Origin of the sequence: Methylobacterium sp. 275MFSha3.1, from assembly GCF_900108435.1 — a bacterium.
Lineage (GTDB): Bacteria > Pseudomonadota > Alphaproteobacteria > Rhizobiales > Beijerinckiaceae > Methylobacterium.
On record NZ_FNWP01000006.1, the window covers coordinates 166333 to 279299 of the forward strand.

102 protein-coding genes (2 of these 102 only partly in view) are annotated in these 112967 nt (G+C 70.5%); 59 read left to right on the top strand and 43 right to left on the bottom strand.

What is annotated here, in order from left to right; genetic code table 11:
* A protein-coding gene (locus tag BLW78_RS08800; protein ID WP_091678634.1) for a sigma-54-dependent transcriptional regulator crosses the window boundary here: on the bottom strand, positions 1-1282 show its 5' portion. It extends 74 nt beyond the left edge of the window; 1282 of the gene's 1356 nt are visible here — the first part of the coding sequence; its start codon is at positions 1280-1282; the stop codon falls past the left edge of the window.
* Complete coding sequence (locus BLW78_RS08805; protein ID WP_244526860.1) at positions 1279-3084, bottom strand: sensor histidine kinase; 1806 nt, start codon at positions 3082-3084, stop codon at positions 1279-1281. Before BLW78_RS08805 ends, BLW78_RS08800 begins: the two co-directional genes overlap by 4 nt.
* Positions 3085-3436: 352 nt before the next feature.
* On the opposite strand from BLW78_RS08805, the gene BLW78_RS08810 reads away from it, so the two are divergent.
* The gene (locus tag BLW78_RS08810; protein ID WP_091678645.1) at positions 3437-4780 is read left to right on the top strand and encodes a dicarboxylate/amino acid:cation symporter; all 1344 of its coding nucleotides are present in this window, start codon (positions 3437-3439) and stop codon (positions 4778-4780) included.
* Positions 4781-4940: 160 nt separating this feature from the next.
* Here the strand turns inward: BLW78_RS08810 and BLW78_RS08815 are convergent, their stop codons facing one another.
* On the bottom strand, positions 4941-6017 hold the full coding sequence (locus tag BLW78_RS08815; RefSeq protein ID WP_091678648.1) for an HD-GYP domain-containing protein: 1077 nt from the start codon (positions 6015-6017) through the stop codon (positions 4941-4943).
* Positions 6018-6040: 23 nt separating this feature from the next.
* Positions 6041-6592: a protein phosphatase CheZ gene (locus BLW78_RS08820; protein ID WP_091678650.1), complete on the bottom strand. Its 552-nt coding sequence runs from the start codon at positions 6590-6592 to the stop codon at positions 6041-6043.
* Positions 6593-7055: 463 nt separating this feature from the next.
* Between BLW78_RS08820 and BLW78_RS08825 the strand changes: the two genes are divergently transcribed.
* Genes BLW78_RS08825 through BLW78_RS08835 form a run of 3 tightly spaced genes read left to right on the top strand, consistent with a single transcriptional unit; the run spans position 7056 to position 9618 of the window.
* The gene (locus BLW78_RS08825; RefSeq protein WP_091678653.1) at positions 7056-7649 is read left to right on the top strand and encodes a TadE/TadG family type IV pilus assembly protein; all 594 of its coding nucleotides are present in this window, start codon (positions 7056-7058) and stop codon (positions 7647-7649) included.
* Entirely contained in the window at positions 7649-8287 is a 639-nt protein-coding gene (locus tag BLW78_RS08830; RefSeq protein ID WP_056522208.1) for a TadE/TadG family type IV pilus assembly protein, read from the top strand. The genes BLW78_RS08825 and BLW78_RS08830 overlap by 1 nt, the downstream gene beginning before the upstream one ends.
* 17 nt (positions 8288-8304) lie before the next feature.
* Positions 8305-9618, top strand: coding sequence for a TadE/TadG family type IV pilus assembly protein (locus BLW78_RS08835; RefSeq protein WP_091678656.1), 1314 nt, complete (start codon positions 8305-8307; stop codon positions 9616-9618).
* A 15-nt stretch (positions 9619-9633) separates the two neighbouring features.
* Here BLW78_RS08835 and BLW78_RS08840 read toward each other — a convergent pair whose 3' ends face one another.
* A complete protein-coding gene (locus BLW78_RS08840; protein ID WP_244526861.1) occupies positions 9634-10245 on the bottom strand; it encodes a helix-turn-helix domain-containing protein in 612 nt (203 codons plus the stop codon).
* 145 nt (positions 10246-10390) lie between these two features.
* On the opposite strand from BLW78_RS08840, the gene BLW78_RS08845 reads away from it, so the two are divergent.
* The 4 genes from BLW78_RS08845 to BLW78_RS08860 are packed head-to-tail and all read left to right on the top strand — an operon-like array spanning position 10391 to position 13849.
* Entirely contained in the window at positions 10391-11164 is a 774-nt protein-coding gene (locus BLW78_RS08845) for an ABC transporter substrate-binding protein (RefSeq protein ID WP_244526862.1), read from the top strand.
* Positions 11165-11169: 5 nt separating this feature from the next.
* On the top strand, positions 11170-11823 hold the full coding sequence (locus BLW78_RS08850) for an amino acid ABC transporter permease (protein ID WP_012317380.1): 654 nt from the start codon (positions 11170-11172) through the stop codon (positions 11821-11823).
* A complete protein-coding gene (locus tag BLW78_RS08855) occupies positions 11820-12551 on the top strand; it encodes an amino acid ABC transporter ATP-binding protein (protein ID WP_020091727.1) in 732 nt (243 codons plus the stop codon). Before BLW78_RS08850 ends, BLW78_RS08855 begins: the two co-directional genes overlap by 4 nt.
* An 8-nt stretch (positions 12552-12559) precedes the next feature.
* Positions 12560-13849, top strand: a complete 1290-nt coding sequence (locus BLW78_RS08860; RefSeq protein WP_091678664.1) for an NAD(P)/FAD-dependent oxidoreductase — start codon at positions 12560-12562, stop codon at positions 13847-13849.
* A 16-nt stretch (positions 13850-13865) separates the two neighbouring features.
* Here the strand turns inward: BLW78_RS08860 and BLW78_RS08865 are convergent, their stop codons facing one another.
* The 3 genes from BLW78_RS08865 to BLW78_RS08875 are packed head-to-tail and all read right to left on the bottom strand — an operon-like array spanning position 13866 to position 15852.
* A complete protein-coding gene (locus BLW78_RS08865) occupies positions 13866-15029 on the bottom strand; it encodes an MFS transporter (protein WP_091678667.1) in 1164 nt (387 codons plus the stop codon).
* A 33-nt stretch (positions 15030-15062) separates the two neighbouring features.
* The gene (gene arsC, locus BLW78_RS08870; RefSeq protein WP_091678670.1) at positions 15063-15500 is read right to left on the bottom strand and encodes an arsenate reductase (glutaredoxin); all 438 of its coding nucleotides are present in this window, start codon (positions 15498-15500) and stop codon (positions 15063-15065) included.
* The gene (locus tag BLW78_RS08875; RefSeq protein ID WP_091678673.1) at positions 15493-15852 is read right to left on the bottom strand and encodes an ArsR/SmtB family transcription factor; all 360 of its coding nucleotides are present in this window, start codon (positions 15850-15852) and stop codon (positions 15493-15495) included. The genes arsC and BLW78_RS08875 overlap by 8 nt, the downstream gene beginning before the upstream one ends.
* 50 nt (positions 15853-15902) lie before the next feature.
* Between BLW78_RS08875 and arsH the strand changes: the two genes are divergently transcribed.
* Positions 15903-16670: an arsenical resistance protein ArsH gene (gene arsH, locus BLW78_RS08880; RefSeq protein ID WP_091678676.1), complete on the top strand. Its 768-nt coding sequence runs from the start codon at positions 15903-15905 to the stop codon at positions 16668-16670.
* A 49-nt stretch (positions 16671-16719) separates the two neighbouring features.
* Here arsH and BLW78_RS08885 read toward each other — a convergent pair whose 3' ends face one another.
* Positions 16720-17040, bottom strand: a complete 321-nt coding sequence (locus BLW78_RS08885) for a hypothetical protein (protein ID WP_020091721.1) — start codon at positions 17038-17040, stop codon at positions 16720-16722.
* Between the two features lie 175 nt (positions 17041-17215).
* A complete protein-coding gene (locus tag BLW78_RS31325; protein ID WP_020091720.1) occupies positions 17216-17392 on the bottom strand; it encodes a hypothetical protein in 177 nt (58 codons plus the stop codon).
* A gap of 382 nt (positions 17393-17774) precedes the next feature.
* On the opposite strand from BLW78_RS31325, the gene BLW78_RS08890 reads away from it, so the two are divergent.
* Positions 17775-19757, top strand: coding sequence for an acyl CoA:acetate/3-ketoacid CoA transferase (locus BLW78_RS08890; RefSeq protein WP_091678679.1), 1983 nt, complete (start codon positions 17775-17777; stop codon positions 19755-19757).
* 72 nt (positions 19758-19829) lie between these two features.
* Here the strand turns inward: BLW78_RS08890 and BLW78_RS08895 are convergent, their stop codons facing one another.
* Positions 19830-21242 carry a class I SAM-dependent methyltransferase gene (locus BLW78_RS08895; RefSeq protein WP_091678681.1) on the bottom strand — a complete coding sequence of 471 codons (1413 nt, stop codon included), beginning with the start codon at positions 21240-21242 and terminating at the stop codon, positions 19830-19832.
* 80 nt (positions 21243-21322) lie between these two features.
* Between BLW78_RS08895 and BLW78_RS08900 the strand changes: the two genes are divergently transcribed.
* The 3 genes from BLW78_RS08900 to BLW78_RS08910 all read left to right on the top strand — a co-directional run bounded on the left by BLW78_RS08900 (position 21323) and on the right by BLW78_RS08910 (position 24000).
* Positions 21323-22165 (top strand): glycosyltransferase family 2 protein, encoded by an 843-nt coding sequence (locus tag BLW78_RS08900; RefSeq protein ID WP_091678683.1) that lies wholly within the window; start codon positions 21323-21325, stop codon positions 22163-22165.
* 141 nt (positions 22166-22306) lie between these two features.
* Complete coding sequence (gene mdcB / locus BLW78_RS08905; RefSeq protein WP_244526876.1) at positions 22307-23170, top strand: triphosphoribosyl-dephospho-CoA synthase MdcB; 864 nt, start codon at positions 22307-22309, stop codon at positions 23168-23170.
* A 95-nt stretch (positions 23171-23265) separates the two neighbouring features.
* Positions 23266-24000 carry a DUF3750 domain-containing protein gene (locus tag BLW78_RS08910; protein ID WP_091678689.1) on the top strand — a complete coding sequence of 245 codons (735 nt, stop codon included), beginning with the start codon at positions 23266-23268 and terminating at the stop codon, positions 23998-24000.
* A 52-nt stretch (positions 24001-24052) separates the two neighbouring features.
* Here BLW78_RS08910 and mqo read toward each other — a convergent pair whose 3' ends face one another.
* The 4 genes from mqo to BLW78_RS08930 all read right to left on the bottom strand — a co-directional run bounded on the left by mqo (position 24053) and on the right by BLW78_RS08930 (position 29183).
* Positions 24053-25783: a malate dehydrogenase (quinone) gene (gene mqo, locus BLW78_RS08915; protein WP_091678692.1), complete on the bottom strand. Its 1731-nt coding sequence runs from the start codon at positions 25781-25783 to the stop codon at positions 24053-24055.
* A 556-nt stretch (positions 25784-26339) separates the two neighbouring features.
* Complete coding sequence (locus BLW78_RS08920) at positions 26340-26888, bottom strand: lipocalin-like domain-containing protein (protein WP_244526866.1); 549 nt, start codon at positions 26886-26888, stop codon at positions 26340-26342.
* Between the two features lie 146 nt (positions 26889-27034).
* Positions 27035-28159, bottom strand: a complete 1125-nt coding sequence (locus tag BLW78_RS08925; RefSeq protein ID WP_091678697.1) for a DUF2778 domain-containing protein — start codon at positions 28157-28159, stop codon at positions 27035-27037.
* A 229-nt stretch (positions 28160-28388) separates the two neighbouring features.
* Positions 28389-29183, bottom strand: coding sequence for a lytic murein transglycosylase (locus BLW78_RS08930; RefSeq protein ID WP_056521389.1), 795 nt, complete (start codon positions 29181-29183; stop codon positions 28389-28391).
* A 677-nt stretch (positions 29184-29860) separates the two neighbouring features.
* Between BLW78_RS08930 and BLW78_RS08935 the strand changes: the two genes are divergently transcribed.
* Together BLW78_RS08935 and BLW78_RS08940 are read left to right on the top strand one after the other, a co-directional pair.
* On the top strand, positions 29861-30547 hold the full coding sequence (locus BLW78_RS08935) for a class I SAM-dependent methyltransferase (protein ID WP_020091710.1): 687 nt from the start codon (positions 29861-29863) through the stop codon (positions 30545-30547).
* A 50-nt stretch (positions 30548-30597) separates the two neighbouring features.
* Positions 30598-31209, top strand: coding sequence for a DUF962 domain-containing protein (locus tag BLW78_RS08940; protein WP_091678700.1), 612 nt, complete (start codon positions 30598-30600; stop codon positions 31207-31209).
* Between the two features lie 40 nt (positions 31210-31249).
* On the opposite strand, the gene BLW78_RS08945 is transcribed toward BLW78_RS08940, so the two are convergent.
* Positions 31250-32941, bottom strand: a complete 1692-nt coding sequence (locus BLW78_RS08945; protein WP_091678703.1) for an aminotransferase class III-fold pyridoxal phosphate-dependent enzyme — start codon at positions 32939-32941, stop codon at positions 31250-31252.
* A 32-nt stretch (positions 32942-32973) separates the two neighbouring features.
* Between BLW78_RS08945 and asd the strand changes: the two genes are divergently transcribed.
* On the top strand, positions 32974-33885 hold the full coding sequence (gene asd, locus BLW78_RS08950; RefSeq protein WP_091678705.1) for an archaetidylserine decarboxylase: 912 nt from the start codon (positions 32974-32976) through the stop codon (positions 33883-33885).
* 10 nt (positions 33886-33895) lie between these two features.
* Here the strand turns inward: asd and BLW78_RS08955 are convergent, their stop codons facing one another.
* From BLW78_RS08955 to BLW78_RS08965, 3 genes are all read right to left on the bottom strand, one after another.
* Entirely contained in the window at positions 33896-35563 is a 1668-nt protein-coding gene (locus BLW78_RS08955; protein WP_091678707.1) for a methyl-accepting chemotaxis protein, read from the bottom strand.
* Between the two features lie 400 nt (positions 35564-35963).
* Positions 35964-36266, bottom strand: coding sequence for a hypothetical protein (locus tag BLW78_RS08960; RefSeq protein ID WP_020091704.1), 303 nt, complete (start codon positions 36264-36266; stop codon positions 35964-35966).
* Positions 36267-36403: 137 nt separating this feature from the next.
* Positions 36404-37114: a GntR family transcriptional regulator gene (locus BLW78_RS08965; RefSeq protein WP_091678709.1), complete on the bottom strand. Its 711-nt coding sequence runs from the start codon at positions 37112-37114 to the stop codon at positions 36404-36406.
* 112 nt (positions 37115-37226) lie between these two features.
* Here BLW78_RS08965 and BLW78_RS08970 point away from each other — a divergent pair, with 112 nt between their 5' ends.
* The 13 genes from BLW78_RS08970 to BLW78_RS09030 all read left to right on the top strand — a co-directional run bounded on the left by BLW78_RS08970 (position 37227) and on the right by BLW78_RS09030 (position 51154).
* The gene (locus BLW78_RS08970; RefSeq protein WP_091678710.1) at positions 37227-38285 is read left to right on the top strand and encodes a zinc-dependent alcohol dehydrogenase; all 1059 of its coding nucleotides are present in this window, start codon (positions 37227-37229) and stop codon (positions 38283-38285) included.
* Positions 38282-39298, top strand: coding sequence for an NAD(P)H-quinone oxidoreductase (locus BLW78_RS08975; protein WP_091678713.1), 1017 nt, complete (start codon positions 38282-38284; stop codon positions 39296-39298). Before BLW78_RS08970 ends, BLW78_RS08975 begins: the two co-directional genes overlap by 4 nt.
* The gene (locus tag BLW78_RS08980) at positions 39298-41025 is read left to right on the top strand and encodes an acetolactate synthase catalytic subunit (protein ID WP_091678715.1); all 1728 of its coding nucleotides are present in this window, start codon (positions 39298-39300) and stop codon (positions 41023-41025) included. Before BLW78_RS08975 ends, BLW78_RS08980 begins: the two co-directional genes overlap by 1 nt.
* A gap of 67 nt (positions 41026-41092) precedes the next feature.
* Positions 41093-42313 carry an ABC transporter substrate-binding protein gene (locus BLW78_RS08985; RefSeq protein ID WP_091678717.1) on the top strand — a complete coding sequence of 407 codons (1221 nt, stop codon included), beginning with the start codon at positions 41093-41095 and terminating at the stop codon, positions 42311-42313.
* Between the two features lie 56 nt (positions 42314-42369).
* Positions 42370-43257, top strand: coding sequence for a branched-chain amino acid ABC transporter permease (locus BLW78_RS08990; RefSeq protein ID WP_020091698.1), 888 nt, complete (start codon positions 42370-42372; stop codon positions 43255-43257).
* An 11-nt stretch (positions 43258-43268) separates the two neighbouring features.
* Positions 43269-45110, top strand: a complete 1842-nt coding sequence (locus tag BLW78_RS08995; protein WP_244526868.1) for a branched-chain amino acid ABC transporter ATP-binding protein/permease — start codon at positions 43269-43271, stop codon at positions 45108-45110.
* The gene (locus tag BLW78_RS09000) at positions 45097-45801 is read left to right on the top strand and encodes an ABC transporter ATP-binding protein (protein ID WP_020091696.1); all 705 of its coding nucleotides are present in this window, start codon (positions 45097-45099) and stop codon (positions 45799-45801) included. The genes BLW78_RS08995 and BLW78_RS09000 overlap by 14 nt, the downstream gene beginning before the upstream one ends.
* A 1-nt stretch (position 45802) precedes the next feature.
* Positions 45803-46609 (top strand): 3-oxoacyl-ACP reductase FabG, encoded by an 807-nt coding sequence (gene fabG, locus BLW78_RS09005; RefSeq protein ID WP_091678719.1) that lies wholly within the window; start codon positions 45803-45805, stop codon positions 46607-46609.
* A gap of 41 nt (positions 46610-46650) precedes the next feature.
* Positions 46651-47460 (top strand): shikimate dehydrogenase family protein, encoded by an 810-nt coding sequence (locus BLW78_RS09010; RefSeq protein WP_091678722.1) that lies wholly within the window; start codon positions 46651-46653, stop codon positions 47458-47460.
* A 33-nt stretch (positions 47461-47493) separates the two neighbouring features.
* Entirely contained in the window at positions 47494-49116 is a 1623-nt protein-coding gene (locus BLW78_RS09015; RefSeq protein ID WP_091678724.1) for a GMC family oxidoreductase, read from the top strand.
* Positions 49117-49258: 142 nt separating this feature from the next.
* Entirely contained in the window at positions 49259-49543 is a 285-nt protein-coding gene (catC, locus tag BLW78_RS09020; protein WP_020091692.1) for a muconolactone Delta-isomerase, read from the top strand.
* Between the two features lie 13 nt (positions 49544-49556).
* Positions 49557-49853 (top strand): YciI family protein, encoded by a 297-nt coding sequence (locus BLW78_RS09025; RefSeq protein WP_020091691.1) that lies wholly within the window; start codon positions 49557-49559, stop codon positions 49851-49853.
* Between the two features lie 83 nt (positions 49854-49936).
* A complete protein-coding gene (locus tag BLW78_RS09030) occupies positions 49937-51154 on the top strand; it encodes an ABC transporter substrate-binding protein (protein WP_091678726.1) in 1218 nt (405 codons plus the stop codon).
* An 83-nt stretch (positions 51155-51237) separates the two neighbouring features.
* On the opposite strand, the gene BLW78_RS09035 is transcribed toward BLW78_RS09030, so the two are convergent.
* The 7 genes from BLW78_RS09035 to BLW78_RS09065 form a co-directional block, all read right to left on the bottom strand.
* A complete protein-coding gene (locus BLW78_RS09035; protein WP_091678728.1) occupies positions 51238-51966 on the bottom strand; it encodes a winged helix-turn-helix domain-containing protein in 729 nt (242 codons plus the stop codon).
* 144 nt (positions 51967-52110) lie between these two features.
* Entirely contained in the window at positions 52111-52401 is a 291-nt protein-coding gene (locus BLW78_RS09040) for a hypothetical protein (protein ID WP_091678730.1), read from the bottom strand.
* 118 nt (positions 52402-52519) lie between these two features.
* The gene (locus BLW78_RS09045) at positions 52520-54406 is read right to left on the bottom strand and encodes a CHASE2 domain-containing protein (protein ID WP_091678733.1); all 1887 of its coding nucleotides are present in this window, start codon (positions 54404-54406) and stop codon (positions 52520-52522) included.
* Positions 54403-54924, bottom strand: coding sequence for a FecR domain-containing protein (locus BLW78_RS09050; protein ID WP_091678736.1), 522 nt, complete (start codon positions 54922-54924; stop codon positions 54403-54405). The genes BLW78_RS09045 and BLW78_RS09050 overlap by 4 nt, the downstream gene beginning before the upstream one ends.
* A gap of 23 nt (positions 54925-54947) precedes the next feature.
* Positions 54948-55628 carry a Crp/Fnr family transcriptional regulator gene (locus tag BLW78_RS09055; RefSeq protein WP_020091685.1) on the bottom strand — a complete coding sequence of 227 codons (681 nt, stop codon included), beginning with the start codon at positions 55626-55628 and terminating at the stop codon, positions 54948-54950.
* Positions 55629-55938: 310 nt separating this feature from the next.
* On the bottom strand, positions 55939-56079 hold the full coding sequence (locus BLW78_RS31640; RefSeq protein ID WP_210186883.1) for a hypothetical protein: 141 nt from the start codon (positions 56077-56079) through the stop codon (positions 55939-55941).
* Between the two features lie 89 nt (positions 56080-56168).
* Positions 56169-56648, bottom strand: a complete 480-nt coding sequence (locus BLW78_RS09065) for a cupin domain-containing protein (protein ID WP_091678738.1) — start codon at positions 56646-56648, stop codon at positions 56169-56171.
* Between the two features lie 233 nt (positions 56649-56881).
* Here BLW78_RS09065 and BLW78_RS09070 point away from each other — a divergent pair, with 233 nt between their 5' ends.
* Positions 56882-58312 (top strand): HAMP domain-containing sensor histidine kinase, encoded by a 1431-nt coding sequence (locus BLW78_RS09070; RefSeq protein WP_091678740.1) that lies wholly within the window; start codon positions 56882-56884, stop codon positions 58310-58312.
* Complete coding sequence (locus BLW78_RS09075; RefSeq protein ID WP_056521453.1) at positions 58309-58974, top strand: response regulator; 666 nt, start codon at positions 58309-58311, stop codon at positions 58972-58974. The genes BLW78_RS09070 and BLW78_RS09075 overlap by 4 nt, the downstream gene beginning before the upstream one ends.
* Positions 58975-59007: 33 nt before the next feature.
* Here BLW78_RS09075 and gyrB read toward each other — a convergent pair whose 3' ends face one another.
* The 5 genes from gyrB to BLW78_RS09100 form a co-directional block, all read right to left on the bottom strand.
* The gene (gene gyrB / locus BLW78_RS09080; RefSeq protein WP_091678742.1) at positions 59008-61452 is read right to left on the bottom strand and encodes a DNA topoisomerase (ATP-hydrolyzing) subunit B; all 2445 of its coding nucleotides are present in this window, start codon (positions 61450-61452) and stop codon (positions 59008-59010) included.
* Positions 61453-61630: 178 nt separating this feature from the next.
* Positions 61631-62593 carry an aldo/keto reductase gene (locus tag BLW78_RS09085; RefSeq protein ID WP_056521460.1) on the bottom strand — a complete coding sequence of 321 codons (963 nt, stop codon included), beginning with the start codon at positions 62591-62593 and terminating at the stop codon, positions 61631-61633.
* A gap of 5 nt (positions 62594-62598) precedes the next feature.
* Positions 62599-63243 carry an MBL fold metallo-hydrolase gene (locus BLW78_RS09090; RefSeq protein ID WP_020091678.1) on the bottom strand — a complete coding sequence of 215 codons (645 nt, stop codon included), beginning with the start codon at positions 63241-63243 and terminating at the stop codon, positions 62599-62601.
* A gap of 101 nt (positions 63244-63344) precedes the next feature.
* Positions 63345-63728: a hypothetical protein gene (locus tag BLW78_RS09095; protein WP_056521463.1), complete on the bottom strand. Its 384-nt coding sequence runs from the start codon at positions 63726-63728 to the stop codon at positions 63345-63347.
* A gap of 67 nt (positions 63729-63795) precedes the next feature.
* Positions 63796-65463, bottom strand: coding sequence for an alpha-amylase family protein (locus tag BLW78_RS09100; protein ID WP_091678744.1), 1668 nt, complete (start codon positions 65461-65463; stop codon positions 63796-63798).
* 156 nt (positions 65464-65619) lie between these two features.
* On the opposite strand from BLW78_RS09100, the gene BLW78_RS09105 reads away from it, so the two are divergent.
* On the top strand, positions 65620-68664 hold the full coding sequence (locus BLW78_RS09105; protein WP_091678747.1) for a penicillin-binding protein 1A: 3045 nt from the start codon (positions 65620-65622) through the stop codon (positions 68662-68664).
* A gap of 28 nt (positions 68665-68692) precedes the next feature.
* The gene (locus BLW78_RS09110; RefSeq protein ID WP_091678749.1) at positions 68693-69754 is read left to right on the top strand and encodes a hypothetical protein; all 1062 of its coding nucleotides are present in this window, start codon (positions 68693-68695) and stop codon (positions 69752-69754) included.
* A 15-nt stretch (positions 69755-69769) separates the two neighbouring features.
* Here the strand turns inward: BLW78_RS09110 and BLW78_RS09115 are convergent, their stop codons facing one another.
* A complete protein-coding gene (locus tag BLW78_RS09115; protein WP_020091673.1) occupies positions 69770-69988 on the bottom strand; it encodes a hypothetical protein in 219 nt (72 codons plus the stop codon).
* A 268-nt stretch (positions 69989-70256) separates the two neighbouring features.
* Here BLW78_RS09115 and BLW78_RS09120 point away from each other — a divergent pair, with 268 nt between their 5' ends.
* Together BLW78_RS09120 and BLW78_RS09125 are read left to right on the top strand one after the other, a co-directional pair.
* On the top strand, positions 70257-70505 hold the full coding sequence (locus BLW78_RS09120) for a hypothetical protein (protein ID WP_012317333.1): 249 nt from the start codon (positions 70257-70259) through the stop codon (positions 70503-70505).
* A 175-nt stretch (positions 70506-70680) separates the two neighbouring features.
* Positions 70681-71319: a hypothetical protein gene (locus BLW78_RS09125; RefSeq protein ID WP_091678752.1), complete on the top strand. Its 639-nt coding sequence runs from the start codon at positions 70681-70683 to the stop codon at positions 71317-71319.
* Positions 71320-71334: 15 nt separating this feature from the next.
* Here BLW78_RS09125 and BLW78_RS09130 read toward each other — a convergent pair whose 3' ends face one another.
* Complete coding sequence (locus tag BLW78_RS09130) at positions 71335-71913, bottom strand: polysaccharide biosynthesis/export family protein (RefSeq protein ID WP_020091671.1); 579 nt, start codon at positions 71911-71913, stop codon at positions 71335-71337.
* A 189-nt stretch (positions 71914-72102) separates the two neighbouring features.
* On the opposite strand from BLW78_RS09130, the gene BLW78_RS09135 reads away from it, so the two are divergent.
* The gene (locus BLW78_RS09135) at positions 72103-74322 is read left to right on the top strand and encodes a GumC family protein (protein WP_091678753.1); all 2220 of its coding nucleotides are present in this window, start codon (positions 72103-72105) and stop codon (positions 74320-74322) included.
* Positions 74323-74334: 12 nt separating this feature from the next.
* Here BLW78_RS09135 and BLW78_RS09140 read toward each other — a convergent pair whose 3' ends face one another.
* On the bottom strand, positions 74335-75519 hold the full coding sequence (locus BLW78_RS09140) for a GNAT family N-acetyltransferase (protein ID WP_091678756.1): 1185 nt from the start codon (positions 75517-75519) through the stop codon (positions 74335-74337).
* Positions 75520-75759: 240 nt separating this feature from the next.
* Here BLW78_RS09140 and BLW78_RS09145 point away from each other — a divergent pair, with 240 nt between their 5' ends.
* Positions 75760-76821, top strand: a complete 1062-nt coding sequence (locus tag BLW78_RS09145) for a polysaccharide deacetylase family protein (RefSeq protein WP_091678758.1) — start codon at positions 75760-75762, stop codon at positions 76819-76821.
* 25 nt (positions 76822-76846) lie between these two features.
* Here the strand turns inward: BLW78_RS09145 and BLW78_RS09150 are convergent, their stop codons facing one another.
* Complete coding sequence (locus BLW78_RS09150) at positions 76847-77503, bottom strand: DUF2155 domain-containing protein (RefSeq protein ID WP_056521486.1); 657 nt, start codon at positions 77501-77503, stop codon at positions 76847-76849.
* 128 nt (positions 77504-77631) lie between these two features.
* A complete protein-coding gene (locus BLW78_RS09155) occupies positions 77632-78048 on the bottom strand; it encodes an NADH:ubiquinone oxidoreductase subunit NDUFA12 (RefSeq protein WP_020091666.1) in 417 nt (138 codons plus the stop codon).
* Between the two features lie 514 nt (positions 78049-78562).
* Here BLW78_RS09155 and BLW78_RS09160 point away from each other — a divergent pair.
* Positions 78563-82294, top strand: a complete 3732-nt coding sequence (locus BLW78_RS09160) for a vitamin B12-dependent ribonucleotide reductase (protein ID WP_091678761.1) — start codon at positions 78563-78565, stop codon at positions 82292-82294.
* Between the two features lie 463 nt (positions 82295-82757).
* Complete coding sequence (locus BLW78_RS09165) at positions 82758-83486, top strand: SDR family NAD(P)-dependent oxidoreductase (RefSeq protein ID WP_091678764.1); 729 nt, start codon at positions 82758-82760, stop codon at positions 83484-83486.
* 63 nt (positions 83487-83549) lie between these two features.
* Here the strand turns inward: BLW78_RS09165 and BLW78_RS09170 are convergent, their stop codons facing one another.
* Positions 83550-83945 carry a tautomerase family protein gene (locus tag BLW78_RS09170; RefSeq protein ID WP_091678768.1) on the bottom strand — a complete coding sequence of 132 codons (396 nt, stop codon included), beginning with the start codon at positions 83943-83945 and terminating at the stop codon, positions 83550-83552.
* Positions 83946-84062: 117 nt separating this feature from the next.
* Here BLW78_RS09170 and BLW78_RS09175 point away from each other — a divergent pair, with 117 nt between their 5' ends.
* From BLW78_RS09175 to BLW78_RS09205, 7 genes are all read left to right on the top strand, one after another.
* Complete coding sequence (locus BLW78_RS09175) at positions 84063-84947, top strand: LysR substrate-binding domain-containing protein (RefSeq protein WP_091678771.1); 885 nt, start codon at positions 84063-84065, stop codon at positions 84945-84947.
* A gap of 362 nt (positions 84948-85309) precedes the next feature.
* Complete coding sequence (locus BLW78_RS09180) at positions 85310-85699, top strand: tautomerase family protein (RefSeq protein WP_091678773.1); 390 nt, start codon at positions 85310-85312, stop codon at positions 85697-85699.
* Between the two features lie 280 nt (positions 85700-85979).
* On the top strand, positions 85980-87191 hold the full coding sequence (locus BLW78_RS09185) for an ABC transporter substrate-binding protein (protein WP_026604708.1): 1212 nt from the start codon (positions 85980-85982) through the stop codon (positions 87189-87191).
* Positions 87192-87326: 135 nt separating this feature from the next.
* Positions 87327-88199 (top strand): branched-chain amino acid ABC transporter permease, encoded by an 873-nt coding sequence (locus tag BLW78_RS09190; RefSeq protein WP_020091659.1) that lies wholly within the window; start codon positions 87327-87329, stop codon positions 88197-88199.
* A gap of 38 nt (positions 88200-88237) precedes the next feature.
* Entirely contained in the window at positions 88238-90286 is a 2049-nt protein-coding gene (locus BLW78_RS09195; protein ID WP_091678776.1) for a branched-chain amino acid ABC transporter ATP-binding protein/permease, read from the top strand.
* Complete coding sequence (locus BLW78_RS09200; protein WP_056521510.1) at positions 90279-91001, top strand: ABC transporter ATP-binding protein; 723 nt, start codon at positions 90279-90281, stop codon at positions 90999-91001. Before BLW78_RS09195 ends, BLW78_RS09200 begins: the two co-directional genes overlap by 8 nt.
* A gap of 379 nt (positions 91002-91380) precedes the next feature.
* Positions 91381-92682 carry a hemolysin family protein gene (locus tag BLW78_RS09205; protein WP_244491754.1) on the top strand — a complete coding sequence of 434 codons (1302 nt, stop codon included), beginning with the start codon at positions 91381-91383 and terminating at the stop codon, positions 92680-92682.
* Between the two features lie 124 nt (positions 92683-92806).
* On the opposite strand, the gene BLW78_RS09210 is transcribed toward BLW78_RS09205, so the two are convergent.
* A complete protein-coding gene (locus BLW78_RS09210; protein WP_091678779.1) occupies positions 92807-93058 on the bottom strand; it encodes a hypothetical protein in 252 nt (83 codons plus the stop codon).
* 303 nt (positions 93059-93361) lie between these two features.
* On the opposite strand from BLW78_RS09210, the gene BLW78_RS09215 reads away from it, so the two are divergent.
* From BLW78_RS09215 to BLW78_RS09225, 3 genes are all read left to right on the top strand, one after another.
* Entirely contained in the window at positions 93362-93622 is a 261-nt protein-coding gene (locus BLW78_RS09215; RefSeq protein WP_056521516.1) for a hypothetical protein, read from the top strand.
* Between the two features lie 222 nt (positions 93623-93844).
* Positions 93845-94108, top strand: coding sequence for a hypothetical protein (locus tag BLW78_RS09220; protein ID WP_091678782.1), 264 nt, complete (start codon positions 93845-93847; stop codon positions 94106-94108).
* 142 nt (positions 94109-94250) lie between these two features.
* Positions 94251-94502, top strand: a complete 252-nt coding sequence (locus tag BLW78_RS09225; RefSeq protein WP_020091655.1) for a hypothetical protein — start codon at positions 94251-94253, stop codon at positions 94500-94502.
* A 136-nt stretch (positions 94503-94638) separates the two neighbouring features.
* On the opposite strand, the gene BLW78_RS09230 is transcribed toward BLW78_RS09225, so the two are convergent.
* A complete protein-coding gene (locus BLW78_RS09230) occupies positions 94639-94923 on the bottom strand; it encodes a hypothetical protein (protein ID WP_020091654.1) in 285 nt (94 codons plus the stop codon).
* 304 nt (positions 94924-95227) lie between these two features.
* On the opposite strand from BLW78_RS09230, the gene BLW78_RS09235 reads away from it, so the two are divergent.
* The 5 genes from BLW78_RS09235 to BLW78_RS09255 all read left to right on the top strand — a co-directional run bounded on the left by BLW78_RS09235 (position 95228) and on the right by BLW78_RS09255 (position 99203).
* Entirely contained in the window at positions 95228-95902 is a 675-nt protein-coding gene (locus BLW78_RS09235; RefSeq protein WP_091678785.1) for a MarR family winged helix-turn-helix transcriptional regulator, read from the top strand.
* A gap of 14 nt (positions 95903-95916) precedes the next feature.
* On the top strand, positions 95917-96636 hold the full coding sequence (locus tag BLW78_RS09240; protein WP_091678787.1) for a hypothetical protein: 720 nt from the start codon (positions 95917-95919) through the stop codon (positions 96634-96636).
* A gap of 167 nt (positions 96637-96803) precedes the next feature.
* Complete coding sequence (locus tag BLW78_RS09245; protein WP_244526869.1) at positions 96804-97805, top strand: catalase; 1002 nt, start codon at positions 96804-96806, stop codon at positions 97803-97805.
* 136 nt (positions 97806-97941) lie between these two features.
* The gene (locus BLW78_RS09250; protein WP_091678793.1) at positions 97942-98490 is read left to right on the top strand and encodes a peroxiredoxin family protein; all 549 of its coding nucleotides are present in this window, start codon (positions 97942-97944) and stop codon (positions 98488-98490) included.
* Positions 98487-99203 carry an MOSC domain-containing protein gene (locus BLW78_RS09255; RefSeq protein ID WP_091678795.1) on the top strand — a complete coding sequence of 239 codons (717 nt, stop codon included), beginning with the start codon at positions 98487-98489 and terminating at the stop codon, positions 99201-99203. The genes BLW78_RS09250 and BLW78_RS09255 overlap by 4 nt, the downstream gene beginning before the upstream one ends.
* Positions 99204-99278: 75 nt before the next feature.
* Here BLW78_RS09255 and BLW78_RS09260 read toward each other — a convergent pair whose 3' ends face one another.
* Entirely contained in the window at positions 99279-100871 is a 1593-nt protein-coding gene (locus BLW78_RS09260) for an FAD-dependent monooxygenase (protein WP_091678798.1), read from the bottom strand.
* 333 nt (positions 100872-101204) lie between these two features.
* Between BLW78_RS09260 and BLW78_RS09265 the strand changes: the two genes are divergently transcribed.
* A complete protein-coding gene (locus BLW78_RS09265; protein ID WP_091678800.1) occupies positions 101205-102827 on the top strand; it encodes an adenylate/guanylate cyclase domain-containing protein in 1623 nt (540 codons plus the stop codon).
* Between the two features lie 16 nt (positions 102828-102843).
* On the opposite strand, the gene BLW78_RS09270 is transcribed toward BLW78_RS09265, so the two are convergent.
* Complete coding sequence (locus BLW78_RS09270) at positions 102844-104823, bottom strand: M23 family metallopeptidase (protein WP_244526870.1); 1980 nt, start codon at positions 104821-104823, stop codon at positions 102844-102846.
* 291 nt (positions 104824-105114) lie between these two features.
* Between BLW78_RS09270 and BLW78_RS09275 the strand changes: the two genes are divergently transcribed.
* Positions 105115-105444: a CsbD family protein gene (locus BLW78_RS09275; protein WP_091678804.1), complete on the top strand. Its 330-nt coding sequence runs from the start codon at positions 105115-105117 to the stop codon at positions 105442-105444.
* 435 nt (positions 105445-105879) lie between these two features.
* A complete protein-coding gene (locus BLW78_RS09280; protein WP_091678807.1) occupies positions 105880-106140 on the top strand; it encodes a hypothetical protein in 261 nt (86 codons plus the stop codon).
* A 64-nt stretch (positions 106141-106204) separates the two neighbouring features.
* On the opposite strand, the gene bcsS is transcribed toward BLW78_RS09280, so the two are convergent.
* Entirely contained in the window at positions 106205-107020 is an 816-nt protein-coding gene (bcsS, locus tag BLW78_RS09285; RefSeq protein ID WP_091678810.1) for a cellulose biosynthesis protein BcsS, read from the bottom strand.
* A 159-nt stretch (positions 107021-107179) separates the two neighbouring features.
* The gene (locus BLW78_RS09290) at positions 107180-109591 is read right to left on the bottom strand and encodes a response regulator (protein ID WP_091678812.1); all 2412 of its coding nucleotides are present in this window, start codon (positions 109589-109591) and stop codon (positions 107180-107182) included.
* A 425-nt stretch (positions 109592-110016) separates the two neighbouring features.
* Here BLW78_RS09290 and bcsA point away from each other — a divergent pair, with 425 nt between their 5' ends.
* Positions 110017-112416 (top strand): UDP-forming cellulose synthase catalytic subunit, encoded by a 2400-nt coding sequence (gene bcsA / locus BLW78_RS09295; RefSeq protein ID WP_170855130.1) that lies wholly within the window; start codon positions 110017-110019, stop codon positions 112414-112416.
* 5 nt (positions 112417-112421) lie between these two features.
* Positions 112422-112967, top strand: the start of a protein-coding gene (locus BLW78_RS09300; protein WP_091678901.1) for a cellulose biosynthesis cyclic di-GMP-binding regulatory protein BcsB. 2046 nt of this gene lie beyond the right edge of the window; 546 of the gene's 2592 nt are visible here — the first part of the coding sequence; its start codon is at positions 112422-112424; its stop codon lies off the right edge, out of view.

Sequence of the window (112967 nt, forward strand, 5' to 3'; positions counted from 1 at the left end):
CTTCCGCGGCGGCGCGGACATCGCCGCCGGCCATGATCAGCTCGTCGCGGATCAGCTGCCGCTCGAAGCGATCGACCTGGTCGGTGAGGCTGGCGGCGGCCCTCTCGGCCGCGGGCTGCGCCGCCGCCGCGAGGCCCAGCGCGCAGCGCTCGGCGAAATGGCCGAGCTCGCGGACGTTGCCGGGCCAGGCGTGGCGGCGCAGGTGCTCGCGGATCGCCGGCGTGACGGGCGGCACCGGGCGCCCGAACTTCTCCGCGGCCCGGCGCAGGAAGTGCTGGAACAGCAGCAGCACGTCCTCCCCGCGGTCGCGCAAGGGCGGGATCGCGATCGTGATGACGTTGAGCCGGTGATAGAGGTCGTCGCGGAAGGTGCCCTGCGCGGCCGCCTGCCCGAGATCGACCTTCGTGGCGGCGACCACGCGCATGTCGACCGGGCGCACCTCGTTGGTGCCGAGCGGTTCCACGGTGCGCTCCTGGAGCACGCGGAGGAGCTTGACCTGCAGCGGCAGCGGCATGCTCTCGATCTCGTCGAGGAAGAGCGTGCCGCCCTGCGCGTGCTCGATGCGGCCGACCCGGCGCTTGAGGGCTCCGGTGAAGGCGCCGGCCTCGTGCCCGAACAGCTCGCTCTCGACGACGCTGTCGGGCAGCGCCCCGCAATTCATGGCCACGAGGTTTCGCTCCGCGCGGCGGCTCCACCGGTGCAGGGCGCCGGCCACGACCTCCTTGCCGGACCCGGTCTCGCCGAAAACCAGCACGTCGACGTCGGCCTGCGCCACCTCGCGCACCAGGGCGCGCAGGCCCACGATCTCCGGGGAGGTCCCGAGGAAAGCCGGATCCTCCTCGATCGCCGCGTCGAGCCGGGCCCGCAGCGCCCGGTTCTCGATCACGAGCCGCCGCCGCTCCAGCGCCCGGCGCACGGACACGACGAGCGCCTCGGCGGGATAGGGCTTGGCCAGGAAGTCGTAGGCCCCGTCCTGCATGGCGGCCACCGCCATGCGGATGTCCCCGTGGCCGGTGATCAGGATGACCGGCAGGTCGGGGTCGACCCGGCGCAGCCGCGTCAGGAGGGCGACTCCGTCGAGCCCCGGCAGCCGCACGTCGGTGACCACCACGCCGGGCGGCGCGGCCAGGATCGCCGCGAGCGCCGGCTCGGCGGCCGCGAAGGCCTCGACGGCGAAACCCTCGAGCTCCAGGCTCTGGCCGTTGGCCCGGCGCACCTCGGCCTCGTCGTCGATGAAGACGACGCGCTCGGTCCCCGCCTGCGCGTCCGCCGGTCCGCTCACGGTGTCGCTCCCACGGGCTTGCCCACGTTCGGGACCGCGTCCGCCGCCCGGATCATCTCCATCCGGAAGACCGTCCCGGCGCCGTCGCCGCCGGCCAAGATCAGGTTCCCGCCGCAATCCTCCACGATCCCGCGGGATATGGCGAGGCCCAGGCCGAGGCCGTCCGCCTTGGTCGTGAAGAAGGCGTCGAAGATCTGGCCGCGCACCTCCGCGGGGATCCCGGGCCCGGTATCGGCCACCTCGATCGCGACGCGCTCGTCCCCCTCGACGAGGTGCAGGCTGACGCGGGCCTCTTCGCGACCCGCCACGGCGTCGACGGCGTTCTGCAGCAGGTTGACCAGGACCTGCTCCAGCCGCGGGCCGTCCCCGAGGACGCGCAGATCCGGGGCGGGCCGGTCCGCCTCCAGCGGGACGTGCAGCGCGGCGGCGCGCGCCGCCACGAGCTCCAGCGCGTTCGCCACCACCTCACGCAGGGAAACCGGTTCCCGCCGCGGCGAGGCGCGGCGGGCGAAGCCCTTGAGTTGCCGGGTGAGTCCGGCGATGCGGTCGGTGAGCCGCCCGATGGCGGCGGCATTCTCGGCCGCGTCATCGCCCCGGCCACGGCGGATCAGGATCGCGGCATTGTCCGCGTAGGAGCGGATCGCCGCCAGCGGCTGGTTGATCTCGTGGGCCATGCTGGCCGCGAACTGGCCCAGCGCCGCGAGCCGGCCGGCCTGCGCCAGTTCGCGGCCGAGGCGCTCGCGCTCGGCCTCGGCGCGCTGCCGCTCCGCGATCTCGGCGCGCAGCTGGGCATTGGTCTCCCGCAGCGCCCGCGTCCGCGCCTCGACGCTCGATTCCAGCTCCGCCCGGCGCGCCGCGGCCTCGGCGAGCCGCGCCCGGGTCCGGCGGCCGCGATCGGTGAGCGCGAAGATCCCGTATCCGGCGAATGCCGTGACGAGGGCCGCGATGATCCAGGCCTGCAGGCGTTCCCGCTCGACGGCGGTGCCGAGCGGCGTCAGCGTCCGCAGCTGCCAGTCCGTGCCCGGTACGGGCGCCTGCGACAGGATCGCGCTCCAGGCCGGCAGCGACCCGCGCCCGACCCGCACCACGTCCGGCTCGCCCGCGACCGGATGGAGCGGCAGGCGCTCCAGGCGGGCGTTGCCGAATTCCTGTCCCGCCTCGATCCGGGCGCGCTCGGCCGCGTCGACGGCGCTGAGCGTGTCGAAGCGCCAGCCCGGCTCGCTTGTGACGAGGACGATGCCACGGGCGTCGGTGACGAAGGTGACCTCGCGGGCGGCCCGCCACGCCGACTCGACGGCGTCGAACTCGACCTTCACCACGACGACGCCGCTCCCGGCCCCGATCCGGCGCGCGAGGTACAGGCCCGGCCGGCCGCTGACCGTCCCGAGGGCGAACTGGGAGCCGGCGCCGCCGGCCAGGGCCTGCTTGAAATACGGGCGGAACCCGTAGTCCCGGCCGACGAAGCTGCGATCCTCGCCCGCGTTGCTCGCCGCGACCGTGAGTCCGTCGGCGCGGATGATGTAGATGACCGCCGAACCCGTGGCGGCGGCGACCTGGGCGAGCCGCCGGTCGACACGGTCCAGGAGGTCGCGCCCGGGATCGGGACCGACCGCGGCGGCGACCTCGGGGTCGGCCGCGAGCGCCAGCGGCAGGGACGCCTGCTTCTGCATCTCCGCGAGCAGGACGCCGACCTGAAGACCGATCGCCGAACGGGCGCCGCGCCGCAGGTCCGAGAGGGCCCAGCGCTCCGCGGCGCGCCCGGCGAGCCAAGCCGTCACGAGGATCGCGCAGAGCCCGACCACGACGGCGACACCCCGGCGCGAAGGCGGGCGGTGACCGGAGGGCGGGTGCCCGCTCACCGACGGCGGGCCAGTGCGGAGATCCGGACCGTTCCGACCGGCGACGTGCGGGAATCCGCAAGACCACCCGCGGCCCTGCCGGGAGTCTGCTTGAAAAAAGCTATCTCCAGCAAGTGGTTAAAGAAATGTAGCGGCCGTCGGTCAATTGGCATGCCGGTTGCCATTCTCGTCACGAAACGCAGCCATGTCGTCAGAGAACGGCTGCGCGCCGGAAGGCCAACAGCAAGCGCGGACACCGCCGGGACACCCCGACGCGAGCCGCCCCGCCCGAAACCCGAGACAGGGAGAACGCCCGATGGCTGCCGTACCGTCACCACTCACCGCCCCGCATCCGCCCGCCAAATCGAAGCCGCTGTACCGGACACTGTACTTCCAGGTCTTGGTCGCCGTCGCGATCGGCATCCTGCTCGGCCATTTCTACCCGCAGCTCGGCGCCGAGTTGAAGCCGCTGGGCGACGCCTTCATCAAGCTCGTCAAGATGATCATCGCGCCGGTGATCTTCCTGACCGTCGTCTCCGGCATCGCCGGGATGACCAACCTCGAGAAGGTCGGTCGGGTCGGCGGCAAGGCGCTGATCTACTTCCTGACGTTCTCGACGCTGGCGCTGATCGTCGGCCTCATCGTCGCCAACGTGCTCCAGCCGGGCAACGGCCTGCACATCGATCCGAAGTCGCTCGATCCGAAGGCGGTCGCCACCTACGCCGGCAAGGCGAAGGAGCAGAGCATCGTCGACTTCCTAATGAACATCATTCCCACGACGGCGGTCGGCGCGTTCGCGGGCGGTGAGATCCTGCAGGTGCTGTTCTTCTCGGTGCTGTTCGGCTTCGGTCTCGCCTTCCTGGGCGACCGCGGCAAGCCGGTACTCGACATCATCAAGGTCCTGTCCGAGGCGATCTTCGGCGTCGTCAACATCATCATGAAGGTCGCCCCGATCGGCGCCTTCGGCGCGATGGCGTTCACGATCGGCAAGTACGGGATCAGCTCGCTGGCCAACCTCGCCTACCTCGTCGGCGCCTTCTACCTGACGTCGGCGATCTTCGTGCTGGTCGTGCTCGGGGCGGTCGCCCGCTACAACGGCTTCTCGATCATCAAGCTCATCCGTTACATCAAGGAAGAGCTGCTCCTCGTGCTCGGCACGTCGTCCTCCGAGTCGGCACTGCCCTCGCTGCTGGAGAAGATGGAGCGGGCCGGCTGCTCGAAGCCGGTCGTCGGCCTCGTGGTGCCCACGGGCTACTCGTTCAACCTCGACGGCACCAACATCTACATGACCATGGCGGCGCTGTTCATCGCGCAGGCGACCGACACGCCGCTGAGCTACGGTGAGCAGGCGCTGCTGCTGCTCGTCGCCATGCTGTCGTCCAAGGGTGCCGCCGGCGTCACCGGCTCGGGCTTCATCACCCTGGCGGCGACGCTCGCCGTGGTGCCCTCCGTGCCGGTGGTCGGCATGGCGCTGATCCTCGGCGTCGACCGCTTCATGTCGGAGTGCCGCGCGCTGACCAACTTCATCGGCAACGCGGTGGCCTGCATCGTGGTGGCGCGCTGGGAGAACGAGGTCGACGAGGCCAAGCTCGCCGCGGCCCTGTCCGGCCAGACCATGGCGCCGCTTCCCCCCGCGCCGGCTCTCCAGCCGGCCGAGTGAGCCCGCGGCGTCGCGGGCCGCGCACGGCGCAGCGCGCGACGCCGTGACGGTGGAAAACGCACGCCGCGCCGCGGATCCCTCCGCGGCGCGGCTCTCGCATGCCGAAGGAACACGGCCGAAGGAACGCGACGGAGCCGCGGCCCGACGCCGCCGAACGCTGTCAGGCCGCGTCGAGGGTGTGGGGCGCGAAGGCGGCGACGACCGGCCGGAACGCGCCGACGATCGCGGGGTCGAGCCGCCCCGCCATGCCCTCCAGGATCGCGTAGGCCGCCTCGCTCGCCATGGGCCGCTTGTAGGGCCGCTGCTCGATCAGGGCCGCGTGGATGTCGCAGACGGTGACGAGGCGGACGAGGTCGGGGATCTCCTCCCCCTTGAGCCGGTCCGGATAGCCCGACCCGTCGAGCATCTCGTGGTGCGACCGGACGACGTGCAGCATCTGCTGCTCGAAGCCCTGATCGACGAGCATGCTGTAGCCCTTCTCCGGATGCAGCCGCATGACGGCCAGCTCGGCGTCGTCGAGCCGGCCCGGCTTGTTGAGGATGGCGGCCGGGATGTGGATCTTGCCGACGTCGTGCAGCAGGGCCGCCTTGGTCAGGCGGTGGCGCTCCTGCTCGCCGAGGCCGAGGCTCGCCGCGAAGGCCGCCGCCAGACCGGCGACCAGCAGGCAGTGCTGGTGCGTGGCGTCGTCGAACTGGCGGACCGCCCGGACCCAGTCGCGGATCCCGGTGTCCCGGATCGCGAGGTCGATGGCCTGGGTTCCGTTGTCGATGACGCCGGGCGTGATCGGCTGGTCGGGCACGAACACCGAGGCATAGAATCCGCGCACCGCCGCGGCCGTCCGCACGGCGCAGGCCGGCAGGGGCTCGTCCGCGAAGGTCGCGAGGCGCGCGGCCGCGCGCGGCGCCCCCAGCGTTTCCCGCAGGCGATCCGTGTCGAAGGGCGCGCACAGCGTGTGGGTCGCGCCGAGGGCGACGCCGAGCAGCCGGGTTCGCGGGCTGTCGGTGTGGAGCAGAACGGTCAGCGGAGCGCCGTGCCGGACCTCCGCGAGACGGCGGCGGAGACGCTCGACGGAGCTCGCGCCCAGATCGTGCACGTCGGTGACGATCGCGGTCGCGCCGCCGAGGGGCAATTCCGCGGCGCGCAGATCGTGGAGCTCACAGGACAGGCCATCGGACAGGTCCTGGGCCAGGCCCTGGCTGCGTGCGGGATCGTCCGTGATGAGGAGTATCCGGCCCATCGGCACGCCTTCCGGACCGCGCCTTACGGGAACATCGCGTCGACCGTGTCCTGCGATACCGAGGCGTCGCCGGGCAGGACGGGGCCGTTGAGCAGGGCCGCCTCCTCGCTGCGCGTGTCGGCCGTCGGATTCGGCCGCGACGGCGGGTCGCCGGGACCGGACCAGACGCGCAGCATCTCGCCGATCCGCTCCTCGACGAGGACGATCGTGCGCACGACCTTCGAGATCCGCTGGCCGGTAAGGTCCTGGAAATTGCAGGATTCGAAGATCGTCTGCATCTCGATCTGGATGGCCTGGGCGTCGGCCCGGTTGGCGTCCTCGCCCGACCGTCTCACGATGCCGCGCGCGAGCGTATCCACCTTCTCCGAAGCCGTCAGGATCGCGTTGGTGGCGTCCTCGGTGCCCTGCACCACGGCGAGGAGCTCGTCCCGCGCGCGGCTCGTCTCCTGTTCCTGCCGGAGGTCGGCGATCTCCTGGCGCGTGCGCGCGATCGCGTCGGAGATCGACAGGAGCTGGGTCCGGAGGAGCCCAACACCCTCTTCGATGGAGGCAACGTCCGGCAGAGCGCGGGCCATGATCGGGGATCGCCATGCGGTTTATATTGGCCGGTGAAACTATCGGCGACCTCTTAAGCCGCGCTTAATGGCACTTATCTCGACGCGATTCTGTGCCGCTCCGGCCGATCGTGACTGTGCAATGTCCTATTTCCACGTCATCCACACGTCAAAGCACGCCGAACGTGCGCTGAACCCGCGCCTCGTCTTGTCGACCGCTTCGCGCGACGTCGACGCGACGATTTCCGCCTGGCCGAAGAGTGCGATCTCGCCGCGTTACCGATGAGGGCTGGAACAGCGGCGCCCTCAACTGTTGGTTGATGCTAACGAACTATTCCGGCGCCCGCTCGGTAGCACATGTGCGTGAACGGCTCGACTTTGAGCAGTGATGCGCGGAGAAAAGTAAGCTTTTGATGCTCTCTCGAGCTCGGTGGTTCCGATTTCGAGTTGGGATGTGAGCAGGGCAATCCGAGCGGCGTCGCGCTTGCTCGACCTCCGGGAACGGGCCGCGCGCTTCGCGCGAGCGCGCGGGGGCGCGACGGCCGTGGAGTTCGCCCTGGTGGCCCTGCCGTTCTTCGCGCTTGTCGGGGCCTGCCTCGAGAACGGGATCGTGTTCTGGGAGCAGGAGATCCTCCAGCAGGCGGTGTCCGACGCCAGTCGGCAGATCTACACGGGCACGTTCCAGACGACGAACGCCGGCACAACCGACCCCGCGACGTTGATGAGCCGCTTCCGGACGGCGATCTGCACGCAGCCGAACGGCACGCCCCGGGTCACGATCTTCACCTGCGCCAACGTCCGGGTCAGCGTGATGAAGGTGGCCGATTACGGGTCCGCCACCCCGGTCTCGCCGGTCGCGACCAACGCCAGCGGTGCGAGCGACTGGAACCCGAACTTCGCCAGCTACGCCTGCGCCGGGAACTCAGCCATCGTGATCGTGCAGGCCGCGGTCGACATCCCGGTCTTCTTCCCGCTGCTCGGTGCCGCCGTGCCCAACCTGCCGAACAAGCGGCGGGTGCTGCAGGCCGCGACGGTGTTCAAGGTGGAACCCTACACCGCACCGTCGGGGTGCTCGTGATGGGCGGCCTGCCGATCGGCCTGAGCCGCTTCCGCCGCGATGAGCGCGGGATCGCCGCCGTCGAGTTCGCGCTCGTCCTGCCCCTGCTGATCGTCCTGTATTTCGGGACCGCCGAGCTGACGCGCGTCGTCGACGCGACCCGGAAGCTGACCCTGTTCGCGCGCACGCTGGGCGATCTGTCCGGACGGGTGGACAACGCTCTGGCGACCCAGAACGGGATGGCTCTGGCGACGCAGGACGGGATGACGAAGATCACCAGCGCAGCGACCGCGATCCTGCGCCCGCTGGACGCGTCCGGCCTGCAGATCGTGGTCAACGCGATGGGCGTGGAAACGGTCAACGGGTCGCTCAAGGGCTTCGTCTGCTCCAGCTGGCCGCAGAACGCCACGAAGCGCCCGGCCAACCAGGCCAACGGGAGCAACGGACTCCCCGCCACGCCGGCCGCCTATCAGTTCGACGGGGCCCGCTACATCCTGGCGGAAGTCACGATGCCCTACACCCCGATCATCGGGAGTGCCCTGTACCGCTGGATCTTCGGCGGCCGCGGATTGACCTTCACGCGGCAGATCCCGTGGTCCGAGCGCACCCCCAGCGAGATCGTCATGCCGGGCGGCACCGCCTGCCCGGTCTACAACTAATGGTCGAGGGAAGGCCCGTGTCGGTGTTCCGCATCCGGTTGAACCGCGCTCTCAGGCTGGCCGTCACGGCGTTTCCGCGGGCGCGCTCCGGTCAGGTCGCGCTGACGTTCGCGCTGGTCACGCTGCCGGTCATGTTCGCCACGGCGGCGGCGATCGATTACGGGCGCCGCAACGCCGCGAAGACCCAGCTCGACACCGCCCTCGACGGCGCCGTGCTCGCGGTGATGTCGCAGAAGACCAACACGATCCCGGCGACGACCTTGCAGAACATGGAGACGCAGTTCCGCGCCGAGGCCGCCAAGGTTCCGGGCGTCACGGTGACCTCGTTCGTCCCCGGCGCGCCGGTGAACAGCGCGAAGACGCTGAGCCTCACCGCCACCTACACGGCGACGGTCAAGACCAGCCTGGCATCGATGATGCAGATCCCGGCCATGCCCATCAGCGGCACGTCCTCGGCGACCCGCAACACCTCGCAGTACATCAACTACTACCTGCTGCTCGACAACTCGCCGTCGATGGGGCTCGCGGCGACCGATGCCGACGTGAGCAACATGAAGCGCGCGACCAACGGGTGCGCGTTCGCCTGCCACCAGCACACCTTCGACAACAAGGGCAACATCATCGGCGACGATCAGAACGACTTCTACCATGTGGCGTCGCGGAACAACATCAAGCTCCGCATCCAGGTTCTGAGGGACGCGGTCTCGGCGCTCGTCGATCAGGCGAATGTCAGCATGTTGCTGCCGCAACAGTTCCAGATGGAGATGTGGACCTTCAACGATTCGGTGACGCAGACGCGGCTGCAGGCGATGACGCCGACCTTAAACAATATCAAGATCGCGACCCCGAATATCGATATCGCCTACGCCTACTACAATCAGTCCGACAATCAGACCGATTTCGAGCGGGCCATCGCGAAGATGAACGCGACGATCCCGGCCAGCGGCGACGGGCTGACGCCGGACAAGCCGATCCGGTTCCTGTTCATGGTCACCGACGGCGTCGAGGACACCGGCGGCAGCGTCACCAACCAGAGCGCGGGTTTCCAGATCCAGAGCAACCGCTTCATCGGGCCGCTGAGTCCCTCGACCTGCACGAATCTCAAGAACAAGAACGTCAAGATCGGGATCATCTACACGCAGTACCTGCCGATCTACGACAACGATTTCTACAACAGCTACGTCAGGCCGTACGAGTCGAAGATCGGGCCGGCCCTGCAGGCCTGCGCGTCCGACGGCATGTATTTTCCGGTGACCACGAACGGCGACATCACCGCCGCCATGCTGAAGCTTTTCAGCACCACGCTCGCGAGCGTGCGCCTGAGCAACTGACGCGCCGCGCCCCGCTCACGTCGTCGCCGGTGATCCGAGGACGTTGACCCACAGGACGGTGGTCTGGCTGCGCGGGTCGGGATTGCTGAAGCGGTGCGGCCGCCGGCTCTCGAAGCGGAAGCTGTCGCCCTCCGCGAGCTGGAGCGTCCGCGCCTCGACGATCAGGGTGAGGCGCCCCGCGAGGACGAGGCCGGCTTCCTCGCCGTCGTGGCTGAACGGCTCGTCGCCGGTGCTCGCGCCGGGCTTCAGCACCATGTGGAACAGGCTCATCCCCTGCGTGCCCCCTGGCGGGGTCAGGAGCTGCTTGGTGATGCCGGCCCGCCAGAGCTGAAGTTCCGGCCGGTCCTTCCGGAACACGACGATGGGATCCGGGTCGGGCGCGTCCGGCCCCGCTTCGAACAAGCCGCCGATCCCGATCTGCAGCGTGTCGGCGAGCAGCGCCAGGACCCGCAGGGACGGCGACGACAGGCCCCGCTCGACCTGGCTGATGAAGCCGATCGACAGGCCCGTGGTGGACGCCACCGCCTCCAGCGAGAGTCCGCGCGCGCGACGCAGGCCGCGCAGGCGCTGACCCACAGCCCGGTCGACCGGTTCCGGACCCGTTGCCTCGCCTCGGGGGATGCTCACCGTCACGCCAGCCTGCCTCTCGTGTGCTTCTTCATGCACGTGAAAGTCGCTTGCGTCGATACCGAAAACGTGCGGTATTCTTCACGAGAATGAAATCGGGCCCGGCTTCCGCCGCGTGACCCGGGCACTGCACGGGAGCGGCACCATGGGAAGACGGTTGGCCAAGCTGTGTCTGTCGTCGGCGCTGCTCCTCGGCGTCCTCGGCGCCCCCGTCGGCGCGCAGTCCCTGAAGGTGGGATCGACGCCCACCGGCCTGCCCTTCACCTTCCTCGATACCAAGACGAACAGCATTCAAGGCGTGATGGTCGACCTCGTCAACGCGGTCAGCAAGGAGGCGGGTTTCACGGTCGCGGTCGAGCCGCTGCAATTCTCGACGCTGATCCCGGCGCTCACCGCCTCGAAGATCGATATCATCGCGGCGGCGATGTTCATCACGCCGCAGCGCAAGGAGGTCGTGTCGTTCTCGGCGCCCGTCTACAGCTACGGCGAGGGGCTGATCGTCCCGAAGACCGACACGAAGGACTACACGTCCTTCGCCGACCTGAAGGGCGAGACGGTAGGCGCCCAGGTCGGCACCGCCTTCGTCGAGCCGCTGAAGAAGTCGGGCCTCTTCAACGAGGTGAAGATCTACGACGCGATCCCCGACATCATCCGGGACGTCAATTCCGGGCGGCTGAAGGCCGGCTTCGCCGACGCGCCGATCCTCGCCTACTACGTCAAGCAGGGCCTGTTTCCCGGCGTCCGCCTCGTCGAGACCTTCAAGCCGACCGTCGTCGCCTCGGTCGGCCTCAGCGTCCGCAAGACCGACACCGAGCTCCTGGCCAAGATCGACAAGGCGCTCGCCAAGCTGAAGGCCGACGGGACGCTCCAGGCGATCCTGACCAAGTGGGGTCTGCCGCCGTCGGCCGACCGGTCCTGACCTTCATGCGCGAGTTCCTCGCCGACGCCCAGGACTACCTGCCGATCCTGCTGCAGGGCGTGCAGCTCACGATCCTGATCACGATCGCGTCCCTGGTGGTCTCGACGCTGCTCGGGCTGGTCTGGGCGGTGATGCGGGTCTCCGGCATCGCGATCCTGTCGGGCTTCAGCGCGGTGATGATCAACATCCTGCGCGGCATCCCGATCATCGTGCAGCTGTTCTACATCTACTTCGTGATGCCCGATTTCGGCCTGTCGCTCACCGCGGTCCAGGCGGCGATCATCGGGCTCGGCATCGCGTACTCGGCCTATCAGGCCGAGAACTTCCGCGCCGGCATCGAGGCGGTGGATCGCGGGCAGGTCGAGGCGGCGCTGTCGATCGGCATGGGCTGGGGCATGACCATGCGGCGGGTGATCCTGCCGCAGGCGATCCGGATCGCGCTGCCGCCCTACGGCAACATCATGATCATGATGCTCAAGGACTCGTCGCAGGCCTCGACCATCACGGTCGCCGAGCTGGCGCTCCAGGGAAAGCTGATCGCCTCGTCGACCTTCAAGAACACCAGCGTCTACACGCTGGTGGCGCTGATGTACCTCGCGCTGAGCCTGCCGCTGATCCTGCTGGTCCGCCACTTCGAGGCGAAGGGACGGCATCGATGATCGTGCTGGAGGACGTCCGCAAGCATTACGGCGCGCTGGAGGTGATCAAGGGCGTCTCGGCCGAGGTCACCAAGGGCGAGGTCGTCTGCATCATCGGGCCCTCGGGATCCGGCAAGTCGACCCTCCTGCGCTGCATCAACGGGCTCGAGGCCTACGACGGCGGCGAGATCCGCGTCGACGGGCAGCGGGTCGACCGGGACAAGCGCGGCATCAAGGCGATCCGCACGCGGGTCTCCATGGTCTTCCAGCGCTTCAACCTGTTCGCCAACCGGACGGCACTCGAGAACGTCGTCGAGGGGCCGATCCACGTGAAGGGCGAGCCCCGGGGCGAGGCCGAGGAACGGGCGCGCGCCCTGCTCGCCCGGGTCGGGCTCTCGGGCAAGGAGCACGCCCGGCCGAACGAGCTCTCCGGCGGGCAGCAGCAGCGCGTCGCGATCGCCCGGGCGCTCGCCATGCGGCCGGAGGCGATCCTGTTCGACGAGCCGACCTCGGCCCTCGATCCCGAGCTCGTCGGCGACGTGCTGAAGGTCATGCGCGCCCTCGCCGACGAGGGTATGACGATGCTCGTGGTCACCCACGAGATCGGCTTCGCCCGCGAGGTCGCCGACCGGGTCCTCTTCCTCGACGGCGGCCGACTCGTCGAGCAGGGGCCGGCCGCCGAGGTCCTCAACCGGCCGCAGAATCCGCGTACCCGGGACTTCCTGCAGCGCGTGCTGCACCCGCTCTAGGACACGCCGTGGCCGAACCGTTCCCGCTCGCACCCTCGCTCTGGGCCACGACGGCGGCGCCCGCGCCGGACACGCCGCCGCTGGCCCGATCCGGCCTGGCCGAGGTGGTGATCGTCGGCGGCGGGTTCTGCGGCCTGTCCACCGCCCTGCATCTCGCCGAGCGCGGCATCCGACCCGTCGTGCTCGAGGCGCAGGAGGTCGGCTACGGCGGGTCCGGTCGCAACGGCGGCCAGGTCATCCCGGGCCTGAAATACGATCCCGCCGACCTCGTGGCGCGGTTCGGTCGGGAGCGCGGCGAGCGGCTCGCGCGCTTCGCCGGCGGGACCGCCGACGTCGTGTTCGACCTCATCGCCCGGCACGGGATGGACGTGCCGCATTCCCGCGCCGGCTGGATCCAGGGCGCCCACACCGAGGCCGGGCTCGCCGAGGTCGCCAAGCGGGCGGCCCAGTGGGCGGATCTCGGTGCGCCCACCCGCGTCCTCGACAGGGCCGAGACCGAGCAGCTGCTGGGGACCGACCGCTATCTCGGCGGCTGGCTCGACGGCCGCGGCGGGGCGATCCAGCCCCTGAGCTACGCCCGCGGCCTCGCCCGGGCCGCCCAGAAGGCCGGCGCCACGATCCACGGCGGATCGCCGGTCACCGGCCTCGAACGGACCGGATCGGGCTGGACGGTCACCACGGCCCAGGGCGAGCGGGTGACGACCGGCCGGGTCGTGCTGTGCACCAACGGCTACACGGGCGGCCTGTGGCCGAACCTCGCGCGGACGGTGATCGCGGCGAACTCGTTCCAGGTCGCCACAGTGCCGCTGACCGACAACCTGCGGCGCTCGATCCTGCCCGAAGGCCACGTCTCCTCGGACACGCGCAAGCTCCTGCTCTACTTCCGCCTCGACCATACCGGACGCCTCCTGATGGGCGGCCGCGGTCCGTTCCGGGAGCCGCGCGACCCCGCCGACTGGGCCCATCTCGAGCGGATCGTCGGCAAGCTCTTCCCCCAGCTCGACGGGATCGCCTTCGACCATCGCTGGTGCGGCCGCGTCGCGATCACCCGGGACTACCTGCCCCATCTCCACGAGCCGGCGCCCGGGCTCCTCATCGATATCGGCTGCCAGGGCCGGGGCGTCGGCCTCCAGTCGGCGATGGGCCGGGCGATGGCCGCCTACATCGCGACCGGAGATGCCGGCAACCTGCCCCTGCCGCTGACGCCGATCGAGCCGCTGCCGCTCCACGGGCTGAACCGGCTGTACGTCTCGGCGATCATCGCCTGGTACCGCCTGCGCGACGGCGGCATCCGCTGATCCTACCGGCCCGCCGTCACCGCGCGCGCCACAGCGCCCCGATCAGGCCCAGGGCGGCGAGCGCCAGCGCGAGGAGCATCCACCACAGGGCCCCCGGCCCGACATGGGTGAGCACGACGGCCCCAGCCGGCGGCGCCAGGGCCTGGGCGGCCAGGGCCGGCCGGGCGAGGCGGCCGACCACCAGCGGGTAGCGCACGGGGCCGAACAGGGCGAGCGGGACCGTGCCGCGAGCGATCGAGTAGATCCCGTTGCCGCCCGCGTAGAGCACCAGCCAGAGCGCCACGCCCGGCAGCCCGGCCGCAAGGAGCCACAGCCCGAGGGCGATCAGGCCGAAGGCGGCCGTCAGTGTCCAGAGCGGGTGGTGGCGGCCCTTGAGGGAGATCTCGGCGACGCGGGCGCTCACCTGCGCGGGCCCGATCAGCGCCCCGTACGAGACGGCGGCGGCGAGCGACACGCCGCGCGCCTGCAGCAGGGTGAGCAGGTGGACCGACACCTGGGACATGATCGCGCCGCCGAGGACCAGCACCCCCGCGAACAGCAGGAACGCGCGGCGCTCTTGGGTCGATAGCGGCGCGGACCCCGTTCCCTGTGGCCCGTCGGAGACCGGGAGTGCCGGCGCGTGCGGGATCATCGCGAGGATGAGCGGCAGCGTCACCGCGAGGTGCAGGCCGGCATAGGTGAGACAGGCGCCCCGCCAGCCGATATGGGCCACCAGGAAGGCCGAGAGCGGCCAGCACACGGTGCTGGCGAACCCGCCCCAGAGGGTCAGCGTGGTGATGGCCGGCCGCGCGGCCGCGCCGTAGAGCCGCCCGAGGGTCGCGAAGGCGGGGTCGTACAGGCCGCAGCCCATGCCGGCGCCGAGGATCAGCCAGCCGGCGAGATAGATCGGCAGGTTCGGCGCCACGGCCACGACGGTCAGCCCGGCGGCGAGGAGCAGCGCCGCGAGGGCGAGGACCGGCCGCCCGCCGTGCCGGTGGATCGCCGCCCCGACATGCGGCGAGGCGAGGGCCGCGACGAGGAGGCCGAAGGCCAGTCCGCCGACCACCCAGGCGAGGGGCCAGCCGGTGCTCTCGGCGATGGGGGCCGCCATCACCGCCGGCAGGTAGAACGACGAGCCCCAGGCGAGGATCTCCACGACGCCGAGTGCGGCGATCACCGGCCAGCGGCTGGCTTCGCTCATGTCTGGACCGCCGCCGCCACAGCCCGCGGGCGCTCAGGCCGTGGCGACACGGCGGCCCTGCTCGTCGACCACCGGCTCGCCGTCCTCCTTCACGAACCCGCCCCGCTGCGGCGGCAGGAGATCCAGCACCGCCTCCGAGGGGCGGCACAGGCGTACGCCCTTCGGCGTGACCACGAGCGGCCGGTTGAGCAGGATCGGATGCGCCGCGACGGCGTCGAGCAACTGCCCGTCGGTGAGGTCCGGGTTGCCGAGGTCGAGCTCGGCGTAGGGCGTGCCCTTCTCCCGGAGCACGTCGCGCACAGACAACCCGGCGCGGTCGAGGAGCTGCAGCAGCAGCGCGCGGGCCGGCGGCGTCTTGAGATACTCGATCACGTGGGGTTCGATCCCGGCGTTACGGATCATCGCGAGGGTGTTGCGCGACGTGCCGCAGGCCGGATTGTGGTAGATCACGACGTCGAACGGCTCAGACATGTGCTGCGTCTCCCGAGGGGCTGAGGCAGGCGGCCAGGGTCTCCGCCGCCGGCGTGCAGATCTCCGCGCGGCCCTGGCAGCAATCGCGCATCAGGAACGCGATCAGATCGGCCAGCACCGGGTAGGCGGCGCTGTAGAGGATGGAGCGACCGTCGCGCCGCGAACCGACCAGCCCGGCGCGGCTCAATTCCTTCAGGTGATGCGACACCGTGGCGGCCGACACGCCGACCGCCGCGGCCAGCGTCCCGGAGGCGAGCCCTTCCGGACCGGCTCTCACCAGCGCCCGCACCAGCCGCAGCCTGTGCTCCTGCGCCAGGGCCGCGAAGGCCGCCAGGGCTTGCGCGTCGTCCATTTTCCCGACAATCTTCAAACGGTTGTTTGAACGTATGAGAAAGCGTCCCGGTGAGCAAGAGCCCGGCCCCTGCCCCTTCGGTCCGTGACGGCCTGCCGAATCTCAGCGCGGCGCATTTCGCAACGCCGACCGACGGGGCCGGTCGGGGGACCCCGCTCGCGCACGCGCCGCGCTTCCTGATCCTGTACGGGTCGCTCCGCGAGCGCTCCTTCAGCCGGTTCCTGGCCTATGAGGCCGCGCGGCTCCTGGAGGCGATGGGCGGCGAGGTCCGCATCTACCACGCCGACGGCCTGCCGCTGCCCGACGACGCGACCGCCGACCATCCGAAGGTGCGGGAGATCCGCGCCCTCTCGGCCTGGTCCGAGGGGCAGGTCTGGGTCTCGCCCGAGCGGCACGGCGCGCTCACCGGCGTGATGAAGAGCCAGATCGACTGGCTGCCCCTGTCCGAGGGGAGTCTGCGCCCGACGCAGGGCCGGACCCTCGCGGTGATGCAGGTCTCGGGCGGCTCCCAGAGCTTCAACGCCGTGAACGCCCTGCGCGTCCTCGGCCGCTGGATGCGGATGATCACGATCCCCAACCAGTCCTCGGTGCCGATGGCCTACCGGGAGTTCGACGAGGCGGGCCGTATGAGGCCCGGGCCGCTCTACGACCGGGTCGTCGACGTGTGCGAGGAACTCATGAAGTTCACGCTGCTGACCCGCGGATGCGCCGATTACCTCGTGGACCGCTACAGCGAGCGCAAGGAGCGCGATCCCGACCGGCTCGCCGGTGTCGCGGCCGATATCGGCTTCGCGAAGCCCTCACCGCCGGGCGCCTGAGCCCCGCCGGCCCGAGCGCGCCGCCACGCGGTCCGGCCCGGGCCGAAGCTCACTGGAATCGCCGCATCTCCGGCGCCAGCGAGCGCCCCGCTTCGAGGAGGGCGCGGACCTTGCGGGTCGCGTGCTGGAGGATGTCCGGCCGCGCATCCTCGTAGGACGTCTCCTCGACGAAGCTCCGCAGGGCCTCCGTGATCCGGTCCTCGATCTCGTCCATCAGGGCGAGCCCCTCCGGACCTTCCCGCCGCAGATGCGCGTCTGCGAGCGTCAGGTAGGCGGCGCTCGCCAGCAGGAAGGCGATCCCGTTCGCCTCCTGAGCCGCCGCGGAGCTCGCGTCGCCGCCGTCCATGCCGTCTGCGACGTCGTCGTCCATCGGCTCACATACTCCCCGTTCGTTGCTCACGCTGTGCCGCTCCCGCCGCGTCGCGCCAAGTAGAGAAAAAGGGTCGGTCCCCGTCCCCATTCGGGCGACGTCGGGGCCCGATCCGGACCGCCGGCCCCGCGTCGCCGCCGGGCGCCGGACCGGTCCGCTCGGCTCTCCCCAGGCCTCAATGGCCCGGATCGGCGCGGTCCTCGGTCGCGCGCCGCTCGCGCATCCGGAGCAGTGCCCGGCGCCAGGCATCCACCACCGCCGCGCGTGCGCGGGCATCATTCTCGCGGTCGGACTCCGCCGTCCGGGCCTTGCCGTCGGCCTGCCTGCTCCGGGCTCTCGGATCTCGGTTCATGATCGCCTCCTGTCGTGTCCAGACCGAGAGACACCGGATCCCGGGACGCCGCGGTGAGGCGGCGCACGCGGACCATGGAAATCGCGTGCGGCGGAGCACAGGCGGCCGACGGCCCCGCGACGCGCGCAATTTTTCTGATCGTGGACCGAAGAGTTTTTCAGGAGCGCCCACACTCATTTTCGGAGTACTGTCACGGCGCCGGCATGTGCCCTCGTGCGATGCCGCAAATATTGATGCGGTGCAATAACGATCGTATTCAAAACTCAGCCGATCTCCGGGGCCGAGACGTCCCGGCACCACGGGGGCGGCGCATGGCACAGGCGGAGGCGACGGGCATCACGGCCGGCCGCACCTCCACGTGCCGGGGAGGATCACGGGCTCCATGAGGAAGAACAAGGTCATCTCGGCGGAGGAGGCGATCGCGCTGATCCGCGAGAACGACGTCGTGACCACCACGGGGTTCGTCCAGAGCTGCATCCCGGAGGCCCTGCACGCCGCCCTCGAGAAGCGGTTCGTCGAGACCGGATCACCCCGCGGCCTCACCCTGATCATGACGGCCGGCGCCGGCGACAGCAAAGGGCTCGGCACCGGCCGCCTGCACCATGACGGCCTCCTCACGCGGGTCATCGCGGCCAATTTCGGCCGCATGCCCAAGGTCGCCAAGGCCGCGCAGGACAACCTGATCCGCGGCTACAACCTGCCCCAGGGCGTGATCTCCCAGCTCTACCGGGCCTGCGCGGCGGGTCAGCCGGGCCTGTTCTCGAAGGTCGGCCTGAAGACCTACGTCGACCCGCGCCACGGAGGCGCCAAGGTCAACGAACTGACCACCGAGGACATCGTCAAGCTCGTCGAGGTCGATGGCGAGGAGTGGCTGTTCTACACGGCGACCAAGATCGACGTGGCCTTCATCCGGGCCACCTCGGCCGATCCGTCGGGCAACCTCTCCTACGAGAAGGAGGCGCTGACCCTGGACTGCCTCGCCCAGGCCATGGCGGCCCGCAACAACGGCGGCATCGTCATCGCCCAGGTCGAGCGCATCGTCGACGACGGCTACCTCCTGCCGAAGGACGTGCGCGTGCCCGGCATCCTCGTCGACTGCGTGGTGGTCGCCGAGCCCGAGATGCACCGGATGAACTACGGCGTGATGCACGACGCGGCGCTCGCCGGCGAGATCCGGGTTCCGGTCACCGGCATCAAGCGGATGGCGCTCAACGAGCGCAAGATCATCGCGCGCCGCGCCGCCTTCGAGCTGCCGCCGAACGGCGTGGTCAATCTCGGCGTCGGCGCGCCCGAGGGCATCTCGTCGGTCGCCAACGAGGAGAAGATCACCCCCTACATCACCCTCACCACCGAGGCGGGCGCGGTCGGCGGGGTGCTGGCGTCCGGTTCGAGCTTCGGCGCGGCCACGAACGCCGACTGCATCATCGACCAGAACCAGATGTTCGACTTCTACGACGGCGGCGGCCTCGACATGACCTGCCTGGGCATGGCCGAGTGCGACGCGGCCGGCAACGTCAACACCTCGCGGTTCGGCGGCAAGCTGAACGGCTGCGGCGGCTTCATCAACATCTCGCAGAACGCCCGCACCGTCGTGTTCGCCGGGACGTTCACGGCCGGCGGTCTCGAGATCGCGGTGTCCGACGGTCAGGTGCGCATCGTGAACGAGGGCAGGGCCCGCAAGTTCGTCACCCAGGTCCAGCAGAACACCTTCTCGGGCCCCTACGCGGTCGAGCGGTCGCAGCCGGTCCTCTACGTGACCGAGCGGTGCGTCTTCCAGCTGACTCCGGAGGGCTTGGAGCTGATCGAGGTCGCGCCGGGGATCGACATCGAGCGCGACATCCTCGCCCACATGGATTTCGCCCCCGTCGTGCGCAATCCGGTGCCGATGGATCCGCGCATCTTCCGCGAGGAGCCGATGGAGCTGATCTCGGATCTGCTCAACCTCGATCTGAAGTCCCGCGTCAGCTACGACGGCGAGCGCAACATCCTCTTCGTCAACCTGGAAGGCTGGTACTGCCGGGTGAAGGGCGACATGGACGAGCTGCGCATGACCATCGTCGAGGCCTGCCGGAAGGCGGGCCAGCGGGTCAACGCCGTGATCAATCACGACGGCTTCCGGCTCAACGAGAACTTGGTCGACGACTACGCCGGCATGGTCCAGTACCTGCAGGCGAACTACTACGCGACCACGACCCGCTACGCGACCAGCGCCTTCCTGCGCCTCAAGATGGAGGAGGCCCTGAACAAGCGCGGGGTCGCGCCGCACGTCTTCGAGCGCAAGGAGGAGGCGCAGGCCTTCGTCAGCAGCACCGAGGACAAGAAGGCCCGCAAGCGCATTTCCCCGGCGGTCGCGTCGGCGGCGTGACGGCCGGCCGGGCCCGCTCCGGGCGCGCCCGGCCCCGCTCGCGCCACGGCGCGGTCGGTGCCGCGGCCTGCCTCAGGCGACCGGCAGGCCGAGGACCCGCCGCGATTCCTCGGACAGCACCGCGTGGCGCGCCGATTCGGGGCCGTCATTCGGCGTCCGCGCGGCCGCCTGCGTGACGAGGTCCCGGAACCGCTTCTTGTCGAGGGCGCGGCCGCGCAGGCTTCCGAGCACGGCGTCCAGCACCATGCGGACCGCCCGGGCGCGCTGGCGCTCGCGCTCCAGTTCGGCGGCGAGCAGCGGATCCCCGAACTGGGCCGCGCCGAGCGGCGCCACCAAGACGGCGCCGTCGATGACGGCGGGATCCCGGTCGTCGGTCTCGACCGCAGAATCCGTGATGCCGTCGAGAATCTTGGTCGCCTCGGTCAGCAGGATCTTGTGCTGGACCGCCGCCGAGAGGTTCCCCGGAACCTTCTGGCTCGCCGCGGCGATCAGGCGCTTGAACTTGGCCCGATCCAGCCCGAAACGGCCGATGCTGGCCCGGAGCGCTGCCAGCACGGTGCGGAGCGCCTCGGTCCGGTAGGTCGCCTTGAGGAGCTGATCCCGCAGCGCCCCCGCCGAGGCCATCTCGACGAAGGACGTCTCGGGCAGTTGCTGCACCTGTTCCGCCAGCTCAACGATGGCGCGCTGCATCAGCGCGGTACGCTGCTCGCGGATCTCGCCCGGCTCCAGCTGCTGGCGTCCCTTGTGGAGCCACACGAAGAATTCCGTCGCGTCCCGGTCGAGGAAATCTTCGACGCGCAGATCGATGTAGCCGAGCTGCGCCAGCTCCAGGATCATCAGATTGAAGCTCGCCGGCACGAACACCCAGGCATGGGCGTCGGCGTAGTAGGGCAGTTGCGCGGCGCCGAGCCACTGCGGCTCGTCGGTGAGCGGATTCGCGGGAATGGCCGGCCGCGTGTCCTGGCCCGACCAGGCGCCGACCGTGCCGTTGTCCTTCAGCGCCATGTTCAAGGCGTAGTCGATGTGGGTCCGGACCGTGTGCCGGTTCCGCTTCTCCAGGAACGCCGCGACCGCGTCCGCCGTCCCGGTGAGGGAACGGTAGAAATCGAAGCATTTGCGCTTGTCGGGCACGGCCAGGATCACCACGCCGTCCGGCCGAAGCAGCGTCTCGGCGGCGCGCAGGAAGGTCACGATGTCGGTCGTGTGCTCGATGACGTGGCTGGCGATGAACGCGTCGAAGGTGCCGTGCTGGTCGACCGGGACCGCGTCCGCGATCGAGCCGCCTGTCCAGACGAAATCGACCTCCTCGATGCGGTCGACCGTCTGGTCGTGATACTTCTCGATGAGCTCCGAGCGCGGCGCGTGATCGATGACGAACGTGTTCCAGCCGTCGCGCTTCGGCGCGAGCGGGCTGAAGCTCGGGCCAATCTCCACGATGCGGGCGTCCTTGGTCAACGACCTCAGGAGTTGCTGCGCACGATCCATTGCCACTAAGCTCCGATCAAACGCTTCGCGAATGCGCTGTAGAAGCGCGGTGAAGGCCGCGTTGGCGGGAAGGAATACCGTTGCACAAGAGGCCGCTCGCCGCCGTCACGATGGCCTACAACGAAACGACCATGCTTCCGCTCTGGCTGAAGCACTACGAGCGACAAGTCGGGGCTGAAAACTGTTATATTCTCGACCACGGTTCCGACGACGGCTCGACGACCGGACTGCGCGCGAACGTCGTCCGGTTGCCGCGGTTGCCCCTGAACGAGTGGGAGCGCGCCCACACGGTCAGGGATTTCTGCGCATCGCTGTTCATCGGCTTCAAATATGTTCTCTATGCGGATAGCGACGAGTTGATCCTCCCCGATCCGGAGGTATCGCCGACTCTCTCCGATTACATCGCCGTGCGGCCGCTGCCCCCCATCCTCGATCTGTTCGGGGCAGACGTCATGCACGTCGGGGACGAGGCTCCTATCGACGTCGCGGCGCCGATCTCCGGCCAGCGGGGCTACATCCGGCCGATATCCACCCTGTGCAAGGCGACCATCGTGTCGGAGCGGGTCGACTGGCACGTCGGCTTCCACTGCCTGATCCAAGATCACCGCCCCGATTTCCGCGACCTGTTCCTGTTCCACCTGGCGTATCTGGACCACGACATCCTCTTCAGGCGTCAGCAGAAGCGGAATGCGGCCGCACCGATCGGCATCCCGAACTCCCACCACGCCATCGACCCGACGGAGTTCCTGGCCTTCGTGAAGGCCGATATCGGTCGCGTCCCGCGCCGCCCCGTTCAGATGCGTCCGGGTGAGGCCCATTTCGAGACCACGAAGCGGTTGTTCGCCGACGCGATCGAGCGCAAGAGCGCGATCCAGGCGCCCGACCTCTGGACGCTGCCCGAGCGCTTCGTCGGATCCTTCTAGGGCAGGACAGTCGAACCGGCTCGGAGAACGCCGCGTCTGTGCCGGCACGGCCATCCAGTATATCTCGGGCCGCCCGACGCCGCTTCGGCCACGCCGGCGAACCCTTGGGGAGCTTCGACCCTGCGCGACGATCAGAGCCTCATCGCGCCGGGCGCGGACCGGAGCAACGCCGCCGCGCCCTGGGTCGAACGCGTCGCGGATCTCGCGCACGCGGCGCTCATCGGCGAACTGGAGACCTGGCCCAAGCCCGGCCTCGTGAGCCCGGTCGATTCCGGCAGCCACGACGACATGGATGCGGAGACGCTCCGCCGCAGCGCGGCGGCGCTCCGGCCGTTCTTCGCAGAACTGGTCGCGGCGGGCGCCCGCGATGCCGTAATGGCGGAACTCCGGGCAATCGGTCTGGCCGCCGAGACCGCGATGATGCGGGCGACCGGCGGCGTCAACGCGCATCGGGGCGCCATCTTCTCGCTGGGGCTGATCTGTGCCGCCGCGGGAGCGCGGGGCGTGGGGCCCGGTGCAGAGCGCGCGAGCGCCGAAGGGCTGGCGGAGGCGGTCGGTCATCTCTGGGGGACAGCGATCACCCGGGCGCCGGTCTCGGCCGTCAGCCACGGCGGCCGCGCGGCGCGGCGCTTCGGCGTCGGTGGCGCCAGCGCCGAGGCCGCGGCGGGCTTTCCGACCATCCGCGCCGTCGCCCTGCCCGCTCTCCGCTTCGGTCGATCGTGCGCCCCCGGCGATGCCGAGGCGGCCCGCGTGCACTGCTTCTTCGCCCTCCTGGCGGTCGTCGACGACACGAACCTCTTGCACCGCGGCGGTGCCGACGGCCTCGTCGGCGCGCGCGCGGCCGCCGCGACCTTTCTCGACGCCGGAGGCATCGCGGCCCTCGACTGGCGGGCGCGCGCGGCGGCGATCCACCGCGCCTTCGTGGCCGCGCGCCTGAGCCCCGGCGGCTGCGCCGATCTCCTCGCCGCGACGCTGCTGCTGGACGCCCTCGCCTCCCCACCCTGACGCGCGCGCAGCCCCGGGGCGCGTCGGTCGCAGTTTCGCGGATGCGGGCTCTACCTACATGCGGATTCTATCCCGCCCTCCCCCCCGGACCGCCCGTGACCCTGTTCAGGATCGCCCTCCTCGCGTTCGCCGCGCTCTTCCTCGTGCCGGTGGCGATCTCCGCCCTGCTCTACGCGACGCGGGCGAGCGGCGACTGGCGTCTGGCGGATCGGTCCAGCGCCGGCCTGCTGCCGCGCGCGGATGCGCATCCCGGCGCCGTGCTGCGCATCTTCTCGGCGCGGACCGTGAGCTGGCGCGGCATCGTGGCCACGCACAGCTGGATCGTCGTCAAGGAGCGCGGCGCCCGCGCCTACAGCCGGTTCGACTACACGGCCTGGGGCCAGCCGATCTGGGTCGACCGGTTCGTGCCGGACGGACGCTGGTTCGGGAACCCGCCTACGGTGGTGTTCGCGGCCGACGGCGTCGAGGCGGAGGCGATGCTGCCGCGGATCCGGCAGGCCGTGGCCGAGTACCGGTTCAGCCGGCCCGGCGACTACGTCGTGTGGCCCGGCCCGAACTCGAACACCTTCGTGGCCGCCGTCATGGCGGCGGTGCCGGAGATCCGCGAGAGCCTGCCCACCACCGCGATCGGCAAGGACTTCCCCTATGACGGGCGCTGGATCGGTCTGACGCCCTCGCGGACCGGGATCCGCATCAACCTCGGCGGCTATGCCGGGGTCACCCTCGGCTGGGTCGAGGGCCTGGAGCTGAACCTGCTCGGCGGCGTCGCCGGGATCGACCTGCGCCGGCCCGGTCTCAAGCTGCCGGCCCTGGGTCGGGTCGGGCTCTGAGCACCGACGCGCTCCCGGGGCGCGCGACCGTCGGCGCCCCGGGACGCGCCGCTCACGGCGCGAGGTCGTGGACCGGCTCCTTCACCGGCGTGGCGCTGCTGTTCAGCACGGTGCTGCCGGTCGAGACCGGCTTCAGCACGGCCCGGTCGATCTGCGGCGGGGTCGGGAGCTGGAGCTGCGCGCTCGTGTCGGCCCACTCGCGCGCGACGCGGTCGGGATCGTCGTTGAGCTTCGTGCCGTAGCTCGGCACGATCTCCCGGATCTTCGCCTGCCATTCCGGCGTGGCGACCTTCTGGGCGAAGACCTTCTCCAGCACCTGCAGCATGATCGGCGCCGCCGTGGAGGCGCCGGGCGAGGCCCCGAGGAGCGCCGCGATGCTGCCGTCCCTGGCGTTGACGATCTCGGTGCCGAGCTTCAGCACGCCGCCCTTGTTCGGGTCGCGCTTGATGATCTGCACCCGCTGCCCCGCCTGCCAGAGGCGCCACTCCTCCTTCTTGGCCTTCGGGAAGTACTCGCGCAGCGCCGCGATCCGGTCGTCGTCCGACAGCATCAGCTGCCCCGCCAGGTACTCGACCAGCGGGAACTCGTCGACGCCGACCTTCATCATCGGCCAGATGTTGCTGGTGGTCGTGGAGCTGAGGAGGTCGAAGTACGAGCCCTCCTTTAGGAACTTGGTCGAGAAAGTCGCGAACGGCCCGAACAGGATCACGCGCTTGCCGTTGATCACGCGGGTGTCGAGATGCGGCACCGACATCGGCGGGGAGCCCACGGACGCCTTGCCGTACGCCTTGGCGAGATGGAGCGTGGCGACGTCGGGATTGTCGTTGATCAGGAACGAGCCGCCCACCGGGAAACCGGCATACTCGTCGCCCTCGGGGATGCCGGATTTCTGCAGGAGGTGCAGGGCACCGCCGCCCGCGCCGATGAACACGAACTTGGCGTCGGTCGTCCGGCGCGTCCCGTCCTTCAGGTTCTTGGCGGTCACCCGCCACGAGCCGTCGCCGTTCTTGGTGATGCTCTCGACCTCGGTGGAGAGCCGGAGGTTGAAGCTCGGCTGCTTCTGCAGGTGGGCGACGTACTGGCGGGTCACCTCGCCCCACTCGCAGTCGGTCCCGAGCGGCGACCAGGTGGCGGCGACCTTCTGCTTCGGGTCGCGGCCCTCCATCATCAGCGGCACCCACTTGCGGAGCTGCTCGGGATCCTCCGAGTACTCCATGCCGGCGAAGAGCGGGCTCGCCTTCAGGGCCTCCCAGCGCTTCTTCAGGTAGGCGATGTTGTCGTCGCCCCAGACGAAGCTCATGTGGGGCGTGTAGTTGATGAAGGCGCGCGGGTCCGTCATCACGCCGGTCCTGACCTGATGCGCCAGGAACTGCCGGGTCACCTGGAACGCCTCGTTGATCTCCACCGCCTTGGCGATCTCGATCTGCCCGTTCTTCTTCTCGGGCGTGTAGTTCAGCTCCGCCAGGGCCGAGTGTCCTGTGCCGGCGTTGTTCCAGCCGTTCGAGCTCTCGAGGGCGACCTGATCCAGCCGTTCGACCATCTGGATCGACCAGTTCGGCTCCAGCGCGTTCAGCCAGACGCCCAGCGTCGCGCTCATGATCCCGCCGCCGATCAGCAGCACGTCGACCTTGCTGTCCGCGCCCTCGGCCAGGGCCAGCGCGCCCGGCAGGGCCGCCAGCGCCAGGCCGGTGGCGGCCGTGCCGAGGAGCCGCCGCCGGCTCAGGGGCAGCACGTCCGCGGCCCGGCGGTCGCGCCGGTGTTGGGTCTCGTCGTCGCCACGCATGGGCAGATCCCGCTTTTGCGTACCGCACGGCCCGATCGGCCGCCGCGCGTACGGAAGACACTCGATGCGACGGGCGCGAATCCCGCCCGTCCGGCCTTCCGGATCGTTTCCCCGTTCCCGTCGCGGCACGCTCGCGGTCTCGCGCGACCCGGCACGACGGTCCTGCCCTGGCCCGCATCGCGTCCGTCGCCCCCGAGCCGCACGGATCGTGGGACGACGAGGCGCGCTCGCGCGACGCAGAGGCCTTCCCTCCGCCTAGGCGCGCGATCTCGCCGGAGAACGGATCACCGGTTCAAGACCTCGCTCGCGCGGTGGCGCGATTGCCGGGTGGGCGGGAAGATGCTGGCTGGCTTGGCTCAGCAGATTCGTGGTGGCCTCATAGAGGACGGGGCCTGAAAGGACAATTACTGCCAGGGTTGCAATCGCCGCCATCCTGTCAGTCCGTCGCGACGACCGGCGCGCATGGCGGCGACCCGCCGATAGACTGGCCGCGATCGGTCGCCCGATCGGTCGCCCGGTCCGTCGCTCGACGCGACGGCGTGGCGAAGGCGCGCCGCTACGGGATGTGCTTGAACCAGATGATGCTGCGCGACAGGCGGCCGTCATCCCAGTTGGGCATCACGCGCCAGGGAGTCGTGACGTCGGCGTAGTCGCCCTCGATATGGATGGTGCGGCGCTGCTCGGTGCCGACCCATTCGGGCGCCCACGCGGTCTGCACGCTGGTGACCCACTGGTCACCCTCGATCCGGTAGCGGCCGATATAGGCGACGAGGGTCTTCATCAGCGCGGCCCGCTCGGCGTCGGTGGTCGCCGGCGTGCGGGCGCTGCCCTCGAGGTTGAAGGCGACCCAGCCGTCCTTGGTGAAGATGACGCGACCGCGCGGCGTGCCGCCCATGGCGTCGACGAGCGTGCCGGTCTCCTTGTCCTCGACCTTGTAGGAGACGAGTTCCCAGGTGCCGACGATCCGGTCCGCCAAGCGCGCCCCGACCACCGCCGCGCCGACGCGGTCCGGCGCGGAGGCGCTCCAGGCCAAGTCGGCCGCCAGGACACCGGAGAGCGCCAGGAGGATACGGACGGCCGCGGCGGCCGATCGTTGTGCGGGCATGGTCTGGACCGGGGACTCGCGTGTCGCGGCGCCGGATCGCGCCGCCACCGCGTTCTGCGGGCCGGCACGGCGCGTTCCAAGCGCCGCGCGAGCAGTGCTGGTAGACCGTCTGCGCGCTTGCCGCCGTTGCCGCGGGCGAGCCGTCGTCAGCCGCCGTTGCGGGCCATGCGGGTCGTGACCGTGCCGGCGGCGAGGCTCGGCAGCGGGTCCTGCGTGCCGCTGACGACCACCAGCCGCTGAACCTCGCCGCGCAGGAAGGCCTGGAGGAACCGGTCGTAGTCGCGGAACGACACGCAGCCGTTCGAGTCGCCGCGCGGGCCCAGCATATAGGTGTGTGCCAGAAGGCCGACACGGCCGTAGACCGCCTCGTTGCCGCCGACCGGCGTGAGGCGGATCGCCCGCACGCCGTGGAAGGGCCGTTCGCGCTCGGTGAGATCGTAGGTGCCGGGCGGAGTCGGGCCGCGCATCCGGACGTTGACGAGGCGCGGCTCGTCCAGCCCCTCGCCCAGGCCGGAATGCGCCTCCAGGCGCTCGCCGTTCGGAAGGGTCACGGTCCGGGCGGCGATGTTGTAGACCGCGATGCCGGCCGAGGGGCCCGGATCCCGGGCCGGGGCCAGCGGCGGCGAGACGCGCTGCTGCGGCGGCGCGACGTCGGCCGGCTTGCTCTCGAGCGCCGTGTAGGCCAGCGCCGGTCCGCGCTCGATGCCGAACAGCTTCTCGATGAACGAGCGCTCTTCGGGTTGGGGGATGGGCTGAGCCGCCGGCGGCACCTCGCGGCGCGCCATGCGCCGGTCGGACCGCCGGGCGAGTGCGGTGCCCGCGGGCCCGCGGAACTCGGGCGGACGGGGGATCGGCAGCGGGACCACCATCGCGCTGAGCGGTGTCTCGGCGACCTGCGTTCCGGGCTGCGCGTCGGCGCCGGCATCGGCGCCTTCGGGGACGGGTTCGGGCGTCAGCGAGGGTGGGGCGATCTGATTCCAGGCCCATCGTGACTGCGAATTGCCGAGGGCGTCGCGACCGGGCTCGGGCGATTCGGCGGCCTCCGGCTCGGCGGCGGCGGTCTCGGCCCTGTCCTCCGCGGACGGTGCGGGCACCGGCGCTTCCGTCCGGGCGTTCTCGATGCCGGTTACCGGGACCGGGGCGCGATGCAGGACGCTGCCCCCGAGGGCGGCGAGCGTCACCGCGCCGGTGAGCACCGTCAGGGGCGCGAGCCACGTGCTGCGCGCGTTCCGGGTCTTGAGGCCGTCCAGCGGCACGGATTCGACAGCCATCGCGGTTGCCCATGCTCCTCGTCGCGAGGCGGGGCTTGCCGGCTGCCGCCCTCCGCACAGGCTGCGGATCCGCGACGGGCGGACCGGCCCCGCTCAGCGTGAGACAGCGGGGTCGGGCCGGCTTTTCTGGGGCGATGCGATGGTCGATCTTGGCTCGATCGGGACCATTTTCGGGCGCGCCGCCGCAGTTCTCGCAATACGTCTCGGTCTATTCGAGGCCGAGATACTGCTAATTGTTGTCGATCTGGCGCCCGAGGATGGCGATCGCCTTCTCGTAGACCGGCGCCGCGTTCCAGCCCTGGATCGCCGCGAAGTTCGGCTCGCCGGGCTGGTAGCCGGCGCCGGCTCGCCAGCCATGGGCCTTGAGGAAATTGGCCGTGGACGACAGGGCGGCGCCGACGTTGTTGAGGTCGCCGGTGCCGTAGGCCAGCACGTTCTTCGGCAGGAACTGGGTGTGCCCGACCTCGCCGTGCGCCGCGCCGCGGGTATTCGGTGTCAGGAGCCCGCGATCGACCAGGGTCAGCGCAGCGTAGAGCTGGTCCGTGAAGTATTCGGAACGGCGGCAATCGTAGGCGAGCGTCGCGACCGCGGAGAGCGTGTTGACGTTGCCGCGCACCGCGCCGAAGCCGGTCTCCATGCCCCAGATCGCCAGGAGCGGGCCCGGCGGAACGCCGTAGCGCTGCTCGATCGAGTCGAAGAGGGCCGCGTTCTGCTGCTTCAGGGCGCGGCCCCGCTTGACGATGGTCGGGCCGCCGCGCTTGGCGAGGAACTGCTCCAGCGACAGCTTGAAGCTGTGCTGCCCCCGGTCCGCCGAGATAGTGGCGGTCGAGTAGGTGGTGTTCTGCAGCGCCGCGAGGCTGGCCGCGCTGGCCCGCCCGCGCGCCTCCTCGGCGAATTGCCGCTTCCACGCATCGAAGCCGGCCGCGGTGTTGCCGCACTGCGCGGCCTGCGCCTGCCCGGCGCTGAGAGCGATCCCGGCGATGGCCGCGACCGCGATGGTCTGACGCCGCAAATTCTCGATCACGCGAAACACTCCTTCGGCGCGTCGTCGCGCCCTGTCCTGCTGGGGATACCGGGTCACATCTCGTCGATATCAGGGCGAGAAGATGTCGAAGGCGCGACCTGCAGGCTTCCCGCCCTCAAATCATCGCGCATCTCGGGATCTGCGACGAGGCCGCAACGGCAGGGTGTTCGGAGCATCGTGAACACCGCGTGTGCGAGAAGCCGACGCGCGGCCGACGCGACGTCGAGGTCATCCGCGCCGGGCAAGATCAGGTAGCTCGAAGGGTCGCATATCACCCCTCGCGCATAGATTTGGCACGTAGCACATCAGTATTTTGCCAGCAAATGGAATGGCCGTTGGCGTGTTTGACGGATATGTCACAAGCTTGTCAAACGAACGACATAGCTTTGCCGGCGGAAAGACTTCAGCGGAGAGGCGGCGTGGGGTCGTTGATGATCCGGGCGGCGTGGCACGATCGAGATCCCGCCTCCCTCGCCCATTGTGACCGCCCCCTGCCTTGTCGCGACGCCGCTCGGCGCTCTCGAGGCGGACAAGCGCGAGCCCTTGGCCGGATCTTGGTCTGACCAAGCGGACGCGCGGTGACGCGAACTGAGCTGGTGAACGCCTGCCTCAGACCTGCAGCCGACGGTCGAGGCGAGCCGTCGGGCCGACCTAGCCGACAACGAGACAGGACGCCCATGGCCCTCGGAATGCACGACACCGGTTCCTCGCGCGCGGGCACGCTCGGGCCCGATCTCGACCGCGACGGCGTCGCCAAGGCCTACGGCCGCTGGGCCCCGGTCTACGATCTGGTCTTCGGGCCCGTCTTCGCGCAGGGCCGTACCCTGGCGGCGGCCGCCGCCGAACGGATCGGCGGCCGCATCCTGGAAGTCGGCGTCGGCACCGGCCTGTCGCTGCCGGCCTACAGGCGCGCCCGCAGCATCGTCGGCATCGATATCTCGGCCCCCATGCTCGAGAAGGCGCGTCAGCGCGTGGCGCGGCTGCGTTTGCGCAACGTGGAGCGCCTCGCCGTCATGGACGCCGAGCAGCTCGACTTCCCGGACGCCGCCTTCGACGTGGTGGTGGCGCAGTACGTCGTCACGGCTGTCCCCAATCCCGAGGCGGCGCTGGACGAGTTCGCCCGGGTGCTGCGCCCCGGCGGCGAGATCGTGATCACCACGCGGATCGGCGCCGAGGCCGGCCTGCGGCGGGCGGTGGAGCGCACCCTCGCTCCGGTGACGAGCCGCCTCGGATGGCGGACCGAGTTCGCCTGGGAGCGCTACGCGGCCTGGGCCGCCGGCGCGCCGGTGGAGATCGTCGAGCGCCGGGCGCTCCCGCCGCTCGGCCACTTCTCCCTGCTGCGCCTGCGCAAGCGCGCCGCCTGAACGCGCATCAGCTTCGACCAACCCACCACCATCGATCGGGGACCCACATCATGGCGAGTTTTCGGGAGGCACTGCGCGTCCAGCGCTGGGACGACCACCGCTACTATCACCACAACCGCGTCAATCAGAGCTTGCACGTGGTGAGCGCGATCAGCTTCCTGGTCGCCTACGCCCTGGCGTTCAGGGATCCGGCCGCGGCGGCCCTGATCGGCTGGCTGGTGGCGATGACCTCGCGGCAGGCCGGCCACCTGTTCTTCGAGCCCAAGGGCTACGACCACGTCAACGACGCGACCCACGAGCACAAGGAGGAGATCAAGGTCGGCTACAACCTGCAGCGGAAGGTCGTGCTCCTGGCGATCTGGGCCCTGTCGCCCCTGCCGCTCTACTTCGACCCGAGCCTGTTCGGCCTGATCGCGCCGCACCAGAGCACCGCGGACCTGATCCGCAACGTCGGCTGGATCTGGCTGTGGCTGGCGCTCGCCGGCCTGCTGTTCCGGATGGTGCAGCTCTTCGTCCAGCGCGACGTCCAGACCGGCCTCGTCTGGGTGACCAAGATCCTCACCGACCCGTTCCACGACATCAAGCTCTACCACAAGGCGCCGCTGGCCCTGCTGCACGGCGAGCTGGTCGAGGAGCGGGAGCCGCACGAGCGCGGCGCCTGAGCATAGGTCGCGCGCCGGGCCCGTCGCCCGGCGCGCCGGATCAGCCCTGATCCGGTGCCCGCAGGCCCAGGCGGGCCCCGAGGCCGCCCAGGCGGATGGCCGCGACCTCCCGCAGGATCGACCGGCGGATCGCCCTGTCGCTCGGCGCGCCGCCGTCCCACCAGCCGTCCGCCCGCATGGCCCGCGCCGCCGCCTCGAAGCGCGCGGCCACGGCCTCGAAGGCCGCGTCGTCGTACGCGAGGCTGAAGATCATCCGGCCGGTCCCGACCCACGACAGGGCCAGCCCCTCGGCGCGCAGGTAGAATTGCAGCATCCAGTTGTAGCGCGACGGCTCGGTGTACAGGACCGTCCACACCGTCGACATGTTGGCGACCCGTACCGGCAGGCCGGCCTCCGCCAGCCGGGCGTTCAGGTGACGCGCGCGCGCGTCCCAGGTCGCGTCGAGGTCGGCGTAGAGTGCGGCCACCGCCGGGCTGTCCAGCCGGTCGAGGAACGCGCCCATCGCTCCCATCACGTAGGGATGGGCGTTGAAGGTGCCCCGCGCGAAGCAGATGTCGACGGGCCGGTCCTCCCTGTACCGGCGCATCAGGTCGGCGCGCCCGCAGAGGACGCCGACCGGCAGGCCGCCCCCCAGGGTCTTGCCGTAGGTGACCATGTCGGCGCGCAGGCCGAAATACGCCTGCGCGCCGCCGCGGGCGAGCCGGAAGCCGAGGAAGACCTCGTCGAGGATCAGCACGATGCCGCGGGCACTGCACACCGCCCGGAGGTCGTGGAGCCATTTGGTGTAGGCGGCGCGGTCGAAGGACGCCCTGCGGCCGCTGTCGACCAGCGCGGAATCGGCCGGCGCGCCGGCATTCGGGTGCATCGCCTGGAGCGGGTTGACCAGGACGCAGGCGACGTCGCGGCGGCCGGCGAGCACCCGCAGCGTCCGTTCGGACATGTCGGCCAGGGTGAGCGTGTCGCGGGTCGGGACCGGGTTGCCGATGCCCGGCTGAACCTCGCCCCACCAGCCGTGATAGGCGCCGCACAGGCGGACGATCCGGCGGCGGCCGGTGTGGTAGCGGGCGAGCCGCACGGCCTGCATCACCGCCTCGGTCCCGGACATGTGGAACGAGACCTCGTCGAGGCCCGAGATCGCCTTCAGCCGCGCGACGTTGCCGGTGACGACCGGGTGGAGCGGCCCGAGCACGGGACCGAGGGCCGAGACCCGCGCCGCGCCCTCCTCCAGGCAGGCGCGATAGAAGTCGACGCCGAACAGGTTCACGCCGTAGGAGCCGGCGAGGTCGTAGAAGACGTTGCCGTCGAGGTCCGTGACGGTGACGCCGGCGGCGGCGGCCGCGAAGGCGCCGGTGCCGAGATGGGCGCGCACGTGCCGGGCGTACTGGAACGGCACCCGGTAGAGCCCGGTGAACTGGAGATCCGAGAGCCCGTCGCGGACCGCCTCGGTCTCGGCGCGTGTCCGGGCGAAGCGCGCCCGGAACAGGTCGGACAGCCGCGCGAAGCCGGCCTCGCGCCGGCGCGCCACCGCCTCGTCCGGATCGTCCGACCGGAAGAAGGCGCGCTCCGAGTAGGCGTAGTTCGGGATCAGCCCGGCGACGCGCCGGGCCATGCGGGCGTGGCCGGTGAGCGAGCGATGCTTCGCCCGGGAGAGCTGCAGGCGCTCGGCCGCCCGCGGCAGGGCGAGCACCGCGGCGACGGTGGTGGCGGACAGGGTGACGAGGAGCGCGGACATCGCCCCGCGCCCTACCGGAGGCGGTTCACGGCATGATGACGGTTTCCGGATCCCGGCTGCGGACGGTCCTGGCGCGTGTCGGGGCGCAGGAGGATCTCAACTTCCTGCTGACGAACCGCCTGCCGCGCCGTCTCGCCACCCGGTTCATGGGCTGGTTCAGCCGGATCGAGCAGCCGCTGATCCGCGACCTCTCGATATCGACCTGGCGGCTGTTCTGCGACGTCGACCTCCGCGACGCGCGGGAGACGCGCTTCCCCAGCCTCCACGCCGCCTTCGTGCGGGCCCTGCGCCCCGGTGCCCGGCCGATCGCGGACGATCCGGCCGTGCTCACGAGCCCCAGCGACGCGATCCTCGGGGCCCACGGTCGCGTCGAGGCCGGACGCCTGTTCCAGATCAAGGGCCTGTCCTACCCGCTCGCCGACCTGCTCGGCGGGGACGTCGCGCTGGCGCGCGCCCACGAGGGCGGCAGCTACGCCACCCTGCGCCTGACGGCCGGGATGTACCATCGCTTCCACGCGCCGCACGACCTGCGGGTCGAGTCGGTGCGGCATATCTGGGGCGACACCTGGAACGTGAACCCGATCGCCCTGAAACGCGTCGAGGCGCTGTTCTGTCGGAACGAGCGCGCCGTCCTGCGCTTGCGCCTCGCGGAGGGCGGCCACGCGGTGACGCTGGTGCCGGTGGCGGCCATCCTCGTTGCCGGGCTGCGGCTCGGCTTCCTGCCCGAGGGTCTCGCCCTGCGCGAGACGGGCGGACGGACCCTGCCCACCGCGGCGCGCCTCGCGAAGGGCGCCGAGATGGGCTGGTTCGAGCACGGCTCCACCATCGTGGTGCTGACGCCTCCGGGCTTCGCGCTCTGCCCCGGGCTCGCCGTCGGATCGATCCTGCGGGTCGGCGAGCCCCTGATGCGGCTACCACCGCTCCCTGGATCGCCCGGCCGCTGAGCGTGTCGCCTCAGGCGGCCCGCACCGCCGCCAGGTACTCCGCGACCGCCGCGTTCAGGGTCTCCGACTGTCGCGACAGGGCGGTGGCCGCGTCCAGAGCCGCGGCCGCGGTCCGGCCGGTCTCGCCCGCGGCCTGCGTGATGCGCCCGATCGTGACCGTGACCGCCTGGGTGCCGTCGGCGGCCTGGCTGACGTTCCGCACGATCTCCTGCGTCACCGCCTCCTGCTCCTCCATCGCGGCCGCGACGCCCGTGGCGATGGTCCGAAGGTCCAGGACAGCGGCGGTGATCGCCTGGATGACGTCGACCGCGCGGTGGGTCTCCTTCTGAATGGTCGCGACCTGCTCGGAGATCGTCTCGGTCGCCCGGACGGTCTGCGCCGCCAGCGCCTTGACCTCGGTGGCGACGACGGCGAAGCCGCGTCCCGCCTCCCCGGCGCGGGCCGCCTCGATGGTGGCATTCAGCGCGAGCAGGTTCGTCTGCGCGGCGATCCCGGCGATCAGGCTGACCACGGTCCCGATCCGCTCGGCGCCGTCGGCGAGGCTCATCACGAGGGTGTTCGTCTCCGACGCCTCAGTGGCCGCGCGCCGGGCCATGTCCGAGGAGCGCGTGATCTGGCCGTTGATGGACCCGATCGACGTCGCCAGTTCCTCGCCGGCCGCCGCGACGGTCTGAACGTTGACCGCTGTCTGCTCGGCCGCCGAGGACACCTGGAGCAGCTGCGTCGCGGTCTCGCCGGCGCTCCGGTCCATCGTAGCGGCGGCGGCTTCCATGGACGAGGCGCTGGCGGACAGCGCCTCGGTCAGGCGATCCATCCGGGCACGGAACGCCGCGGTGGCGCTGTCCAACGTCTCGGCGCGGCGCGCCTTCGCGGCCGCCTCGTTGGCGGCGGCGGCATCCGTCGCGCGCTTCGCGACGAGCGCGTCCTTGAAGACCTGGACAGCCTTGAGCATCGCGCCGATCTCGTCGCCGCGGTCCGCACCGTCGATCCGCACGTCGAGGTCGCCCGCGGCGAGACGGGTCATCGTCGCCGTGGTCCGCGCGATCGGGCGGGTGACTTGGACGAGGATCACGCGGATGCCGTACCCGACCGCGAGCGCGGCCCCGGCGAGTGTCGCGAAGAGCAGGATTCGCAGGCGCCGCGCCATCGCGTCCGCGCGTTCGAACTCGGCGCGGGCCTCGCGGACCTGCAGGTCGGACAACTCGCCGATGGTCGCCGTCGTCGGACCCATCGCGCGGAGCAGATCGATCCGGGTCGCGGTCACAGCGTTGAGGTCCCCCTTCGTCAAGGCGCGGACGAGGTCGGTGACGATCGCCACGTCCCGATCGAATCGCGTCGTCAGGCTCGCGACGAGTTGTGCCTCCTCGGGCGTGAGGTACGTGGTCAGGTAGGCGGACCAGGCTTCCTTCGCCCGTGCCAGCTGGCGATCGAGGATCGTCACGGCTTCGGCCGCCTGAATCGCGTGGAACTCGAAATCCCGCGTCGCGGTCAGCATGGCATCGAAGGCATCGCGCATCGCGCCGAACTGGCTGAGCGGCATGACCCTGTCGGCGTAGATCGATTCGAGGCCCCGGAAATCTTTGTAGAGCGCGTAATTGCTGAGCGCTGCTGATCCTACGAGGAGTGTACCCAGCACCCCGAGAAGCGCGAAAAGCCTACCTTTGATCGTGTGAATCATCGATGGCGACCGTATCGTAGTCGGAGTCTCGAGCGACGATGGCGGTCTAACACTCTGCATGAGCGTTTCAAGAAATTTTGTGTACTTAGAGACGGCGATACCGTGGAGATTTCACCACGTAAGGTCTGTTTTCTCGGAAAAATGGACAATTTTATTGAGATCAAGATTTGTTCATCGGTTCGCTCGTGCGAGCAATGCTAATTCTGTTCCTCTGATGGAGGTTAAAGCCCGGGCGCTCAGGTATGCGTCCAGTTCGATGCCGGCGGCTCTGTGAACGCCGCGCAGCACCACAGCTACGACTCGCGCACAGCGCCGTCGGTTCTGCGGAACGGTGTCCTGCTGTAGCTCGGCGTACAGACCTTCGGGTGGCGGAGCCGCGTTCGACGACGAAGCCTGCCGCTCAGCGCTGCACGGCCTCGATATCATCCTCGTAGATCGAGTCCGGCTGGCAGGCGTGCCATTCCTTCTTCTCGTCCGCCTGCCCCTTGCGGCCCCAGCAATAGCCCGCCTGCGCCAGGCGTCCGCTCAGCCGATCGCGCAGCCGACACTGCTCACGCGTGATGGCGGGATCGCCGGTGCTCTCGCAGGCGCGTGCGGCGTTCGCCTCGGCCGTCAGCAATTCCGGGACGGTCGGAAGCTGCTGCTGGGCGCGCGCGCCCGTGGCGGCGAAGACCAGAGCGAGGACGGCGAGATCGGCGCGCATGGGCGCACGATAATCGAGCTCCGGCGTTCCGCAACCGCGGGCCAATCGACGCCGGCGCCTTTAGGGCCGTGGCCGCCGAGGTCGGCTCGTGCTTCGGCCATCGATCGATCGCTCTTGGACTCTCCGCGAGCCGGTCATCACCCTGTGGCGGTCGCGCGGACATGCGCGAATAGGCCGCTCCCACCGCGCTCGATGTCCTCGCGCACGGCATCCCGGGCCGCCTCCGGGTCACCGCGGCGCAGGGCGTCGATGATGCGGCGATGGGGGTGCGGCTCCCAGTCGGGGACGCCGTCATCGTAGAGGTGCGACAGGATCGGGCCGCAGCGCACCCACAGCAACTCCACGATCTCGTACAGGATCGGCATCTGCCCGAGCCTGCACAGCGTCAGATGAAACTCGGTGTTGAGGTTCACCGCCCGCGCGAAGTCGCGGCTCGCGTGACAGTGCGAGATCTGCGCGTGGATCGCCTCGAGGTCGTCGACCTCGGCCGCGCGGCTAGCTGCCCCAGCGGCGGCGGCACGCCCCTCGAGATCGGTGCGGATCGCCCGGATCTCTAGGAGCTGATCCAGGGTCAGGCGGGGCACGACGACGCTGCCGCGCGCGTCGAGGGCGAGGGCCTTCTCGGCGACGAGCCTGAGAAGGGCCTCGCGCATGGGGGTCGCGCTGATGCCGAACCGGGCCGACATCGGCCGGAGCCGCAGGCGCGTGTCGGGTCGCAACTGCCCGCGCATCAGCGCGACGCGCAGCTCGCGGTAGGCCCGCTCGCTCAGGCTCTCCTTGACGATCGGACGGACCCAGTCCGGCACGATATCGCCTGTTTCCGGTTCGGACGCCGAAGCGCTTGACATATTCCTCCCCTTCGTCCGATGTTTGTTATAACAAATTACGCCTAGCGTCGACGGCACGTGCCGCGAGGCAGGCCGCCGGGCCGGCAGGCTCGGCGGGAGACAGGGGACGGAAATGCTTGCGTTGCGCAAGGCGACCGCCGCCTTCGGGGCGGACCTCGTCCACGTCGATGCGCCCGCTGCCCCGGGCACGGGACGCGTCACCGTCGCGGTCGCCGCGGCCGGCATCTGCGGCAGCGACATCCACGCCTTCGAGTGGACCCCGGGCTACGGGTTCATGACCGCGTTCATGCCGGTCACTCTCGGTCACGAGTTCTCCGGGACGGTCCGGGCGGTGGGGGACGGCGTGACCGCGCTCGCGGTCGGCGACCGGGTCACCTGCTGGCCGACGGTGCCGTGCGGCGCCTGCGCGGCCTGCGCCGCCGCGCGGCCGCAGGATTGCCAGGGCCGCCGCATCGTCGGCCTGCACGCCGACGGGGCCTTCGCCGATCAGGTCGTCGTCCCGGCCGACAATTGCCGCCGCCTGCCGGACGGGTTGCCGCTGACCGTCGCGGCCCTGGCCGAGCCGCTGTCGGTCGCGGTCAACGCGGTGGACGTCGCGGAGGTCGGTCCCGGCGACCGCGTGGCGGTGCTCGGGCCGGGCCCGATCGGCCTCTGCATCGCCTTCGTGGCACAGCAGCGGGGCGCGAACGTGCTGCTCGCCGGGCTCGACGACGCCGCGCGCCTCGACGTCGCCCAGCGGATCGGCATCCGTCACACGGTCGATCTCGCCGACATCGGCCTGGACGACGCCGTCCGGCGCGCCTTCGACAGGGAGGCCGACCGGGTGGTCGAGGCGACCGGTTCCGCCCGGTCGGTCAGTGACGGGTTGGCCGTCCTGCGCTCGGGCGGCGTGATGGTGGTGGCCGGCATCCATTCCGGCTCCCTCGACCTCGACCTGACGGGTTTCGTGCGCAGCAAGAAGCAGCTGCGGGCGGCCCACGACACGACGGCGCGCGCCTTCGACGCCGCGCTCGCACTCCTCGCGGCGCATGCCGGGACGCTGGCGGCGCTGATCACCCACCGCCGCCCCCTCGCGGAAGCCGGGGCGGCGTTCGAGCTGGCGCGCAGCCGGCAGGCCATGAAGGTGCTGCTTCTCCCGGAAGCGGCGGTGGGCCGGGAAACGGAGCGATGAGCATGGGCATGCGAGCCGTGATCGCCGTCGGACAGGGCGGTCCCGAGGTCCTCCGGATCGTCGAGCGTCCGCGCCCGGAGCCGGGCCAGGGCCAGGTGCTCGTGCGCGTCGAGGCCGCGGGCATCAACCGTCCGGACGTGATGCAACGCGAGGGCCGCTACCCGCCGCCCCCCGGCGCCTCGGACGTGCTCGGGCTCGAACTCGCCGGGATCGTCGAGGCGCTCGGGCCCGGCGCGGGCCGCTTCCGGACCGGGGACCGGGTGATGGCGCTGGTCCATAGCGGCGCCTACGCCGAGTGGGCCGTCGTCGACGAGGCGGTCGCGCTGCCCGTGCCGGCGGGCCTCCCGGCGGTCGAGGCGGGGGCGATCCCCGAGACCTACTTCACCGTCTGGAGCAACGTGTTCGAGCGCGCCCGGCTGCAGGCGGGCGAGAGCCTCCTGATCCACGGCGGCTCGTCGGGTATCGGCACCACGGCGATCCTGCTGGCGAAGGCCCGGGGCGCCCGGGTGATCGTCACCGCGGGCTCGCCCGAGAAATGCGCGGCCTGCCTGACGCTCGGCGCGGACGCGGCCATCGATTATCGGCGGGAGGATTTCGTCGCCGCGGCCAAGGCCGCCACCGGCGGGAGCGGGCCCGACGTGATCCTCGACATGGTCGGCGGCCCTTACATCGCCCGCAACCTCGATGCCGTGGCGGTCGACGGGCGCATCGCGCAGATCGCCTTCCAGCAGGGCTCGCGGGTGGCGGAGATCGACTTCCAGCCGCTGCTGATGAAGCGGGTGACGCTCACGGGCTCGACGCTGCGCGCCCGGCCGGTGGCCCTGAAGGCGCGCCTCGCCGAAGCCCTCGCCGAGCACGTCCTGCCGCTGCTCGCGGCGGGCCGCGCGCGGCCGCCGATCGATTCCGTGTTCCCGTTCGAGCGGGTCGCGGAGGCCCATGCCCGCATGGATGCGGGCCAGCACATCGGGAAGATCGTCCTGTCGATGGGCGACGCCGCGCAGGGGAGCCGCTGATGTCCGAGATGTCCGAGCGCGCCAACATGACCGGTGCCCACGCCCTCGCGGCCGCGCTCCACCGGCACGGCGTCCGCGACGTGTTCGGCCAGAGCATCCCCTCGGCGCTGTTCCTGGCCGCGCCGCACCACGGCATCCGCCAGATCGGCTACCGCACCGAGAACGCGGGCGCCGCCATGGCCGACGCCTACGCGCGGATCTCCGGCCGGGTCGCGGTGGTCGCGGCCCAGAACGGTCCCGCCGCGACCCTGCTGGTGCCGGGCCTCGCGGAAGCCCTGAAGGCCTCGATCCCGGTCGTGGCGATCGTCCAGGACGTCCACCGCCGCTTCACCGACCGGAACGCCTTCCAGGAACTGGACCACCTCGCCCTGTTCGCGGGCGTCGCCAAGTGGGTCCGCCGGGTCGCGGTCGCCGAGCGCATCGACGACTACGTCGACATGGCCTTCGCGGCCGCGGCCTCCGGGCGGCCCGGGCCGGCGGTGCTGCTGGTGCCCCTGGACCTCCTCGACGAGCGGCCGGACTTCGAGGCCGCCGCGCCGCGCCGGTCGGCGAGCCTGGGCACCTACCCCCTCGACCGCACGGTCGCCGACCCGGCCCGGATCGCCGAGGCCGCGGACCTGATCGCCGGCGCGCGGCGTCCCCTCGTGATCGCGGGCGGCGGCGTCCATTCCTCCGGGGCCTACCCGGAACTCGCCGCCCTGCAGGGTCTCGGACTGCCGGTCGCCACCACGGTGATGGGCAAGGGCGCCGTCGCCGAGACCGACCCGCTCTCCGTCGGCGTCGTCGGGTACTTCATGGCGCCGCGGGCGCGCTCGTCCCACCTGCGCAGCCTCGTCACGGAGGCCGACGTCGTCCTCCTCGTCGGCAATCGCACCAACCAGAACGGCACCGACAGCTGGTCGCTCTACCCGGCGGACGCCCGCTTCATCCATCTCGACGTCGACGGGGGCGAGGTCGGCCGCAACTACGAGGCCCTGCGCCTCGTCGGCGACGCCAAGCTGACCCTCGCCGCCCTCGCCGAGGCGCTCCGGCAGCGCGACCTCGCGGGATTGGAGGGCCGCCGCGCGCCGCTCGCCGACACGATCGCCCGCGCACGCGAGGCCCAGGCCGGCGACATGGCCCGCCTCGTCGACATGGAGGCCGCGCCGATCCGGCCGGAGCGGATCATGGCGGAGATCGACGCGGTGACGACCGCCGAGACCGTCGTCGTCGCCGACGCGAGCTACGCCTCGATCTGGATCGCCAACTTCCTGACGGCGCGGAAGGCCGGCCAGCGCTTCCTGACGCCGCGCGGCATCGCGGGCCTCGGCTGGGGCCTGCCCTTCGCCCTCGGCGCCAAGGCCGCCCGCCCGGACGCGCCCGTGATCTGCGTGACCGGCGACGGCGGCTTCGGCCACGTCTGGTCGGAGCTGGAGACGGCGCGGCGGATGCGGCTGCCGGTCATCGTCGTCGTCCTGAACAACCAGATCCTCGGTTACCAGAAGCACGCGGAGCTGAGCCTGTTCGGCGACTTCACCGACGTCTGCGACTTCGAGGCGGTCGACCACGCCGCCATCGCGCGGGCCTGCGGCTGTGCCGGGACGCGGGTCGAGCGCCCCGAGGATCTCGCACCGGCGCTGCGCGACGCGCTCGCCGGCGGCGCCGTGACGGTGATCGACGTGATCACCGACCAGCGCGCCTACCCGCCGATCACCAGCTTCGAGGGCAAGGACGCCCTCGCCTACTGACGCCGACGATTGACCCGACCGAAAGGCGCGCGAAGCGCCGGGTCGACGACTGACACGGGAGGAAACGATGAGAGTTCTGGCGCGTGCACTCGCCGCCGCCCTCGTGCTGGGCGCCGCGGCCCAGGCGGCGGGACCGACGACGGCCCGAGCCGCCGACGTGAAGTTCGGCGCGCTCTTCCCGTTCAGCGGGCAGCTCGCCCTGCTCGGCGAGGAGAGCGCCCGCGGCGTCGAGATCGCCGTCGACGAGATCAACGCCGCCGGCGGCGTCCAGGGGCAGAAGGTGGTGCTCGCCCGCGGCGACGCCGTCGACAACAACCAGGCGATCGGCGAGGCACGCCGCCTCATCTCCCTTGAGAAGGTGGCGGCGATCTTCGGCTCCTACTCGTCCGCCCGCTCCATCGCCGCGAGCCAGGTGGCCGAGCTGTCCGGCATCCCGTATTTCGAGCTCGGCGCGGTGGCCGAGGAGGTCACTGGGCGCGGGCTGCAATACCTCTACCGCACCAACCCGACGGCCGAGGACATGGCCAAGCTGGCGGTGGAGATGATCGTCAACAAGGTCGCCGCCGGGCTCGGCAAGAAGCCCGAGGACCTGAAGATCGGCATCATCTACGAGGATTCGAGCTACGGCACCTCGGTGGCGGGCTTCCAGAAGAAGTTCGCCGCCCAGGCCAAGCTCAACGTCGTGACCGCGCAGGGCTACCCGGCCTCGACGGTCGACATGTCCTCCCTCGTCCTCGACCTGAAGGGGCGCGGCATCGACGTCCTGCTCCAGACGTCCTACCAGAACGATTCCGTGCTATTCCTGCAGCAGGCCAACGAGGCGGGCTTCAAGCCGGGCGCCATCATCGGCGGCGGCGGCGGCTACTCGATGCAGCCCACCGCCGACGCGGTCGGCCACAAGGTCATCGAGGGCGTGCTCGACACGGATTTCACACAGTACCTCGTCAACACGAAGTACACGCCCGGTATCGAGAACTTCGTCGCGGCCTACCAGAAGAAGTACGGGAGCGCCCCGCGCTCCGGGCACTCCCTGAACAACTACGTCGGCGCCAAGCTCATCCTCGAGGCCATCGGCAACGCGAAGGGCTTCGAGCCCGACACCATCGTCAAGGCCGTCCAGGCCATCGACGTGAAGGACGGCGTCACCGCGGTCGGCTACGGGTTCAAGTTCGGCAAGAACAACCAGAACGAGCGCGCCGCGATGATGGGCATGCAGTGGCAGGGCGGCAAGCTCGTCACGGTCTATCCCGACAGCGCCGCCGTCGCGCCCATGGAGATGCGCAAGTAACCGCAGGTCTCCGAAGGTAACAGCGCCGCCGTCACGCAGGTCCACGGAGATCGGGGATGGACGTCTTCCTCCAAGTGCTCGCCAACGGGGTGATGCTCGGCGGCCTGTTCGCGATCGTCAGCGTCGGGCTGACCCTGATCTTCGGCATCGTGAAGGTCGTGAACTTCGCCCACGGCGAGTTCCTGATGGTCGGGATGTACCTGACCTATCTCGCGGTGACCGGGCTCGGGCTGCACCCCTTCGCGGCGGTGATCCTCGTCGTGCCGGTCCTGTTCCTGCTGGGCGCCCTCACCCAGCGGTTCCTGATCCAGCCCCTGCTCGCCGCGGGCGACCATCACATCCAGATCTTCGCCACGGTGGGCCTGTCGACGGTGCTGATCAACCTCGCCCTCCTCGTCTTCGGGGCCGACATCGCCAACACGCCGCCGTCGGGCCTGCGCCAGCCGCTGGAGATCGGCCCGGTCCGGGTGCTGCTCGGGCAGGTGGTGATCCTCGGCTCCGCGATCGTGCTGGTGGCGGGGCTCCAGATGTTCCTGGCGCGCACCCGCACGGGCCGGGCGATCCGCGCGGTCGCCCAGAACCGCGCGGCGGCCGAGCTGATGGGCATCGACGTCGACCGGATCTACGCCCTGACGTTCGGCATCGGCGCGGCCTGCGTCGGGGTGGCGGCGGTGCTGATCGCGCCGCTCTACCCGACCTCGCCCAACAGCGGCACCTACTTCGTGCTGATCGCCTTCGTGGTCGTCGTGCTCGGCGGCCTCGGCTCCATCCGCGGCGCCTTCGTCGGGGCGATCCTGATCGGCCTGATCGACAGCGTCACGGGCTTCTACGTCGGCGCCGACATGCGCGAGGTCGCGGTCTTCGGCGTGTTCCTGGCGATCCTGATCCTGAAGCCCTCGGGCCTCTTCGGGCGGCAGCTGCGGCTGTCCCACGTCTCGCCGTGAGGGAGCCCGCGATGACCGATATCCCGCTCGCCGCAGCACCGTCCGCGGCCCCGACAGCCGCACCGTCCGCCGCACCGTCCGCCGCATCGTCCGCCTTCCCGCGCCGGGGCGCGGCAGCGCTGGCGCTCGTCCTCGCGGCCCTGGTGGCGGTGCCGGTCGCGGTCGGCAACCCGTTCATCTACCACGTCTTCATCACGATCTGCGTCTTCGCCGCGCTCTCGACCGCCTGGAACATCGTCGGCGGCTACGCCGGCCAGCTCTCCCTCGGCCACGGCATCTTCTACGGTCTCGGCGCCTATTGCGGGATGCTGCTCGTCGGCGCCGGGATCAGCCCGTGGATCGGCATGGTGGCCGGCGCCGCCCTCGCCGTGATGGTGGCGCTGGCGATCAGCTACCCGTGCTTCCGGCTGCACGGGCCGTTCTTCTCGCTGGCGACCATCGCCTTCCTCGAAGTCTTCCGCGTCCTGGCGCTGCATTTCCGGGACCTGACCGGCGGCGCCACCGGTCTGATGATCCCGCTGAAGTTCGGCTGGACGTGGATGGTGTTCCGGGACCGCTGGCCGCCGCTGGCCATCGCCTTCGGGCTCCTCCTGCTGACCCTGGCGGTCGCGTGGTGGATGCGCAGCCACCGGATCGGCTTCTACCTCGTCGCCACCCGCGAGCGGGAATCGGCCGCGCGCGCCGCGGGCGTGCGCACGGTGCGGGTGCGGCTCGTCGCCGTGGCGGTGTCGGGGGGGCTCACCGCGATGGTCGGTACCTTCCACGCCATGTACCTGACCTTCATCGAGCCGGCGGCGATGTTCTCGCTGACCCTGTCGATCCAGATCGCGATGTTCGCGCTGATCGGCGGACTCGGCACGGTGTTCGGGCCGCTCCTCGGCGCGCTGCTCCTCGTGCCGATCACCGAGCTGGCCCGCGGCTGGCTCGGCGCCAAGGCCCTGGGGCTCCACGGCCTCGTCTACGGCCTCGTTCTGGTGCTCGTCGTCCTGTTCCTGCCCAACGGGCTGATGGGCCTCGTGTCCCGCTTCGCGCGGGCCCGCGCTGGCGGCCGCGGCGCGCAGGCGGCGTCGGTTCCGGCCGTTCCGCGGGCCCCGGAGCGGCCGCCGGTCGGCGCGGACCTGATCCGGGTCGAGGGCCTGCAGAAGCGCTTCGGCGGCCTGCACGTCACCAACGATGTCGGCTTCACGCTCCGGGAGGGCGAGATCCTCGGCCTGATCGGCCCCAACGGGGCGGGCAAGACCACCGTCTTCAACATGATCTCGGGCTTCCTCAAGCCCGATGCCGGCACGGTGAGCGTCCGCGCGCCGGACGGGACGTGGCACCGGCCGGGCCGGCCGTCGGATTTCGCGACGCTCGGCGTCGGCCGCACCTTCCAGATCGTGCAGCCCTTCGCGGCCATGACGGTCGAGGAGAACATCATGGTCGGCGCGTTCCACCGCCACGGCGACGTCCGCGAGGCCCGGGCGGTCGCGCGCGAGACCGCCGAGCGGATGGGGCTCGCGCCCTGGCTCGGGAGCGAGGCGCGCGGCCTCACCATCGGGGGCCTCAAGCGGCTCGAGGTCGCCCGCGTGATGGCGATGCGCCCGCGCGTGCTGCTGCTCGACGAGGTCATGGCCGGCATCAACCAGACCGACGTGCGCCGCGCCATCGACCTGATGCTGTCGATCCGCGACACCGGCGTCAGCATCATCGCGATCGAGCACGTCATGCAGGCGGTGATGGCGCTCTCCGACCGGGTGATCGTCCTGAGTTCCGGGCAGATCATCGCCCAGGGCAGCCCGCAGGACGTGGTGCGCGACGGAGCCGTGATCGAGGCGTATCTCGGCAAGGAGTTCGCCCATGCTCACGCTTGAGCGCGTGGATGCCGGTTACGGCGCGACCAGCATCCTGCACGCCGTCTCGCTCGAGGTGCGCGCCGGCGAGGTGGTGACGATCGTCGGCGCGAACGGGGCCGGCAAGACGACGACGCTGCGGACCATCGCGGGCCTGGTGAAGCCCACCCGCGGCCGGATCCTGTTCGAGGACGAGGACGTCACCCGGCTCTCGGGCCACGAGATGGTGGCGCGTGGCGTCACCCTGATCCCGGAGGGGCGCCAGCTCTTCCCCGAGATGACGGTGCGGGAGAACCTCCTGATGGGCGCCTATCGCCGCGCGGCGCGCGAGCGCCAGTCGGAGACGCTCGCGGACGTGCTCGACCTGTTCCCGCGGGTGCGCGAGCGCCTCGACCAGAATGCCGGCTCCCTCTCGGGCGGCGAGCAGCAGATGGTGGCCATCGCCCGCGGGATGATGGCCCGTCCCAAGCTCCTGATGTTCGACGAGCCCTCGCTGGGCCTCGCCCCGATCGTGGTGGCGCAGGTCTTCGCGGTGGTCGACCGGATCGTGAAGACCGGCGCCACCGTCCTGATCGTCGAGCAGAACGTGTTCCACACGCTGCAGGTGGCCGACCGGGGCTACGTTCTGGAGAACGGCGAGATCGTCCTCGCCGACGCGTCCGCGGCCCTGCTCGACAACGACCACGTCCGACGCGCCTATCTGGGGATCTGAGATGACCGAGCGGCAGACGAACCCCGAGGCGATCGTCCGGCGCCCGAGCCACGCCGGACGGCGCGTCCTCGTCACCGGGGCCGGCCGCGGGATCGGCCGGGCGATCGCGGAGGGGTTCGGCGCGCGGGGCGCCCTGGTGGGCGTGGCCGACGTGAACCCGGACGACGTCGCGGCGACCGTCGCGGCCATCGAGGCCGCCGGCGGTCGCGCCCTGCCGCTGCGCCTCGACGTCGCCGACTACGCGGCCGTCGAGGCAGCCCTGTCGGAGGCCGCCGCCGCGATGGGCGGCGCGTTCGACACGGTGGTCAACAACGCCGGCATCTCGCCCAAGCACGACGGGGCGGCCCACCGGGTCTGGGAGATGGACCCGGCGGAGTGGAACCGCGTCGTCGCGGTCAACCTGACGGGGGCGTTCAACACCGTCCGCGCGCTGGCGCCCGCGATGTGCGCGGCCGGGCGGGGCTGGATCGTCAACATGTCGTCGGTGGCCGGCAAGACCCACTCGCCGATCGTCGCCTGCCACTACGCGGCCTCGAAGGCCGGCCTGATCGGGCTCACCAAGCACCTCGCGGCCGAACTCGGCCCGTTCGGCATCCGCGTCAACGCGATCGCGCCGGGGCGGATCGAGACCCCGATGGTCCGGGCGGTGGGCCGTGCCGTCAATGACGAGCAGGTGCGCCTGACCCCGATGGGCCGGCTCGGCGCCCCCGAGGAGGTCGCGGATCTCGCCCTCTACCTGACCTCCGCCGAGGCCAGCTTCGTCACCGGTCAGACCGTCGACGTCGCCGGCGGCCTCTACATGACGTGAGCCGGGACCGGTCGGGACAGGCGATGGACGGGAGGACGGCCATGAGCAGCGCGGTCACCGCGACCGGGATCACCGGGCGGACCCGGGTCTACGGGATCCTGGCGGACCCGATCTACCACGTGAAGGCGCCCGAGGTGATGGGGGCGCTCTTCGCCCGCCACGGCGTGGACGGCGTCCTCGTCCCGCTGCACGTGGCGGCGGACGGCCTCGCCGCCGTGATGGACGGGCTGCGGCACCTGCGCAATTTCGGCGGCTTCATCGCCACGGTCCCGCACAAGACCGCGATGACCGGCCTGTGCGACGCCCTCACCCGGGAGGCCGAGCAGATCGGGGCGGTCAACTGCGTCCGGCGGGAGGCGGACGGGCGCATGGTCGGCACGATGCTCGACGGGATCGGCTTCGTCGAGGCGCTGCGCGCGTCGGGCCTGGAGCCGCGCGGCCGGAGCGCGGCGCTGGCGGGGGCCGGCGGCGCGGCGAGCGCCATCGCCTTCGCGCTCGCCGAGGCCGGTGTCGCCCGCCTGACGATCCTGAACCGCACTGCCGACCGCGCCCAAGCGCTGGCGGAGCGTCTGCGCGCCGCCTATCCCGGGCTGGCGGTCGCGGCCGAAGGCGTCCAGGCGGAGCACGATCTCCTCGTCAACGGCACGTCGCTCGGGATGCGCCCGCAGGACGCCGCCCCCTTCGACCTGGGCGCCCTCCACGCCGGCCAGTTCGTCGCCGAGGCGATCATGGATCCGGAGACCACGCCGCTGCTCGCCGCCGCGCTGACGGCGGGCTGCCGCGTCCAGAAGGGCCTGCCGATGCTGGAGTGTCAGATCGCCCTGATGGCCCGCCACATGGGCGCCCTCTGAGGCGGGAACCGGGGACTGAGCTTGGGGCGCACCGTGGGACCGACCGACATCGACGCCGTCGCGGCCGGCGCGTTCGACTACGTGATCGTGGGCGGCGGCACCGCGGGCTGCGTCCTGGCCAACCGCCTGACCGAGTCCGGGACGCACCGGGTCCTGCTCCTCGAGGCGGGGGGACGGGCGCGCAGCCCCTGGGTCGCGATCCCGGCGGGCTTCAGCCGCCTGCTCCAGCACCCATCCTACAACTGGCGGTTCCGGACCGAGCCCGAGGCGGCGACCGGCGGCCGGGTGATCGCGGTCCCGCGGGGCAAGGGCCTCGGCGGCTCGACCCTCATCAACGGCATGATCTACGTGCGCGGACAGCCGCAGGATTACGATGCCTGGGCGCAGGCCGGGTGCCGCGGCTGGGGATTCTCGGACGTGCTCCCCTATTTCCGAAGGCTCGAGGATTACGAGCGCGGCCGCGAACCGTTGCGCGCCCGCGGCGGTCCGCTGCCGCTGACGGAAGTGGCCGAACGTCCTGCGATCGCGGAGGCCTTCATCGCCGCCGCGCAGGCGGCAGGCTACCCGCGCAATCCCGACTACAACGCGGAGAGCCAGGACGGCTTCGGCTACTACCAAGTGAACCAGCGGCGCGGCCGGCGGGTCAGCGCCGCCGATGCCTATCTGCGGCCGGCCCTGGCCCGCCCGAACCTCGCCGTCGTGACCGACGCGCACGTCCTGCGGCTGACCTTCGACGCGGGTCGGGCGAGCGGCGTCGCCGCTCTGGTCGGCGGCCGCGAGCGGCTCTTCCGCTGCCGCGGGGAAGTGATCCTCGCCGCGGGGGCCGCCCAGACCCCGCAGATCCTGGAACTGTCCGGCCTCGGCGATCCGGCGATCCTCGGAGGGCTCGGCGTCGCCGTGCGGCGCGCCCTCCCCGGCGTCGGCGCCAACTACATGGACCATTACTGCACGCGCATGAACTGGCGCGTGCGCCTGCCGGTGACGCTGAACGAGCAGACCCGCGGCCTGCGCCTCGGCCTCGCGGCGGCGCGCTACCTCGCGACGCGGCAGGGCATCCTGGCGCTGGGGACCGGTCTCGCCCACGGCTTCGTGCGCACCCGGCCGGGGCTCGACGGGCCCGACGTGCAGTACTTCTTCATGCACGCGAGCTACGCCAACGCCGCCGAGCGCAAGCTCGACCGCCTGCCCGGCATGACGATCGGCGTCACGCAGTTGCGACCGGAATCGCGCGGGACGATCCACGCCGCGTCGCCCGACCCGCTCGCGCCGCCCGCCATCCGCCCGAACTTCCTCGCCACCGCGGAGGATCGCCGGGCGATGGTCGAGGGCATGAAGATCGCCCGCGCCATCGTCGCGCAGGCGCCGATGGAGCGCTTCCGCGGGGCCGAGCTCAACCCCGGTCCGGACTGCCGGACCGACGCGGACTGGCTCGATTTCGCCCGCCGCGACGGCCAGACGATCTACCACATCTGCGGCACGTGCCGCATGGGCGACGATCCGGATTCGGTCACGGATCCCAGCCTGCGCGTGCGCGGCGTGGCCGGCCTTCGGGTGGCCGATGCCTCGATCATGCCGCGCATCGTCTCCGGCAACACGCAGGCCGCGGTGTTCATGATCGCCGAGAAGGCCGCCGACCTGATCCGGGCCGATGCCTGATCCGGTCTGGCCATCGGGCGCCGCGGCGCGTACGGCAGCCCCGCGCCGGTCTCGGCCGCGTCTCGGCGTCGTCCGGCGCTTCGCGACGCAGCAGACCGCAGGTCAAACGCCCCGGCACGACCGGCGGCAGAGGTTCGACGTCATGCTCTACATGGTCCACATGCAGGTCAACATTCCGGCGTCCCTCCCGAAGGAGGAGGCGGCTCGCCTGAAGGCCGAGGAGAAGGCCTACGCCCAGAAGCTCCAGCAAGATGGCCGATGGCGGCATCTCTGGCGCATCGCCGGGCAGTACGCCAATTACAGTGTCTTCGACGTGGCGGGAAACGATGAACTTCACGAAGTCCTGAGTTCGCTGCCGCTCTACCCGTATATGGCGATCAGCGTGACGCCGTTGGCGCAGCATCCCTCCGCGATCGCGGCCAACTGACCGGACCACCGCCATGCCTTACATGATCGAGACCTTCGACAAGGCCGGGAGCCTGGACGTCCGCAGGGCGAACCGCGCGGAGCATCTCGTCTACCTCGACCGGATCAAGGACCGGCTCCTGGCCTGCGGCGCGAAGCTGAACGACGACGGGAGCGACGCCGGCGGCGGCCTCTACGTCGTCGACGTCGAGACCCGCGCGGAGGCCGAGGCGCTCATCCACGCGGACCCGTTCTACAAGGTCGGGCTCTTCGAGCGCGTCGAGATCCGGCGCTGGCGCAAGGCCTACCTGGACGGCCGCAGCTATCTCTGAGACCGAGGGAACGCGGTTTCGAAGGACAGGCGGCCTTCCGGTACGGGGCAGCCGCTGAAGAACAAGAGATTGGGGAGGAAACAATGATCCGTCGTCCTTGGGTGGCGGCCGCCGCGTTCGGCGCCGCTGCCCTCACCGCCCTGCCCGCCTCCGCGCAGTACGCGGATGGCGGCATCAAGATCGGCATCCTGACCGACATGTCCGGCGGCTACTCGGATCTGGCCGGCCGCGGCTCGGTGACGGCCGCGCAGCTCGCGGTCGAGGATTTCGGACGGCCGATCAACGGTCGGAAGGTCGAGCTCGTCTTCGCCGATCACCAGAACAAGGCGGACATCGCCTCGTCGATCGCGCGCCGGTGGTTCGATACCGAGGGCGTCGACGCGATCTTCGACACCAATTCCTCGGTCGCCGGGCTGGCGGTGCGCGAGGTCGCGCGCAGCAAGGGCAAGATCGACATCAACTCCGGCGCCGGCTCCATGGCGCTGACCAACGCCGCGTGCTCGCCGACCGGCGCCCACTGGTCGTGGGATACCCACTCGCTCGCGGCCGGCACCGCCGCGGCGCTGGCGGACGATCCGAAGAACACGTGGTTCTTCATCACGGCCGACTACACCTTCGGGCACGATCTGGAGGCGCAGGTCACCCGGGTCGTGAAGGCCAAGGGCGGCACGGTGCTCGGGTCGGTCAAGCACCCGTTCCCCAATCCGGATTTCTCATCCTACCTGCTGCAGGCACAGGCGTCGGGCGCGAAGATCATCGGCATGGCCAACGCCGGCGCCGACACGATCAACACCATCAAGCAGGCGAGCGAGTTCGGCATCCTGCAGGGTGGCCAGAGGCTGGGCGGGCTCAACATCTTCCTGACCGACATCTACTCCGTCGGATTGCCGGCGGCGCAGGGCATGATCCTGACGACGGGCTTCTACTGGGACATGGACGACCAGACGCGCGCCTTCGCGCGGCGCTTCGGCGAGCGGATGGGCGGCCGGATGCCGACCATGGTCCAGGCCGGCGACTACTCGGCGGTGCTCCACTTCCTGAAGGCGGCCGAAGCCGCCGGCACGGATGACGGCCTGAAGGTGATGGCCAAGATGCGCGAGCTGCCGATCCAGGATTTCTTCGCCCGCAACGCCACGCTGCGCCCGGACGGCCGCATGGTCCACGACATGTACCTCGCCCAGGTGAAGTCCCCGGCGGAATCGACGGGGCCCTGGGACTTCTACAGGATCCTGAAGACGATCCCGGGGGACCAGGCGTTCCAGCCGCTCTCCGAGAGCACGTGCAAGCTGGTGAAGGGCTGACGCGCGCCTTCGCGGCTCGTCGCTCAAAGGGGGGCGCGGGCCGTGCACCCCTGTCTCCACCAGGGTCGCCGCTCGCGACGGCCCTAGTGGGACGTGCTCTCGACCGCGGCGGCGAAGACGTAGCCGACCCCGCGCTCGGTCACGATGAGCTTCGGGTCGCTGGGCCTGCGCTCGATCTTCCGGCGCAGCCGCAGGATCTGCACGTCGATGCAGCGATCGAAGACGTCGTCGTGGACGCGGGTGACCTGGAGCAGGTACTCGCGGCTGAGCGGACGCTGAGGTGCGTCGAGGAACGCTGCCAGGAGCGCGTAGTCGCGCTTGCCCAGGACGACCTCTTCCCCGTCGGGATTGATCAGACGCCGGCGTCGGCGGTTGAGGACCCAGCCGTCGAAGCGCCGGCACGGCGCTTCAGCCGGTCGGGACGAGGCCTGCGCCGCGACGCGGCGGAGGACGACGCGCACGCGCGCCAGGAATTCGCGCAGGCCGTAGGGTTTGACGATGTAGTCGTCGGCGCCGAGTTCGAGGCCGAGCACGCGGTCGAACTCCTCGCAGCGATGGGCCGTCGTCAGGATGACGGGAACATCGCTCACCGCGCGCAGGTCCCGCAGCAGGTCGAGGCCGTTCTCCGCGCCCGGGCGAAGATTGAGCACCACGAGGTTGAACTGCGACGGATCCGCGAGCTCTCCGCGCGCCTCGGCCCGCGTCGACGCCGGGACGACGTCGACCCCGTGCCCGTCGAGGTATCCGGAGACGACACGCTGAACCTCCGCGTCATCGTCGACGAGCAGAATGCGCAGGCCGTGATGATGCATAAGCGATGCTCCTCCGGAGTCCCGACTGGCGCGATCATCGGAGCAGCGGTCCGAGGGTGTCCGGCCGTCCCGGGGCGGCCGGATGCGCGTCGTCATCTCGTCGCCTGCCGATCGGCTTGGCCGCTGCTCCCACGGCGTGACGGTTCAGCGGCAGACCCGCTCGTAACGGCCCCACACCGGGCTGAAGACCAGGCGACAGTCGCCGAAAAAGCCGCCCGCGGCGTATCCGCCCGCGGGGCTCCACCAGCCATGGCCGCCGAAGCGGTGATGGAAGCCGTGATGGAAGCCCCCATGGTGGAAGCCGTGATGGAAGCCGCCATGGTGCCCGAAGCTTCCGTGCCCGAAGCCGCGCGCTTCGGCTCGTCCGGGCACGGTCGCCAGGGCGGCGAGGGCGAGACAGGACAGGATCGCTGTCTTCGTCGAGGTGATCGTCATGAGATGTCTCCCGTTGCGATACGGGGACGATGCACCGGAGAGCCCGCGGTGGACTGTGACCCGGGTCACAGTTTCAGTGTGATCCTCCGGTCGGTCAGCGACGCGCTCGGGGGAGCGGCTAGGACGTCGTCGCGCGCGGGTGGCGCAGCCAGACCTCGAGGGGCTGGCTGCGGCCGCGGATCGCCGCGGTCCGGCTCTCGAATTCTCCCTCGGACCACTCGACCCCGGCGGCGTGCGCCAGCTCGGCGCTGAGTGCCAGGCGGGCGTGGGCGTCCGCCGCGACCGCCAGCAGGCGGCTCGCCACGTTGACCGTGTCGCCCGTCGCGGTGATGTGCTGGTTGGTGTCGCTGCCGAGGCGCGAGAGGATCACCGGCCCGTAATGCGCGCCGATGCGCAAATCGAGGGCCGGCCCGGCCCCGTGCAGGACCGGGCTGTCCGCGATCCAGGCGCGCGTTCGGACGATGAGTTCCTCCGCGGCCTGGACGGCGTGCGCCGCCTGGTCCGGGTCCGGATCGAGGGCGCCGAACAGGATCATGGCGCCGTCGCCCATGAAGTTCACCACGACGCCCCCGCGCAGGGTCACCGCTTCGTCGACGAGATCGTGGAACGTCTTGAGCATCGCCCGCGTCCGCGCCGGGCCGAGCTGCTCGCTCCGGCGCGTGAAGCCGGTGAGGTCGACGAACAGCACGGGGATGTCGCGCGCGATCGGCTCGGCGAGGTAACCCGGGTCGCGCGCGAGCCGCTCGGCCAGGGCGGCAGGCTGCATCCGCCGCAGCACCTGCTCGGACCGCGCCACGCGCGCGCTCTGGCGGCGCTCGAGCGTCTGGCGGCCGACCGCGCAGACCAGCGCCGGCAGTCCCACGGCCGCGAGCGGCAGGGCGGCGCTCAGCCAGATGCCGTGGGCGAACGCGACGGCGCCCGCGGCGAGCCATCCTGCCGTCGCGAGCAGGACCAGGATCAGGCCCGGGCCCGGCGGCAGCAGCGCGATGGCGAGCGCGGACCCGACCGCCAGGAGGACCGAGGCCGCGGCGTCTCGCTGCCGCACGCCGGCGTCCCGGACGAGGGCGTCCCCCGTGGTGAGGTGGGCGATGCCGGTGGCGAGGAGTTCGACGCCGGGCAAGACGGGATCGAACGCGGTGGCGAAGGTGTCGCCGCCGCCGAGCGCGGTGACGCCGATCACGACGATGCCGTCCGAGAGCGCCGCGGCCGGCGCCGTCCCGTCGAGGAGGGCGGCCGCGCTCACCGTCGCGATCGTGCGTCGCGGACCGTAGGGGCGCAGCGGGAGGTGGTAGCCGAGGTCCAGCGGCAGGGCGCGGTCGCCGATCTGGACGCGCCCCTTGCTGAGCACGGGGTCGTTGCGCGCCGCCAGGGCGGCCGCGCGCAGCACGAAGGACGCGGCGACGCCGTCGGCCGTGCGCACGACCAGGGGGAGATGGCGGGGTACGCCCGACGCGTCCTCGGCGACGTTGACGACACCGGACGCGACGTCTTCGCCGAGCTTCGGCGACGGCCGGTGGAGCGCGGTGGCGAACGGGATGCCGTCCTCGCTGGCGCTCCCGTCGAAGACCGCAGCCGAAGCCAGGATCGCTGTGGTCTTCCCGAGGGCGACGGCGAGCGCGCTGTCCGCCTCCGGCTGCCGCCCCGCCTCGAGGAAGAGCACGTCGACGGCGATCACGCGCGGGCGGGCCTCCGCCACCCGCTCGACGATCCGCGCCATCGTGGTCCGCGAGACCGGGAAGCCGCCTTCGCGCCGCACCGTCGCGTCGTCGATCGCCACCACGGTGAGGTTGGCGGGCGGCGTGCGCGGGCCGGCGAGCCGCAGGCGCAGGTCCGTGAGGGCGGATTCCAGGCGATCGAGGGGCGTCGCGCGCCCGGCGATATGGAGATGGCCGAGCCAGGCGCCCCAGGCGAGCGCGCCGAGCACCGCGGCGAGCAGGAAGACGCGCCGCGCCAGCCGGAAGGTCCGGTCGGGCGTCGGAGCCGCCGGCCGACCGGCCTCGCTCAACGCCCGAACCGCTCGAGCAGGCTCCTGACGCGCTCCTGGGGCCAACGCCGGACCTCCAGAGGGTCGCGGCCGTCATCGACGTCGACCCCCTCGCCCGGCCCGAGCGTGACGGCGACCTGCGGGTCGGTGCGCCGGGCGACGTCAACCCGTCCCTGCGCCACGAAGACGGAGGTGCGCGCTCGCGTCACGTCGACGGCGTAGACCGTGCCCCGCACCGAGGCCACCGCGTGGGGGGTGAGGATCTGGAAGCCGTCTCGGCGGACGCGGCGGCTCGCCGGGATGGTGACGAAGACCGCGTTGCCGCCGATCTCGGCGCCCTTGAGATGTCCGTCACCGTCGGGTCCCACGGGGCGCAGGCTGCCCGCGCGCTCGGTTTCGAGCGTCAGGCCGTCGGCGCAGTGCAGGATCCGCAAGGGCGGATCGAAGCGCGTCGTCTCCGTACATCGCGTCTGCGCTGCGGCGCTCGACGCCGCGAGGGTGAGGGCGGCCGTGGCCGCCAGGCGCGCTGTCGTTCTCATGCGGTGAAGCCCTGTCGCCCCGATCATGTCTGCGCCCGCGCGCCGAGCGCGACGAGTCGGTGTGAGGCTCGCACGGTGACGCGCGCGCGGCCGAGATCTATGAGGCCCGATCTCTGCCAGTCCTGCAGGACGCGGTTCACGCTCTCCCGGGCCGCGCCGACGAAGGCCGCGAGTTCCTGCTGCGTCACCTGGATCTCGGCGCCGTAATCCTCCGACAGCATGATCAGGCGCCGGGCGAGGCGCATGTCGAGCGGCAGCAGCGTCGCCTCCTCCATGCGCGCGCTCATCCAGCGCAGGCGCTGGCACAGCAGGCCGATGATCCGGACCGCCAGGGCGGGATCGCCGTGGAGGAGCTTGAGGAAGGCCCGCCCCTCGACGACGAACAGGTCGGCCGGCTCGAGCGCCACGGCCTCGGCGGTCCGTGGATGGCCGTCGAGGAAGGCGATCTCGCCGAAGACGTCGCCCGGGCCGAGCAGGTTGAGGGTGACCGCGCGCCCGTCGTCGGAGCCGGCCCCGATCCGGATCTGCCCGCGCCGCACGGCGTAGAGGGCATCGCCCGGATCGCCCTTCTGGAAGAGGATCTCGTGTCGCGCGAGGCTGCGCGTCGTGCAGAGCCCGGCAATGGTCTCGATCGCCTCCGGACCAAGCTCAGCGAAGAACGCGTTGGCCTTCAGAAACCGAACGAGCGTGTGCGGCGTGCTCACGACTGCATCTCTCCGGCCGTCGAGCTGGGGCTTATGCGCGTGTCGAGGGCCGATTAGCAAGGCTTACACTGCGAGAGCGGAGGATGATCATGGGCTCCGCCCGCGGGCGTGCTCACGGTGGCGACGATTGTTACAGGCCGCGCGCCCGCTCCAGCATGCCGGTGGCCCGTTCGCCGATCACCCCGCACGGCGCCTGGCTGTCGCCGGCGGCCGCGCGGGGCAGGATCGAGGCGTCCAAGACCGTCCGAACGTCGCGGCCCGTTCGGGCGGTGCAGCCCTGGAGCCGGTCGGTGACCGCGGCAGCACGGATTCAGTCCGCCCTCGCCGCGCCGGACGGGCGGAACGCCCGCGCGCTGCCGCGGGCGCGGCAGAGGTCGGCGCGGGCCGCGTTCGCCGTCACGTCGACCGGGTGGGACAGGTCGTTCGCCTCGATGACCGGCGGCGTCGCCATATCGGCGCGCCGCGCGCGATCAGGCCTCTCGAGAGCGTCTGCGGCGGGTCGGAGCGACTGTCGCGCGCGGATCGTATCCCCGTGGACGATCACTTGTCCGAGCGCGTCTTCCTCGGATCGTCGGAGGGGTTGATGTAGTCGAGCCCGAAGGGCCCTGTTCCCGAGACCTGGATCACGGCCGGGTCGCGCGTCGTCCAGAGCGCGTGGGGCATCTTGGCCGGCAGATACAGGAAGGCACCCGGCCGGAGAGACTGACCCCGGCTCGCGTCGATCGTCTTCCCCATGTCGTGGACGAGTGTGCCGGACAGCAAGGTCACGCTCTCGTCGGTCGCGTGCGTGTGCGGAGCGATGACGTAGTTCGGCGGGAACCGGAGCCTGAGCGTGAACGGTCCGGGCTTGTCCGGATCGCCGGCGATGATGCTGATCTCGCTGCCCGTCGGGAGGGATGGCGGCGCAGCGCGCCACTGGACGGCGTCGTCACCGGTGACCATGACCATCTCGCCCGCGCGCGCGTCCGGCGCGAGGCATGCCAGGAAGAGGACGAGACAGCAGCTCTGGCGCAAACGCATCGACAATCTCCAGATCGGCGCTGGGGCGAGCCCGGATCGAACCTGTCCGCTGACGCCGAGCCCACTCTACCGTCGGCGGCGCTCGCGACAGGGTCCATCCTGTTAGACCGTGCGCCTTCGGACCCGCTACGGCAGAACGCCCGTACCGACCCGGGCAAATCGCACGACCTTGCCGCGGACCCTTCCAAGACGGTCGCGGGCTCGCGTACTCTCGGCCTTTCGGGAGAACACGGGTGACACCCTTCGGGCTCAAGCAAGTCCTGGCCGTCTGGGACGCGCGCGAGCTGGATCTCAAATGGGCCCTCGTCGGACGCATCGCGCTGATCGCGATCCTCTGCGCTGCCGGAGCGGCCGCCTACGCGATGTACGACGTCGCGGCGAAGACCCGACAGCGGAACGCCGAGACGGCCGATGAGGTGCACAAGCAGCTCCGCCTCCAGCTCCTGCGAATCGAGCGGGCGGCCGACATTCCCCAACGCTTCCCGGATTGGGAGATCATCACCCGGTACGCTCTGCAACCGGGCCAGTGCGTGCAGCTGATCCCGGCGGAGGCCGGTCCGACACGGTCGAGCTGCTTGGGCGTCGAGGCGCACGCGCGCGCCGCACCCGACTGGTTCGCGACGCTCTACCGGTTCCTCTTCTTCGCCGGATCCACCGTCAGCCTGCCGCTCGGGCATCAGGGGTCGCGGATCGGGATCGTCGAAGCGGACATCGATCCCGACGCGGTCGTCGGATCGGCGTGGATCGTGCTGAAGCAGGTGTCCGGCGCTATCGCGGCCATGACCGTCGTCCTGTGCGTGCTGGTCTACGGCGCGGTGGCGCACGCGCTGCGTCCCGCCAACGAGATCCTGATCGGTATCGATCGCGTCGCGAAGGGCGACCTTGGATGGCGTCTGCCGAGCCTCCGCCTGCGCGAGTTCCGACGCATCGCGACGGTCTTCAATCAGCTTGCCAGCCATCTCCAAGTCGCCACGCGGGAACGTGCCGAACTCGCGCGCCGGTTGATCGATGCCCAGGAGCAGGAGCGGCGATGGCTGTCGCTCGAACTGCACGACGATGTCGCGCAGCGGCTGACGGCGTTGAGCCTTCTCGCCCGGTCGATCCAGGAGGGCGCGCGCTCCTCGTCGCCTTCGGTCGTGGCCGAGAGTGCCGAACTCGCCACCATGGCGTCGGACGCCGTGCGCGCGCTCCGGAGCACCCTCGCCGCACTCAGGCCGCCCGAGATCGACGATCTCGGGCTGCGGGTCGCGCTCCGGAGTCTGATCGCCGCCCAGGCGCAGCGCGCCGGGGGCCGGATCCACGTCACGCTCGCGGCCGACGCGCAGGCCGATCGCCTGCCCTCCGACGCGGCGGCCCATATCTACCGGATCGTCCAGGAAGGCCTCACCAACGCCGTCCGCCACGCGGCCGCGCGCACCGTCGCGATCGCGCTGAACGTCGCGGAGATTGACGGCGGCGCCGAGGTCCAGCTGATCCTCACGGACGACGGGAGCGGCGCCCCCGTGGAGGCGCTGGAGCGCCCGCATTCCGGTCTCGGCCTGCTCGGCATGCGCGATCGCGTCCACGCGCTCGGCGGGCAGATCGTGACGGAAACGTCCCCGGGCGGCGGGTTCCGCCTGCGGGTCCGCTTTCACGCCGCGCTCGCGGGCGACGAGATGTCATGACCAAACGGCGCATACGCGTGATGCTCGTCGACGATCACGCCGTCGTGCGGGAGGGCTATCGGCGGCTCCTGGAGCGGCAGCCCGACATGGAGGTCGCCGCCGAGGCCGGGGACGGCGCGGAGGCCTATCGCGCCTACCGCATGGTGGAGCCGGACGTGGTCATCATGGACATCAGCATGCCCGGCCGCGGTGGGATCGACGCCATCCGTCAGATCCGGCAGGTGGATCCGAGCGCTCGCATCCTCGTCTTCAGCGTGCATGCCGCAGTGAGCTACGCGCTCCAGGCCATACGCGCCGGCGCCCGCGGCTACATCACCAAGAGCAGCGCTTCGGATCTCCTCATCGAAGCGGTGCGAAGCGTGTTCAACAACAAGCTGACCCTGTGCGCGGAGATCTCGCACCTGCTGGCCGCGAGCCGGCTGGCGGAGGAGACGTCGCCGATCGACCAGCTGTCGCCTCGGGAATTCGAGATCCTGCGGATGATCCTCGACGCACGGCACACGGACGCGATCGCGGCCGATCTCAGCCTCTCGCCCAAGACCGTCGCGAACTATCACTACGCCATCAAATCGAAGCTCGGCGTCAGCTCGGACGTGGAACTCGTCTACTGCTGCATCCGGTGCGGGCTGATCGATCCCTTCGCGGTCGTCGGAGCGGACTAGAACGCGCGGGCGCGCGGCCCGCAGCGGTGCGCGTCACACGTCCAGGTTCGCGACGCTCAGCGCGTTCTCCTGGATGAACTCGCGCCGCGGCTCGACCACGTCGCCCATCAGCTTCACGAACAGGTCGTCGGCATCGGTGACGTCCTTGACCTTGACCTGCAGCAGCGAGCGGACGTCGCGGTCGAGCGTGGTCTCCCAGAGCTGCTGGGCGGTCATCTCGCCGAGGCCCTTGTACCGCTGGAGTTGAAGGCCCTTGCGGCCGAAGGCCATCACCGCCTCGAAGAGCGCCACGGGCCCGTGGAGCACCGTCTCGTCGGACTTCCGCATCAGCGTGGCCGGCTCGCCGTAGATCTCCCGGAAGGCGTCGGCCCGCTCGGAGAGGCGCCGGGCCTCCTGCGAGGTGATCAGCCCGGCGTCGAGGGTCGAGACCTGCCGAACGCCCCGGAGCGTCCGGCTGAGGCGATAGCCGTCCTCGAACGACTCGCCCTGCCAGCCCCGCTCGATCTCGTCGGCGATCGCGTCGAGCCGGCGGGCGGTCATGTCGGCCAGCACCTCGGCCTCGCCCGGCCGCGACGCCGCCTCGGCATCGAAGGCGCCGGCCAGCACCGCCTGCTCGACCACGGAGCGGTCGTAGCGCGTGTGCAGGCCCTGCAGGATGCTCCGGAACGTCCGGGCCTCCTCGACGAGGCTCTTGAGCTGCGCCCCGGCGAATTCCGCGCCGGTGGAGAGCCGCAGGATCGCGCCGTCGGTGCCCTGGTCGATCAGGTAATCCTCGAGGGCGCGCTCGTCCTTCAGGTAGATCGCCCGGCGGCCGCGCTCGGCTTTGTAAAGCGGCGGCTGCGCGATGTAGAGGTGGCCGCGCTCGATCAGCTCCGGCATCTGCCGGAAGAAGAAGGTGAGCAGGAGCGTGCGGATGTGCGAGCCGTCCACGTCCGCGTCGGTCATGATGATGATGCGGTGGTAGCGCAGCTTCTCCGGGTTGAAGCCCTCCCGGTCCGTGGTGGAGCGCCCGATCCCGGCGCCCAGCGCCGTGATCAGGGTGCCGATCTCGGCCGAGGACAGCATCCGGTCCGCGCGCACGCGCTCGACGTTGAGGATCTTGCCGCGCAGGGGCAGCACGGCCTGGAAGGTCCGGTCGCGGCCCTGCTTGGCCGAGCCGCCGGCGGAATCGCCCTCCACCAGCAGGATCTCGCACTTGGTCGGGTCGCGCTCCTGGCAGTCGGCGAGCTTGCCGGGCAGCGAGGCGATGTCGAGCGCGCCCTTGCGGGTCACGGTCTCGCGCGCCTTGCGGGCGGCCTCGCGGGCTGAGGCCGCCAGCACCACCTTGCCCATCACCGACCGCGCCTGGCTCGGATTCTCCTCGAGCCACGTGGACAGGCCCTCGTTGAGGACGTTCTCCACCGCCGGGCGCACCTCGGACGAGACGAGCTTGTCCTTGGTCTGCGACGAGAATTTGGGGTCCGGCACCTGCACCGAGATGACCGCGGTGAGCCCCTCGCGGCAATCCTCGCCGGTCAGCGAGACTTTCTCCCGCTTGGCGACGCCGCTGGACTCGGCGTAGCCGGTGATCTGGCGCGTCAGGGCGGCGCGGAATCCGGCCATGTGCGTGCCGCCGTCGCGCTGCGGGATGTTGTTAGTGAAGGGCAGGACCGTCTCGTTGAACGAGTCGTTCCACCAGAACGCGACCTCGACGCGAATTCCATCGCGCTCGGAGCTGACGACGACGGGGCTCGTCATCCCGTCGATCGGCTTGCGGGAGCGGTCGAGGTACCGGACGAAGGCCTCGATGCCGCCCTCGTAGTACAGCTCCTCGCGCTTCTTCTCGGCGTGGCGGGCGTCGGTCAGGACGATGCGGACGCCGGAATTGAGGAAGGCGAGCTCGCGCAGGCGCTTCTCCAGCGTGCCGTAGTCGAACTCGATCATCGTGAAGGTGTCGGTCGACGGTAGGAAGGTGACTTCCGTGCCGCGCCTCCCGTTTCCGGGCCCGATGATCTCCAGGGGCGCCACGGCGTCGCCGTGGCGGAACTCCATCGCGTGCTCCTTGTCGTTGCGCCAGATGCGCAGGCGCAGCCACGACGACAGGGCGTTCACCACCGAGACGCCCACGCCGTGCAGGCCGCCGGAGACCTTGTACGAGTTCTGGTCGAACTTACCGCCGGCATGCAGCTGGGTCATGATGACCTCGGCCGCCGAGACGCCCTCCTCCTTGTGGATGTCCACCGGGATGCCGCGCCCATTGTCGGAGACCGTGCAGGAACCGTCGGCGTTGAGCGTCACGGTGACGAGGTCGGCGTGGCCGGCCAGGGCCTCGTCGATGGCGTTGTCCACGACCTCGTACACCATGTGGTGGAGGCCGGAGCCGTCGTCGGTGTCGCCGATATACATGCCGGGCCGCTTGCGGACGGCGTCGAGGCCCTTCAGCACGCGGATGGATTCCGCGCCGTAATCGGCGGGCTCGGTCTGGGGGGTGTCGGCCATGAACTTCCTCGGCAGGCGGGCCTGATCGCGTCGGTGGCAGATGCGCCCTCGGGCGCCCGCGCCTGAACTCTCGCTTGGTCCGCCTGATATAGGGGTTCCGCGTTGAGATTGCACGATTTTACGGGTCCGCGGCGGGCCCGTCCCGTCGCTTTTGTGACGCCCGTCGCTTAATGCTGCGTTAGCCCTCGATGCCGCCCGCGCTCGCCGCATCCAGGCGGTCGATCGCCCCGGGTGCGAGCGTCAGCCGGACGGCGCCGAGCAGCTCGTCTAGCTGCGCCACGGAGGTCGCGCTCGCGATGGGCGCGGTGATGCCGGGGCGGGCGATGATCCAGGCGAGCGCGACCTGGGCCGGACTCGCGCCGTGGGCCTGCGCGACCGAATCGAGGACGTCGAGCAGCGCGAGGCCGCGGGGGTTCAGGTACTTGGCGACCCGGTTCTCCCGCGGGCGTCCCGCCGCGTCGTCGGCACTGCGGTACTTGCCGGTCAGGAAGCCGGCCGCCAGGGAGAAGTAGCCGATCACGCCGATCTGCTCGGCCCGGCAGAGCGGCTCAAGCTCGGCCTCGTAGCCGCGCTGGGCGAGGCTGTAATCGGGCTGCAAGCACTCGTAGCGCGGCAGGCCCGCGGAGGCCGAGACCGCCAGCGCCTCCGCGAGCCGGGCCGCGGTGTAGTTCGAGGCGCCGATCGCCCGGACCTTGCCGGCCGCGATCAGGCGCTCGTGCGCTCTCAGGGTCTCTTCGAGGGGCACCGCCGCGTCGTCGAGATGCGACTGGTACAGGTCGATCCGGTCGACCCCGAGGCGCCGCAGCGAGGCCTCGCAGGCCCGCTCGATATGGGCCGCCGAGAGGCCCTGGCCGGCCTCGCCGAGGTCCATGCCGACCTTGGTCGCCAGGACGATCCGGTCACGCGCGCCCGGTCGGGCCGCGAGCCACCTGCCGATCACCGTCTCGGATTCCCCGCCGACGTGGCCCGGGGCCCAGCGCGAGTAGACGTCGGCGGTGTCGATGAAGTCGAAGCCGCTCTCCACGAACCGGTCGAGGATCGCGAAGGACGCGGCCTCGTCGGCCGTCCAGCCGAAGACGTTGCCGCCGAGGCAGAACGGCGCGACCGTCAGGTCGGAGCGGCCGATGCGGCGCCTGTCCATGCGCGTCAATCCTGCAGGAAGGGGTTGGACACGCGCTCCGCGCCGAGAGTGCTGGTCGGTCCGTGGCCGGGGATGAAGGCGACGTCGTCGCCGAGCGGCAGGACCTTGTCCTTGATGGCGCGGATGAGCTGCTCGTGGTTGCCGCCGGGCAGGTCGGTGCGGCCGACCGAGCCCTTGAACACCACGTCGCCGACGAGGGCGAAGCGCGCGTCCCGGCTCACGAACACGACGCTGCCGGGCGAGTGGCCGGGGCAGTGGAGGATGTCGAAGCCGAGCCCGCCGACCGTCACGGCGTCGCCCTCGTCGAGCCACCGGTCAGGCGTGACGGGCCGGGCGGCGCCGAGGCCGTAATTGGCCGCCGTCTCGGGCAGGGAATCGAGCAGGAACTTGTCGGCCTGATGCGGGCCCTCGATCGGCACGCCGAGGCGCTCGCGCAGCTCGTCGGCGCCGGCGGCGTGGTCGACGTGCCCGTGGGTCAGCAGGATCTTCTCGACGGTGACGCCCTGCTCGCGGATCGCCGCCTCGATACGGTCGAGGTCGCCGCCGGGATCGACGACGGCGCCGACCTTGGTGGCGTCATCCCAGATCAGGGTGCAATTCTGCTGGAAGGGCGTGACCGGGATGATTCCGGCGCGTGGCGTACCTGGCATGTCGTCCCGCGTGTTGGTGGCGCCGCTCCGGACGCCCTCCGCCCCAGTTTAGCGTAGAACGCCGGTGGGCGGCACCCTGCGCGGCACCCTGCGCGGCACGCTCAGGCCGCGTCGCCCCTGGGGCGGCGCAGGCTGTCGTGAAGCGCCAGCATCTCGGCCATGCCGAGCGCCCGCGAGCTCCAGCGGGTCTCCGCGGCGTTGACCTGGGTGAACCGGTCGTGGGACCGCCCGCCATAGGCGCCGAACAGGGCTCTGCCCGCCTCGACGGCACCGTCGCCGGGCGCCGTCTCGTCCGGCCGGTCGATCCGGTAGGACGGCGTCGGGGAACGGCCGGTCACGCCGATCCGCACCCAGGCGTCGCCGTGATGCTTCTGGCACATCCGCATGGTGCTCAGGACCTGGCGCAGGTAGGCCTCGCCGTCGGCGAGATCCGGCAGGACGTCGGCGATCGTCGCGTCCAGGGGATGATGCTTCGTCCGGGCCATGTCCCACCTCGCTCCGGCCTGTCCTACCGTGTCGGCCGGCCGAGGGCGAGCCGGGCCCCGGTGTTCCTCACGTCGGCCGCCGCTTCAGCAGCGCGTCGAGCCCGCCGACGCGGAACCAGTGGTAGCCGTATCCCTCCAGGAACAGGCAGTGGCGGCCGTCGTCCTTGACCTCGCTGCGGGCGCCGGTGAGCAGGTCGACGAGGATGTCGTGCTCGCGATCCTCGGATCCCGACGCCATCGCCACCTCCACGGGCTCCGGCGCCAGATTGTGGACGCACAGGATGGCATTGCCGCGCCACGCGTAGCGCAGCGCCAGGACCGACGGGCGCCCGGTCTCCATCGCGACGACGTCGCCCCAGCCGATCTCCGGCGCCTCCTTGCGCTGCCGGATCATGCTCTGCATCCAGTTGAGCAGCGAGCCCTCCTCGTGGCGCTGGTCGGCGACGTTCACGTGCGCGTAGCCGTAGGGGCCGTGGTCGATCAGCGGCAGCACGGTGCGCTCGGCCGTCGAGAATCCCCCCTGGTGCTCGCTCGTCCACTGCATCGGCGTGCGGGCGCAGTCGCGCTCCGGCAGAGCCAGCTCGTCGCCCATGCCGATCTCGTCGCCGTAGCGCAGCACCGGCGTTCCCGGGAGGGTGAACATCAGCGAGTAGGCGAGGCGGATCCGGCGGGGATCGCCCGCCAGCATCGGCGCGAAGCGGCGGCGGATGCCGCGGTCGTAGAGCTGCATCCCCTTCTCGGGTCCGAAGGCGTCGAACACGCTCTGGCGCTGCTTGTCGGTGAGGCGTCCCAGGTCGAGTTCGTCGTGGTTCCGCAGGAAGATGCCCCACTGGCAGGAGAGCGGGCGCGGCTTCGTCCGCTCGATCGCCTTGACGAGGGGCCGCGCATCGTGGGCCGCCAGGGCGTAGAAGGTCGCCTGATTGACCTGGAAGTTGAACATCATGTGCATGCGGTCGGCGTCGTCGCCGAAATAGTCGAGGTCCTGCTTCGGCAGGATGTTGGCCTCGGCCAGGATGATCGCGTCGCCCTGGCGCCACTGCAGGAACTCGCGCAGGTCGCGCAGCATCTCGAACTGCTCGCGGGGCTTGCCGCCGACATCGGCCCCCTTCTCGGCGATGACGAACGGCACCGCGTCCATGCGGAAGCCGGACACGCCGAGCTGGATCCAGAAGCCCATGATCTTCAGGATCTCGGCCAGCACCTCCGGATTGGCGGTGTTGAGATCCGGCTGGAAGTTGAAGAAGCGGTGGAAGTACCAGGCCTTGGCCTTGGTGTCGTAGGTCCAGGTGGTTTCCTGAACGCCCGGGAAGACCATGCCCTCGTCGGCGGATGCGGGGCGCTCCTTCGACCAGACGTACCAGTCGCGGTAGGGCGATTTGGGGTCGGACCGGGCCGACTGGAACCACGGATGCTGGTCCGAGGTGTGGTTGACGACGAGGTCGATGAGGACGCGCAGGCCCCGCTGCTTGGCGGCGTGCGTGAAGGCGACGAAGTCCCCGAGCGAGCCGTAATCCGGATCGACGCCGTAATAGTCGGCGATGTCGTAGCCGCCGTCCTTCTTGGGCGAGGGCTGGAACGGCATCAGCCAGACCGCGGTGGCGCCCAGGCCCTGGATGTAGTCCAGCCGGCGCTCCAGCCCGGCGAAGTCGCCGATGCCGTCGCCGTTGGCGTCCATGAACGTGCCGACGGACAGGCAGTAGATGATCGCGTTCTTGTACCACAGGTCGTTGATCATGGGACCCCCGGCGTCGTCGCGCCTCACGAACGTGGGAGCCGGCCAAAGCGTTGCCGTGCGGCGTCTCCTTAAATCAGCCGCGTTGTGCACGCCCTGTTCAGGCGCGCTCCCGAAAGGTCCGCGCTCGCCCCGTCGCGTCCCCCGAATCCGGCCCGTATGAACGCCATCCTGATCAAGCTGTTCGCGACCGCCCTGACGCTCAGCCAGGTCACGACACGGCCGGACGCGGTCCGGACGCAGTTCGATCCCGCGACGGACGGCCCGGAGGTGGTGCGCCTGCTGCGCGACGGCTGCGCCCACATGCGCAAGGCCTTCGACATCGAGGACATCAATCTCGACGAGTTGATCACCACCGCGATGGAGGATCCGTCCACGGTCGCCGGTCCGGCCGCGCCGAAGATCCTGCACGGTCTCGATCTGACCGAGCTGAACACGAGCTACAAGCAGTTCTGCAAGGGCGAGAACCCGGCGAACTCGCCCTTCGACGCGAAGGCGGTGATCGAGTTCTACGACAACGCCACCAAGGATCTGCCCAGCGCCGAGGCCCTGCGCGACAAGGCCCTGCCGGGGATGACCCGGATCCTCGACGGCGCCGGCAAGCCCTTCGCCGAGGCGTCGGAGCCGAACGGCCGCCGCATCGTGGTGCCGATCACGGCGGTCCCGAACCTCGTCCAGAAGGCCTTCATCGCCGCCGAGGACAAGCGCTTCGAGACCCATCACGGCATCGACGAGCGCGGGGTGATCCGCGCCTTCATCGCCAACCTCGCGTCGCCGGGGCGGCCGGCGGGCGGCTCGACCATCACCCAGCAGGTGGTCAAGAACCTCTCGGTCGGCGACGACGTCACCTACGAGCGCAAGATCCGCGAGATGATCGTCGCGTCGCGGCTGGAGCGCATCCTGACGAAGCCGCAGATCCTGGGGCTCTACCTCAACGGCATCTATCTCGGCCGCGGCGCCTACGGCATCGAGATGGCCGCGCAGAGCTATTTCGGGAAGCCGGTGGGGCAGCTGACCCTGCCGGAAGCGGCGCTCCTCGCCGGCATGCCCAAGGGGCCGAACTTCTACAGCCCGGACAAGTACCCCGACCGCGCGCGGGAGCGGCGCGCCTACGTGCTCGCCCGCCTCAAGGAAGAGGGGACGATCACCGAGGCCGAGATGAGCGCGGCGATCAAGTCCGATCTCGGTCTGAAGCCGATCGAGACCGCGCGGCGCGATTCCGGCTTCTACGTCGTGGATTTCCTCAATCGCGAGGCCCGGACCTTCGCGGGCGTGGATTCGCTGACCTCCGGCTCGCTGACCGTCCGTTCGACGATCAACGCGGGGCTGCAGCGCGCCGTCGAGGACGCCCTTCAGGACGGCCTCGCCAATTACGAGCGCGCCACCGGCCGTCAGGCCTTCACGGGGCCGGAACTCAACCTCGCCGACAGCGTCCGGCGGATCCAGGCGGCGACGCCGGCACCGGAGGGCTCCGCCTCGGCCGCGCCCGCCGTCACCGGCGCGCGGCCGGAGGCCGCGAAATCCGATGCCAGGCCGGAGACCGGGCCGGCGGCGAAGCCGCGCCGCGGCGAGAGGGTCGCGGCCGTGCCGCAGAAGAAGCCGGCGTGGCTTCTGGCGCTCGAGAGCGCACGCCCGGTCCTCTACGACGTTCACTGGCCGATGGCCGTGGTGCTGGAAACGGGCCGCGGCGGCGTGAAGGTCGGCCTCGCCGACGGCCGCACTGCCTCCCTCGACCCCGGCATCGCCCGCGGCAAGCTGCAGCTCTACGACGTGATCCGCGTGAAGGTCAGCGCCGGCAAGGGCGGCCCGCGCGCGCAGCTCCGCGTCCGGCCGACCGTCCAGGGCGCGGCCCTGGTATTGGAGAACCAGACCGGCCGGATCCTCGCGATGGCCGGCGGCTTCTCCTACCCGCTGAGCCAGCTCAACCGGGTCACCCAGACGGTGCGCCAGCCCGGCTCGACCCTGAAGCCGCTGACCTACCTCGCCGCGCTCAATGCCGGCCTGCAGCCGAACACCCTGGTGATGGATTCCGCCGTGACCCTGCCGCCCATCGGCGGGGCCGGCGATTCCTGGTCGCCGAAGAACTACGAGGGCGGCGGCTCGGGACCGACGACCCTGCGGCGCGGCCTGGAATTCTCCAAGAACCTCGTCACCGCCCGGCTCCTCCAGGGCGGGATCGCCCCGAAGGCGCCGGCGAGCCTGAAGCGGGTCTGCGACATCGCCCTCGAGGCGCAGATCTACGCCGAGTGCGAGCCCTACTACCCCTTCGTCCTCGGCGCGCAGCCGGTGCGGATGCTCGACCTCGCGGGCTTCTACGCGGCGGTGGCCAACGAGGGCGCCCGCCCGGCGCCCTACGCTCTCGAATCGGTCGAGCGGGACGGCAAGCCGCTCTACACGCACGCCGCCAAGGAGCCGGTGCGGATCGCCTCGGCGGACCGCGTGGCCTTCTACCAGCTGAAGACCATGCTGCAGGGCGTGACGCAGCACGGCACGGCCGCGGCGCTCGCGAAGATCTCGGCCTACGTCGCGGGCAAGACCGGCACCTCGGAGAACGAGAACGACGCGTGGTTCGCCGGACTGACCAACGAGATCAGCGTGGTGGTCTGGGTCGGCTACGACAACGCCGACGGCACCCGCAAGACGCTCGGCCGCGGCCAGACCGGCGGCCACGTCTCGGTGCCGATCGCCTCGGCGATCCTGCAGGCGGCCTGGGCGAACGGTGTCGCCAAGACGCCGCTGCGGGGCCCCTCCCCCGAGGCGCGCCCGTTCATCGCCGACCTGCCGATCGACCCGCGCAGCGGCGTGCGGATCGCCGGCGGCGGTTTCCTCGAGCATTTCCGCACCAGCGGCGACGGGCGCATGGCGGACACCCAGTACCGCCTCGTGCCGCGCGAGACGCTCTACGCCATGCGGCCCGACGCGCAGGACGGCGACCTCGCCGGCGACGACGGTGCGAGCGTCGCGGGCGACTACTACGGCAACATGACCGGCGAGCGGCCGCGATCCGACTTCCTCGACCCGTTCGGCGAGCGTCCCGCGCCGCGCAGCCGCCGCGCGCAGGGCGACGTGGATCTCTACGGTCAGGATCCCTACAAGCCCTGGCCGGGCCAGACGAATCGCTCGCCCTTCGGCGGGGACGACGACGCGCGCCGCCCGCGCCGCCGCGATCCCGACTACCTGTTCGGCGAAGACCCCGGTTACTGACAGCCCTCCCCGACAGACGAGAATCCCGTTGCGCCAGCAGCTTCCCGCGGCCCTGGCGGCCGCCCTCACGGCCGCGCTCCCGGCCCTCCCGGCACGCGCCCAGACGCCCGCCGCCAACACCGCCCCGGCGCCGGGGCCCGAGCGGATCAAGGAGGTGCCATCGGTCACGGCCGTCGATCCGGCCGCGATCAAGCCCGGCCAAATCCTGTTCACCGACCATCGCGACAACCCGTCGGCGCCGGAGAACGGCCTGATCCCGTACCTCGACTGGCTGAAGGCGCGGCCGGCCGAGGCGGCGGCGCTCGCCCCGTATCCCGGCTACAAGGAGCCGGACTACACGGTCACGGTGAACGGCGTGACCAAGCCGCGGCACGAGACCCTGAAGGTCTACGTCGCCGAGGGGCGCTTCGTCGTCCCGCGGCCGCCCGAGGCGATCGACCTCCAGGCCTTCGCCAACCTCGCCTTCGTCCAGAAGATGGATCCGGCGATCAAGCACCGCACCCTGGCGGTCGCCGACGTGACGCCCAACAAGGACCCGGCCGCCGCCTTCGCCAAACGTCCCGACCGTCCGTGGTGCGAGGGCGCGGGCGCCTGCATCGAGTCGCGCTACGACCTCGAGGGCAAGCTGCCGCTCGGCGTGAAGCTCGCCAACAAGCTCGAGGAAGGCTCGACCAAGAAGATCGCCGAGTTCGTCTCGTTCCAGAGCGAGCTGCGGGTGCTCGGGCCGGACCAGGGCGACCGTCTCAAGGCGCTGACCAAGATCGACACCGCGGTGACCGGCGGCCTCGAGCAGACGATCTTCTGGGTCAACCAGATCCTGCGCTTCGGCAAGTTCCTGGCCGTGTTCCAGCCGATGCCGAACGACCCGACCAAGACGGTGGTCACCACCTACATGGCGCTGGCGATCAAGGGCGACGTCCTCGACCGCAAGGCCGAGTACGCCCGCGTGCCGGTACTCAAGAATCTGCTGCCCGCACAGGTGCTGATGGGCAATTCCAGCTTCAACACCGGCAACTCGATCAGCGCCGGCCTGCCGGTCTACGCCCGCAACCGGATCGCCACCTTCGCGGACGCGCTCACCAAGCGGTGACGCGCCGCGCGCGCCTCACATCCCGCGGTTGCCGATCGTCGGCAGCGTCGGCTGGGTGTAGGCGCGGTTCACGTCGCGGCGGGTCTGGGTGCCGTTGGTGTTACCCGAGGCCCGGTAGTTGTCGAGGTTGAAGGTCTCGGCGAGGCCGCTGCGGGAATCCGGGCCGTCGCTGGTGCTGCAGGCGCAGAGGCCGCCGAGGGTCAGCGCGGAGAGGGCGAGAAGGGTCAAGCGCATCGCGTATCCTGAAAGCGGGCCGTGGCCGGCCCGCGACCGGCCACGGCCGGAGCGGCCCTCACGGGACGTCTCGCGGCATGGTCAGCGCGGAGGCGCCTCCGTCAAGGTCGCGCGCAAGATGTAAATCCGTTCTGCCGCCTCCGATGCGCGCCGGCCACGGAAAATCCACCACAGACCGGGATTGCGGCGGATAGGGCCGGCCAATCGTGTTGAGTTCGGCCCCCTCCCCCTGGCGAATCCCGGTCGTTTCGGGCGACAACCCTCCGCGATGAGCAACGTCTTGCCCTTCCGTCCGCGCCCGACCGTCACCCGCCTCGCTCGCTGCGAAGTTGTGACCGTGGCCGGTGATCTCCTCGCCCTGCTGGAGCAGCTCGAGGATGTGAGCGCCCGCGCCGCCGCGATGGGGCGTCCGGCGATCGAGGTCGAGCGCACCGTCCAGCACCTCCTGGACGCCGTGAGCGCCGTGGAGCGCGCCCTCGACTGCATCGGCGAGGGTGAGCAGTCGGCGCCGGGCTAGACCGCGTCCCTGCGCGCTCGGGCGCGCCGGGATCCTGTCCGCGGTGACGTTGAATCCGCGCTGGCGGGTCGCCGCACGGCATTCCTAAGCAGACTCTAAATCATCCGGAACCCTCCAGTACGCCTTGCGGTTGAGGGTCGGATGCTCACGTCGGGCGTCGCTTCCGGAGGGTGCTATGAGGCTTCGCACGAGCAGCTTGCTGGCCGTCATGGCGGCCGGCGGTCTCCTCGCCGGGACGGCGATGCGCGCCCAGGCCGCGGAGGTCGGATTCCTCGAGATGCTGTTCGGCGCCCGGCCGGCCCCGCAGCAGGCCCAGCCGGCTCCTACCCCGGCCCCCGCCTTCGACGGCCGCACCTTCGGCCGCCACGCGACCCCGCGGCTCGGGGCGGCGCGCCGCCGCTTCCAGACCCGCTACGCGGCGCTCCCGCTCAAGATCCGCGTCAAGGAGCGGGAGATCAGCGAGCGCCAGACCCCCATCGACATGAAGGGCGGCGCGACGGCGGCGCTGCTCAAGGACGAGACGCTGCGGCTGGGCGACATCGTGGTGCTGAATTCCGGCGCCCGGGTGTTCACCGGGAATCCCGACAAGCGCCACGCGATCCGGGATTTCGAGCCGGTTCAGAACTCGCGCTTCGTGAGCCGGGGCACGCGGAAGGTCCTGGCCGGGCTGTTCACGCCGGTCGGCGCCGTGCCCGCGCAGGAGGCGCGGCGGATGATGGCCCGCGCCCGGCAGCCGATGCCCGAGGTGGCGACGCCGATCCCCGCGCAGAAGACCGCCATGCGGGTGATCAACCCGTGGCAGGGCGGGCAGTGACCGGCGCGGCGCCGCTCAGAAGAAGCGTTCCTTGATGACGATCGTGTCGCCCGGCCGGACCGCGTAGGTCATCGGCACGATCCCGGAGATCAGCGAGCCGCCGGCGTCGCGGGTCAGGACGGCGTAATCGCGCGCTGCCCTCGGGCCGAAACCGGCCGCGATCGCCACCGCCGTCTCAACGGTCATGCCGTTGACGAACGGGTACTGACCGGAGGTGGTGACTTCGCCGAGGATGTAGAACGGTCGGTAGGCGTCCACCTCCACGGTGACGTGCGGCTCGCGCACGTATCCGGAGGCCAGCTTGGCCTCGATCGCCTTGGCCGCCTGCGCGGTCGTCTGGCCGCCCACCTGCACGGTCCCGATCAGCGGCATGGCGATGCGCCCCGCGCCGTCGACCGCGTATATGTTGGACAGGTTGTCCTGGCCGAACACGATCACCCGCAGCTTATCGCCCGCCGCCAGCGTGTACCGCGCGGCGATCGAGCCGGTGCCGGTGGCATCGAGCTGGTCGGTGCGGAAGCTCGGCCGCAGGCAGCCGCCGAGCGCCAGAGTCGAGCCGAGTGCGAGGAGCAGAGCGCGCCGGTTCATCACCATCGCCGTCATGGATGCAGTTGCGGGGTGATGTAGGCCGTTAAGGTTAATGAAACTTGATCACCGCGCGACGGAGGCGGCGCCGTCACCGGTCCGCGCGGCCCTTAACTCTTGAGCAACCTTAACATCCACTAATGGCCGCGGGACGGCAGTAATGCCCGCCCGGCCTGTCTCCGCGTTCAGAGCGTCCGCATGTCCACGATCCGTCAACGCTCGACCTACGCCGTGCCCGGATCCCAGCCGCGCGCCGAGGAAGGCCTCGGCCTCGCGCAGCTGCCGCGGATCCTGCGGCGCTCGATCGGCTGGATCGTCGGGCCGACCCTGGTGGTCGCCCTGGGCGCGAGCGTCTTCGTCAACGTGGTCAGCCCGCGCTACACCGGCGAGGCGAAGGTGCTCCTCGAGAGCCGCGACCCGGCCTTCGCCCGCACCGCGCAGGAGCGCGGCGACCAGCTCGCGCCGATCGACGAGCAGGCGGTGGCGAGCCAGGTGCAGGTCGTGATGTCCCGCGATCTCGCCCGCGAGGCGATCCGCCGGCTCAAGCTCGTCGGCAACGCCGAGTTCGATCCCGGCGCGGGCAGCATCGGCGCCGTGCAGCGCGTGCTGATGATGCTCGGCATCGGTCCCAATCCCCTGGACCGCCCCGCCGAGGACCGGGTCCTCGACGCCTACTTCGACCACCTCCTGGTCTTCCCTGCCGGCAAGTCGCGCATCCTGACGATCGAGTTCCGCGCGAAGGACCCGAAGCTCGCGGCCGAGGCCGCCAACACCATCGCCAAGCTCTACATCGGCTCGCTGGAGGCTGATAAGGTCGACACCGCCCGCTACGCCTCCACCTGGCTCGGCGGCAACATCGACGGGCTGCGCAAGCGCGTCGCCGAGGCGGAGGCCAAGGTCGAGGCGTTCCGCGCCAAGAACGGCCTCGTGGGCAGCACCGGCCTGGCCGGGCGGCCGCTCAACGCCCAGCAGCTCGGCGAGCTGTCGAGCCAGCTCTCCGCGGCGCGGAGCCTGAAGGCCGACCTCGACGGCAAGGTGAAGGCCATCAAGGACCTGATCAAGGACGGGCGCGCCTTCGAGATTCCCGACGTCGCGAACAATGAGGTCATCCGCCGGATCGTCGAGAACCGGATCTCCGTGCGCGCCCAGCTCGCCCTCGAGTCGCGGACCCTCCTGCCGGCTCACCCGCGGATCAAGGAGCTGCACGCCCAGCTCGAGGATCTCGACGCCCAGATCAAGGCCTCGGCCGAGCGCGTCGTGCGCACGATGGAGAACGACGCCAAGATCGCGGGCGCCCGGGTCGAGAGCCTCCAGGCCGCCGTCGACGGCCAGCAGGACGTCGTCGTCCGCGGCAACGCCAGCGAGATCCAGCTCCGCGCGCTGGAGCGCGAGGCCAAGGCGCAGCGCGAGCAGCTCGAATCCTATCTCGGCCGCTACCGCGAGGCGGCGGCGCGCGACGGCGAGGCCGCGACCCCCGCCGACGCCCGCATCGTGTCCCGCGCGGTGACGCCCGAGGTTCCGTCCTTCCCGAAGAAGCTGCCGATCGTCGCCTTCGCGACGCTGCTGACGCTGATGCTCTCGGTCGGCGGGGTCATCGCCAGCGCGCTGCTGGTCGAGTCCGGCCGCGCCGCCGGCGACCGCGACGGCGATCCGGCAGACGATCGGCGGCGCCGCGAGCCGGTGCTGGATCGGCCGTCCTTCACCTTCCCGGAGGCGACGCCGGCCGCCCGCTGGTCCGAGGCGTCGGGCGCGGCTGCCGCCGCGTCGGCGGCGCCCGCCGCGGCCGCGGCGATCCGCTCTCCCGACACGTTCGATCTCGCGCCGCTCGTCGCGCGCATCGCGGCGGCGCCCCGCGCACCGGAGGCGCAGGCGGGTCGCCGCGTCCTGATCGTCGAGACCGAAGCCCGTGGCGGCGTCCCGACGCTGCCCGAGGCCCTGACCCGCGCCCTCGGTCGCGAGGGGAGCCTCGTCGCCGTCGACCTGAACCTGCCGAACGACGGCACGGCGCGGCTCGGCTTCGCCGACCTCATCGCCGGCGAGGCCGCGTTCCTCGACGTGATCCAGGCACGCCGGGACGGCGGCCAGCATCGGATCGAGGCGGGGCTGCTGGAGTCGACCGTCCTGTTCGACGAGCCCGATGCCCTGGCCCTGACCTTCGAGGCCATGGCCGAGGCCTACGACTGGGTGGTCTTCCGTCTCCACGCCGCGCCGGGGGCCGTCGACCTCCTCGAGCTCGTGGCCGGCTTCATGGACAGCGTCGTCATCGCGTCGAACGCCGATGCCGAGGATCCGGCGCTGGCCGACCTCTACGCCCTCGCCGAGGAGGCCGGCGCGGGGCAGATCCTGGTCGCGCAGGATCGCCCGGCCGCGTCCGATGTCGAGGAGGCGCGGGCGGAGCTGCGCCTCAACGCCGCCTAGGCCGCGCGCCGATCAGGACCGGCGCAAGGTGCGGAGCCGCTTGAGGGCGGCGTAGAGGCGCGGGTCGCGCTTGATCCGCCGTTTCGTCCGCGTCAGGCCCCGGCGCAGGGCGCCGTAGGCCCGGCCCCGCAGGGTGACCGGGATGATCGTCTCGACGAGGCTGATCGTCTCGTCGCAGATGCTGGCCTTGTAGCGCGCCTCGCCGACGCCGAGATCGAATCCCTGCCGGCCGCGGGCGGTCTGGTCGCGCACGAGATGCTGCAGGAGAAGGTCGCCGGGACTGTAACGGGCGACCTCGGGGTCGCCGTCGAACGCCGTCATCATGCCGCTGAAGCGTCGGTCGCTGACGGCACCGCCGAAGGTGGCGAGGACGCGGCCGCTCTCGGCGAGACACAGGGCGTACAGCTCCACGGCGGGCTCGGCGCCGGTCGACGCGGCCGTCAGGAAGGACCGGATCGCGGGATCGGCGTAAGGGTCGGCCACGCCCATGCCGGCGAAGCGGGCCGATTTCTGCGCGAAGAACGCCGCCAGCAGGCGCGCCGCCTCGTCGGCGGTCTCGGCGCGGCGGTAGACGATCGCGCCGTGCGCCTCCACGAGGCGCTTCTCCTTGGAGCGCAGCTTCTTGCGGGCGTCCGCGCTGAAAACCCGGCGCACGGTCGCCTCCGGATCCGGCCCGAGCATGAGGCCGTAGCCGTCGCTGGCCTCCGCCTCGCCGGTCGCGGCGAGCGGGTTCGCCGCCCCGTCCCACATCCGGGGCTGGTGCTTGAGCGCGAAGGCGTCGATACCCTCAGCGCGGCCGGCGCGGATCAGCGCCGCGACGATGCCGCCGGGCCCGACGGCCGCCGCGTCGCGGGTGGCGAAGAGCGGCATGTGATAGTTGGCGTGCGTGCCGCCGACCGTGCGCGCGAGGCGCAGCCCGTGCTCCCGGCTCAGGGTGAACGGGACGAGGATGCGCGGCCGTCCGTCGGCATCCCGCAGGACCGCGACGCGCGCGCGCTCGGCCTGTCCCGTCGCCCGCAGATAGGCGCTGATCCAGTCGAACCGCTGGTAGGGCGTGCCGAGGCTCGCCGGATCGGCATCCAGGCGCCGCCACAGCGCCTCCGCGGCGGCCAGATCGGGGATGATCTCCGCGACGAGCCCCCCGGCGCTGCGCGAATCGACCATGTCCGTTCCCGCTACGTGGACACCGACCGCCATGACCCGATCTCCCGGGGACCGCGCGCGATCCCGTGCCGCGCGCACCCTGACGGCAAGCGGCTGAACAGCCCGTCACTCCGATCGATGATGGCGCGATACCGGCGCCGGACGGTCCGTCAAAGAACAGTCGTGGCTAATGATAGCTTGCTTTCGCCGCGGCCACGCATGCTTTCGGCTTTGTTTACCCGGGCGAGCCAAGGCTGTGCCGAGCTGGGCCGCGGGCCCGAACGGTTCAGGGCCATGCTGTCGTCGCGTGCCAAGCATCGGGTCTTCGCGTCCGGGTTCCGCGCGATCCAGGCGCTCGGGGCGGACCGCTGGCTCAGCCCCGCGGCGCGCGGCCTCGGCGTGATCCTCACTTTCCACCACGTCAGCCCCAACCCGGTCCCGGCCTTCGCGCCGAACCGCCTGCTCGGCATCACCCCCGAGTTCCTTGATCTCACCCTGCGCGAGCTCGATGCCCGCGGCTTCGAGATCATCGGTCTCGATTCGGTGCCGGAGCGGCTGGCCGAACCGGATTACGGGCCGCCCTTCGCGGTCCTGACCTTCGACGACGGCTACCGCGACAACGTCGAGCACGCCCGTCCCGTGCTGGCCCGCCACGGCGCGCCGTGGACCCTGTTCGTCACCAGCGGCTTCGCCGACCAGGCCGGGCGGCTCTGGTGGATCGAGCTGGAGCAGGCGATCGCGCGCCTGGACCGGGTGCGCATCGACGTCGGTGCGCGGAGTCTCGACCTTCCGGCGCGCAGCCCGCAGGAGAAGGCGCTGGCCTTCGAAGCCCTGTACCGCGACCTGCGGCGCGGGGACGAGGCGGACCTCCTCGACCGGATCGCGGCCCTCTGCCGGCAGGCCGGCTTCCCGCCCGGGCGCCTCGCCGCCGACCTGTGCCTGTCCTGGGCTGAGCTGCGCGCCCTCGCCGCCGACCCGGCCGTCACCGTCGGCGCCCACACGGTCAGCCATCCGATGCTCGCCAAGCACGCTCCCGCGATCGCGGCGCGCGAGATCGCCGAGGGGCGCGCGCGGATCGAGACGGAACTCGGGCGGCCGGTGCGGCACCTCTCCTACCCGGTCGGGGATCCGACCTCCGCCGGTCCGCGGGAATTCGCCCTGGCGCGGGAGATGGGCTTCGCGACGGCCGTGACCACGCGGCCCGGCCACCTCTTCGCCGAGCACGCCGCGCACCTCCAGGCCCTGCCCCGGGTGTCGGTGAACGGTTGCCACCAGACGCGCGCGGCGCTCGCCGGACTGCTCTCCGGCGTCCCGTTCCTGGCGTGGAATCGCGGGCGACGGCTCAACGTCGCCTGAGGCGACGACGCGCCCGCGCGCGGCGTCAGCGGAACAGCGCGTCGAACAGGTTCTGCGGCTGCTGCTGCGGCGGCGGGGCCGGCGCCGGCCCCTCGTTCGACGGGAAGAACTTCCGCGAGGGCTTCTGGCGGGGCTGCACCGGCACGCCGCGCGGCGCCTCCACGTCCACCTGCCCGTTGGCATTGAGCTGCTGGGCGGTCTTGGTCGCGTCCTTGCCGGGGCGCTTCGCCTTCTCGGGCTTGGCCGCCACGGCCGGGACGTCCTCCTGCTCCTTGGCCTCGGCGATCACGTCGCTGCCGCCCTTACAGTCGACCAACCAGACGTCGTAGATCGGATGCTCGATCGCGTGCAGGCCGGGGCTCGACGCGAACATCCAGCCGGTGAAGATGCGGCGGTACTTGTTGTCGAGGGTGACCTCGTCGACCTCGAGGAACGCCGTTGTCTTGGCGCTCTCGGTCGGCGGCCGCGTGTAGCAGACCCGCGGGGTGAGCTGCAGGGCGCCGAACTGCACGGTCTCGTCGACCGCCACCTCGAAATTGACGATCCGGCCGGTGATCTTGTCGAGGCCGGAGAACACCGCGGTCGGGTTCTTGATCTTGTCGGCGGCGGCGGGGCCGGCGCAGACGAGGAGCGCGAGGCCGGGGGCGAGCGCGCGGCGTGCGAGGGCGGTGATGCGGCTCAAGACTCGGACCCCTGGACGAGGGTGACCGGCCGCGCCAACGGGTGCGCGGCGGGCGATCGGGATTGACGCGTCATGAACACCGGAACGGTGGCGGCAAAAGGGCGCCGGCTCCGCGAAGCGTTGCGGCTCTACTCGCCCGGCGTCCAGGACACGTAGTCGCCCGTCGCGGCCGGCCGCTGGCCCCAGGAGAGCTGCGAGCCCGCCGGCCGGTACGCGTTCGCGGTGCCGGTCTGGTTCTCGATATGGGGCTTCTGCCACGCCTTCGGCTGGTAGGTCTCCTCGCTCGGCGCGACGTCGACGTTGTGGCAGAGCCAGCCGCGCCAGCCGGGGGGCACCTTCGAGGCGTCGGCGTAGCCGTTGTAGACGACCCAGCGGCGCTCCGAGCCCACCGAGCGGTCGATCAGCGCGCCCTCCGCCTTGTAGTACTTGTTCCCGAACTCGTCCTCGCCGACGAAGATGCCGGTGCGCGCGGTCTGGAGCGCGACGGAGACGGTCTGGCCGTTCCACCACGTGAAGATGCGCAGCAAAGTGTCCTTCAGCGCCATCGCCGGTCCCGGAATCGTGGCGCGCCGCGAGGGCGCTCGTGGGCGCCGTTATGGTGACCGCGCGCGTGTGAGTCCAGCCGCATGACGGAAGTGTCGCCCCGGGGCAACGCTCGGCCCGCGCTTTCGGCCTCCGGTTCCGGCCATCCGCCGGTTCCGCTCCCTAGGGTTGTGGATCTAAAATTTTCCCGATCCGATTCCCGAAAGCCGGAAGGACACTTATCCCGGCCCGGGACGATATCCACAGGCTTTTGCGAGCCGGCACAACATCTAGCGGGGAACAAGGCCGTCGAACACCACTTGTTGACGTGAGAGTGAAGGCGGCGGTAATCTCCCTGCATCGGTCGCGCCCCGCGGAAGTGGTGCGTTGGGCAGGGGCGGCCGTTCCTAATTTTCGTTCGCGGGACCGAGGCACGTCTCTCAGCCGGGCGTGGTCGGCCGCGAATCCCACTATCGGGCTAGACCCCGCGTCGCGCGGGGCCGGGACCCTCGTGTCCCGACGGGAGAGGTGTGTTTCATGCGGTTCGAGCGTCGCTACACCACGGCCGGACAATCGCCCTACGCCGGGATCCCCTTCCGCAAGGCCCTGAGTGAGATCCGCAACCCGGACGGCTCGGTCGTGTTCCGCCTCGACGGCATCGACGTGCCGGAGAGCTGGAGCCAGGTCGCGAGCGACGTTCTCGCGCAGAAATACTTCCGCAAGGCGGGCGTTCCGGCGCGGCTGCGCAAGGTCGAGGAGAACGCGGTCCCCTCCTTCCTCTGGCGCTCGGTGCCGGACGACGCGGCCCTGGCCGAGATCCCCGAGGACGAGCGCTTCGTCTCCGAAGCCTCCGCCACGCAGGTCTTCGACCGGCTCGCCGGCTGCTGGACCTACTGGGGCTGGAAGGGCGGCTACTTCTCGTCGGAGGAGGATGCCTCGGCCTTCATGGACGAGCTGCGCTTCATGCTGGCCCGCCAGATGGTGGCGCCGAACTCGCCGCAATGGTTCAACACCGGCCTGCACTGGGCCTACGGCATCGATGGCCCGAGCCAGGGCCACTACTATTGCGACCCCCAGACCGGCGTGCTGACCAAGTCGGCCTCGGCCTACGAGCACCCGCAGCCGCACGCCTGCTTCATCCAGTCGGTCCAGGACGACCTCGTCAACGACGGCGGCATCATGGACCTGTGGGTGCGCGAGGCGCGCCTGTTCAAGTACGGCTCCGGCACCGGCTCGAACTTCTCGATGCTGCGCTCGGAGAACGAGAAGCTCGGCGGCGGCGGCAAGTCCTCGGGCCTGATGAGCTTCCTGAAGATCGGCGACCGCGCGGCCGGCGCGATCAAGTCGGGCGGCACCACGCGGCGCGCCGCCAAGATGGTGATCGTCGACATCGACCACCCGGATATCGAGGCCTTCATCGACTGGAAGGTGAAGGAGGAGCAGAAGGTCGCTGCCCTGGTGACGGGCTCGAAGGTCGTCTCCAAGCACCTGACCCTGGTGATGAAGGCCTGCACGCAGTGCGAGGCCGAGGGCGATGCCTGCTTCGATCCGGAGCGGAACCCGGCGCTCAAGCGCGAGATCAAGGCCGCCCGCCGCGCCTCCGTGCCGGATTCCTACATCAAGCGCGTCGTGCAGTTCGCCCGCCAGGGCTTCACCAAGATCGAGTTCCCCGTCTACGACACCGACTGGGATTCGGAGGCCTACCTCACGGTCGCCGGCCAGAACTCCAACAACTCGGTCTCGCTGACCGACGATTTCCTGCGCGCCGTCGAGGCGGATGCCGACTGGCAGCTGACCGCCCGCACCACCGGCAAAGTCACCAAGACCCTGAAGGCCCGCGACCTGTGGGAGCGGATCGGCGAGGCCGCCTGGGCCTCTGCGGACCCGGGCCTGCACTTCAACACCACGATGAACGACTGGCACACCTGCCCGGCGGGCGGGCGGATCCGGGCCTCGAACCCGTGCTCCGAGTACATGTTCCTCGACGACACCGCTTGCAATCTCGCCTCGGCGAACCTGCTGACGATGTATGACCGGGACACCAAGCGCTTCGACGTGGAGGCCTTCGAGCACCTCAACCGCCTCTGGACGGTGGTGCTCGAGATCTCCGTGATGATGGCGCAGTTCCCGTCCAAGGAGATCGCGGAACTCTCCTACCGCTACCGGACGCTGGGTCTCGGCTACGCCAATATCGGCGGCCTGCTGATGACCATGGGCCTTCCTTACGATTCCGACGCGGGCCGGGCGCTCGCCGGTGCCCTCACCGCCATCATGACCGGCGTCGCCTACGCCACCTCGGCCGAGATGGCCGCGGAACTCGGCACCTTCCCGGCCTACGACGAGAATGCCGACGCGATGCTGCGGGTCATCCGCAACCATCGCCGGGCCGCCCACGGCGAGGCCGGTGGCTACGAGTTCCTGAACGTCGCGCCGGTCGCCCTCGACCACGCCAACATCCCGCAGGCGGATCTGGGCGACCATGCCCGCGCCGCCTGGGACCGGGCGCTCAAGCTCGGCGAGGAGCACGGCTACCGCAACGCCCAGGCCACCGTGATCGCGCCGACCGGCACGATCGGCCTCGTGATGGATTGCGACACGACCGGCATCGAGCCCGACTTCGCCCTGGTGAAGTTCAAGAAGCTCGCCGGCGGCGGCTACTTCAAGATCATCAACCAGGCCGCTCCGGACGCCCTGCGGGCGCTCGGCTACCGCGAATCCGAGATCGCCGAGATCGAGGCCTACGCGGTCGGCCACGGCTCGATGGGTCAGGCGCCGGGCATCAACCCGACGACGCTCCGCGCCAAGGGCTTCACGGACGAGAAGATCGCCGCGGTGGAGAAGGGCCTGAAGTCGGCCTTCGACATCAAGTTCGTGTTCAACCGCTGGACGCTCGGCGACGATTTCCTCACGCAGACCCTCCGGGTCCCCACCGAGAAGCTGTCGGACCCGACCTTCGAGCTGCTGCCGTTCCTCGGCTTCACCAAGAAGGAGATCGAGGCCGCCAACACCCACATCTGCGGGGCCATGACTCTGGAGGGCGCGCCGGGCCTGAAGCTCGAGCACTACCCGGTCTTCGACTGCGCCAACCCGTGCGGCCGGATCGGCAAGCGCTACCTCTCGGTCGAGAGCCATATCCGCATGATGGCGGCAGCGCAGCCCTTCATCTCGGGGGCGATCTCCAAGACCATCAACATGCCGAACGACGCCACGGTCGAGGATTGCAAGGCGGCCTACCTGCTGTCCTGGCGCCTCGCCCTCAAGGCGAACGCTCTCTACCGCGACGGCTCCAAGCTGTCGCAGCCGCTCAACTCGGCGCTCATCTCGGATGACGAAGACGAGGCCGATGAGGGGATCGAGGCCCTGATCCAGGCCCCGGCCGCCGCCAAGGCCGCCGCGGCCGCGGAGAAGATTGTCGAGCGGGTGATCGAGCGCGTCGAGCGGATCCGCTCCCGCGAGAAGCTGCCGGCCCGCCGGAAGGGCTACACCCAGAAGGCGGTGGTGGGCGGCCACAAGGTCTACCTGCGCACCGGCGAGTACGACGACGGCCGCCTCGGCGAGATCTTCATCGACATGCACAAGGAGGGCGCGACCTTCCGGAGCCTGATGAACAACTTCGCCATCGCGATCTCGCTCGGCCTCCAGTACGGCGTGCCACTGGAGGAGTACGTGGAGGCTTTCACCTTCACGCGGTTCGAGCCGGCCGGCTTCGTGCAGGGCAACGACGCGATCAAGAACGCGACCTCGCTCCTCGACTACGTGTTCCGCGAGCTGGCGGTCTCGTATCTCGGCCGCGCCGACCTCGCCCATGTCAGCCCCGCCGAGATCGGCGGCACGGTGATCGGCGGCGGCGAGAGCGGCGACACGACCCGCGAGGGCCCGAAGCCCGCGCCGGCCTCCTCGGTCGTGTCCCGCGGCCTGCTGCGCGGCTCGGCCGACCGGCTCACCCTGATCCAGGGTGGCCCGGCCGGTGCCAGCCTCGGCGTCGGCGCGGCGAGCGCCGGCCAGTCGGCGCCTGCCGGCGGCACGGTCCACGCGCTCCGCGGCAGCACGGCGCTGAAGGCGGAGCCTGCGGTGGCCGGTCAGACCGAGACGATCGCCGACACCCTCCCCTTCGCCAAGGCGGAGAGGAGCGTCGCCGACCGGCGGGCCGAGGCGAAGATGAAGGGCTACGTCGGCGAGGCCTGCCCGGAATGCGCGAACTTCACGCTGGTCCGCAACGGCACCTGCCTGAAGTGCGATACCTGCGGTTCGACGACAGGGTGCTCCTGATACGCCGACGGCTCGTACGATAAAGAAGGCCTAAGTTGCTTGCCGCTCTGAGTTGAACCTGCTGAGGTTTCAGCGAGATATATCTCAGAGCGGCATTCGACTGCCTGCGTCCGAGAGGGGCGCCGATTAGCGGACGATATCCGCGCTCACTGTACCGGTCAGTGATCCCCCGAAGATGTCGAGCATCTTCGGGGGAAGCTGCGCTTAGACGGACCGATGGTCTCCGCCCTGCGCGTGCGACGAGATCGAGATCTGTTCGCGATTAGCCTGTAGCGCCTGCGATGGCGCGGATCAGGCTTTTGTCCTGACCGGAGGTTGGAAGGGCGCGCGTGACGACGCGGTCATCGCGGCTGCCAAGCGGCCAGAGGGCGCCTATGTATCGGGCGAGGCAACGCCAGCCATCGAACCGGGCTGGTCTCCACTGAAGTTAGCCGATCCGCGCGCCCGCTGAGACGACGTCGCCATGACCTCATCGACTTCGACCAGCGCGGTCGTGATCGGCGCCTCCGGCGGTATCGGCCGAGCCCTTGTCTCCGGACTGGCCGCGAGCGGAGCCTACGCTCCGATCTTCGCCCTCTCGCGCTCGCAGCCATCGTTCCCGCACGGCATCCGCAGCCACGCGATCGACCTCACCGACGAGGCGTCGATCGCTGCGGCCGCGGCCGCGGTGGCGGAGGCCGGACCGGTCGGTCTGGTCATCGTCGCGACCGGCATCCTCCATCAGGACGGCGTCGCGCCCGAGAAGGCGCTGAAGGCGCTCGATCCCGGCGCGATGGCCGCCGTGTTCTCCATCAACGCGATCGGCCCCGCCCTCGTCGCCAAGCATTTCGTCCCCCTGCTGGCACGAGAGGGACGTTGCGTGTTCGCAGTCTTGTCGGCACGGGTCGGCTCGATCGAGGATAATCGCTCGGGCGGATGGTACGCCTACCGTGCCTCGAAGGCGGCTCTGAACCAGATCCTGCGGACCCTATCGATCGAGGTGGCCCGCAGCCGCCCACACGCGATCGTCGCCGGCCTCCATCCGGGCACGGTCGCTTCCAACCTGTCGCGGCCCTTCCGCCCAGATCCGGGTGCCCCCGACGTCTTTCGACCCGACGAGAGCGCAGCTCATCTTCTGCGCGTGCTCGGCGAGCTCGACGTGACGGACACCGGAAGCGTCTTCGCCTGGGACGGCGCGCGCGTCCCGGCCTAGGGCTCGGCACCGGTCAGCGCGAGGCGGCGGTCCCGCCAGGCAGATCGCGTTGCCCCGGACGGATCAGTCCGCGTCGTCCTGGACGTAGGACGCCAGGCCGTTGCCGAAGGACCACTCGTCGCGCGCGTTCGGCGACAGGACGATGAGCACGTCTTCCGGACGAAGACCGGGATCGGCGACGAGGTTGTCGGTGATCGCTCTGTAGAGAGCCTTCTTCTTGGCCGTGTCCCGCCAATTGCCCGCGACGATGTTGATGATTACCACGTCGTCGGTGCGGTGGAGCCCGAGATAGTCGGAATCGTAGATCAGTTCGTCCGACGCGTGCTGATGGATGAGGTGAAAGCGGTCGTCTGCGGGCACGCCGTAGGCGTCGCGCAGGCCGCGATGGATGCCGTCCGAGATGGCTCTGATATGGGCCGGTGACTTGCCCTTGAGGAGCGAGATCCGAACGAGGGGCATGGCTTGCGGTCTCCTGCGACGTCGAGCGGCTGACTGCCTTGACGCTCCCCGTTTACGCCCCCAGGATCGTCCGGAAAATTTGAAACACCTGAATAAAGACTTTCCGGAAATCGAAGCATGGCGACGCGCACCAACCTAGACATGGACGTGCTCCGCACCTTCGTGACCGGGTTCGAGCTCGGCAGTTTCGCCCGCGCGGCCGAGCGACTGGGGCGGTCGCAATCGGCTGTCAGCACGCAGCTCCGGAAGCTGGAGGAACAGGTTGGTCAGCCGCTCGTGCAGAAGGCGGGACGCGGTCTCGCGCTGACCGCCGCCGGTGAGAGCATGCTCGGCTACGCGAAGCGGCTCTTGGAACTCAACGACGAGGCGGTCGACCGGCTGCGCGGACCCGAGCTCGAGGGCTGGGCGCGGCTGGGCCTCGCGCAGGATTTCGCCGAGGGCTGGCTGCCGGCGGTGCTCAAGCGGTTCTCGCGGGCCTATCCGCGTGTGCGTATCGAGGTTCAGGTCGGGCTCGGCGCGCAGCTCGTCGAGAAGACCCTGAAGGGCGAGCTCGACGTCGCGCTGGTCTGGGGGGACGGCAGCGGTGCCCCTCACGCGCACCGGGTCGCCGAAGTGCCGATCCACTGGATCGGCCCCCCGGACCGGCCGGGTCTCGCGGACCCGGTCCGGGAACCCGTCCCGTTCGCGGCCTTCACGCCGCCGTGCACGTTCCGGTCCGCGGCCGTGTCTGCCTTGGACGGTCGCGGCTTGCCCTGGCGGCTCGTCTTCACCAGCCCCAGCCTCTCGGGACTCTGGGCCGCCGCCGAAGGTGGCTTGGGTGTCACCGCGCGCACCGCCGTCGGCCTGCCGAAAACGCTGAGCGTTCTCGATCCGGCCGCGACCGGCCTGCCGCCTCTTCCGAGCGCGTCACTGACACTCCACCAGGCCGAAGCCGAATTGGCGCCGGCCGTCGCGCGGCTCACCGATATTCTTCTCGAGACCATAAGGGAGCACGTCGCGTGAGGGCGCGATGGCCAGTGACGGGCTCTCGGAGCGCCGCAGACGCCCCCGGCCATCGAACATCAGTCCTCTCGGTCTCCGCCCGCGCGCGAACGGTGACCGATCGCCCTGGCCAGGACTTCTCGAGGAGAGACCGCGAGAGGCACCCGACCGCTGTTCGGACCTTGCCCTGACCGCGTCGCGAGGCTCGATCACGGGACGGCGGAGCCCAGGGTGACGTGGCTCCCGCCAGCGGAGATGAGGCCCCATCATTCGGTTTTGCCGAACACAGGGCGGTGAAATTTCAAATTATCCGAATTCTCAAGGTCACGTAAGCCTTCGTCCGTTGGCCGCCGCGGCGGTCGCGAAGCCACGGACCGACGACCATGCCCTTCATCAATGTCAAAGTCGCGGGCACGCCCCTCGCTCCCGAGCAGATCACGGCGATCCAGGCGGGCATCACCCGGTTGATGGCCACTGTCCTGCACAAGGTCGCGCCTCTGGTCGGCGTACTGGTCGAGGCGGTGCCTGTCGCGGGATGGAGCGTCGGTGCCGAGCCGATCGCCCGCGCCGCGCAAGTGGACGCCATCATCAGCGCGGACACGAACACGCCCGATGAGAAATCGCGCTTCATCGCTGAAGTAAACCAGCTCCTGAAGACCGTCCTCGGGGCCGAACTGGCGGAGGTGTCCTACATCGTCATCCACGAGGTGCCGAAGGACAGCTGGGGTTACGACGGCCTGACCCAGGCGGAGCGCGGGCGCCGCCGCGCATAGCTCGCAGCGTTCCGCAGGTGGGGGCGCCGGATCATGTGCCGGCCGACCGGCGCCGCCGGCCTATCACGAACGCGCCCGGCGCTTAATCCGACTGCCGGCACCAACGACGTGAAATTGTGGTGCCTGCAGCTTTTACGACATGTGGAACGGACAATCTGTATTAATCGTCTGGGATCGCCCAAAATCTCAGCTTGACGGCTCGACCCGTCTCGGGAGATCTCCCTCCCAGAGTGCCACGGTGAAGGGCACACCGCGCACGCGGAATCTTGGAGAGGAAACGATGGTCTTCGCAGGTCGCGCTGCAGCCGCGGTGCTGTTATTGACGATGGTGTCGGCCCCGGCGCGGGCCGCGGACCCGATCAAGATCGGGCTGAGCGGGCCCTATACGGGCGGCTCGTCTTCGATGGGTGTCTCGATGCGGGACGGCGCCAAGCTCGCCGCCGCCGAGATCAACAAGGCCGGCGGCGTTCTCGGCCGGCCGATCCAGCTGATCGAGCGCGACGACGAGGCCAAGAACGAGGTCGGCGCGCAGGTCGCGCAGGAACTGATCAACAAGGAGAAAGTCGTCGCGAGCGTCGGCTTCATCAATACCGGCGTGGCTCTGGCCGCCCAGCGCTTCTACCAAGAGGCCGAGATCCCGGTCTTCAACAACGTCGCGACCGGGACGATCATCACCAACCAGTTCAAGGAGCCGGACTACGACGCCAACTACGTCTTCCGGAACTCCGCCTACGACGTGCTTCAGGCCGGCCTGATGGTCGACGAGGCCCTCGCCCAGGGTCACAAGAAGATCGCGGTCCTGGCGGACTCGACCAATTACGGGCAGCTCGGGCGCGAGGACATCGAGAAGTATCTCGCGACCAAGAACGTGAAGCCCGTCGCGGTCGAGAAGTTCAACATCAAGGACGTCGACATGACGGCCCAGCTGCTGAAGGCGCAGCAGGCCGGCGCCGAGGTGATCCTGGCCTACGGCATCGGGCCGGAACTGGCCCAGATCGCCAACGGCATGGCCAAGCTCGGCTGGAAGGTTCCGATGATCACGAGCTGGCCGTCCTCGATGCAGAGCTTCATCGACATCGCCGGCACGAACGGCAACGGCGTGATCATGCCCCAGACCTTCATCGAGGATCAGACCCTGCCGAAGCGCAAGGCGTTCCTTGAGAACTACTACAAGACCTATGGCGTCACGAAGATCCCGACCCCCGTGGCCGGCGCCCAGGGCTACGACTCGATCTACCTCCTCGCTGCGGCGATCAAGCAGGCCGGCGGCACCGACGGCGCGAAGATCCGCGCCGCCCTGGAGAACCTGAACGAGAAGGTCGAGGGCGTGGTCACGACCTACGATAAGCCCTTCACGGCGAAGGACCACAACGCCATCTCGCGCAACATGGTGGTGTTCGGGAAGGTGCAGGACGGCAAGATCGTCTACGCCAAGGACGAGGACGCCAAGAACGCCGGCGTGGTTCGTCTGAAGGAGAAGTCCTCGAATTGAGGATCCGGACGCTGCGCCCGCGACGGGCGCGGCGGCTCCCTCGGGGCCGGCGGCGTCACAGCCCGCCGGCGCTCAGCACAGCGGTCCCGCGGCGCCCGCCGCGCGACCGGACGTCCCTCCGGCGACAGCGATCCCATGGAAATCCTGCTCCAGCTCATCGCGTCCGGCGTCGCGGTCGGCATGATCTACGCCGCCATCGCGTTCGGCTATCAGCTGACCTTCGCGACCTCGAAGACCCTCAATTTCGGCCAGGGCGAGGCGCTGGCCCTCGGGGCCCTGTTCGGCCTGACCCTGGTGCCGTTCGTCGGCTACTGGCTGATGATCCCGCTGGTCCTAGTCTTCGGCTTCGCCCTCGGAGCCGTGGTCGAGCGCCTCGGCGTGCGCCCGGCCGTGAAGATCAAGTCCGAGTACGGGTGGATCATGGCCACCATCGCGCTCGGCATCATCTTCAAGAACGTCGCCGAGAACGTCTGGGGACGTGACGACCTCAAATTCCCCTCTCCGCTGCCCGAGACGGCGCTTCAGGTCGGCGGCGTGCGCGTCCTGCCGATGGAACTGCTGATCGTCGCGGGCGCGCTGCTGATGATGCTGGCGGTGGAGATCTTCAATCGCAAGTCGATCTGGGGGAAGGCGGTTGTCGCCACCTCCAACGACATCGACGCCGCCGGGCTGATGGGCATCAACACCCAGAAGGTCATCACCCTCTCCTACTCGATCAGCGCCATGACGGCGGCCTTCGCGGGCGTGCTGGTGGCGCCCGTCACCCTGACCGGGGCGACGATGGGCTCCGTGCTGGCGCTCAAGGCCTTCGCGGTGGCGATCATCGGCGGCCTCGAATCCGGCCTCGGCGTCATCGTCGGCGGCCTGATCCTCGGCGTCGCGGAGACGCTGACCGGCTTCTACATCTCGACCGGCTACAAGGACGTGCCGGGCCTGATCCTGCTCCTCGTCGTCCTCTCCATCCGCCCGGTCGGCCTGTTCGGCAAGGCCGTCATCAAGAAGGTCTGAGCGTGACCTCCCGCGCAATTCTCACGGCAGCCTGAGCCATGGCGCAGACCCTCGCCCCCACCGAAGCGCCCGCCCCGGCGGCCGCCCCCAGCCTGTCGCGCCACGTCGGCATCCTCGGCGCCGTGCTGCTGGTCGTCGGCCTCGCGGTCTTCCCGCACGTGGTCACGAGCTCGTACTACATCCACCTGATGATCGTGATCGCGATCTACGCGATCCTAATCCTCGGGCTCGACATCGTGGTCGGCTATACTGGGCAGGTGAGCCTCGGCCATGCCGGCCTGTTCGGCGTCGGCGCCTACTCGGCGGCGGTGCTGTTCATGCACTTCAAGCTCGGGATCTGGTGGGGCATCCTGGCCGGGATCGGGGTGACCTCCGCCTTCGGCGTGCTGCTCGCGGTGCCGGCCCTGCGGGTGACCGGCCCCTACCTCGCCATGGTGACGCTGGCCTTCGGCACCATCGTCCAGATCTTCATCAACGAGCTGACGCCGCTGACCAACGGTCCCCTCGGCATCACCCTGCCGCCGGCCCGAGTCATCGACTTCTCGCTGCTGGGCCTCCAGGCCCCCTGGGGCGCGGCCGGCCGCAAGCTCGAATTCTACTACCTGGTCTGTCTGGCGCTCCTGGCCACGATCCTGGTCGTCAACCGGGTGGTGCGCTCGCCCTACGGCCGCGCCTTCGAGGCGCTGCGCGACTCGCCGATCGCCTGCGATTGCATGGGCGTCAGCGTCTACCGCTACAAGGTCTACGCCTTCGTGATCTCGGCGGCTTTGGCCGGCCTCGCCGGCGCGCTGTTCGCGTGGTCGGAGCGCTACGTGGCGCCGAACTCCTACGGGTTCGAGCTGACCGTGCTGTTCCTCCTCGCCGTCACGATGGGCGGCCGCAAGTCGCGGGCGGGGCCGATCATCGGCTCGGCGATCATCGTGATGATGCCGAACGTGCTCGCCGATATCGGCCTGGTGCGGATCATGGCGGGGATCATCGCCGCCGCGGCACTGGTCGTGGGCGCGCTCGCCTTCCTGCGCCGCCGGGAGAACCGGTTCGCCCTGCTGGTGCCGGTCGCGCTCTGCCTCGCCTTCTTCCCGGCCACGCTCGCGCTCGAATCGGTCACCGACTTCCGGCTGACGGTCTTCGGCCTGATGATCCTGTTCGTGGTGTATTACCTGCCGGACGGGATCGTGGGCTTCCTCCGCGAGAAGATCCCCGCCCTGCGCCCGGCCCACACGGCCGAGGGCAAGAGCCTCCACGCCGAGGGCGCGGCCCTCAGCGTGCAGAGCGGCGACCGGGGCGCCGACCCGCTCCTCACCGTCGATCAGGCGCTGATGCAGTTCGGCGGCCTCAAGGCGCTGGCCGGCGTCGATCTCACGGTGCGGCCGGGCACGATCCACGGGCTGATCGGTCCCAACGGATCCGGCAAGAGCACGATGATGAACGTGCTCACCGGCATCTACAAACCGACCGGCGGCAGCGTGACCCTCGCGCGCGGTCAGGGGACGAAGCGCCTCGACGGGCGCACCCCGTCGGAGATCGCCGCTGCCGGCGTGGCCCGCACCTTCCAGAACGTGCAGCTCTTCCGCGAGATGACGGCGCTCGAGAACGTGCTGGTCGGCCTGCACCACAGCTTCCGCGGCACCCTGTTCGACGCGATCCTCGGCACGCCCCGGCGGCGCCGGGAGGAGCGCGAGCAGCGCGCCCGCGCGATGGCGATCCTCGACTTCGTGGGCCTCGGCGCCCTGGCGCAGGTGGAGGCCCGCAACCTGCCCTACGGCAAGCAGCGGCTCCTCGAGATCGGTCGCGCGCTCGCCCTCGACCCGGTCCTGCTGCTCCTCGACGAGCCGGCCGCGGGCCTCACCGCCCCCGACATCGCCGAGCTGACGGCGATCATCCGCAAGATCCGCGATGCCGGCATCACGGTGATCCTGATCGAGCACCACATGGACGTGGTCATGGGCCTGTGCGACCGCGTCAGCGTCCTCGATTTCGGCCACAAGATCGCCGAGGGCAGCGCCCGCGAGGTCCAGGCCGATCCGAAGGTGGTCGAGGCCTATCTCGGTAGCCCCGTCGCCGACGAGGAGATGACCCATGCTTGAGGTCACGGGTCTGTCGGCCGGCTACGGCCAGGTCGAGGTTCTGCACGGCCTCGACTTCCAGGTTCCGAAGGGCCAGGTCGTGGCGCTGATCGGCTCCAACGGGGCCGGCAAGACCACCACGATGCGCGCCCTGTCGGGCATGATCCGGCCGCGGGCGGGCTCGATTCGCCTCAACGGACAGGAGATCGGCGGCCTCGAAAGCCACGACGTCGCCCGGTTCGGCCTCGCGCACTCGCCGGAGGGCCGGCGCGTCTTCCCGACGCTCTCGGTCGAGGACAACCTGACCCTCGGTGCCTTCCCGCGCCTGACCGGCTCGCGTCCGAAGGGCGACGTCGCGGCCGACCGCGAGCGGGCCTTCGAGATGTTCCCGCGGCTCAAGGAGCGGCGCGCGCAGCTCGCCGGCACGCTCTCGGGCGGCGAGCAGCAGATGCTCGCCATGGGCCGGGCGCTGATGCTGCGGCCCGAGATCCTCCTGCTCGACGAGCCCTCGATGGGCCTCGCTCCCAAGCTGGTGGAGGAGGTCTTCCGGATCATCCGGCTGCTCAAGGCCGAGCAGGTGACGATGCTGCTCGTCGAGCAGTTCGCCATGGCGGCGCTCGGCGTCGCCGACCACGCCTACGTGCTGGAGAACGGCCGGATCCGCTTCCAGGGCCCGGCGCAGCAGATGCGCAACGATCCGGCCGTGCGGGCGGCGTATCTCGGCGGCAGTCACTGACATCCGACCGCGGATCGGCGCCGCGCGTGGCCTGGGATGTCCCCCAGTCCCGGCGCCCGGCATGACCCTGTCTCGCCGGGGCCGGCGGGTCACGCCCGGCGCACTGTCGTCGGCGCGGCTCGCGAGTGCCTGACGGTCGGCGCATCACCCTCGCGGACAAGCGCCCGCGCTCGCGAACGCCCTACAGGATTGTCCGACGCCGGGGTGCGGGCGGCCCGGTGTTTGCTGAGGTTCGCCGGGGACAACGCTGAGGCCGGTCGGGCTCTGATGCCCGTAGGCCGCGCCGCCGCTCTCCTGTAGAGACCGTCGGGACGCGGCCGGCGCGACGGCCACACGGGAGGTGTCGATTTTGGACGACGGTTGGGCGACTGCCTTAGGGTTGTTTGCCGTCCTCGCCCTGGTTCTGGCGAACGGCTTCTTCGTCGCAGCGGAGTTCGCCCTGGTCGCGGTGCGCAGGAGTCGCGTCGCCGAACTCGTCGCCGAGCGGCGCGTGAACGCGAAGGCGCTGCTCTGGGCCACGGACCACCTCGACGCCCACCTCGCGGCGACGCAGCTCGGCATCACCATCTCGTCCCTGGCGCTCGGCTGGGTCGGCGAGCCGGCGCTGGCCCACCTGATCTTGCCCACACTGACGTGGCTGCCGGACATGCTCTCGACGGCGGCCGCCCACACGGTCGCCGTGGTGATCTCGTTCGTCATCATGACGGCGCTGCACATCGTGCTGGGCGAGTTGGCGCCGAAGAGCCTCGCGCTCCAGCGCAGCGAGCGCACGGCCCTGGCGGTGATCCGTCCGCTCAGCGTGTTCCTGTTCGTGTTCCGCCCGGCCATCCTGTTCCTCAACGGGCTCGGCAACGGCGTCCTGCGCCTGTGCGGATTGCAGCCCGGCCACGGCGAGGGCGGCCACCACTCGACGGCCGAGCTCAACCTCCTGGTCGAGGCGAGCCGCGAGGCAGGCCTCATCCGCGAGGCTCAGCAGGAAGCGGTCGAGCGCATCTTCCGGCTGGGGGACCGCCGGGTCCGCGAGATCATGACGCCGCGCCACGAGGTCGAGTGGGTCGACCTCGACGGATCACCCGAGGAGATCACGCGGGCGGTCCGCGCCTGTAGCCACGCCCATGTTGTCGTGAGCCGCGGCGGCATCGACGAGGTCGTCGGCGTGCTGCGTAAGCAGGACCTGCTCGATCAGATCCTCGACGGGCGGACCCTCGATATCGCCACCGCCATGCGGCCGCCGAACGTCGTCCACGAGGGCATGACGGTTCTCACGGCGCTGGAGAGCTTCCAGCGCAACCCCGTGCAGCTGGCGGTGATCGTCGACGAGTACGGCAGCCTGGAGGGCATCGTCACGCAGACGGATCTCCTCGAGGCGATCGCGGGCGACATACCCGAGGTCGGTGAGGACCCGGCGGTCGTCGAGCGCGAGGACGGCTCGCTGCTCATCGACGGCATGATGCCGGCCGAGGACGCGTTCGAGCGTCTCGCCTTCAACGATCCGCCGGGCACGGACGACTACACGACTTTGGCCGGCTACGTGATCTTCCAGCTCGGCCGCATTCCGGCGGCGGGGGACGCGTTCGTGGCGGAGGGGTGGCGTCTCGAGGTGGTCGACATGGACGGCCGTCGCATCGACAAGGTCCTCGCCACCCGCTTGCCGGCGCGGGCGCCGGTCGGAGGGGCGTGAGCGCGTCGCCGGACCATCAATCGGCGCATGTCCAATCGGCGCATATGCCTGCGAGAATCGCGGGCGCGTCGTCTCGCGCGGCGGTAGCCGTCGACCGCGCGAGTTCGGAGCGATATCGCGACCGTCAGTAGCGATCGTAGCGATAGCCACCGTAACGTCGCCCTTCGTAGAAGCGCGCGTCCCTGCGTCCGTAGCCACCGAACTCACGGTGGCGGCGATAGCCGTGCGCGGGCGCCCAGGGTGGCGGGCCGCCGTGACGGAAGCCCCGCTCTCCGCGGGCCCAGGGCGGATCGGCGAAGGCGGCCGAGGTCGATTCGAGGATGCCTCCGGCCAGTGTCAGTGTGCCGAGCAGGATCAGCGTTGGCGTGCGGATCATGGATGCCTTCCTCACAGCGGGGGCGTCCCGCGTCGCCCCAGTTACGGTGCTCCGCGGCAAACCGTTCCCCGCCGTCGCGAAGGCACGAGGCCGGTCAGCTCGGAGCCTCTCCGAATAACCGCGCGGTCTTCAGGATCGCGCTGGTCCGAGAATAAGCACAGGTGGCGATGGAACGGCACAGGTTCCGGTGGAACAGGCGTTCACAGCGTGATCGTGCGCAGTCACGACGTCGATAGCGGCACGAATTGTCGGAACGGTCCCGGAGATCCTGCCGTTTAGGGGCTCCAAAACAGGAGACGCTCCATGACACGCTTGCCGATTATCGTCCTCGCCACCCTCGCACTCGGGGGCAGCGCCGTCGCCGCCGAGCAGGGGGCCTCGTCCAAGACTCCGGGCCACGAGATGCAGGATCGCGGGAGCCGGGCCGGGAGCCCGGGCGCGTCCGGTTACGCGCCGGGCCACGAGATGAAGTCCGGCGGGACCGACTCGACCGGTTCGACGTCGCGAAGCGGCGGAAGCACGACGGGCACCACCGGCACCAGCTCGACCGGCACCCGTCGCTGACACGACCGTCGTCCCGTCCGGCTATTTTGCTCGACGGGACGAACCAGCTGCAAGTCGAGCAATGCTGATCAATAAGGATCCGGGCTCGGTTCCGGCTCATGAGGCGCGGATCGTCGAAGATGAATTGTCGATGAACGGCAGGATTGATTAATTTCGTGAGCCGTGGAACGCGATGATTGGCGACTGCATTTCTCGTTTCAGTTCAATGAACGAGGTTGGAGTATGAAGAAGCTTATCACGACCCTGGTCGCCGGCACCGCGCTGCTGGGTGCAGCCTCTGCCGCTCAGGCCCATGAGTGGGGTGGCGGCTATGGCTACGGCTACGGTCCGGGTCACGGCCATTCTCGCGTGATCGTGCGCGAAGGCTACGGCGACGGCTATCGCGGCGTTCGCTTCGGCCACCGAGACTGGGATCGTCCGGATGTTCGCGTGATCGAGCGTCGCGGGTACGGTCATCGTCACCACGACAACGATTGGGACGATTGATCCGACCCGGATTCATGCGGAGCAGAGAGGCGCCCGGCCGGGCGCCTCTTTTTTTATTTCCGATCATCGGCGCACCGCATGCAACGGTTTGGCGCCCGTCCGGCTTTCTGAGCGGCTCATCGACACGAGGAACAGCATCGCTATGCCGGTACGTCTGATCACGACTGCTCTGCTTCTGTCCGCAGGAGCCACGGCCGCGCTCGCCGCGCCCATGTCGGCCGACGACAAGGCGGCGCTCCAGCAGCAATGCATGGGCGATTTCACGACCTTCTGCGGTGGCATGCCGCCTGACGATGGGCCCGAAACTCAAGCCTGTTTCGAGAAGAATATGGCCAAGCTGTCGCCGGGCTGCCAGGGCGCCATCCAGAGCTACAAGCAGGGCAAGAAGGGCTGATCCAACCCGGCTGTCGTCTCCCAAGATCGGACGCGATCAGCCTCGCCATCGGTCCCGCGCGGGTCTGATCGCACAGGCAATACAGCGGATCGAAGACCGTAGACGCGGGGGCGGCCCGAGCCGCCCCCGCCGGTGTTCAGTAGCTGTAGGACCGGCGTGGGTAGGCCTGGGGCGCGCCGTACCCGGTGTCGCGCGGCTGGACCCGCGACCCGTACTCGATCTCCTTGCGCCGCGCCTGCCGGTTGGCGAGGTAGCGGCCGCCCAGGCAGCCGGCGACGGCGCCGACGACGCCGCGCTCGGCGAGGTAATGGCCCGCCAGACCGCCGATGATCGCGCCCTTGATACAGCCCTTCGCCTCAGCCGCACCGACGCTCATGAGTGTCACGAGAGCGATGGCGGATGCTTGTCCCACGATGCGCATACTGATGCTCCTCTTCGATCCGGAAGAGAATGCACCTGCGTCACGACCGTTCCGGACGTCGGAAAAGGGGTCGGCGCCCCCTTGTTCGTCGCTGCGGAGGTCCGACTGTTTCGCGCGCGTCGCTTCGTCCTGATGTCGGCGCCGATCCTGTGGCTCCGCGACCGACGATCGTGCCGGACGGAGCCGTCGCCGTCGGAGGTCGTCCTCCGCAAGCAATGGCCCGTTCCGGAGCTGCGGTGCGCGTGCGGAGCGGCGGTTGCCACTCGGCTTGACTACAATACTTAGGACTCCTAATTATCGATCCATGGACCACGCGGCCGACCCAGATCCCGTCCTGATCCGCCTGCGCGAGGGCTTCGAGCGCGTCGCCCTCGTGCTGCGGGCCGATCTGTGGGCGGCCGCGGGCGATGCGGGCCTGAATCCGACACAGGCGCAGGTGCTGGCGCTGCTCGCGGGACGCCCGGCCGGCCTGAGGGCGAAGGAGATCGCCGCGCAGCTGGCCGTCTCGGCACCGAGCATGGCCGACACGCTCGCCGCGCTCGCCCGCAAGGCCCTGCTGACGCGTGCGCCCGATCCCGCGGATGCCCGCGCGGTGATCGTGCGCCTGACCGACGAAGGCCGCGCGCTCGGGCGCGCCCTCGTCGCGGCCACGTCACAGGTGATGTCGGCTCTGGCGCGGCTGACGCCGCCTGAGCAGGCGGATCTCCTCCTGACCCAGATCAAGCTCATCCGGACCCTGCAGCAGGCGGGCGCCATCCCCGTGCAGCGGATGTGCGTCAGCTGCCGCCATTTCAGGCCGAACGCCCATCCGGCCGAGGCCCAGCCCCACCATTGCGCCTTCGTGAACGCTGCGATCGGGACCCGGGATCTCCGGCTCGATTGCGGCGAGCATGAAGCGGCCGATCCCGACGTCCAGGCTGCCACCTGGACGTCCTTCGCGAATGGATCGCCGCCCCTCCGAGCACCACGAGAGACCTGAAAGGACACATCGTCATGACGAGGATCAAGGCACGGGGCGTCGGCCTCGTGGCGGCGGCTCTGTGCGTGCTCTCCACCGGCGCCTCGGCCGAGTCCATCCGGGCGCAGCCAAGTCCCGCTGTCCTGGCGTCGTTCGACATCGTCGAGACGACGATCGCGACCAGGGGCGACACCGCCGTCTTCACCACCCGGGTCCGGGGCGAGGCGGGCAAGGACAAGCCGGATGCCACCGGCAAGTTCGAGGGCTCGAGCGTCTACGCCTACGTCTGGCCGACGACCCTCGACAGCGACGCGATCGGCTTCGACAAGGCTCAGGGTATCGTGGCGCTCGCCGTCACCTTCCACCCCGATTTCGACGACGCGGCCTACGGTGCCAGGAACCGCCATGTCTGGCACCCGCACTGGGTGGTGCTCGCCAAGGACGCGGCCTGCGGCGGCGGCCTGAAGGTCGTCGATATCCCGGACGGCGCGAAGCCGAAGGTTCCGCCGACCTGGCCGAAGGTCCCGCTCCTGATCGACAGCCCGGACTACCCGACCACCTTCCGGGGCGACACGGTTCAGGTCGAGATCCCGGTCTCGCTCATCACCGGCATCAAGGGTGCCTCGTTCGACGGGGTGACGTCCGGCCTCAAGGTGAACGGCAACCTGCACGCGCCGCTGCTCTGCGTCAGCGACGTCTTCAAGGTCGCCTCGGGCAACCTGTCGCTGCCGGGCAAGGTGACCCCTCAGAAGTAGGACGCGCGACAGGAAGCGGTTCGGCGACTGCCATCGCCGAACCGCCGGAAGATCCCCCTCCGAGCATCAGAGAAGGACGAACCACCATGGCATATGCCCGCCTCGACGATCCACCCCCGGCCGCGGCCGGGCCCTCGCCGCGCGCAGACGTGATCGATCGCCGACCCGTGAGGGCGCCGACCGCGCCGAGGATCGCGGCGCTGGCACGCCTCGGCGGGATCCTTCTCGCGCTCCTCGCGCCGCCGACAGGGGCGATCGCCGCCGATGCCCAGGACCTGGTGGAGGCTCTGCGCACAGTCGCCGGCAGTCGGCCCGGCGTGCGCCCGACCTTCGCCAAAGGGCAGTGCGTCCGCGGCACCTACACCCCTGCGGCCGAAGTGGGACAGGTGACGCGGTCGATCAGTTTCACGCGGCCGTGGCCTCTCGTCGGGCGGTTCTCGGTCGGCGGCGGCAACCCGTCGGTGCCGGACGCGACCAGGACCGTTCTGCGCGGCTTCTCGATCAAGCTCCTGTCGGACGGTGGCGAGACCCATCTGCTGTTCGAGAACGCGCCGGTCCACTTCGCGCGGACCGTCGACCAGATGCTCGCGTTCCTGCAGGTCCGCGTTCCCGGCCCCGACGGCAAGCCGAATCCGGAGGCCATCGCGGCCTTCGCGAAGGCCAATCCGGAGACGACGCGCCAGGCGGCCTTCGTCGCCGGCAAGCCTGTCCCGGGCAGCTATGCCGGCCTCGTCTATTGGGGCGTGCACACGTTCACGGGGCTCAACGCGGACGGCCGTGCCGTGCCCTTCAAGTTCAAGATCGTGCCCCGAGCCGGCGAGATCACCCTCAGCGACGAGGAGGCGAAGGGCAAGCCTGCACACTTCCTGGCCGACGCGCTGCGGGAAGAGCTGTCGAAGGGCCCGGCGGGGTTCGACGTCGTGGCCCTGCTCGCCGGGCCCAACGACGATCTCGGCAGCGACATCACCCAGCGGTGGCCCAACGAGGACGACCGGAAGGCGGTCACCCTCGGCACGATCGCCGTGACCGGCATCGAGCCGAACGAGACCTGCGACCAGGGCACCTTCGACCCGGGACAGCTGGCGGACGGCATCGACGCGCCGAAGGACGAGATCTTCGCGGCGCGCCGCACCGCCTACGGGATCTCGTTCGGCCTCCGCTCCCAGTGAGCCTCCTCGGCCCGGCGGCTGCCACCGCCCGGCCGCCACACCCGCGGGCCGCGCCTCGACAGGGCGCCGCGCGGCCAGCGGCCGATGCGACCAGACGGCCGCCCGTCATCGACGACTGGAGCTCCGGAGAAGCGGCATGACCATCCTGGCCCCCGAACTCGTGACCGGTCGCTGGTTCAACACGCCCGCGCCACTTTCCCTCGCCGCGCTGCGCGGCACGGTCGTCGTGCTGCACGCGTTCCAGATGCTGTGCCCCGGCTGCGTGGCGCACGGCACGCCGCAGGCCGAGAAGCTGCACCGGATGTTTGCCGGCAACGGCGCGGTCGCGGTGATCGGCCTGCACGCGGTGTTCGAGCATCATGCCGCCATGACCGAAGTCGCCCTCGAAGCCTTCATCCACGAGTATCGTCTGACCCTGCCGATCGCCGTCGACCTCCTCGAGGACGACGGTCCGATCCCGCAGACGATGCGACGCTACGGTATGCGCGGAACGCCGACCACGATCGTCATCGACCGCGACGGACGCGTCCGGGAACACGCCTTCGGGCAGGTCGACGACCTCGCGCTCGGGATCCTCGTGGGCTCGCTGATCGCGGCACCGGGCACGGGATCGATGCGCGGGGAGTTGGCACCGGACGGGTGCGACGAAGCCGGCTGCCGGCTCACGGAGGAAGCGCGGCCATGACGGCGCCTCTTCTCCCACCCGTCCTCCCGCTCGTCCTCGCCGGCCCGGTCGCGCCGCTGGGACCGGACGGTCCGCCGAGCGGCATCGTCAAGAACCCCGTTCCCGCGCCGTGGCGGATCACGGCGACCGGTCTCGTGGGCGATGCCCAGGCCGATCTCCGGTACCACGGCGGTCCCGAGAAGGCGCTCCACCAGTATCCGCAGGACCATTACGCCGCCTGGGCCACCGAGATCGGCGATCATCCGCTGCTCTCCGCACCGGGCGCCTTCGGTGAGAATCTCGCCACGACGGGCTGGACAGAGCGCGACGTCTGCGTCGGCGACGTCGCCCGCTTCGGCTCGGCGCTGCTACAGGTCAGCCAGGGGCGCCAGCCCTGCTTCAAGCTCGACCGACGCTTCGGACGATGCGGGATGGCGCTCGCCGTGCAGAGAACGGGGCGGACGGGCTGGTACTGGCGGGTCCTCGAGGACGGCGTCGCCGAGCCGGGCGACAGGATCGAGCTCCGCGCGCGTCCGCGGCCGGACTGGTCGCTCGCGCGCCTGATCCACCTCTTCTACGTCGACACGCGCAACCGGTCCGAGCTGCACGCCGCGAGCGCGATCCCGGAACTGGCGGAGAGCTGGCGCCTGCTCCTGCGCCGACGCTTGCGGACCGGCGCGGTCGAGGACTGGTCGAAGCGCGTCACCGGACGGGATGGCGGGCCGGGCTCCTGATTGCGGGCGCGTCGATGCGGTTGGGCCTCGGACGAGGGGCCGGGCTGCCGGTCGGATGCCGGCCACGGCACGCGCTCATTGCGGGAAGGCCGACGGGAACAGGCGCCGGAGATGCGCGTGCAAGCCGGGCTCGCGCCACGTCCGGCCGCGCCAAGCGAGGTGCCCGTCCGGCCGGATCAGGCAGGCCATGGTCCCCGCGCCGTAAGCCTTACCGAAGGCCCCCGTCGGATCCGCGAGCGTCGTCACGCCCGGGATGGGCACCTCGCTGCCGATGACGACGACCCGGACGCGGGAACGGTGCTGGCGAGCCCAGATCGGCAGATCGGGGCCGGCCACGGCGTCCGACATCCCGGCAGGATGAATGAGGAGGACGTGCTCGGTGCCTCTGAGTTCGTCGAAGAGCCGCGTCGGGAAGCCGAGTCCGTCGCGGACCAGCCCGTTGACGTCGGGCGCCCGGTCGCCGGCCCTCGGGCCGGCCTCCGTCGGCTCCGTCGCGTCGCCGGCGATCCAGGCCGTGTTCCGGTAGCTGACGAGGACCTGCGTGTCGGCGAGGCGGTCCGGCGCGCCGCCGCGCTCCCGACCGTATCCCTCGCTCGCCGTCCGGGTCCGCGCGATCACGTCCGCGCCCACCGGGCGCCGCTCCCCCTCGTAGCTGTCGAGGAGAGCCTCGGGGCTGGCGCCCCGAAGAACCAGGGCGAGCTTCCAGGCCAGATTGTAGGCGTCCTGGATCCCGGTGTTCATCCCCTGCCCGCCGGTCGGCGGGTGGATGTGGGCGGCATCGCCCGCCAGGAAGCAGCGGCCGCGCCGATAGGCGGCGGCGAGGCGCATGCTGATGCGGTACACCGACGACCAGCGCAGATCCGACAGGCGCGAGCCGTCCGGCAGGAGATCGTCGGCCACGGCCTGCAGGTCGGCCAGCGACGGGCCTTGAAGCTCGGCCTGGAACCCGTGGTCCGACCCGCCCGCCGGCACCAGATGCTGCGGCGCGAGCATCGAGACGCGGTAGCGGCCCGGCTCGGGGAGCGGGATGGCGATGAACATGTCGGGCGGGGCGTCCTCGTTCAGTCGCAGCGCCCGGACCGCGAGGCCGTAGGGTACATTCCAGGCGATGTGCACGTCACCGAGCATGAACGGCCAGGGATAGGCCTCGCCCTCGAACGGGATGCCGAGCTGGCGTCGGACCGTGCTGTGGGCACCGTCGCAGCCGACGACGTAGCGGAAGTGCGCCTCCGCGACCGCACCGTCCGCCTCCTGCAGGTGCGCGCGGATTTCGGCGCCGTCCTGCTCCAGGGCCGTCAGGCGCAGGCCGCGCTCGACCCGGACGCCAAAGCGCTCCGCCTGACGGTTCAGTACGCGCTCGGTCTCGAATTGGGGCAGACCGAGCGACGCGTAGGGCAGATCGAGCGGTGGACTAACCGCGTCGATTGGCGGCTGGCCGTGCAGGATCGTGCGCAGGCCCGTGAGCCAGAGACCCGCGTCGATCATCTCGCGGGCGAGGCCCATGTCCTCCCAGACTTCCAGCGTGCGCGGGGTAACCCCGATCGCGCGGCAATAGGGCGACGGCCGCGCCGCAGCATCGACGACCCGGCAGCGCGCCCCGTGCCGGGCGAGTTCGCAGGCGAGCGTCAGACCGACCGGACCGGCCCCCACGATCAGTACATCCGCCATCGCATCCTCCCAGGACCGATCCCGAATCGTCCCAGCGCCCGCACCAATCTGAGATGGCCTGGCCGGAATCACGCCGTCGACGCGCGGACTATAGGTGCCGTTCGCGGGATCCGCCGCAGGCACGGCTCAGCGCGTTCCGGAGAGCCGACGGCGGAGGGCGCGCCACGACCTCCCCAAGTCGATTGATTTCGTCGACTGTGTTTCGCGCAGACATTGCATTGATGCCGCGGTTCGGGGTGCGCCCGAAAAGTCAATGCTTCTCCGGAAAGACATCATTGTATATGGAGCTGACCAGTATGGGGGCCGTGTCCTGGCGTCCCGGGGTCGCGAGAGATGTCGAGTTTCGACGAGTCGGTCGCGCGCCAGCAGCGGTTCATGGGACCGCTCCTGGTGGCGGCGATCCTGTTCGGCCTGGCCGGGCTGCCGGTCGCGGTCTGGCTCGACCTGCGCGGACTGTCCGAGCGCATGCTCGCCACGCAGGCGATCGAGACCGGCCGGATCATCGACCAGATGCGCAGCTTCTACGCCAGCGACGTCGTCCAGGCGGTCAACGCCGCGACCGGCCGGGTCGAGACGCGTCACGATTACAAGGGGGTGCCGAACGCGATCCCGATCCCCGCGACGCTCTCCCTGGAACTCGGCGAGCGGATCAGCGGCGGCGACGGCGCGGTGAAGTACCGCTTCGTCTCCGATCTCCCGTTCAAGGACCGCAAGCCGCACGATCTCGACAGCTTCGAGACCCAGGCCCTGGCGGACCTCCGGGCGCACCCCAAGACCGGTTTCGTCAGCGAGACGACGGGGTCCATCTTCGACCGGCAGGTGCGCATCGCGGCGCCGATCCGCATGGAATCCGCCTGCGTGCGCTGCCACAACGCCCATCCCCTGAGCCCGAAGACCGACTGGAAGGTCGGCGACGTCCGCGGCATCCAAGAGATCGTCCTGCACCAGCCGATCGCCGCCAACGTCTTCGCCTTCAAGTACCTGCTCGGCTACTTCATCCTGGCGGCGCTCGCCGGCACCACCTTCCTGCTGCTGCAGGCGCGCCAGTCCCGCCTCATCGACCGGATGAACAGGGAGCTGACCGAGTCGAACGGGTTCCTGGCGTCGGTCTCGGTGCAGATCGCCAAGTACATCTCGCCCCAGGTCTACAAGAGCATCTTCAGCGGCGAGCGGGACGTGTCGGTGGCGACCGAGCGCAAGAAGCTGACGATCTTCTTCTCCGACATCAAGGACTTCACCGCGACCACCGAGCGCCTGCAGCCCGAGGAACTGACCGCGCTGCTGAACGAGTACCTGACCGAGATGACCGCCATCGCGGTCAAGCACGGCGGCACGGTGGACAAGTATATCGGCGACGCGATGCTGGTCTTCTTCGGCGACCCGGAGAGCCGGGGTGTCCGCGAGGACGCGCAGGCCTGCGTTCGAATGGCGATCGAGATGCAGAAGCGCCTGGGCCAGCTCAACGCCCGCTGGCGGCGATCCGGCATCGAGCGCCCGTTCCAGGCCCGGATCGGCATCAACACGGGCTACTGCAACGTCGGCAATTTCGGCAGCGACGAGCGGATGGACTACACGATCATCGGCGCGGAGGCGAACCTCGCCGCCCGCCTCCAGGCGGCCTCTGTCCCGGGCGGCATCACCCTGAGCTACGAGACCTACGCGCTGGTGAGCGACATCGTCCAGGCGAGCCCGCAGGAGCCGATCCGCATGAAGGGCATCAGCCGCGAGATCGTCCCCTACGCCATCGAGGGCGACCTCACCGCCGAGGCCCCGGAGACGATCTTCTCCGAGCACGCCCGGGGGATCGACTTCTACGTCGACGTCGACGCCCTGGAGATGGAGGGCGCGGCGCGGCTCCGGAAGCGCCTGCTCGACACGCTCGCCGCCGTCGACCGCCGGATGACCGGGGCGGGCACCCCCTCGGATGACGGCACGCGGCCCTCCGCGGCCGGCTGAGGTCCGGGCGACCGCGTCAGAGCGGCAGGGTGGACATCGCCAGGGCGCCGTGGTGGCGGAGCGCGTTCGTGGCCGCCACCTGCCGCTCGAAAGCCGTCATCAGCCTGGGCGAAACGCCCTGGCTGTCGGGCAGGCGGATCGTCATCGGGTCGAGGAAGCGCCCGTTGACGCTCACCTCGTAGTGGACGTGGGGGCCCGTCGAGAGGCCGGTCGAGCCCATGTAGGCGATGACCTGCCCCTGATGGACGGTCGCGCCGACCTGAATGCCGTGCGCGAGCCGCTGCAGGTGATTGTAGGCCGTCACGTAGCCGTTGGCGTGGTGGATCTCGACGCGATTGCCGTAGCCGCCGCGCGGGCCCGCATACGCCACGGTCCCGTCGCCCGTCGCCATGATCGGCGTGCCGGCCTTGTTGGCCCAATCGACGCCGTTGTGGAAGCGGGCGTAGTGGAGGATCGGATGGACGCGCGTGCCGAAGGGCGAGGTGATCCGCCCGTCGGCGATCGGCATGCGCATCAGGAACTTGCGGAGCGAGTTGCCTGTCTCGCTGAAGTAGCTCGCCGTCCCGGCCTCGGGCGCCTCGAAGCGGTAGGCGCGGTGCTTCACCCCGCCGAGCGTCAGGGCGACGTAGCGCACCTCCGGCGGGCCGCCTGCCTTCTCGCTCGGGCTGAACAGCACCTCCAGCCGGTCGGACGGGGCGATCCGGCGCTGCATGTCCAGGCCGAACGCGAAGATGCCGACGATGCGCTCGGCCAGGATGTCGGGCAGGCCGTTACGCAGGACCGCCTCGTAGATGCTCCTGTAGAGGCTGGCGCCCGAGCCCTCTCCGTCGCCGTCGTCACCGGAACGCGACGCCGCGACCTGGGCCGACGGCGGCGCCACCGTGACGAAGCCGCCGGAATCCCGTTCCGCGACGATCTCCTCGACGCCGCCCGCGCCGTAGAGCGTCACCCGGGCGATTCGGCGCGCGGCCTCGCCGGCGCGCGACCGGACGAGGAGCAGGTCAACGTGCTGCCCCTCGGCCAGCCCGATGCGGGCATGCTCGCTGAAGGCGGCCAGGATGGCGGTCACGCGCGCCGGCTCGGCGCCGTTCGCCGCCAGCGCGTCGGCCAGAGTCTCGCCGCGCTTGAGCACGACGTCGTGCGTCTCGGTCAGGCTCAGGCCGGAGGCGGGCTGGGTCTCGGCGAGGTCGGTGATGTTCTCCGGGACGACCCGCACTTCGATCGCGTGGAACGGGTCGCGGCCCGTATCGGCGCCGGCGGCGGTCGCGGCGGCGTCGGCCGGCGCGGCGACCAGGATCTGCGAGAGCAGCCGCTGCGGCGCGAGCGGCACGGCGATCCGCGGCCCCGTCTCGCGCGCCTCATCTGACTGCCTCTCCACGAGGGCCGTGACGTCCTCGTCGCTCAGGCCGGGCGCGTCGTCGGGAACCGGCGTGCCCGCGAGCGCGGAGCGCGTGATCGTGACCGTGGTCGCGGACGGATCGTCCACCGGCTCGTCTGCGACAGGGGCGACCTCTCCGTCCGCGGCGAGCTGGCGCGTCGGATCGAAGGGTGGGATCTGCCCGTCGACCGCGTCGCCGGAGGACAGGCTCGTGACCAGTCGCACGAAGGGCTGGGTCCGGATGATCTCGCGCGCGCCGACCTGGTGGGTCACCGGCGCGGAGAACTCCTCCCGGTCCGAGGCGACGAGTTGGCGCCGCACGAGGCGGTCGCCGCGCTGTCCGACCACCCCTTGCCCCTCCGCGACCTGGGCAGGCCCCTGGCGGAATGTCGGCTTGGCCGGCGCGAGATCGCTGTCGACGGACATGCGGAGCGCCGCCCCCATGAGGGCCGCGCCGCAGGTGGCGATCAGGCAGCTGGCGCAGAGCCAGCGCAGGTTCAGCCGTCGCCGGTCGAGCGGCGTCGTCACTCCGTGGGTCGGGGCCGCGACCGGGCTGAGCGACAGGGACCTGCGCAGAATGGGCAGCTCGCCGCGCGGTGCTCGTCCGCCCTCGTCCATCCGGTCCCCTCACGCTCAAGCTCGCCGCTTCGGCGGTGAGTGCGGCCTGAATGAGGCTGCGACTTGCGCCTGGCGCGACGCTCGTCCGCTCAAGAAGCGCACGTGTCGGGCGCGGTAGCGGCGGGCAGGACGGGGCATTCGTCGACCGCCCACGATCGTTTCGACCGGACTCCGCCACGGAGCCGGGGAACGCCCGGCGCAGATCGCTGTTGCCCCAGTCGCCACAGAGGGTTGGGAGTCCGACCGCCGCGACTTCGGCACCTTCCCGCGACACATTCGGAGAATATGGTCATGGTCGACACAGACAGGATCACGGGCGCCGCGCGCACGCTCGGCGGGAAGGTGCAGGGCGCGGTCGGCGACGCCGTCGGCTCGGACCGTCACGCGCTCGAGGGGCGTCTCCGGGAGGCGCAGGGGACCGCTGAGAATCTCTACGGCCAAGCCAAGGACGCCGTGCGGCACGCGGCCGACGAGGTCTCGGACCACGCCGCCGAGGCCTACGACCGGAGCCGCCACGTCGCCTGGGAAGGTCATCAGAAATCCGTCGAGTGGCCGCACGCCTCCCTGATCGTGGCAGGTCTCGTCGGCTTCGGTCTCGGTTTCCTCGTCAGCCGACTCTGACACGGATCGCCACGTGCCGCCGTCGGCCTCACGTCGACGGGATCGCGGGGCCGCTAGCGCCGTGCGCGATTAGATCGGCACGGAGGCCAGGGCCGAGCCCATGCCGCGAAAGGCGCGGGCCCCCTTCTCCCGCGCGGGAGGGGGGATGCGCCGGTTCTCGACCGGGCACCGCCGTCCTAATCGAACCATCGCACATCGGTCGGAAGCGACCCGGCGGGTTCAGGCACATGCCGCACGCAGCCGCCACGCCCGTCGGAAGCCCATCGGCGCTGCCTGGCCGATCCTTGCGGCACAGAGGGTGTCGGCGACCTGCGAGGGTCCACGCCCGAGTCCGGGAATGAGCCTCCAGTATCCACGCCGTTTATAACTTGTGTTCCGTTATGGAACAGAGTCCTTGGCTCTATTCTCGCTCTAGACACCGCTGAGAGGTGTCTAATGCATCAGTTCATCGGCCTATTTGCCATCTTCGTCACGCTGGCCGGCGTGCTCCACACCTGGGGTGCGCCGCGCTGGGCGATCGCCGGCCTCTGCCTGATCGGTCTCCTCGGCGCGTCGGCCACGCTCGTCGGCATCCAACCCAAGGTGGCCCCGTCGCCGGTGTCCCAGGTGCAGTCGCTCAACGACGCGATGCAGCCCGTCTTCGAAGGCGTCTGGGACCCGCTGCGGCCCGGCCGGCTGCTGACGACGTCCCGGTAGCGTCTCCGGTCCGCGCGGCTTCTGAAGCGAGCCGCGTGTCCCGTCAGGCAGCCCGCGCCATAATCTAGAAGGTCGAGCGCGCCTCGATGCTGGAATAGTACCCGGAGCCCTGCACCCGATCCCGGACGTAGCCGGCGGCCACCGACATCTGGACGGGTCCGAAGCGGACGCCGGTCAGGTGGGCGCCGATCCGGTACTGGCGGAAGAAGTCGTCGCCGAGGAACAGCGCCTCGGGTCCGATATAGACGCCGTCGGCGAGCATGTAGCCGACGCGCAGGCGCGAGTAGTAGGCGTTGAACTTCGTCGAGTACGAGCCGTAGGCCGAGACCATGGTCCGGTCGGTCGGCGTCGCGTAGAAATTGCCCGCGACCTTCAGCCCGACGCCCGTACCGACGACCGGGTTGCCCGGATCGGGAATCGACAGCTGGTTGCTGCGGACGTTGAAGCCGATGAATCCTGCGAGGGCCGCGTCCTTCCAGACCCACTCGTAACCCGCCTGCAGGGCGCCTTCCTGCTGGTAGCCGGTGACCCGCGTCGCGACGGACCGGCCGGGATACGAGTAGGTGCCGCCGATGGCGTCCACGCGGACCCGCAGGCCGTCCCGGGTGGGTGAGCCGTTCGGCGCGGCGGTCACCGTCACGGAGCCGAAGGCCGAGCTGTTCGACGTGACGCTCGTGGATCCGTCGACCGCGACGGCCCAGCTGTCGTCGACCGCCTGCTGCGAGGCGCCCGTGTACCAGTCGGCGCCGGCGCTGCGCGCCGGGAGGTCGGCGGCGGCGGCCTGCGTGGCGGAGGCCGCCGCGCAGGCGCACAAGAGAGCCAGAACGGTCGTGAACGGAGTGCGAGGATGTCGGGCAGCTGGTTTCGCAGTCCCGCCCATATTCAAAGGCTCCGTTAAGGTACGATTTACGCTTTAACCAACACTCGTCGACAATAGTTAACATCCGCTTTTGGAAGGACTGAGTTTCGATCAGGGCGTCTGCGCGGAGAGCGAGCGCGAGAACCGCGCGGTCGCTGCGTCGGGCGGGACGCGCGGCGATCAGGCCGCGCGCGCGCGGACCGCGGCGTCGAGGACGACCTGCAGGTCCTCGTTGCGGAAAGGCTTGTCGATCCGCAGGAAGGCGTCGGCGGAGCGCGGCAGCTGGCCGTGTGGGCTGGCGAGGATGACCCGGATCTGCGGGTAGCGCTCGACTACGGTGGCGGCGAGCTGGAGGCCGGCCATCACCGGCATCGATTGATCGACGATCATCGCGTCGAAGGCGGCGTCGCGGGCGAGGATCTCGAGGGCGTGCGCCCCGGAGGCGGCCTGGACCACCGCGTGGCCGAGATCGGCGAGCACCTCTGCGACGCTGGCCCGCACGAGGCCGTCGCTCTCCACGAGCAGGATCTTCAGCCCCGCCGCGCGGATCGGAGGGAGCGTGGCGACGGCCGGGGGCGCGGCGGGCAGCCAGAACTCGGCCAGGAACGGCTCGGCGCCGGTGCCGTCGCGGATCAGGCGCCAGTGGCCGCCGCTCTCGGTCACGAGCGCCGCGGCCGCCGCGAGGGTCGGGCCTGCTGCCGTCGGCAGCGGCGCGGCCTCGGGTCGGCGACCGCTGCTGACGAGCACGCGCACGTAGGCCGCAACTTCCGCCGCGGCGCCCATGTCCTCGGGGGTGCCCTCGACGGCCGCGATGGCGAAGCCGGCGAGGCCGGCGTCTCGAATATGGAAGGCCAGGTTGAGGAGCAGCAGCTCCAGCACGCGCTCGCTGCACAGGAGGGGCGGCAACCCGGCGGGGATGCGGTTGAGGACCGGCATCTCGCCGAGGGCGTTCGCGGCCAGGAACGGCAGGTAGCCCTCGAAGGTGGTGGCGAGGTCGGTCTCGGCGAGGGTGATGCCGGTCTCGTCGCCGCGCACGAGGTGCAGCATCCGGCGGGTGAGCGCCGCGCCCCGGCGCGCGCCGGCCGTCGCCCGCCCGACCAGCCGTTCCTGGTCGTTCCCGAGGGTGTGGCGCCGCGCCAGCAGCGTGAGATTCGTCAGGACGACGGTCAGGACGTCGTTGAACTCGTGGACGATGCCGTCGGTCACCCGCCGCAGGACGAGGTTGCGACGCGGCTCGACGGGCTGCGGCAGGGTCGCCCCCTCGCCGCCCGGCAGCTTCCGCATCAGGGCGAAGAGCCGACGGTCGCCCCTGGCGTCGGCGAGGCACAGCAGCCTCACCTGGACCTGCTGCTCCGGCCAGTCGCGGAGGTGCAGGGTCACGTCGTGCGGGCCGTCGGCCGCGAGGGCGGCGTCGCGCGCCCGGTCGAGCACGGGCCGGTCCTCGGCGACGAAGCAGGCGGCGAACGGAGCGGCGATGGGGGCTCCGTCGTCGCCGGCCGCGCTCCGCGAATCCAATAGGGTCCGGCCGGTGTCCGGATCGATCTCGCAGCAGGCCCAGCCTGAGACCGCCTCGAAGGTGGTCAGCCGCGCCTTGAGGCGCGCGACCTCGGACCCGGCGCCGGCCATCTGCAGCCCGGCGCTGCGGCGATGACCCGCGAAGACGTCCGAGAGCGCCGCGAACTCGCCGATCCACGTGCGGGGCGCTTCGGTCTCGCCCTCGCCCCTCAGGAGGCGGCGCAGCGGTCGCGTCAGCCGCTCTCCCGCGACGAAGCCGAGCGCCGCCGCGCAGAGGATCAGGGCGAGCCCGACGCCCAGCATCCGCCAGTCCGGCGACGCGGCGAGCGCCGCGCCGGAGGGCACGGCCTGCGCCGTTACCAGCCATCCCGGCGAACCGATCTCGGCCGCGACACGCATCGGCGTCGTGGCCGAGACGGCCGTCGTCCGGAACGGGCTCGGGGCCCCCGACAGGACCCGGCTGTCCGGGGTGGCGACGAGGAAGCCGAGGGTGTCGGGCAGCGCCGCGGCGCGCCGCACCTCCTCCTCGACCTTGGTGAGATAGCTCGGGTCGGCGTCGAGGCGCAGCAGGCCGTCCTGACCGCGCTCGCCCAGCGCCACGGCGGTCCCGAACGGCGAGTCGGCCTCCGCCCCGTCGCTGACCACGATGACCCCGGCCGCGCGGCCGCGCAGGAACCACGTCTGCCGCGCGACGCTGCTGCCGACGCGGCGCTCGTCCCGGGCCGCCAGCACGGTACCGTCGGGCGCGACGAGGACGGCGTCCCGGTAGACCGGGTTGAGGTCGAGCCACCCGCGCAGGCGCGCGGCGCGCTGGTCGGCGGAGAGCAGGCCCTCGTCGTCGCGGAGCATCAGGGCGGCGTTGCGCGCGTCGACCACCGTCTGCCGCAGCCGCGCCGCGAGGGCGGCGACGTAGGCGCGCGAGGCCGAACCGACCATCTCCTGCGGGGACGCCGCGGGTCCGGGCCGCGCGGCCGGGACGACGATCAGGACGGCGGCCGCGAACCCCGCCGCCGCGGCGATCGCCACCTGCAGCGCGTTGAGCAATCCGAGGGAGATCTGCAGCGGCTTCGCGGTCATCCGTACGCCCGGGGGTCGGTCCCGAGCGAGGCGCGATTTTCGTTAAGGGTCGATTAAGGCCCGCGGCGCAACCCGGCCGTGCCCCCCGACGCGGCGCGGTCCGCCGGGCGGGTCGTTCCGACTATCCATGGCGCTCTACGTCGCCTGCGCCGCACCGAAGCCGTTTATAGCGAAGCTTTAGAACGGAATATTAATGTATTCGGCGCAACGGCGCGTCCCGGTCTCGTTCTCGCAGCCCGATCGACTTCGCCACGCCGGGCATCATCTGGGTTGCCCACATTCCTAAGTTAACCGTAATTTCCGGCCAAGTGGAGTGGGCCGGATATTACGAATGGGTTTGTTCATTGACCATCGTCGCTGTACAAACCCGGCGGTAGAGCCGTTGCACCTCGATCCGAGGGATTCTTGGCCCGGGAGGCTGTAGCGTGAGGCAGGCGTTGCGTTGGCTGGCCTGGGTTGGGGCGACAGTCGCCAGCCTCGCCCTGCTCAGCCAGCCGGTCGGGACGCAGGCCCAGCTCGCCATGAGCCTCGCCGCCATGGCGGTGATGATCGTGCTGTGGGCCGTGCTCGACGGGCCGCGCACGCGGTTCGTCTTCATGGCGCTCGGCAGCCTCGTGGTGCTGCGCTACATCCTGTGGCGGCTCACCAACACGCTGCCCTCGCCGGGCGACCCGGTCAGCTTCGGCTTCGGCCTGATCCTGCTGGTGGCCGAGCTCTACTGCGTCTTCATCCTGTTCGTCAGCCTGATCATCAACGCGGACCCGCTGCGGCGCGACCCGCCGCCGGCTGCCCCGGCCGCCGACCTGCCCACGGTCGACGTGTTCGTCCCGAGCTACAACGAGGATGCCGCGATCCTTGCCATGACCCTGGCGGCGGCGCGACAGCTGAACTACCCGCCCGAGAAGCTCACGGTGTGGTTGCTCGACGACGGCGGTACCGACCAGAAGTGCAGCGATGCCGACCCGGCCAAGGCCGCGGCGGCGCGCGCCCGTCGGGGCGAGCTGCAAGCGCTCTGCGACGAGCTCGGCGCCCGCTACCTCACCCGCGCCCGGAACGAGCACGCGAAGGCGGGCAACCTCAACAACGGTCTCGCCCATGCCCGGGGGGACCTCGTGGCGGTGCTGGACGCCGACCACGTCCCGTTCCGCTCGTTCCTGACCGAGACCGTCGGCTATTTCGCGCAGGATCCGCGCCTGTTCCTCGTGCAGACGCCGCACGCGTTCCTCAACCCCGACCCGGTCGAGCGCAACCTGCGGACCTTCGAGCGCATGCCCTCGGAGAACGAGATGTTCTACGCGGTCACGCAGCGCGGCCTCGACAAGTGGAACGGCTCGTTCTTCTGCGGCTCGGCGGCCCTTCTGCGCCGCACCGCCCTCGACGAGGCCGGCGGCTTCTCGGGCATCACCATCACGGAGGATTGCGAGACCGCCTTCGAGCTGCACTCGCGCAACTGGAACAGCGCCTACGTCGACAAGCCTCTGATCGCCGGCCTGCAGCCCGACACACTGGCGGACTTCATCGGCCAGCGCTCCCGCTGGTGCCAGGGGATGTTCCAGATCCTGCTGCTGAAGAACCCGGCCTTCCAGAAGGGCCTCAAGCCCATCCAGAAGATCGCCTACCTCTCCAGCATGACCTTCTGGTTCTTCCCGATCCCGCGGCTGATCTTCATGTTCGCGCCGCTGCTGCACATCTTCTTCGACCTGAAGATCTTCGTGGCCAGCGTGGACGAGTCGATCGCCTACACGCTGACCTACATCATCATCAACTTGATGATCCAGAACTACATCTACGGCAAGTTCCGATGGCCGTTCGTGTCGGAACTCTACGAGTACATCCAGGGCGTCTACCTGGCCAAGGCAATCGTCTCTGTCATCGCGTCGCCCCGCAAGCCGACCTTCAACGTCACCAACAAGGGGGCGACCCTCGACCACGACCACATCTCGTCGCTCGCCCTTCCGTTCTTCCTGATCTACCTGCTCCTGATGCTCGGCTGCGCCGTCGCGGCGTGGCGCTACCTGTACGAGCCCGGCGTGACCAACCTCATGCTGGTGGTCGGGCTGTGGAACTTCTTCAACCTGCTCACCGCGGGCGCGTCCCTCGGGGTCTGCGCCGAGCGGCGCCAGCTCGAGCGCACGCCCTCCCTGGCGATCGATCGCCGCGGCGTCCTCACGGTCGCCGGGCACAGCGTCGACGTCTCGATCGAGCGCGTCTCCGCCGAAGCCTGCACCTTGCGCCTCCTCGGCGGCGCCCTCGATCCGGGGCTCACGCGCCCGCCGCTGCGGGGGACGCTCAGCGTCGAGCCGACGGCCGGCGCGCGCCGGACCGCGCCGCTTCCGGTGCACCTGGACCAGGCGACGCGCGACGGACAGGAGCTCGTCATGCGGGTGAACTTTGGCACGCTGTCCATCCGCGACTACCCGGCGCTCGCGGGACTCATGTACGGGGACGCCGAGGCGATGCGGCGCTTCCAGCTGCGGCGGCGGCGGCACAAGGATATTCCCACCGGCACGCTGCAATTCGCGTGGTGGGGCTTGGTCGAGCCGTTCCGCGCGCTCCGCTATCTTCTCGCGAGCCGGCGCCCCAGGCCCGTCGAGATCGAGGAGGCGCCGGTCTACGACGCACCGCACGACGCCGCCGCGGCGCCGGTGCCGGCTCCGGTGCCGTCCGTCCCGGCACCGGCAGCCCCCGCTGCGGCGCCGTCGCTGCCCGCGACCGCCAAACCCACCGACATCGAGAGCGGGGACGACTGGGTCCGCCTGATGATGGATTACGAGAACGAGCGCACCCTGGCCGAGCTTCGCGGCCGGCGCACGAGCGCGGCGTGACGGCGATGGGTGCTCGGCTCCGCCTCCCCGTGCTGGGACTGCTGCTCGGTCTCGCGAGCGTTCCTGCCCTGGCCCAGAGCTTCCTGGGCTCGGGGCCGGCGGAGCGGCTGACCGTCCCGCCGAGCGGCAACGCCCTGCGCGCGCCGTCCGAGGACGGGTCGGGCCCCGCGCGCCGGCCGGACGCGTCGGCGACGGAGACGCGGCCGACCGCGCGCCCGTCCGAGCCGCCCCGGACCGCCGCGCCTCAGACGGTGCCGCGCGCGGCGATCCAAGCGACCATCGCGCCGGCGCGCCGGCTTCCGTCCGGCCCGCGCGGCTTCCGCCTGACCGGGGAAGAGGATTCTCTGCGCTACCCCGTCTACCTCACCGAGGCGCAGACGCGGGGACCGGCACGGCTGCGCCTCTCCTACCTGTCGGCGATCTCGGTGGCGCCGGAGAGTTCCGAACTCGCTGCCTTCGTCAACGGGACGAAGGTCGGCTGGACCCGCATCCAGGCGCCCGGTGCCGTGAAGGTGGTGGAGTTCGCCATCGGCGACGGCGTGCTGAAGCCC

What these genes read in the sequence shown, in the direction of transcription:
- BLW78_RS08810 (WP_091678645.1), top strand. Translation starts at nt 3,437, where the DNA reads ATGGCTGCCGTACCGTCACCACTCACCGCCCCGCATCCGCCCGCCAAA.
- BLW78_RS08815 (WP_091678648.1), bottom strand. Translation starts at nt 6,017, where the DNA reads ATGGGCCGGATACTCCTCATCACGGACGATCCCGCACGCAGCCAGGGC.
- BLW78_RS08820 (WP_091678650.1), bottom strand. Translation starts at nt 6,592, where the DNA reads ATGGCCCGCGCTCTGCCGGACGTTGCCTCCATCGAAGAGGGTGTTGGG.
- BLW78_RS08830 (WP_056522208.1), top strand. Translation starts at nt 7,649, where the DNA reads ATGGGCGGCCTGCCGATCGGCCTGAGCCGCTTCCGCCGCGATGAGCGC.
- BLW78_RS08845 (WP_244526862.1), top strand. Translation starts at nt 10,391, where the DNA reads ATGGGAAGACGGTTGGCCAAGCTGTGTCTGTCGTCGGCGCTGCTCCTC.
- BLW78_RS08850 (WP_012317380.1), top strand. Translation starts at nt 11,170, where the DNA reads ATGCGCGAGTTCCTCGCCGACGCCCAGGACTACCTGCCGATCCTGCTG.
- BLW78_RS08855 (WP_020091727.1), top strand. Translation starts at nt 11,820, where the DNA reads ATGATCGTGCTGGAGGACGTCCGCAAGCATTACGGCGCGCTGGAGGTG.
- BLW78_RS08865 (WP_091678667.1), bottom strand. Translation starts at nt 15,029, where the DNA reads ATGAGCGAAGCCAGCCGCTGGCCGGTGATCGCCGCACTCGGCGTCGTG.
- arsC (WP_091678670.1), bottom strand. Translation starts at nt 15,500, where the DNA reads ATGTCTGAGCCGTTCGACGTCGTGATCTACCACAATCCGGCCTGCGGC.
- BLW78_RS08875 (WP_091678673.1), bottom strand. Translation starts at nt 15,852, where the DNA reads ATGGACGACGCGCAAGCCCTGGCGGCCTTCGCGGCCCTGGCGCAGGAG.
- BLW78_RS08885 (WP_020091721.1), bottom strand. Translation starts at nt 17,040, where the DNA reads ATGGACGACGACGTCGCAGACGGCATGGACGGCGGCGACGCGAGCTCC.
- BLW78_RS31325 (WP_020091720.1), bottom strand. Translation starts at nt 17,392, where the DNA reads ATGAACCGAGATCCGAGAGCCCGGAGCAGGCAGGCCGACGGCAAGGCC.
- BLW78_RS08890 (WP_091678679.1), top strand. Translation starts at nt 17,775, where the DNA reads ATGAGGAAGAACAAGGTCATCTCGGCGGAGGAGGCGATCGCGCTGATC.
- BLW78_RS08895 (WP_091678681.1), bottom strand. Translation starts at nt 21,242, where the DNA reads ATGGATCGTGCGCAGCAACTCCTGAGGTCGTTGACCAAGGACGCCCGC.
- mqo (WP_091678692.1), bottom strand. Translation starts at nt 25,783, where the DNA reads ATGCGTGGCGACGACGAGACCCAACACCGGCGCGACCGCCGGGCCGCG.
- BLW78_RS08920 (WP_244526866.1), bottom strand. Translation starts at nt 26,888, where the DNA reads ATGCCCGCACAACGATCGGCCGCCGCGGCCGTCCGTATCCTCCTGGCG.
- BLW78_RS08925 (WP_091678697.1), bottom strand. Translation starts at nt 28,159, where the DNA reads ATGGCTGTCGAATCCGTGCCGCTGGACGGCCTCAAGACCCGGAACGCG.
- BLW78_RS08935 (WP_020091710.1), top strand. Translation starts at nt 29,861, where the DNA reads ATGGCCCTCGGAATGCACGACACCGGTTCCTCGCGCGCGGGCACGCTC.
- BLW78_RS08940 (WP_091678700.1), top strand. Translation starts at nt 30,598, where the DNA reads ATGGCGAGTTTTCGGGAGGCACTGCGCGTCCAGCGCTGGGACGACCAC.
- BLW78_RS08945 (WP_091678703.1), bottom strand. Translation starts at nt 32,941, where the DNA reads ATGTCCGCGCTCCTCGTCACCCTGTCCGCCACCACCGTCGCCGCGGTG.
- asd (WP_091678705.1), top strand. Translation starts at nt 32,974, where the DNA reads ATGATGACGGTTTCCGGATCCCGGCTGCGGACGGTCCTGGCGCGTGTC.
- BLW78_RS08955 (WP_091678707.1), bottom strand. Translation starts at nt 35,563, where the DNA reads ATGATTCACACGATCAAAGGTAGGCTTTTCGCGCTTCTCGGGGTGCTG.
- BLW78_RS08960 (WP_020091704.1), bottom strand. Translation starts at nt 36,266, where the DNA reads ATGCGCGCCGATCTCGCCGTCCTCGCTCTGGTCTTCGCCGCCACGGGC.
- BLW78_RS08965 (WP_091678709.1), bottom strand. Translation starts at nt 37,114, where the DNA reads ATGTCAAGCGCTTCGGCGTCCGAACCGGAAACAGGCGATATCGTGCCG.
- BLW78_RS08970 (WP_091678710.1), top strand. Translation starts at nt 37,227, where the DNA reads ATGCTTGCGTTGCGCAAGGCGACCGCCGCCTTCGGGGCGGACCTCGTC.
- BLW78_RS08975 (WP_091678713.1), top strand. Translation starts at nt 38,282, where the DNA reads ATGAGCATGGGCATGCGAGCCGTGATCGCCGTCGGACAGGGCGGTCCC.
- BLW78_RS08980 (WP_091678715.1), top strand. Translation starts at nt 39,298, where the DNA reads ATGTCCGAGATGTCCGAGCGCGCCAACATGACCGGTGCCCACGCCCTC.
- BLW78_RS08985 (WP_091678717.1), top strand. Translation starts at nt 41,093, where the DNA reads ATGAGAGTTCTGGCGCGTGCACTCGCCGCCGCCCTCGTGCTGGGCGCC.
- BLW78_RS08990 (WP_020091698.1), top strand. Translation starts at nt 42,370, where the DNA reads ATGGACGTCTTCCTCCAAGTGCTCGCCAACGGGGTGATGCTCGGCGGC.
- BLW78_RS08995 (WP_244526868.1), top strand. Translation starts at nt 43,269, where the DNA reads ATGACCGATATCCCGCTCGCCGCAGCACCGTCCGCGGCCCCGACAGCC.
- BLW78_RS09000 (WP_020091696.1), top strand. Translation starts at nt 45,097, where the DNA reads ATGCTCACGCTTGAGCGCGTGGATGCCGGTTACGGCGCGACCAGCATC.
- fabG (WP_091678719.1), top strand. Translation starts at nt 45,803, where the DNA reads ATGACCGAGCGGCAGACGAACCCCGAGGCGATCGTCCGGCGCCCGAGC.
- BLW78_RS09010 (WP_091678722.1), top strand. Translation starts at nt 46,651, where the DNA reads ATGAGCAGCGCGGTCACCGCGACCGGGATCACCGGGCGGACCCGGGTC.
- catC (WP_020091692.1), top strand. Translation starts at nt 49,259, where the DNA reads ATGCTCTACATGGTCCACATGCAGGTCAACATTCCGGCGTCCCTCCCG.
- BLW78_RS09025 (WP_020091691.1), top strand. Translation starts at nt 49,557, where the DNA reads ATGCCTTACATGATCGAGACCTTCGACAAGGCCGGGAGCCTGGACGTC.
- BLW78_RS09030 (WP_091678726.1), top strand. Translation starts at nt 49,937, where the DNA reads ATGATCCGTCGTCCTTGGGTGGCGGCCGCCGCGTTCGGCGCCGCTGCC.
- BLW78_RS09035 (WP_091678728.1), bottom strand. Translation starts at nt 51,966, where the DNA reads ATGCATCATCACGGCCTGCGCATTCTGCTCGTCGACGATGACGCGGAG.
- BLW78_RS09040 (WP_091678730.1), bottom strand. Translation starts at nt 52,401, where the DNA reads ATGACGATCACCTCGACGAAGACAGCGATCCTGTCCTGTCTCGCCCTC.
- BLW78_RS09050 (WP_091678736.1), bottom strand. Translation starts at nt 54,924, where the DNA reads ATGAGAACGACAGCGCGCCTGGCGGCCACGGCCGCCCTCACCCTCGCG.
- BLW78_RS31640 (WP_210186883.1), bottom strand. Translation starts at nt 56,079, where the DNA reads ATGGCGACGCCGCCGGTCATCGAGGCGAACGACCTGTCCCACCCGGTC.
- BLW78_RS09065 (WP_091678738.1), bottom strand. Translation starts at nt 56,648, where the DNA reads ATGCGTTTGCGCCAGAGCTGCTGTCTCGTCCTCTTCCTGGCATGCCTC.
- BLW78_RS09075 (WP_056521453.1), top strand. Translation starts at nt 58,309, where the DNA reads ATGACCAAACGGCGCATACGCGTGATGCTCGTCGACGATCACGCCGTC.
- gyrB (WP_091678742.1), bottom strand. Translation starts at nt 61,452, where the DNA reads ATGGCCGACACCCCCCAGACCGAGCCCGCCGATTACGGCGCGGAATCC.
- BLW78_RS09085 (WP_056521460.1), bottom strand. Translation starts at nt 62,593, where the DNA reads ATGGACAGGCGCCGCATCGGCCGCTCCGACCTGACGGTCGCGCCGTTC.
- BLW78_RS09090 (WP_020091678.1), bottom strand. Translation starts at nt 63,243, where the DNA reads ATGCCAGGTACGCCACGCGCCGGAATCATCCCGGTCACGCCCTTCCAG.
- BLW78_RS09095 (WP_056521463.1), bottom strand. Translation starts at nt 63,728, where the DNA reads ATGGCCCGGACGAAGCATCATCCCCTGGACGCGACGATCGCCGACGTC.
- BLW78_RS09100 (WP_091678744.1), bottom strand. Translation starts at nt 65,463, where the DNA reads ATGATCAACGACCTGTGGTACAAGAACGCGATCATCTACTGCCTGTCC.
- BLW78_RS09105 (WP_091678747.1), top strand. Translation starts at nt 65,620, where the DNA reads ATGAACGCCATCCTGATCAAGCTGTTCGCGACCGCCCTGACGCTCAGC.
- BLW78_RS09115 (WP_020091673.1), bottom strand. Translation starts at nt 69,988, where the DNA reads ATGCGCTTGACCCTTCTCGCCCTCTCCGCGCTGACCCTCGGCGGCCTC.
- BLW78_RS09120 (WP_012317333.1), top strand. Translation starts at nt 70,257, where the DNA reads ATGAGCAACGTCTTGCCCTTCCGTCCGCGCCCGACCGTCACCCGCCTC.
- BLW78_RS09125 (WP_091678752.1), top strand. Translation starts at nt 70,681, where the DNA reads ATGAGGCTTCGCACGAGCAGCTTGCTGGCCGTCATGGCGGCCGGCGGT.
- BLW78_RS09130 (WP_020091671.1), bottom strand. Translation starts at nt 71,913, where the DNA reads ATGGTGATGAACCGGCGCGCTCTGCTCCTCGCACTCGGCTCGACTCTG.
- BLW78_RS09135 (WP_091678753.1), top strand. Translation starts at nt 72,103, where the DNA reads ATGTCCACGATCCGTCAACGCTCGACCTACGCCGTGCCCGGATCCCAG.
- BLW78_RS09140 (WP_091678756.1), bottom strand. Translation starts at nt 75,519, where the DNA reads ATGGCGGTCGGTGTCCACGTAGCGGGAACGGACATGGTCGATTCGCGC.
- BLW78_RS09145 (WP_091678758.1), top strand. Translation starts at nt 75,760, where the DNA reads ATGCTGTCGTCGCGTGCCAAGCATCGGGTCTTCGCGTCCGGGTTCCGC.
- BLW78_RS09155 (WP_020091666.1), bottom strand. Translation starts at nt 78,048, where the DNA reads ATGGCGCTGAAGGACACTTTGCTGCGCATCTTCACGTGGTGGAACGGC.
- BLW78_RS09160 (WP_091678761.1), top strand. Translation starts at nt 78,563, where the DNA reads ATGCGGTTCGAGCGTCGCTACACCACGGCCGGACAATCGCCCTACGCC.
- BLW78_RS09165 (WP_091678764.1), top strand. Translation starts at nt 82,758, where the DNA reads ATGACCTCATCGACTTCGACCAGCGCGGTCGTGATCGGCGCCTCCGGC.
- BLW78_RS09170 (WP_091678768.1), bottom strand. Translation starts at nt 83,945, where the DNA reads ATGCCCCTCGTTCGGATCTCGCTCCTCAAGGGCAAGTCACCGGCCCAT.
- BLW78_RS09175 (WP_091678771.1), top strand. Translation starts at nt 84,063, where the DNA reads ATGGCGACGCGCACCAACCTAGACATGGACGTGCTCCGCACCTTCGTG.
- BLW78_RS09180 (WP_091678773.1), top strand. Translation starts at nt 85,310, where the DNA reads ATGCCCTTCATCAATGTCAAAGTCGCGGGCACGCCCCTCGCTCCCGAG.
- BLW78_RS09185 (WP_026604708.1), top strand. Translation starts at nt 85,980, where the DNA reads ATGGTCTTCGCAGGTCGCGCTGCAGCCGCGGTGCTGTTATTGACGATG.
- BLW78_RS09190 (WP_020091659.1), top strand. Translation starts at nt 87,327, where the DNA reads ATGGAAATCCTGCTCCAGCTCATCGCGTCCGGCGTCGCGGTCGGCATG.
- BLW78_RS09195 (WP_091678776.1), top strand. Translation starts at nt 88,238, where the DNA reads ATGGCGCAGACCCTCGCCCCCACCGAAGCGCCCGCCCCGGCGGCCGCC.
- BLW78_RS09200 (WP_056521510.1), top strand. Translation starts at nt 90,279, where the DNA reads ATGCTTGAGGTCACGGGTCTGTCGGCCGGCTACGGCCAGGTCGAGGTT.
- BLW78_RS09210 (WP_091678779.1), bottom strand. Translation starts at nt 93,058, where the DNA reads ATGATCCGCACGCCAACGCTGATCCTGCTCGGCACACTGACACTGGCC.
- BLW78_RS09215 (WP_056521516.1), top strand. Translation starts at nt 93,362, where the DNA reads ATGACACGCTTGCCGATTATCGTCCTCGCCACCCTCGCACTCGGGGGC.
- BLW78_RS09220 (WP_091678782.1), top strand. Translation starts at nt 93,845, where the DNA reads ATGAAGAAGCTTATCACGACCCTGGTCGCCGGCACCGCGCTGCTGGGT.
- BLW78_RS09225 (WP_020091655.1), top strand. Translation starts at nt 94,251, where the DNA reads ATGCCGGTACGTCTGATCACGACTGCTCTGCTTCTGTCCGCAGGAGCC.
- BLW78_RS09230 (WP_020091654.1), bottom strand. Translation starts at nt 94,923, where the DNA reads ATGCGCATCGTGGGACAAGCATCCGCCATCGCTCTCGTGACACTCATG.
- BLW78_RS09235 (WP_091678785.1), top strand. Translation starts at nt 95,228, where the DNA reads ATGGACCACGCGGCCGACCCAGATCCCGTCCTGATCCGCCTGCGCGAG.
- BLW78_RS09240 (WP_091678787.1), top strand. Translation starts at nt 95,917, where the DNA reads ATGACGAGGATCAAGGCACGGGGCGTCGGCCTCGTGGCGGCGGCTCTG.
- BLW78_RS09250 (WP_091678793.1), top strand. Translation starts at nt 97,942, where the DNA reads ATGACCATCCTGGCCCCCGAACTCGTGACCGGTCGCTGGTTCAACACG.
- BLW78_RS09255 (WP_091678795.1), top strand. Translation starts at nt 98,487, where the DNA reads ATGACGGCGCCTCTTCTCCCACCCGTCCTCCCGCTCGTCCTCGCCGGC.
- BLW78_RS09260 (WP_091678798.1), bottom strand. Translation starts at nt 100,871, where the DNA reads ATGGCGGATGTACTGATCGTGGGGGCCGGTCCGGTCGGTCTGACGCTC.
- BLW78_RS09265 (WP_091678800.1), top strand. Translation starts at nt 101,205, where the DNA reads ATGTCGAGTTTCGACGAGTCGGTCGCGCGCCAGCAGCGGTTCATGGGA.
- BLW78_RS09270 (WP_244526870.1), bottom strand. Translation starts at nt 104,823, where the DNA reads ATGGACGAGGGCGGACGAGCACCGCGCGGCGAGCTGCCCATTCTGCGC.
- BLW78_RS09275 (WP_091678804.1), top strand. Translation starts at nt 105,115, where the DNA reads ATGGTCGACACAGACAGGATCACGGGCGCCGCGCGCACGCTCGGCGGG.
- BLW78_RS09280 (WP_091678807.1), top strand. Translation starts at nt 105,880, where the DNA reads ATGCATCAGTTCATCGGCCTATTTGCCATCTTCGTCACGCTGGCCGGC.
- bcsS (WP_091678810.1), bottom strand. Translation starts at nt 107,020, where the DNA reads ATGGGCGGGACTGCGAAACCAGCTGCCCGACATCCTCGCACTCCGTTC.
- BLW78_RS09290 (WP_091678812.1), bottom strand. Translation starts at nt 109,591, where the DNA reads ATGACCGCGAAGCCGCTGCAGATCTCCCTCGGATTGCTCAACGCGCTG.